The 115343-nt window shown below is 64.6% G+C and carries 99 protein-coding genes, 1 tRNA gene and 2 pseudogenes (1 of these 102 only partly in view); 61 read left to right on the top strand and 41 right to left on the bottom strand.

The window, feature by feature from the left end; translation table 11 throughout:
• The first annotated feature begins 63 nt into the window (after positions 1–63).
• A protein-coding gene (prfB, locus tag U0C82_RS15875; protein ID WP_322188512.1) for a peptide chain release factor 2 occupies positions 64–1189 on the top strand; the annotation gives its coding sequence in 2 pieces (ribosomal slippage) (positions 64–129 and positions 131–1189; 1125 coding nt in all).
• 65 nt (positions 1190–1254) lie between these two features.
• Here the strand turns inward: prfB and U0C82_RS15870 are convergent.
• From U0C82_RS15870 to tyrS, 4 genes are all read right to left on the bottom strand, one after another.
• Positions 1255–2595, bottom strand: a complete 1341-nt coding sequence (locus U0C82_RS15870; protein WP_322188379.1) for a M23 family metallopeptidase — start codon at positions 2593–2595, stop codon at positions 1255–1257.
• Positions 2596–2736: 141 nt separating this feature from the next.
• Positions 2737–3570, bottom strand: a complete 834-nt coding sequence (locus U0C82_RS15865) for a ferritin-like domain-containing protein (protein ID WP_322188378.1) — start codon at positions 3568–3570, stop codon at positions 2737–2739.
• Positions 3570–4046 carry a peroxiredoxin gene (locus U0C82_RS15860; RefSeq protein ID WP_322188376.1) on the bottom strand — a complete coding sequence of 159 codons (477 nt, stop codon included), beginning with the start codon at positions 4044–4046 and terminating at the stop codon, positions 3570–3572. The genes U0C82_RS15865 and U0C82_RS15860 overlap by 1 nt, the downstream gene beginning before the upstream one ends.
• 38 nt (positions 4047–4084) lie before the next feature.
• The gene (gene tyrS / locus U0C82_RS15855; RefSeq protein ID WP_322188375.1) at positions 4085–5335 is read right to left on the bottom strand and encodes a tyrosine--tRNA ligase; all 1251 of its coding nucleotides are present in this window, start codon (positions 5333–5335) and stop codon (positions 4085–4087) included.
• Between the two features lie 104 nt (positions 5336–5439).
• On the opposite strand from tyrS, the gene U0C82_RS15850 reads away from it, so the two are divergent.
• On the top strand, positions 5440–6597 hold the full coding sequence (locus U0C82_RS15850; protein ID WP_322188373.1) for an anhydro-N-acetylmuramic acid kinase: 1158 nt from the start codon (positions 5440–5442) through the stop codon (positions 6595–6597).
• Here the strand turns inward: U0C82_RS15850 and U0C82_RS15845 are convergent.
• Positions 6594–7268 carry an alpha/beta hydrolase gene (locus tag U0C82_RS15845; protein WP_322188371.1) on the bottom strand — a complete coding sequence of 225 codons (675 nt, stop codon included), beginning with the start codon at positions 7266–7268 and terminating at the stop codon, positions 6594–6596. The two genes, U0C82_RS15850 and U0C82_RS15845, sit on opposite strands and share 4 nt — an antisense overlap.
• A 197-nt stretch (positions 7269–7465) precedes the next feature.
• Between U0C82_RS15845 and U0C82_RS15840 the strand changes: the two genes are divergently transcribed.
• The 7 genes from U0C82_RS15840 to sufA all read left to right on the top strand — a co-directional run bounded on the left by U0C82_RS15840 (position 7466) and on the right by sufA (position 14828).
• Positions 7466–8668 carry a cysteine desulfurase family protein gene (locus U0C82_RS15840; protein WP_322188369.1) on the top strand — a complete coding sequence of 401 codons (1203 nt, stop codon included), beginning with the start codon at positions 7466–7468 and terminating at the stop codon, positions 8666–8668.
• A 145-nt stretch (positions 8669–8813) separates the two neighbouring features.
• A complete protein-coding gene (sufB, locus tag U0C82_RS15835) occupies positions 8814–10337 on the top strand; it encodes a Fe-S cluster assembly protein SufB (protein ID WP_322188367.1) in 1524 nt (507 codons plus the stop codon).
• 172 nt (positions 10338–10509) lie between these two features.
• Positions 10510–11265: a Fe-S cluster assembly ATPase SufC gene (gene sufC, locus U0C82_RS15830; protein ID WP_322188365.1), complete on the top strand. Its 756-nt coding sequence runs from the start codon at positions 10510–10512 to the stop codon at positions 11263–11265.
• Positions 11266–11269: 4 nt separating this feature from the next.
• Positions 11270–12526 (top strand): Fe-S cluster assembly protein SufD, encoded by a 1257-nt coding sequence (gene sufD / locus U0C82_RS15825; protein ID WP_322188363.1) that lies wholly within the window; start codon positions 11270–11272, stop codon positions 12524–12526.
• A gap of 150 nt (positions 12527–12676) precedes the next feature.
• Positions 12677–13933, top strand: a complete 1257-nt coding sequence (locus U0C82_RS15820; protein ID WP_322188361.1) for a cysteine desulfurase — start codon at positions 12677–12679, stop codon at positions 13931–13933.
• A 90-nt stretch (positions 13934–14023) separates the two neighbouring features.
• Complete coding sequence (locus U0C82_RS15815) at positions 14024–14377, top strand: SUF system Fe-S cluster assembly protein (protein WP_322188510.1); 354 nt, start codon at positions 14024–14026, stop codon at positions 14375–14377.
• Between the two features lie 67 nt (positions 14378–14444).
• The gene (gene sufA / locus U0C82_RS15810) at positions 14445–14828 is read left to right on the top strand and encodes a Fe-S cluster assembly scaffold SufA (RefSeq protein ID WP_322188359.1); all 384 of its coding nucleotides are present in this window, start codon (positions 14445–14447) and stop codon (positions 14826–14828) included.
• 156 nt (positions 14829–14984) lie between these two features.
• Here the strand turns inward: sufA and U0C82_RS15805 are convergent, their stop codons facing one another.
• From U0C82_RS15805 to U0C82_RS15790, 4 genes are all read right to left on the bottom strand, one after another.
• Entirely contained in the window at positions 14985–16196 is a 1212-nt protein-coding gene (locus tag U0C82_RS15805; RefSeq protein WP_322188509.1) for an ABC transporter substrate-binding protein, read from the bottom strand.
• A gap of 147 nt (positions 16197–16343) precedes the next feature.
• Positions 16344–17375 carry a phosphotransferase family protein gene (locus tag U0C82_RS15800; protein WP_322188357.1) on the bottom strand — a complete coding sequence of 344 codons (1032 nt, stop codon included), beginning with the start codon at positions 17373–17375 and terminating at the stop codon, positions 16344–16346.
• Positions 17372–18982, bottom strand: a complete 1611-nt coding sequence (locus U0C82_RS15795; protein ID WP_322188355.1) for an AMP-binding protein — start codon at positions 18980–18982, stop codon at positions 17372–17374. The genes U0C82_RS15800 and U0C82_RS15795 overlap by 4 nt, the downstream gene beginning before the upstream one ends.
• Positions 18975–20198, bottom strand: coding sequence for an acyl-CoA dehydrogenase family protein (locus U0C82_RS15790; RefSeq protein WP_322188353.1), 1224 nt, complete (start codon positions 20196–20198; stop codon positions 18975–18977). Before U0C82_RS15790 ends, U0C82_RS15795 begins: the two co-directional genes overlap by 8 nt.
• Before the next feature lie 278 nt (positions 20199–20476).
• Here U0C82_RS15790 and U0C82_RS15785 point away from each other — a divergent pair, with 278 nt between their 5' ends.
• Positions 20477–21223, top strand: coding sequence for an SDR family NAD(P)-dependent oxidoreductase (locus U0C82_RS15785; protein ID WP_322188351.1), 747 nt, complete (start codon positions 20477–20479; stop codon positions 21221–21223).
• Between the two features lie 185 nt (positions 21224–21408).
• On the opposite strand, the gene U0C82_RS15780 is transcribed toward U0C82_RS15785, so the two are convergent.
• The 7 genes from U0C82_RS15780 to U0C82_RS15750 all read right to left on the bottom strand — a co-directional run bounded on the left by U0C82_RS15780 (position 21409) and on the right by U0C82_RS15750 (position 32185).
• Positions 21409–24216, bottom strand: a complete 2808-nt coding sequence (locus U0C82_RS15780) for a TRAP transporter permease (protein ID WP_322188349.1) — start codon at positions 24214–24216, stop codon at positions 21409–21411.
• Positions 24217–24323: 107 nt separating this feature from the next.
• Complete coding sequence (locus U0C82_RS15775) at positions 24324–25298, bottom strand: TAXI family TRAP transporter solute-binding subunit (RefSeq protein WP_322188347.1); 975 nt, start codon at positions 25296–25298, stop codon at positions 24324–24326.
• Between the two features lie 181 nt (positions 25299–25479).
• Positions 25480–26667, bottom strand: a complete 1188-nt coding sequence (locus tag U0C82_RS15770; protein WP_322188345.1) for a BCCT family transporter — start codon at positions 26665–26667, stop codon at positions 25480–25482.
• A 228-nt stretch (positions 26668–26895) separates the two neighbouring features.
• Positions 26896–30291, bottom strand: a complete 3396-nt coding sequence (putA, locus tag U0C82_RS15765; RefSeq protein WP_416186702.1) for a bifunctional proline dehydrogenase/L-glutamate gamma-semialdehyde dehydrogenase PutA — start codon at positions 30289–30291, stop codon at positions 26896–26898.
• 288 nt (positions 30292–30579) lie between these two features.
• Entirely contained in the window at positions 30580–31362 is a 783-nt protein-coding gene (xth, locus tag U0C82_RS15760; RefSeq protein ID WP_322188341.1) for an exodeoxyribonuclease III, read from the bottom strand.
• Between the two features lie 5 nt (positions 31363–31367).
• On the bottom strand, positions 31368–31838 hold the full coding sequence (locus U0C82_RS15755) for a hypothetical protein (RefSeq protein ID WP_322188339.1): 471 nt from the start codon (positions 31836–31838) through the stop codon (positions 31368–31370).
• A 5-nt stretch (positions 31839–31843) separates the two neighbouring features.
• Entirely contained in the window at positions 31844–32185 is a 342-nt protein-coding gene (locus U0C82_RS15750) for a HesB/IscA family protein (RefSeq protein ID WP_322188337.1), read from the bottom strand.
• Positions 32186–32291: 106 nt separating this feature from the next.
• On the opposite strand from U0C82_RS15750, the gene U0C82_RS15745 reads away from it, so the two are divergent.
• The 13 genes and pseudogenes from U0C82_RS15745 (at position 32292) to U0C82_RS15690 (ending at position 46209) form a co-directional block, all read left to right on the top strand.
• A complete protein-coding gene (locus tag U0C82_RS15745; protein WP_322188335.1) occupies positions 32292–33500 on the top strand; it encodes a deoxyguanosinetriphosphate triphosphohydrolase in 1209 nt (402 codons plus the stop codon).
• Positions 33501–33577: 77 nt separating this feature from the next.
• A complete protein-coding gene (gene argS, locus U0C82_RS15740) occupies positions 33578–35326 on the top strand; it encodes an arginine--tRNA ligase (protein WP_322188507.1) in 1749 nt (582 codons plus the stop codon).
• An 84-nt stretch (positions 35327–35410) separates the two neighbouring features.
• On the top strand, positions 35411–37819 hold the full coding sequence (locus U0C82_RS15735; protein WP_322188333.1) for an SPOR domain-containing protein: 2409 nt from the start codon (positions 35411–35413) through the stop codon (positions 37817–37819).
• A 110-nt stretch (positions 37820–37929) separates the two neighbouring features.
• Complete coding sequence (gene nagZ / locus U0C82_RS15730) at positions 37930–38952, top strand: beta-N-acetylhexosaminidase (RefSeq protein ID WP_322188331.1); 1023 nt, start codon at positions 37930–37932, stop codon at positions 38950–38952.
• Positions 38953–39086: 134 nt separating this feature from the next.
• Positions 39087–40202: an ABC transporter ATP-binding protein gene (locus U0C82_RS15725; protein ID WP_322188329.1), complete on the top strand. Its 1116-nt coding sequence runs from the start codon at positions 39087–39089 to the stop codon at positions 40200–40202.
• Between the two features lie 57 nt (positions 40203–40259).
• The gene (locus U0C82_RS15720; protein ID WP_322188327.1) at positions 40260–40490 is read left to right on the top strand and encodes a twin-arginine translocase TatA/TatE family subunit; all 231 of its coding nucleotides are present in this window, start codon (positions 40260–40262) and stop codon (positions 40488–40490) included.
• A gap of 86 nt (positions 40491–40576) precedes the next feature.
• Positions 40577–41071: a Sec-independent protein translocase protein TatB gene (gene tatB, locus U0C82_RS15715; protein WP_322188325.1), complete on the top strand. Its 495-nt coding sequence runs from the start codon at positions 40577–40579 to the stop codon at positions 41069–41071.
• Positions 41068–41880: a twin-arginine translocase subunit TatC gene (gene tatC / locus U0C82_RS15710; RefSeq protein ID WP_322188323.1), complete on the top strand. Its 813-nt coding sequence runs from the start codon at positions 41068–41070 to the stop codon at positions 41878–41880. The genes tatB and tatC overlap by 4 nt, the downstream gene beginning before the upstream one ends.
• 85 nt (positions 41881–41965) lie before the next feature.
• A pseudogene (locus tag U0C82_RS19055) lies at positions 41966–42625 on the top strand (serine--tRNA ligase); the annotation flags it as partial.
• A 138-nt stretch (positions 42626–42763) separates the two neighbouring features.
• A pseudogene (gene serS / locus U0C82_RS19050) lies at positions 42764–43387 on the top strand (serine--tRNA ligase); the annotation flags it as partial.
• Positions 43384–44145, top strand: coding sequence for a 5'/3'-nucleotidase SurE (surE, locus tag U0C82_RS15700; RefSeq protein ID WP_322188319.1), 762 nt, complete (start codon positions 43384–43386; stop codon positions 44143–44145). The pseudogene serS and the gene surE, both read left to right, overlap by 4 nt.
• On the top strand, positions 44142–44786 hold the full coding sequence (locus U0C82_RS15695) for a protein-L-isoaspartate O-methyltransferase family protein (protein WP_322188317.1): 645 nt from the start codon (positions 44142–44144) through the stop codon (positions 44784–44786). Before surE ends, U0C82_RS15695 begins: the two co-directional genes overlap by 4 nt.
• A gap of 130 nt (positions 44787–44916) precedes the next feature.
• The gene (locus tag U0C82_RS15690) at positions 44917–46209 is read left to right on the top strand and encodes a peptidoglycan DD-metalloendopeptidase family protein (RefSeq protein ID WP_322188315.1); all 1293 of its coding nucleotides are present in this window, start codon (positions 44917–44919) and stop codon (positions 46207–46209) included.
• 99 nt (positions 46210–46308) lie between these two features.
• On the opposite strand, the gene U0C82_RS15685 is transcribed toward U0C82_RS15690, so the two are convergent.
• Complete coding sequence (locus tag U0C82_RS15685; protein WP_322188313.1) at positions 46309–47181, bottom strand: ATP-binding protein; 873 nt, start codon at positions 47179–47181, stop codon at positions 46309–46311.
• Between the two features lie 141 nt (positions 47182–47322).
• Here U0C82_RS15685 and yajC point away from each other — a divergent pair, with 141 nt between their 5' ends.
• From yajC to U0C82_RS15660, 5 genes are all read left to right on the top strand, one after another.
• On the top strand, positions 47323–47664 hold the full coding sequence (gene yajC / locus U0C82_RS15680; protein WP_322188311.1) for a preprotein translocase subunit YajC: 342 nt from the start codon (positions 47323–47325) through the stop codon (positions 47662–47664).
• Positions 47665–47794: 130 nt separating this feature from the next.
• Complete coding sequence (gene secDF, locus U0C82_RS15675) at positions 47795–50362, top strand: protein translocase subunit SecDF (protein ID WP_322188308.1); 2568 nt, start codon at positions 47795–47797, stop codon at positions 50360–50362.
• 4 nt (positions 50363–50366) lie between these two features.
• Complete coding sequence (locus U0C82_RS15670) at positions 50367–50756, top strand: Mth938-like domain-containing protein (RefSeq protein WP_322188307.1); 390 nt, start codon at positions 50367–50369, stop codon at positions 50754–50756.
• A 9-nt stretch (positions 50757–50765) separates the two neighbouring features.
• Positions 50766–51620 carry a phytoene/squalene synthase family protein gene (locus U0C82_RS15665; protein WP_322188305.1) on the top strand — a complete coding sequence of 285 codons (855 nt, stop codon included), beginning with the start codon at positions 50766–50768 and terminating at the stop codon, positions 51618–51620.
• 249 nt (positions 51621–51869) lie between these two features.
• Entirely contained in the window at positions 51870–53597 is a 1728-nt protein-coding gene (locus U0C82_RS15660) for a DUF4153 domain-containing protein (protein WP_416186701.1), read from the top strand.
• A gap of 116 nt (positions 53598–53713) precedes the next feature.
• On the opposite strand, the gene trmFO is transcribed toward U0C82_RS15660, so the two are convergent.
• The 3 genes from trmFO to U0C82_RS15645 all read right to left on the bottom strand — a co-directional run bounded on the left by trmFO (position 53714) and on the right by U0C82_RS15645 (position 57172).
• Positions 53714–55135, bottom strand: coding sequence for a methylenetetrahydrofolate--tRNA-(uracil(54)-C(5))-methyltransferase (FADH(2)-oxidizing) TrmFO (trmFO, locus tag U0C82_RS15655; RefSeq protein WP_322188301.1), 1422 nt, complete (start codon positions 55133–55135; stop codon positions 53714–53716).
• A gap of 247 nt (positions 55136–55382) precedes the next feature.
• Positions 55383–56582 carry a YbfB/YjiJ family MFS transporter gene (locus U0C82_RS15650; RefSeq protein ID WP_322188299.1) on the bottom strand — a complete coding sequence of 400 codons (1200 nt, stop codon included), beginning with the start codon at positions 56580–56582 and terminating at the stop codon, positions 55383–55385.
• A gap of 446 nt (positions 56583–57028) precedes the next feature.
• On the bottom strand, positions 57029–57172 hold the full coding sequence (locus tag U0C82_RS15645) for a DUF1127 domain-containing protein (RefSeq protein WP_322188297.1): 144 nt from the start codon (positions 57170–57172) through the stop codon (positions 57029–57031).
• A gap of 478 nt (positions 57173–57650) precedes the next feature.
• Here U0C82_RS15645 and U0C82_RS15640 point away from each other — a divergent pair.
• From U0C82_RS15640 to U0C82_RS15610, 7 genes are all read left to right on the top strand, one after another.
• Positions 57651–57735: transfer RNA gene (locus U0C82_RS15640), tRNA-Leu, on the top strand.
• Positions 57736–57807: 72 nt separating this feature from the next.
• Entirely contained in the window at positions 57808–59172 is a 1365-nt protein-coding gene (gene tig, locus U0C82_RS15635; protein ID WP_322188296.1) for a trigger factor, read from the top strand.
• Between the two features lie 204 nt (positions 59173–59376).
• Positions 59377–61770 carry a mechanosensitive ion channel domain-containing protein gene (locus tag U0C82_RS15630; protein ID WP_322188295.1) on the top strand — a complete coding sequence of 798 codons (2394 nt, stop codon included), beginning with the start codon at positions 59377–59379 and terminating at the stop codon, positions 61768–61770.
• A 152-nt stretch (positions 61771–61922) separates the two neighbouring features.
• Positions 61923–62558, top strand: a complete 636-nt coding sequence (gene clpP / locus U0C82_RS15625; RefSeq protein WP_322188293.1) for an ATP-dependent Clp endopeptidase proteolytic subunit ClpP — start codon at positions 61923–61925, stop codon at positions 62556–62558.
• 213 nt (positions 62559–62771) lie between these two features.
• Positions 62772–64040 (top strand): ATP-dependent Clp protease ATP-binding subunit ClpX, encoded by a 1269-nt coding sequence (gene clpX / locus U0C82_RS15620; protein ID WP_322188291.1) that lies wholly within the window; start codon positions 62772–62774, stop codon positions 64038–64040.
• 419 nt (positions 64041–64459) lie between these two features.
• Positions 64460–66883, top strand: coding sequence for an endopeptidase La (gene lon, locus U0C82_RS15615; RefSeq protein ID WP_322188289.1), 2424 nt, complete (start codon positions 64460–64462; stop codon positions 66881–66883).
• 170 nt (positions 66884–67053) lie between these two features.
• Positions 67054–67329 (top strand): HU family DNA-binding protein, encoded by a 276-nt coding sequence (locus U0C82_RS15610; RefSeq protein WP_322188287.1) that lies wholly within the window; start codon positions 67054–67056, stop codon positions 67327–67329.
• Between the two features lie 334 nt (positions 67330–67663).
• Here the strand turns inward: U0C82_RS15610 and U0C82_RS15605 are convergent, their stop codons facing one another.
• Positions 67664–67930, bottom strand: coding sequence for a DUF3297 family protein (locus tag U0C82_RS15605; RefSeq protein ID WP_322188286.1), 267 nt, complete (start codon positions 67928–67930; stop codon positions 67664–67666).
• Positions 67931–68199: 269 nt separating this feature from the next.
• Here U0C82_RS15605 and U0C82_RS15600 point away from each other — a divergent pair, with 269 nt between their 5' ends.
• The 8 genes from U0C82_RS15600 to U0C82_RS15565 all read left to right on the top strand — a co-directional run bounded on the left by U0C82_RS15600 (position 68200) and on the right by U0C82_RS15565 (position 79239).
• Positions 68200–69714 (top strand): L,D-transpeptidase family protein, encoded by a 1515-nt coding sequence (locus tag U0C82_RS15600; protein ID WP_322188285.1) that lies wholly within the window; start codon positions 68200–68202, stop codon positions 69712–69714.
• A gap of 227 nt (positions 69715–69941) precedes the next feature.
• Positions 69942–70403: a 50S ribosomal protein L19 gene (gene rplS, locus U0C82_RS15595; protein ID WP_322188283.1), complete on the top strand. Its 462-nt coding sequence runs from the start codon at positions 69942–69944 to the stop codon at positions 70401–70403.
• A gap of 473 nt (positions 70404–70876) precedes the next feature.
• The gene (locus U0C82_RS15590) at positions 70877–74842 is read left to right on the top strand and encodes a GDSL-type esterase/lipase family protein (RefSeq protein WP_322188281.1); all 3966 of its coding nucleotides are present in this window, start codon (positions 70877–70879) and stop codon (positions 74840–74842) included.
• 122 nt (positions 74843–74964) lie between these two features.
• Complete coding sequence (locus tag U0C82_RS15585) at positions 74965–75456, top strand: GNAT family N-acetyltransferase (RefSeq protein ID WP_322188279.1); 492 nt, start codon at positions 74965–74967, stop codon at positions 75454–75456.
• A 239-nt stretch (positions 75457–75695) separates the two neighbouring features.
• Positions 75696–76088 carry a succinate dehydrogenase, cytochrome b556 subunit gene (gene sdhC, locus U0C82_RS15580; protein ID WP_322188277.1) on the top strand — a complete coding sequence of 131 codons (393 nt, stop codon included), beginning with the start codon at positions 75696–75698 and terminating at the stop codon, positions 76086–76088.
• A gap of 12 nt (positions 76089–76100) precedes the next feature.
• Positions 76101–76481: a succinate dehydrogenase, hydrophobic membrane anchor protein gene (gene sdhD, locus U0C82_RS15575; RefSeq protein ID WP_322188275.1), complete on the top strand. Its 381-nt coding sequence runs from the start codon at positions 76101–76103 to the stop codon at positions 76479–76481.
• 3 nt (positions 76482–76484) lie between these two features.
• A complete protein-coding gene (gene sdhA, locus U0C82_RS15570) occupies positions 76485–78335 on the top strand; it encodes a succinate dehydrogenase flavoprotein subunit (protein ID WP_322188273.1) in 1851 nt (616 codons plus the stop codon).
• A gap of 283 nt (positions 78336–78618) precedes the next feature.
• The gene (locus U0C82_RS15565; RefSeq protein ID WP_322188272.1) at positions 78619–79239 is read left to right on the top strand and encodes a hypothetical protein; all 621 of its coding nucleotides are present in this window, start codon (positions 78619–78621) and stop codon (positions 79237–79239) included.
• Between the two features lie 94 nt (positions 79240–79333).
• On the opposite strand, the gene U0C82_RS15560 is transcribed toward U0C82_RS15565, so the two are convergent.
• Both U0C82_RS15560 and U0C82_RS15555 read right to left on the bottom strand, forming a co-directional pair.
• The gene (locus tag U0C82_RS15560; RefSeq protein ID WP_322188270.1) at positions 79334–79882 is read right to left on the bottom strand and encodes a hypothetical protein; all 549 of its coding nucleotides are present in this window, start codon (positions 79880–79882) and stop codon (positions 79334–79336) included.
• A 280-nt stretch (positions 79883–80162) separates the two neighbouring features.
• Positions 80163–80714: a hypothetical protein gene (locus U0C82_RS15555; RefSeq protein ID WP_322188269.1), complete on the bottom strand. Its 552-nt coding sequence runs from the start codon at positions 80712–80714 to the stop codon at positions 80163–80165.
• A 186-nt stretch (positions 80715–80900) separates the two neighbouring features.
• Here U0C82_RS15555 and pncA point away from each other — a divergent pair, with 186 nt between their 5' ends.
• Positions 80901–81539 carry a bifunctional nicotinamidase/pyrazinamidase gene (gene pncA, locus U0C82_RS15550; protein ID WP_322188267.1) on the top strand — a complete coding sequence of 213 codons (639 nt, stop codon included), beginning with the start codon at positions 80901–80903 and terminating at the stop codon, positions 81537–81539.
• Between the two features lie 73 nt (positions 81540–81612).
• Here the strand turns inward: pncA and U0C82_RS15545 are convergent, their stop codons facing one another.
• A complete protein-coding gene (locus tag U0C82_RS15545; RefSeq protein WP_322188266.1) occupies positions 81613–81855 on the bottom strand; it encodes a hypothetical protein in 243 nt (80 codons plus the stop codon).
• Between the two features lie 218 nt (positions 81856–82073).
• Between U0C82_RS15545 and msrB the strand changes: the two genes are divergently transcribed.
• A complete protein-coding gene (msrB, locus tag U0C82_RS15540; RefSeq protein WP_322188264.1) occupies positions 82074–82490 on the top strand; it encodes a peptide-methionine (R)-S-oxide reductase MsrB in 417 nt (138 codons plus the stop codon).
• Positions 82491–82577: 87 nt separating this feature from the next.
• Here the strand turns inward: msrB and U0C82_RS15535 are convergent, their stop codons facing one another.
• The 6 genes from U0C82_RS15535 to U0C82_RS15510 form a co-directional block, all read right to left on the bottom strand.
• A complete protein-coding gene (locus U0C82_RS15535) occupies positions 82578–83270 on the bottom strand; it encodes a L,D-transpeptidase (RefSeq protein WP_322188262.1) in 693 nt (230 codons plus the stop codon).
• A gap of 234 nt (positions 83271–83504) precedes the next feature.
• A complete protein-coding gene (locus U0C82_RS15530) occupies positions 83505–84767 on the bottom strand; it encodes a multidrug effflux MFS transporter (RefSeq protein WP_322188260.1) in 1263 nt (420 codons plus the stop codon).
• A 198-nt stretch (positions 84768–84965) separates the two neighbouring features.
• Positions 84966–85319, bottom strand: coding sequence for a Grx4 family monothiol glutaredoxin (gene grxD / locus U0C82_RS15525; protein WP_322188259.1), 354 nt, complete (start codon positions 85317–85319; stop codon positions 84966–84968).
• Positions 85320–85505: 186 nt separating this feature from the next.
• A complete protein-coding gene (locus U0C82_RS15520) occupies positions 85506–85742 on the bottom strand; it encodes a BolA family protein (protein WP_322188257.1) in 237 nt (78 codons plus the stop codon).
• Between the two features lie 82 nt (positions 85743–85824).
• Complete coding sequence (gene purL / locus U0C82_RS15515) at positions 85825–88047, bottom strand: phosphoribosylformylglycinamidine synthase subunit PurL (protein WP_322188256.1); 2223 nt, start codon at positions 88045–88047, stop codon at positions 85825–85827.
• A gap of 109 nt (positions 88048–88156) precedes the next feature.
• Positions 88157–88573 carry a DUF1761 domain-containing protein gene (locus U0C82_RS15510; protein WP_322188254.1) on the bottom strand — a complete coding sequence of 139 codons (417 nt, stop codon included), beginning with the start codon at positions 88571–88573 and terminating at the stop codon, positions 88157–88159.
• A 158-nt stretch (positions 88574–88731) separates the two neighbouring features.
• On the opposite strand from U0C82_RS15510, the gene recJ reads away from it, so the two are divergent.
• Positions 88732–90522, top strand: coding sequence for a single-stranded-DNA-specific exonuclease RecJ (gene recJ, locus U0C82_RS15505; protein ID WP_322188253.1), 1791 nt, complete (start codon positions 88732–88734; stop codon positions 90520–90522).
• On the opposite strand, the gene U0C82_RS15500 is transcribed toward recJ, so the two are convergent.
• The 4 genes from U0C82_RS15500 to U0C82_RS15485 are packed head-to-tail and all read right to left on the bottom strand — an operon-like array spanning position 90494 to position 95999.
• Positions 90494–91501 (bottom strand): oligopeptide/dipeptide ABC transporter ATP-binding protein, encoded by a 1008-nt coding sequence (locus U0C82_RS15500; RefSeq protein ID WP_322188251.1) that lies wholly within the window; start codon positions 91499–91501, stop codon positions 90494–90496. The two genes, recJ and U0C82_RS15500, sit on opposite strands and share 29 nt — an antisense overlap.
• The gene (locus tag U0C82_RS15495; protein ID WP_322188249.1) at positions 91498–93447 is read right to left on the bottom strand and encodes a dipeptide/oligopeptide/nickel ABC transporter permease/ATP-binding protein; all 1950 of its coding nucleotides are present in this window, start codon (positions 93445–93447) and stop codon (positions 91498–91500) included. The genes U0C82_RS15500 and U0C82_RS15495 overlap by 4 nt, the downstream gene beginning before the upstream one ends.
• The gene (locus tag U0C82_RS15490) at positions 93444–94388 is read right to left on the bottom strand and encodes an ABC transporter permease (protein WP_322188248.1); all 945 of its coding nucleotides are present in this window, start codon (positions 94386–94388) and stop codon (positions 93444–93446) included. The genes U0C82_RS15495 and U0C82_RS15490 overlap by 4 nt, the downstream gene beginning before the upstream one ends.
• Positions 94389–94442: 54 nt before the next feature.
• A complete protein-coding gene (locus U0C82_RS15485) occupies positions 94443–95999 on the bottom strand; it encodes an ABC transporter substrate-binding protein (RefSeq protein WP_322188246.1) in 1557 nt (518 codons plus the stop codon).
• Positions 96000–96299: 300 nt separating this feature from the next.
• On the opposite strand from U0C82_RS15485, the gene U0C82_RS15480 reads away from it, so the two are divergent.
• A complete protein-coding gene (locus U0C82_RS15480; protein WP_322188244.1) occupies positions 96300–97211 on the top strand; it encodes a class I fructose-bisphosphate aldolase in 912 nt (303 codons plus the stop codon).
• 164 nt (positions 97212–97375) lie between these two features.
• The gene (locus U0C82_RS15475; RefSeq protein ID WP_322188243.1) at positions 97376–97798 is read left to right on the top strand and encodes a thioredoxin family protein; all 423 of its coding nucleotides are present in this window, start codon (positions 97376–97378) and stop codon (positions 97796–97798) included.
• A gap of 106 nt (positions 97799–97904) precedes the next feature.
• Here U0C82_RS15475 and U0C82_RS15470 read toward each other — a convergent pair whose 3' ends face one another.
• The 3 genes from U0C82_RS15470 to U0C82_RS15460 all read right to left on the bottom strand — a co-directional run bounded on the left by U0C82_RS15470 (position 97905) and on the right by U0C82_RS15460 (position 100295).
• Positions 97905–98309 (bottom strand): c-type cytochrome, encoded by a 405-nt coding sequence (locus tag U0C82_RS15470; RefSeq protein ID WP_322188241.1) that lies wholly within the window; start codon positions 98307–98309, stop codon positions 97905–97907.
• A 150-nt stretch (positions 98310–98459) separates the two neighbouring features.
• Complete coding sequence (locus U0C82_RS15465) at positions 98460–99410, bottom strand: carbohydrate kinase family protein (RefSeq protein ID WP_322188239.1); 951 nt, start codon at positions 99408–99410, stop codon at positions 98460–98462.
• A 144-nt stretch (positions 99411–99554) separates the two neighbouring features.
• Positions 99555–100295 carry a DUF3750 domain-containing protein gene (locus tag U0C82_RS15460; protein ID WP_322188237.1) on the bottom strand — a complete coding sequence of 247 codons (741 nt, stop codon included), beginning with the start codon at positions 100293–100295 and terminating at the stop codon, positions 99555–99557.
• Between the two features lie 176 nt (positions 100296–100471).
• Between U0C82_RS15460 and U0C82_RS15455 the strand changes: the two genes are divergently transcribed.
• Together U0C82_RS15455 and hisN are read left to right on the top strand one after the other, a co-directional pair.
• Complete coding sequence (locus tag U0C82_RS15455) at positions 100472–101476, top strand: asparaginase (RefSeq protein WP_322188236.1); 1005 nt, start codon at positions 100472–100474, stop codon at positions 101474–101476.
• Positions 101477–101573: 97 nt separating this feature from the next.
• A complete protein-coding gene (gene hisN, locus U0C82_RS15450) occupies positions 101574–102341 on the top strand; it encodes a histidinol-phosphatase (RefSeq protein WP_322188235.1) in 768 nt (255 codons plus the stop codon).
• A 263-nt stretch (positions 102342–102604) separates the two neighbouring features.
• On the opposite strand, the gene secA is transcribed toward hisN, so the two are convergent.
• Positions 102605–105343 (bottom strand): preprotein translocase subunit SecA, encoded by a 2739-nt coding sequence (gene secA, locus U0C82_RS15445; RefSeq protein WP_322188233.1) that lies wholly within the window; start codon positions 105341–105343, stop codon positions 102605–102607.
• Positions 105344–105656: 313 nt separating this feature from the next.
• On the opposite strand from secA, the gene U0C82_RS15440 reads away from it, so the two are divergent.
• The 6 genes from U0C82_RS15440 (at position 105657) to U0C82_RS15415 (ending at position 109817) form a co-directional block, all read left to right on the top strand.
• Positions 105657–106556 carry a peptidylprolyl isomerase gene (locus tag U0C82_RS15440; RefSeq protein ID WP_322188232.1) on the top strand — a complete coding sequence of 300 codons (900 nt, stop codon included), beginning with the start codon at positions 105657–105659 and terminating at the stop codon, positions 106554–106556.
• A gap of 116 nt (positions 106557–106672) precedes the next feature.
• Positions 106673–107938: a bifunctional glutamate N-acetyltransferase/amino-acid acetyltransferase ArgJ gene (gene argJ, locus U0C82_RS15435; RefSeq protein ID WP_322188231.1), complete on the top strand. Its 1266-nt coding sequence runs from the start codon at positions 106673–106675 to the stop codon at positions 107936–107938.
• On the top strand, positions 107919–108707 hold the full coding sequence (locus U0C82_RS15430) for a GNAT family N-acetyltransferase (protein ID WP_322188229.1): 789 nt from the start codon (positions 107919–107921) through the stop codon (positions 108705–108707). Before argJ ends, U0C82_RS15430 begins: the two co-directional genes overlap by 20 nt.
• Positions 108704–109126 carry a (deoxy)nucleoside triphosphate pyrophosphohydrolase gene (locus tag U0C82_RS15425; RefSeq protein ID WP_322188227.1) on the top strand — a complete coding sequence of 141 codons (423 nt, stop codon included), beginning with the start codon at positions 108704–108706 and terminating at the stop codon, positions 109124–109126. The genes U0C82_RS15430 and U0C82_RS15425 overlap by 4 nt, the downstream gene beginning before the upstream one ends.
• A 131-nt stretch (positions 109127–109257) precedes the next feature.
• Positions 109258–109581 carry a hypothetical protein gene (locus U0C82_RS15420; RefSeq protein ID WP_322188226.1) on the top strand — a complete coding sequence of 108 codons (324 nt, stop codon included), beginning with the start codon at positions 109258–109260 and terminating at the stop codon, positions 109579–109581.
• On the top strand, positions 109581–109817 hold the full coding sequence (locus tag U0C82_RS15415) for a Flp family type IVb pilin (protein ID WP_322188224.1): 237 nt from the start codon (positions 109581–109583) through the stop codon (positions 109815–109817). The genes U0C82_RS15420 and U0C82_RS15415 overlap by 1 nt, the downstream gene beginning before the upstream one ends.
• 33 nt (positions 109818–109850) lie before the next feature.
• Here U0C82_RS15415 and U0C82_RS15410 read toward each other — a convergent pair whose 3' ends face one another.
• Positions 109851–110747, bottom strand: a complete 897-nt coding sequence (locus tag U0C82_RS15410; protein WP_322188223.1) for a methyltransferase domain-containing protein — start codon at positions 110745–110747, stop codon at positions 109851–109853.
• A gap of 152 nt (positions 110748–110899) precedes the next feature.
• Here U0C82_RS15410 and U0C82_RS15405 point away from each other — a divergent pair, with 152 nt between their 5' ends.
• The 4 genes from U0C82_RS15405 to U0C82_RS15390 are packed head-to-tail and all read left to right on the top strand — an operon-like array spanning position 110900 to position 113404.
• Positions 110900–111652, top strand: coding sequence for a ComF family protein (locus U0C82_RS15405; RefSeq protein ID WP_322188221.1), 753 nt, complete (start codon positions 110900–110902; stop codon positions 111650–111652).
• Between the two features lie 49 nt (positions 111653–111701).
• Positions 111702–111959, top strand: coding sequence for a glutaredoxin 3 (gene grxC, locus U0C82_RS15400; protein ID WP_322188219.1), 258 nt, complete (start codon positions 111702–111704; stop codon positions 111957–111959).
• A gap of 27 nt (positions 111960–111986) precedes the next feature.
• Entirely contained in the window at positions 111987–112883 is an 897-nt protein-coding gene (locus U0C82_RS15395) for a carbon-nitrogen hydrolase family protein (RefSeq protein WP_322188217.1), read from the top strand.
• On the top strand, positions 112880–113404 hold the full coding sequence (locus tag U0C82_RS15390; RefSeq protein ID WP_322188215.1) for a DUF1178 family protein: 525 nt from the start codon (positions 112880–112882) through the stop codon (positions 113402–113404). Before U0C82_RS15395 ends, U0C82_RS15390 begins: the two co-directional genes overlap by 4 nt.
• Positions 113405–113539: 135 nt before the next feature.
• Here the strand turns inward: U0C82_RS15390 and U0C82_RS15385 are convergent, their stop codons facing one another.
• Both U0C82_RS15385 and ubiG read right to left on the bottom strand, forming a co-directional pair.
• Positions 113540–113884, bottom strand: coding sequence for a hypothetical protein (locus tag U0C82_RS15385; protein WP_322188214.1), 345 nt, complete (start codon positions 113882–113884; stop codon positions 113540–113542).
• Positions 113885–114127: 243 nt separating this feature from the next.
• A complete protein-coding gene (gene ubiG, locus U0C82_RS15380; RefSeq protein WP_322188212.1) occupies positions 114128–114877 on the bottom strand; it encodes a bifunctional 2-polyprenyl-6-hydroxyphenol methylase/3-demethylubiquinol 3-O-methyltransferase UbiG in 750 nt (249 codons plus the stop codon).
• A 279-nt stretch (positions 114878–115156) separates the two neighbouring features.
• On the opposite strand from ubiG, the gene U0C82_RS15375 reads away from it, so the two are divergent.
• Positions 115157–115343: the 5' end (the start) of an aspartate kinase gene (locus U0C82_RS15375; protein ID WP_322188210.1), read on the top strand. 1067 nt of this gene lie beyond the right edge of the window; 187 of the gene's 1254 nt are visible here — the first part of the coding sequence; it begins with the start codon at positions 115157–115159; its stop codon lies off the right edge, out of view.

The raw sequence follows: 115343 nt of genomic DNA, 5'->3' as shown, positions 1-115343 counted from the left end.
GACGAGGGGCGGCGCTTGCGACCGTCCCTTTTCGTTGAATGAACATTCATGGAGGACAGCGCCGTGCGCGCCGAAATCGAACATATCGTCGACGAGACCAAGCAGACCATCGGGCTGCTGAGGAGGCATCTTTGACTGGGATCAGGCACTCCGGCGTCTCGACCATCTGAACAACAAGGCCGAGGATCCGACCATCTGGGACAATCCGGCCGAAGCCCAGGCCATGATGCGCGAGCGTCAGAATCTCGATTCCAGCATCGCCGCGATCCGCCATCTCGAACGCTCGATCGAGGAAAATGTCGAACTCATCGCGATGGGCGAGGACGAGGGCGACCAGGAGATCGTGACGGAAGCGGAAACCGCGCTTCGCGCGCTTCAGGCGGACGCCGCCAAACGCCAGATCGAAACCCTGCTGTCCGGCGAAGCCGATGCGAACGACACCTATATGGAAGTCCATTCCGGTGCCGGCGGAACGGAGAGCCAGGACTGGGCCGCGATGCTGCAGCGCATGTACATTCGCTGGGGCGAGCGCTCGAAGTTCAAGGTCGAGGTGCTGGAAGAGCAGGGCGGCGAAGAGGCCGGGATCAAGAGCACGACGCTTCTGATCAAGGGGCACAACGCCTATGGCTGGGCCAAGACCGAATCGGGCGTTCACCGCCTCGTGCGGATTTCGCCCTATGACAGCCAGGCGCGGCGCCACACCTCCTTCGCATCGGTCTGGGTCTATCCGGTGGTGGACGACACGATCAATATCGATGTGAGCGAATCGGACGTGCGCATCGACACCTATCGTGCGTCGGGTGCCGGCGGCCAGCACGTGAACACCACCGATTCGGCCGTGCGCATCACGCACATCGAATCGGGCATCGTGGTCGCCTGTCAGCAGGAGCGCTCGCAGCATAAGAACCGCGCCACGGCTTGGAACATGCTGCGCGCCCGGCTCTACGAGGCCGAGCTCGAAAAGCGCGAGGCGGAGGCGAATGCGGAAGCGGCATCGAAGACCGACATCGGGTGGGGTCACCAGATCCGCTCCTACGTTCTCCAGCCCTATCAGCTGGTCAAGGACCTGCGGACGAACGTCGAGAGCACCTCGCCGCAGGATGTGCTCGACGGCAAGATCGACGAGTTCATGGAAGCGGCCCTCGCGCAACGCGTCGAAGCGCGGCAGAACGCCGACAAGGCGGACTGAGACCTGACGGACATCGGATGGGGGCGGCGCGGAACGCGTGCCGGCCCCTTCCTGAATGACGGCGATCAGCCGATCCGGTCGATCGCGCGTCCCGCCTGAATGAAGCGCATCGGGTCGATCGCCTGGCCGTTCCGGCGGATCTCGTAATGCAGGTGCGGGCCCGTGCTGCGCCCCGTCGAGCCCACCGCCCCGATCGTCGCGCCGCGCTCGACTGTTTCGCCGATGCTCACATCGATGCGCGACATATGGCCGAAACGCGTCGTCAGCCCGTTTCCGTGATCGATCTCCACCAGATTGCCGTAGCCACCGGCAGATCCGGCGCGAAGAACCGTTCCGGACGCGGTCGAGCGGATCGGCGTTCCGGTGCGAACCGCATAATCGATCCCCGCGTGCAGGGCGCGACGCCCGAGGAACGGGTCCGATCGGATGCCGAAACGGGACGACATCAGCTTGCCGCTCATTGGCTCCTCGAACGGCAATCCCTCCGAAAGTCCGCGCAACCCTTCCAGATGGTCGAGCGCGCTGTCGAGTTCGGCATAATAGGTTTCGAAGCCGGCATCCTCGGGAACCGGCTCGTAAGGCCCGCCGATGCCGCTCTCGATGCTTGCTTCGTGCCGGATGCCGACCGAGGACAGGACGGATGCGATCTCGATCGAGCGTTCGACGGCTTCGCTGGTCAACGCCTTCAGGTTGGCGATCTGCTGCAGTTCGGCATAATCGATCGCCCGGCCGAAACCGGACAGATCATCCTGCGAGATATCGATCGTCGATTGGCGCAGGGATGCGGTCTCGATCGGGTCCAGGAGATCGGGCACCGCAGCGGCGTCGCGCGCCGGATCGGCGGGTCCCACGGCCGTGTCGGCCAATTCCGGTCGATCGTTCGACGTCGCGCCCGCGGCGGCCGGCGCCGCGCCGAACGACTCCCCGTCGAGCGGCAGTCCGGCAAGGTCGGGGCGCGGCGTCGGCACCGGGGTGCCCAGCGAAGTGAACGCGGGAAGAATGCCGTTTTCGCGCGCGCGCTCGAAGATCGGCTCGAGTCGCTCGTAGCGCTCGGCGATCAATTCCTGCTGGGTGAGGAGAACGTCGACTTTCGATTCGACCATCTTCTGGGCCACGAACTGACGGCTCGTCGCCTCGTCCAGCTGGGTGCGCAGGTTCGCAAGACGCATTTCGTAGGTCTGCCGCAGGGCCGTCTCGGTCGGCACCGTCTCGTGCGTCGACCCGGGAAGGGCAAAGTAGGCGAAGCCCGACAGGAGGATGCAGCCGAGCACCGGCAGAACCGCACCGCGCATGATCCGGCGCGGATCGACCGTCACGTGCCGGACGCTTTCGCCGCGGGCCACGACGAAGGTGATCGGTAGCCGTCTGCGCCCGAAACTCTGCCTTTGTCCAACGGTCGCGGTCATGGCGGTCAGGCACTCCAGGGCTCGTTCGAAAACCGTGCGAAGCGACCGTCTAAACGACGCTCCACGCGGCCCGATTAGAAGCGCTTAACCTTAACAAAGCCTTTCGCACTGGCGTGCGGAACGGTCGACCGGCCGTTCCGATCAGCGCGACAGGGGCGAGAGGGACCGGTAGAACGTGGGCGTGAGACCCGCTTCGGCACGCGCGCGGTCGTTGAAAGGCGGTTTGACCTCGCCCCGGAAGCATTCCCGCACCAGATCGTGAAAGCGCTTGGCGGGATCGACCCGTTGGCGCGCGCACAGGAACCGGAACCATTTGGCGCCGATCGCCACGTGCTTCTTCTCGTCATGGTAGATGATCTTCAGGATCGCGGCCGTCTCCGGGTCGCCCGCATCGGTCAGTCGGTCGATCATCGACGGCGTGACGTCGAGGCCGCGCGCCTCGAGGATCAGCGGCACGACGGCAAGGCGGGCGGCGAGATCGTGCGCGGTTTCCTCGACCGCCTGCCAGAGCCCGTCATGGGCCGGCAGCGCGCCGTAGAAGGAGTGCAGCTCCTCGAGGCGACGGGACAGCAGGCCGAAATGCTTCGCCTCTTCGAGCGCGACCGTCATCCAGCCATCGAAGAACGAGCGCGGGATCGGCTGATCGGCGAACCGGGCGACGATATCGAGCGCGAGATCGATGGCGTTGAGCTCGATATGGGCGATCGCGTGGATAAGCGAGACCCGCCCGGCCTCGGAATGGACCGAGCGGCGTTTCACCGTCCGCGGATGGACGAGTTCGGGTCTGGCCGGTCGGCCGGGGCGGTCGGGCAGGGGATCGTCGTCCGGCGCGTGGAGCCCCAGCGTGCGGGCGAACCACAGGCGGCCCGCCAGATTGGTCGCGCGGCGCTTCTCTTCGACATCGCAGGCGCGCAGCGCCAGGATTGCCGCCTGGCGTAGCGTTGACGGCGAGCGGTCGGACGGATCGCCGGCCATCAGGCGGACGCGTGGGCTCTGGCGGCCTCCAGAACCGCTTCGGCATGACCCGGCACCTTCACCTTGCGCCACAGCGTCACCACCGTGCCGTCCGCACCGACGAGGGCGGTCGTGCGCTCGACGCCCATATAGGTCTTGCCATACATCGACTTCTCGACCCACACGCCGCAGGCCTCGAGGAAAACCTTCTCCTCGTCCGACAAGAGGCGAACCGACAGGTCGTGCTTGTCGCGGAACTTCACATGCTTCTTCACCGGATCGGGCGAGATGCCGATCACCGACATTCCGAGCGCGTCGAATTCGGCCTTGAGCCCCGAGAACGCCACCGCCTCGCTGGTGCAGCCCGACGTGTCGTCCTTGGGATAGAAATAGAGGACGAAGGGGGCGCCCTTCAGGTCGGCGAGCGCGACGGTGCGTCCGGTCTCGTCGGGAAGCGAGAAGTCGGGGAGGGCTTTGCCTTCTTCGAGGGCCATCATGTCGATCCTTGTGCTTGTGGTGCCGACGGGTGAGCCGATCAGATCGGCTTGACGAGAACGTGCTTCTTGCGCCCGACCGAAAGCTTGATCGCGCCATCGCGCAGATCGCGCGCGTCGAGAGACAGGCGCTCGTCCGCGACCGTCTCGTCGTTGACTTTCACCGCCCCGCCCTTGACGTGCCGCCGGGCTTCGCCGTTCGAACCGGCAAGGTTCGCCGCGACGAGCACGCCGAGAAGCCCGGTGCCCGCATCGAGCTCGGCGCGCGGCACGCCGACGGTCGGCAGGCTGTCGGCCGCAAGCCCTTCCTCGAAGGTCTGACGCGCCGTCTCCGCCGCTTCGTCCGCGGCCTGCCGCCCGTGCAGCAAGGCGGTGACTTCCGTCGCGAGCACTTTCTTGGCGTCGTTCACCTCCGAACCGCCGAGGCTGGCGAGGCGCGCGATCTCGTCCATGGGCAGGACGGTGTAGAGCTTCAGGAACCGCTCGACGTCGGCGTCCTCGGTGTTGCGCCAGAACTGCCAGAAATCGTACGGGCTCTTCATGTCCGGATTCAGCCAGACGGCGCCGTCCGCCGTCTTGCCCATCTTCACTCCCGAGGCCGTCGTCAGGAGTGGCGAGGTCAAGGCGAAGAGATCCGCCCCTTCCATGCGGCGGCCAAGGTCGATGCCGTTGACGATGTTGCCCCACTGGTCCGATCCGCCCATCTGCAGCCGGCAGCCGTACCGCTTGGACAGCTCGACGTAATCGTAGGCCTGAAGAATCATGTAGTTGAATTCGAGGAAGGAGAGCGACTGCTCGCGGTCGAGCCGCAGCTTCACCGAATCGAAGGACAGCATCCGGTTGACCGAGAAATGCCGTCCGACATCGCGCAGGAACGCGATGTAGTTGATGTCGAGCAGCCAGTCGGCATTGTTGACCATCAGCGCGTCCGTCGCGCCCTCGCCGAACGTCATGTAGTTCTCGAAGCCACGGCGGATGCCGGCGAGGTTTGCCTCGATCAGCTCCGGCGTCTGCAGCTTGCGCGCCTCGTCCTTGAACGAGGGATCGCCGATCATGCCGGTTCCGCCGCCCATCAGCGCGATGGGCTTGTGACCCGTCTTCTGCATCCAGTGAAGCATCATGATCTGCATGAGCGAGCCGACATGCAGGCTTTTCGCCGTCGGGTCGAACCCGATATAACCGGTGACGGTCTCGGTCCGGAACAGATCGTCGAGGCGCGTATCGTCCGACGTCTGGTGAATGAAGCCGCGCTCGTCGAGCGCGTGGAGAAAGTCTGATCGAAAGCTGCTCATGTCGTCCGTGCCCTTGAAGTCCAATTCGCTCTTGCCATCGGCGCCGCGATTGTTGAAGGCTCGTTTATCAGCCTGTCGGCTGAATGCCAGAGGCGGAGAGGAAATTGACGGCGACGGACTATGGCGATCGCGCGACCTATCGCGCGATCGGACTGATGAGCGGCACTTCGCTCGACGGGATCGATATCGCGTTGATCGAAACCGATGGCGTCCTCGATGTGACGCGTGGGCCATCGCGGACCTACGGCTTTTCGACCGAATTGCGCGGCCAGCTCGAAGAGGCGCTGGAGATGGGCAAGGGGCTTGCGGCAAGAACCGAGCGCCCGGGCGATCTGCGCGCGATCGAGGCGAAGCTGACCGATCGTCACGCCGAGATCGCGCGGCATTTCGCATCCGAGATCGGCCTTGCGCTGTGCGATGTCGACATTGTCGGTTTTCACGGACAGACCGTGCTGCACAAGCCGAACGAGGCTCTGACGGTGCAGCTGGGGGACGGCGATCGTCTGGCGAGCGCGCTCGGCGTTCCGGTCGCCTGGGACCTGCGTGCACGCGACATGGAGAGTGCGGGGCAGGGCGCGCCGCTCGTGCCGGCCTATCACCGTGCGCTCGCGGCGAACCTGCCACCGGAGTTCGCCATTCGTCCGGTCGCCTTCGTCAATATCGGCGGGATCTCGAACATCACCTATATCGACGGCGACGAGGACCCGATCGCCTTCGATTGCGGACCCGGCAATGCGCTCATCGATCAGTGGCTTCAGCGCGAGGCCGGCATTCCGTTCGACCAGAACGGCCGGATCGCAAGCGAGGGCACGATCATCGAGACGCTCGCCGATCGCTATCTGAACGCGGACTTCTTTGCGAAAAAGACACCCAAATCGCTGGACCGGTTCGATTTTCCGGTCCCCGACCCAGACGACGGCGAGCTTTCGGACGTCGCCCGCACGCTGTGTTACGTCACGGCGCGCGGGATTGCGCAGGCGCGCGAGCACCTGCCCGAACGCCCGGAACTGTGGATCGTCGCCGGCGGCGGACGGCGCCATCCCACGATCCTCTCCGACCTTGCCGATGCGCTGGGCGACGAGGCCGACGTGGTGCTTGCCGAGGATTGCGGCTTCGATGGCGATGCGATGGAGGCGGAGGCCTGGGCCTATCTCGCCGTTCGCTCGATCAGGGGCCTGCCACTCACCTTCCCGACGACCACGGGGTGCCGGGAGCCGGTGAGCGGCGGACGGATATCGAAGCCGGGGACGAAGCGCGACTAGCGAAGCCGCTTCAGTTTCGGGTCCGACAGCTCGCCTGCGAGCCGCTGGTCGAGATAGTTCGAGCAACTGGCGATCAGCGGGTCGGTGTGGTCGGAGAAGAAGTGGTTCGCCCCTTCCATCGTCTCCTGCGTGATCACGATGCCCTTCTGCGTTCGCAGCTTGTCGACGAGAACCTGAACGTCCTTCGGCGGTGCGACGCGGTCCTTTTCGCCATGGATGATGAGACCGGACGAGGGGCAGGGCGCAAGGAACGAGAAATCGTAGGTGTTGGGCTGCGGCGCGATCGAGAAGAAGCCCTCGATCTCGGGCCGGCGCATCAATAGCTGCATGCCGATCCAGGCGCCGAAAGAATAGCCGGCAACCCAGGTTTCCTTCGAATCGGGATGGATGCTCTGGATCCAGTCGAGCGCGGCCGCCGCATCCGACAGTTCGCCCGAGCCATGGTCGAATTCGCCCTGGCTGCGGCCGATGCCGCGAAAATTGAACCGGAGCGTCGTAAAACCGCGTTCCACAAACATGTAGAAGAGCTTGTAGACGATCTGATTGTTCATCGTTCCCCCAAAACGGGGATGGGGGTGAAGAACGATCGCGATCGGCGCGTTCTTTTCCGGTGCCGGCTGATAGCGGCCTTCGAGGCGCCCGGCAGGTCCGGTAAAAATGACTTCGGGCATTCGGTTCCGTTTCTAAAGTCGTTTGAAACCCGTATCGCATTCCGCAAAGCTTGACGCGGAGGGTCGGGCTTCATAGTTTTCAGTTTAGAACTCTTCCAAACTGCAGACAGGCTTCGACTTATCTAGTCTGTTAGGGGCCTCTTTTTCAAGGAATTTGCGCGTTCGCCACAATCGGAGCGCCAAGCGACAGGAACTCGATGACCGGCGCGAGCACCCGGATCTATCTCGACCACAACGCTTCGGCGCCTTTGCGTCCCGAAGCGCGCAATGCCGTGGTCGATGCACTGGAGAGCGCCAACCCGTCGTCCGTCCACGCGGAGGGCCGCGCCGCGCGGGCGCTGGTCGAGGAGGCGCGGCGGGCGGTCGCAGGGCTCATCGCGGCCAATCCGGGCGAGGTCACCTTCACGAGCGGCGCCAGCGAATCGGCCAATATGGCGCTCGTTCCCGACTGGCTGGTCGGCGGCGAGCGCATCGTCCACCGCGCATTGGCGGTTCTGAAAACCGATCATTCGGTGTTCGTCGAGGGCGGCCGTTTCGAGGCCGACCAGATCACCAGGCTCGATGTGGATCACGACGGCGTTCTCCGTTTGGATTCGCTGGCGGCCTGGCTGGATCGCCTCGCTGGCAGGCCCGGCCTTCTCGCCTTCGGGCTCGCCAATTCGGAAACCGGCGTTCTGCAGGACGGCGCGCGGATCATGGCGGACGTTAACGGACACGATGTGCGGACCGTCGTCGATGCCACCCAATGGATCGGACGCCTGCCGCTCTCGTTCGACCGCGTGCCGGCGGACGCGTTCATACTGTCGGCCCACAAGCTGGGTGGACCGAAAGGGGTCGGCGCGATCGTCCTGAAGTCGACCACGACGCGGCCCTTTCCGCTCATCCGCGGCGGCGGGCAGGAAAAGGGCCGGCGGTCGGGAACAGAGGCGGTGGCCGGGATTTCGGGATTCGGTGCGGCCGCACGCGCGGCCGCCCTTGAACTTCGCAACGAGGACGGCCGCCTCGAGGCGCTCCGCGACCGGATGGACCGCGCCGTTCTCGATCGCTCACCGACGACGATCATCCTTGGGCGGGCCGCGAAACGACTGCCCAACACCAGCGCCTATCTGACGCCGGGCCTGAAGGCAGAGACCGCACAGATCGGGCTCGATCTCGCCGGTATCGCCGTTTCCGCCGGCTCGGCCTGCTCCTCGGGCAAGATCGGCCGCAGCCATGTCCTGGAGGCGATCGCGTGCGCCGACACGAACGCCGGACCGGGCTTCGATCCGTCGGACGGCGCCGTGCGGGTCAGCTTCGGGCGCGACACGAACGAGGCGGCGCTGATGCGTTTCGTCGAGGCCTATTGCCAACTCTGCGAAAGGGCGAAGCCGAAACCGCGGACCGAAACCCGCGCGGCCTGAGGCGGCGCGACATAAACACAGGGCGATGGGGCTCACTAAACCGGACCATCGTTCCTATCTCACCTTGTATACCGGGACTTCCTTTTCCGGTATGCGCAGGAAAACCCGTCCCCGGGCTTTGACCCCGGAGAGAATGGAGAATGATATGCCGGCCGTTCAGGAAACGATCGACAGCGTCGCCAAGATCGACGTCGATCAGTACAAATACGGGTTCGAAACCCTCATCGAGATGGATGTCGCGCCCAAGGGGCTCAACGAGGACATCATCAGGCTGATCTCGGCCAAGAAGGACGAACCCCAGTGGATGCTCGACTGGCGCCTGAACGCGTTCGAGCGCTGGAAGACGATGGAAGGCCCGAACTGGGCCCGCCTCGACTATCCGGAGATCGATTTCCAGGACATTCACTACTACGCGGCTCCCAAGTCGATGTCGGGCCCCGCCTCCCTCGACGAGGTCGATCCGGAAATCCTGCGCACCTACGAGAAGCTCGGCATTCCGATCCGCGAGCAGGAAATGCTGGCCGGCGTCGTGAAGCCGGTCGCCGAACCGACCTATGACGAGGATGGCAACGAGACGACGCCGCGCGAAAACCGGGTCGCCGTCGACGCCGTGTTCGATTCGGTGTCGGTCGCGACCACGTTCAAGAAGGAGCTTCAGAAGGCCGGCGTGATCTTCATGCCGATCTCGGAGGCCATTCGCGAGCATCCCGAACTCGTCCAGAAATATCTGGGTTCCGTCGTGCCGGTTTCGGACAATTATTTCGCGACGATGAACTCGGCGGTCTTCACCGACGGATCGTTCGTCTACGTGCCGAAGGGCGTTCGCTGCCCGATGGAGCTGTCGACCTACTTCCGCATCAACGAGAAGAACACCGGCCAGTTCGAGCGGACGCTGATCATCGCCGACGAGGGGGCCTACGTTTCCTATCTCGAAGGCTGCACCGCGCCCCAGCGCGACGAGAACCAGCTGCATGCCGCTGTCGTCGAGCTCGTGGCGCTCGGCGATGCGGAGATCAAATACTCCACTGTTCAGAACTGGTATCCGGGCGACAAGGACGGCAAGGGCGGCATCTACAATTTCGTCACCAAGCGCGGCGACTGCCGGGGCGACAATTCCCGCATCTCGTGGACCCAGGTCGAAACCGGCTCGGCGATCACCTGGAAATACCCGTCCTGTATCCTGCGCGGCGACAATTCCCGCGGCGAGTTCTACTCGATCGCGGTGTCGAACGGTCGTCAGCAGATCGATTCGGGCACGAAGATGATCCATCTCGGCAAGAACACGTCGAGCCGCATCATCTCCAAGGGCATTTCGGCCGGCAATTCCAACAACACCTATCGCGGCCAGGTCTCGGCTCACCGCAAGGCGTCGAACGCCCGTAACTTCACCCAGTGCGATTCGCTCCTCATCGGCCAGGACTGCGGCGCGCACACGGTGCCCTACATCGAATCGAAGAATGCGACAGCCCAGTTCGAGCATGAGGCGACGACGTCCAAGATCTCGGACGACCAGCTGTTCTACTGCATGCAGCGCGGCATTCCCGAGGAGGAGGCCGTGGCGCTGATCGTCAACGGCTTCGTCAAGGACGTCATTCAGCAGCTGCCGATGGAGTTCGCCGTCGAGGCCCAGAAGCTGATCGGGATCTCGCTCGAAGGCAGCGTCGGCTGATCGACGCATTGTCTTCATCGGAATGGTGAATTCCGTCCCCTTCTTCGGGTGCGTTCAGGCCGATCGACGGAACGCCCGGAACGGGAGTTGATTGGATCCTCGGGCCTGGCCCGAGGATGACGCAGAAACAGAGCCAGACGAACACACGCAAAGACAGCGACGAAAGACGAACATGCTCGAAATCAAGAACCTCCACGCCCGCGTCGCCGACGAGGGAACCGAAATCCTGCGCGGTGTCGATCTCACGGTAAAGGACGGCGAGATCGCTGCCATCATGGGGCCGAACGGCTCGGGCAAGTCGACCTTGTCCTATATTCTCGCCGGTCGCTCGGACTACGAAGTCACCGAGGGCGACATTCTCTACAACGGCGAATCCATTCTCGACATGGACCCGGCCGAACGGGCCGCATCGGGTGTCTTTCTGGCCTTCCAGTATCCGCTGGAGATTCCGGGCGTCGCGACGATGACGTTCCTGAAGACCGCGCTCAACGCCCAGCGCAAGGCGCGCGGCGAGGGAGAGCTGACGACGCCCGACTTCATCCGCCGGGTTAAGGCCTCGGCCGCCGATCTCAAGATCGACATGGCCATGCTGAAGCGCCCGCTCAATGTCGGCTTTTCCGGCGGCGAGAAGAAGCGTGCGGAAATCCTGCAGATGGCGCTGCTCGAACCCAAGCTCTGCGTCATGGACGAGACCGATTCGGGCCTCGATATCGACGCGCTGAAGATCGTGTCCGACGGCGTCAACGCGCTGCGCTCGCCCGAGCGCTCGTTTCTGGTGATCACCCATTACCAGCGCCTTCTCGACTACATCGTCCCCGACACGGTCCACGTGCTCTACAAGGGCCGCATCATCAAGACCGGCGGCAAGGACCTTGCGCTGACGCTGGAAAACGAAGGCTACAGCCAGATCATCGACGAGGCTGCGTGAACCCATGAGTGTGACCGAACTGCGTCCGAGGACGCCCGCCGAAACGCGGCTTCTGCAGCTTGCTGAAGCCCGCGGCGAAAACGAGAATGCCCGCCGTCCCGCGATCGAGGCCCTGCGCCGCGACGGCCTGCCCACGCGCCGCGTCGAGGCGTGGCACTATACGGATCTGCGGCAGCTTCTGGGCAAGCGCCTCGGCACCGACGATGCCGTCGCTGCCCTGCGCGGCACCGGCGAGAGCATGCTGGAGCCGTTCGTCCATGGCTCGGCCGTCATCGACCTCGATGCGCCGCAGGACGCCCATCTGCCGGCCGGCCTGACGATCGAGAAGTCCGATGAGCAGTCCGACTGGCAGGCGACGCCCAACCATCTCGATCGCTCGATCGATACGGTGCGCGCCCTCAACGTCGCCTTCGGCGCGGTCTCGAACACGATGACGGTCGCGGCCGGCACGACGCTCGACCAACCCGTCGAGATGCGCGCCGCGGCAGGCGCGCAGAGCCACGCGTTCACCCGTGTCGTTCTGGGCGAAGGCTCGAAGAGCATCTTCGTGGAACGCCTCGAAGGCGGACCGTCCGGCGTGCCCTCGACCGGCGTCAACACGCTCGATGTCGGCGCAGGCGCCGAGGTCCTCTGGATCGTCGCGCAGGAGAAGGCGTTCGACGCCACCCATCTCGGCCAGCTGTCCGTGCGTCTGGAGGCCGATTCGGTCTTCAAGCTCTTCGTCCTGAACGCCGGCGGCGGTCTCGTGCGCTACGAGGTCCACACCGAGGTCGCGGGCGAGGGCGCCGACGTCCAGATCCGCGGCGTCAACCTCCTGCAGGATGGCCAGCATATCGACGTGACGACGACGCTGAACCATACCGTTGAGAACACGACCGCTACCGAGACGTTCCGCAATGTCGTTCTCGGCGGGCACGGCGTCTTCCAAGGCATGATCAAGGTCGCGCGCGGCGCGCAGAAGACCGACGCGAAGATGGCCTGCAACTCCCTGCTCTTGTCGGACGAGGGCGATTTCTCGGCCAAGCCGGAACTCGAGATCTTCGCCGACGACGTGCAGTGCGGGCACGGTGCGACGGCCGGCGAAATCGATGCCAACCATCTGTTCTACCTGATGTCGCGGGGTATCCCCCTGGATCAGGCGCGGGCTCTGCTCATCAAGGCGTTCGTCACCGAGGTGGTCGAGCAGCTGGAGGAGGAAGCCGTCGAGAACGCGCTGAATGCGCGCATCGACGCCTGGCTGTCCGGCCACGACGCGCGTTGAGGATCGCGATCGCAAGGCCGCCGGGACCCGAGCAGGTCCCGGCGGTCTCGCGGTAAAGGCGGCGCGACGATTGACGTCACTGGCGATCCCATCTGGTCGGGCCTACCTTCGGGACAGGACGACGACAGACACGAACCAAAGGCTTGATGCATGACGGTGGAAGCGGCGACGAGACGCGAAACGACGACCGGCTACGATGTCGAGGCGATCCGGCGCGATTTCCCGATCCTGTCGAAGGACGTCTACGGCAAGCCGCTGGTCTATCTCGACAATGGCGCATCGGCCCAAAAGCCGCGTCAGGTGATCGAGCGCATCACCCACGCCTACGAGAACGAGTACGCCAACGTTCATCGCGGCCTGCATTTCCTGTCGAACGCGGCCACCGATGCTTTCGAAGCCTCGCGCGAGACCGTGCGTGCGTTCCTGAACGCACAGTCCAGCGAGGAGATCGTCTTCACGCGCTCGGCGACGGAATCGATCAATCTCGTCGCCTACGGCTATGCGATGCAAGAGATCGGCGAGGGTGACGAGATCGTCCTGACCCAGGCCGAGCACCATTCCAACATCGTTCCATGGCACTTCCTGCGTGAGCGCAAGGGCGCCAAGCTGGTCTTCGTGCCCGTCGAGGACGACGGCTCGATCGATGTCGAGGCGTTCGAGAAGGCGATCACGCCGCGAACCAGGCTGGTCGCGACGACCCATATGTCGAACGTTCTCGGCACGGTGGTGGATGTAAAGGCGGTCACCGCGCTGGCGCACGCGAAGAACATTCCGGTGCTCGTCGACGGCAGCCAGAGCGCCGTGCACATGCGGGTCGACGTGCAGGACATCGGCTGCGACTGGTACGTGTTCACCGGGCACAAGGTCTACGGACCCTCGGGCATCGGCATCCTTTACGGTAAGCGAGAGATGCTGGAGCGCATGCAGCCGTTCAACGGCGGTGGCGAGATGATCATCGAGGTGTCGGAAGAGGGCGCCACCTACAATGCGCCACCGCATCGGTTCGAGGCCGGCACCCCGCCGATCGTCCAGGCGATCGGGCTCGGCGCGGCGCTGCAATATATGGAGAGCGTCGGACGCGACGCGATCGCCGCCCACGAAGCCGAGATCGGCGCCTATGCCCACAGACGCCTGAAGGACATCGACACGCTGCGGATCTATGGCGAGGCTCCCGGCAAGGGCGCGATCGTCTCCTTCGACATCGAGGGAATCCACGCCCACGACATCTCCATGGTGATCGATCGCGAGGGCGTTGCCGTGCGCGCCGGTACCCATTGTGCCCAGCCGCTCTTGAAGCGGTTCGGCGTGACATCCACATGCCGTGCATCCTTCGGGATGTACAACACGATGGCGGAGGTGGATAAACTCGCCGAAGCACTCGAAAAAGCGCGCCGCTTCTTCGCCTGAGGAAATGATATGTCCGACGAGACCGACGTAAAAACGGCCGACACGCCGACGGCCCCCCCTGCCGAGGACACGACCGCGGCGAACGTCGCGATGGCGCAGAGTGGCGCCGCGGCCGTGTCGGCGATCCCTGCGGAAGAGCTGTCACGGCTTACCGACGATATCATCGGCGCCTTGAAGACCGTCTATGATCCGGAAATCCCGGCCGACATCTATGAACTCGGCCTGATCTACAAGGTGGACATCGACGATACGCGCGATGTCGATATCGAGATGACGCTGACGGCGCCGGGTTGCCCCGTCGCCGGCGAAATGCCCATATGGGTGGAGAATGCCGTTTCGTCGGTCGAAGGCGTCGGCCATGTGAAGGTCGAACTCGTGTTCGATCCTCCCTGGACGCCCGAGCGGATGAGCGAAGAGGCGCAGGTCGCGGTCGGCTGGTATTAGGCCTTGCCTTGAGGTCCGCGATGCGTCGACAATGTCCGGTGTTTCAACCGGGGAAAGGACGAAGCCTGTGGGCCGATTTCAAGTTCTGACCATGACGGACGCGGCGGCCGACCGCGTCAACGCCATCCTTCAGGCGCGCGAGGAGCCTGCCGAAGGCGTTCGCATCGGCGTCAAGAAGGGTGGCTGCGCCGGCATGGAATATACGGTGGAGCTCGCGACCGAACCGAAGGTCAACGAGGACGCCATAGAAAAGAACGGGGCGCGCGTCTTCATCGCGCCGGAGGCCGTTCTGTTCCTGCTCGGCACGGAGATGGACTATGAGGAGACCGTGCTGCGCTCCGGCTTCGTGTTCAAGAATCCCAACCAGACGTCGGCCTGCGGTTGCGGCGAATCCGTCGAACTGAAGGCGGCCGACCTGAAGGCACTGGCCGCGCAGCGCGCCGAAGCCTGAAAGGTTGCCTGGCCGCCTCAACGGCCGGCATGCCGCAGCGTTTCATCTGACAAAAAAGAGCGGCGGGCCGGACCCGCCGCTCTTTTCGTTTGAACAGGTGTCGACGGTGCGGACCGGCAGCAGGATCGCCCGCCGGTCCGAACGCGGATCAGGCGATTATTTGGCCGCCTCGCAGCTGCCGTCCTCGATGGACTGGAACGCCTGGTCGCCCGGGATCGTGCGGATGATGTTGTAGTAGTCCCACTTTCCCGTGCTCTCTTCCGGCGTCTTCACCTGGGCAAGGAACATGTCGTGTTCCATCAGGCCGTCGGCGCGAACCTTGCCGTTGCGGGCGAACGCATCCTCGATCGGCATCGTCTTCAGCTGTGCGATGACCTTCTTGGAATCGTCCGTGCCCGCCGCTTCGATCGCCTTCAGGTACTGGAGCGCCGAGGAGTACATGCCGGCCTGCACCATGGATGGCTTCGCGCCGGTCTTCTCTTCGAATTTCGCGCTCCATTCGCGCGCCTTGTCGTCCTGGTCCCAGTAGAATCCGGTCGTCAGCGTCAGACCCTGCGCGGCCTCGAGACCGAGCGAGTCGACGTCGGTGATGAAGAGGAGAAGCGAAGCGAGCTTCTGTCCGCCGGCCACGAGGCCGAACTCCTGGGCCTGCTTCACCGCGTTCTGCGTGTCGGTGCCCGCATTGGCGAGGCCGACGACCTGTGCGCCCGAGCCCTGCGCCTGGAGAAGGAAGGACGAGAAGTCGACGCTCGGGAACGGTGCCGCGACACTGCCGACGACTTCTCCGCCGTTCGCCGTCACCGCATCGGCCGCCTTCTGCTGCAGATTATGGCCGAACGTGTAGTCGGCGGTGATGAAATACCAGGACTTGTTGCCTTCCTCGACCATTGCGACGGCGGTGCCGTTTGCGAGCGCGTCGGTGTCGTAGGTCCAGTGCAGCCCGGTTTCAGGCGCGCAGTTCTCGTTGGTCAGCGCGTTCGTCGCCCCGCCATTGTTGATGTAGGCGACGCCCTTCTCGCTGGTGATTTCCTGCAGCGCGATACCGACACCGGAGTTCGCGCCGCCGAGAATCAGGTCGATATTGTCCTGATCGGCCCACTGACGCGCGATGTTGGCGCCGATATCGGCCTTGCTCTGGTGGTCGGCGGTCTGAAGCGACACCTTCGCGCCGTTCACTTCGCCGCCCATCTCGTCGATCGCCATCTGGATCGCCGCCTGCGAGCCGGGGCCGTCGAGTGCCGAGTAGGGACCCGACATGTCGGCGATGAGGCCGATCTTGATGGCGTTGTCGCTGATCTCGCCTGCGTCCTGCGCGGATGCGCCTGCGGCGACGAAGGTCGCTGCGCCTGCCAGAAGCATGGTCTTCATGAATGTCATGTGATTCTTCTCCCAAAGGGTTCCGCCCGCCGGCCGGAGGCCGCGCGAACGGAGATATTTTCGTTGAACGGTGCCCGTCCCACCACCGTCGGCTCGCATGTTGTTCGCTTTCGCCGCCGATGGAAAGGCTGGATCGGGCTATTTTTCCGCGGCCACATCCAAGGCGCGCATCGCGAACCGTCTGGCGAGCGGTGCGTACTTCAGGGCGTCGGGATCTGCCGCGTTTCCCGCCCGTGCCCGATCGGCGATGCCGACGAAAATGACCGCGAACCGAAACAGGGCAAAGGCCAGATGAAACGCTTCGGGCGCCGGAACGTGCGGCATCGTCTCGCGGTAGCGCGCCACGAAGCTTGCCTCGTCCGGAATGCCGAGCGCCTCGGCGTCGAGGTCCAGGATGCCGCCATACTCGTCCGACGAGGTGTGCCAGGGCATGCAGCAGAAGGCGAGATCGGCCAGCGGGTGCCCGATGGTGGACAGTTCCCAGTCGAGGACGGCGACGACGTCCGTCCCATGCGCAGCGTACATCATGTTGCCGACCCGGAAATCGCCATGGGCGATCGCGGAAAGGCCGTCATCGGCGGGCTGGTTGTCCGAAAGCCAGCGCGCGAGCCGTTCGAGTTCGACGATCGGTTCGCCGGTCGAATGTTCGAGCTGGCCGCTCCAGAGAGCGATCTGCCGGCCGAAATAGTTCTCGGAGCGTCCGAAGCGCGCAAGGCCCACCTCTTCGTAGGGAACCGCGTGCAGCCGCGCGAGGGTGTCGGCGAGGGACGCGTACATCCGGGCTCGCTCTTGGGCTGTGGCACCCTCCATCGCGGCCGTCTGGAAGACGCGCCCGTCCACCTCTTCCATCAGATAGAAGGGGGTTCCGAGAAGCGCCGCGTCCTCATGGTAGAGAAGCATCGCCGGCACCGGCACGTCGGTCGACGCCAGCGCCTCCATCGCCTTGTACTCCCGGTCGATCCGGTGCGCGCCCTTGGCGAGCGCGCCGGGCGGCTGCTTGCGCAGGATCATCCGCCGGTCCCCATGCCCGACCCGAAATGTCGGGTTGGACTGGCCGCCGCCGATACGCTGGACGTCGAAGGCCTCCGACGGACCGTAACGGGCGTCGAGGAAGCGTCTCAGCGTGTCCCGATCAAGGCCGAGCCCGGTGTTCGTCGCGTCCGTCCTCATATGTCGCTTCCGACCTTCTCTTGGGTCGCCCGTTCGCGCAGAACGAACTTCTGGATCTTGCCCGTCGCCGTCTTGGGCAGTTCGCCGAACGACCAGGCGCGGGGGATCTTGAAGCCCGCCAGATGGTCACGGCAGAACGCTTCGAGAGCCTTGGTGTCGAGGGGCGCGCCGGTTCGCGTCTCGATGAACGCCATCGGGATCTCGCCCCATTTCTCGTCGCGCCGCGCGACGACGGCAGCGATCGCAACGCCGGGATGGCGGGAAAGCACGCCCTCGATCTCCAGCGAGGACACGTTCTCCCCGCCCGTGATGATCACGTCCTTTGCCCGGTCCCGGATCTCGATATGCCCGTCGTCATGGCGCACTGCGAGGTCGCCGGTGCGGAAGACGCCGCCGGAGAACGCCTTCTCGGTTTCGACCGCGTCGCGGTGATAGCCCGACAGGAGCGTGTTGCCGCACAGGGCGACCTCGCCGATCGTCCGGCCGTCGAAGGGAACGTCCTCGCCGTCCTCACCGAGAACGCGGATGCGGTTCGCGGTCATGTGACGCACGCCCTGGCGGGCCAGCAGACGCGCGCGTTCCGCGACGCCGAGGTCGCGCTCGGCGCCCGTCAGTTCGCGGATCGACGTCGGCCCGAAACATTCGGTCAACCCGTAGAGATGGATGAAATCGAAGCCGAGCGCGTCCATTTCCTCGATCAGCGAGGCGGTCGGCGCAGCGCCACCGGTCGCGACCGTCAGCCGCCGGGACGCATTGCGCGTCTGCTTGGCGCTCGAATTGATCAGCATGTACAGAACGACCGGCGCGCAGGCGAGATGGGTCACGCCGTGCGCCTCGATCGCGGAAAACACCGCCCCGGGTTCCACCTTTTCAAGGCAGACATGGGTGCCGCCGGCAGCGGTGATCGCAAAGGTGTGGCACCAGCCATTGCAATGGAACATGGGCAGTGTCCAGAGATAGCGCGTCGACCGATCGAACTTCAGCGCCGTGACGTTGCCGATCGCGTTGAGCCAGGCCCCGCGATGGTGGAGAACGACGCCCTTCGGCTCGCCCGTCGTGCCGGACGTGTAGTTGAGCGCGATCGGCTGCCATTCGTCCGTGATCTCGGCTGTCAGTTCGAACGGCGGCGGTGCATCGGTCGACAGGAGTGCCAGGCCATCGCCGCTCGCCCCGTCGTCCGCGAAGGGTTCGAACGGAACGCCGGCCTCCTCGGCGGCGGCTCGGGCGATGCGCGTTGCGGACGGATCGGCAAGCATCAGCCGGCTGTCCGAATGGCGCAGGATGAAGCTGACGTCGGAAACCTCGATCCGCGTGTTCACGCAGTTGAGGACCGCGCCGAGGGCCGGCACCGCATAATGGGCGGCGAGCATTTCCGGCCGGTTGACGCACATCACGGAGACGACGTCGCCCTTGCCGATCCCGCGCGCGCGCAGCGCTGCGACGAAGCGCAGGACGACGGCGTGAAACTCGGCCCAGGTCCAGCTCCTGCCGCGCCAGATGACCGCCTCGTCGCCGGGAGCTGTCTTGACGGCATGATCGAGAAAGTCGAGCGGCGTCAGCGGGACGAAGTTCGCGGGGCGCGGCCTGAGATGGGCTTCCTCACGCATCGGCGTCGTCCGCGCCGGCCACGTCCCAGCGCCAGAAATCCGTGCCGAGATCGGCAAGATGGCGGCTCAGGATCATCTTGTGCACTTCGTCGGCGCCGTCGACGAGGCGGGCCTGGCGGGCATAGCGATAGATCCATTCGAGCGGCGTATCGCCGGAATATCCTCGGGCGCCGTTGATCTGGATGGCCCGGTCGGCGGCCGTGTGCACGAGGTTGGCGACGTGGATCTTCGCCATCGAGATTTCCTTCTGGCCGAAGCGACCCCGGTCGATCTCCCAGGCCGCCTTCATGACGAGCAGCCGTCCGATCTCGATCTGCATGGCGAGGTCGCCGAGCATCATCTGGACACTCTCGCGGTCGATCAGCCGGACGCCGAACCCTTCGCGGCGCTGCGCATAGTCGGTCGCGATCTCGACGCATCGCTTGGCAAGGCCGAGCCAGCGCATGCAATGGGTGAGGCGGGCGGGCCCGAGCCGTGTCTGGACGACCTTGATGCCGCGTCCCTCCTCGCCGAGAATATTGGCGTGCGGAATGCGGAAATCGTTGAACTCGAGCTCGCAGTGCCCGCCATGCTCCTCGGGTCCCATGATCGGAATGCGGCGGATGATCCGCCAGTTCGGATCGTCCCGGTGGAACAGAAAACAGGTATGCCCGCGGCGCTTGTCGTCGGAGGTCTTGGCCAGCAGCATGAAATGTTCGGCGGCTTCGGCGCCTGTAATGTACCATTTGCGCCCGTTGACGATCCAGTCGTCGCCGTCGCGCCTTGCCCGCGTCAGCATCATGCCGGGATCGGACCCGCCGCCCGGTGCGGGCTCGGTCATGGCGAAGGCGGAGCGAACCTTGCCCTCGACGATGGGTTTGAGCCAGCGCTGCTTCTGATCCTCCGTCCCGAGGGCCTCCAGCACCATCATGTTGCCATCGTCGGGCGCTGCCGCGTTGAAGACGACCGGACCGAAGATCGAGCGGTTCATCTCCTCGTAAAGAACCGACATCTCCATCTTCGACAGGCCGAGACCACCGGTCTCGATCTTGAGCTGCGGACACCAAAGACCCTTGGCGCGCGCTTTCGCGCGCAGCTCTTCCAGATGGCTCTCGCCGATATTGCCGTGGCCGTCATAGGCCTCCGGCCGGCTCTCCAAGGGAATGATCTCGCTTGCGACGAAGTCTGCGACCTGCGTACGGAGCGCTTCGAGCTCCGGCGATAGAGTGAAGTCCATCAAAGCGCCTCCCAACGCCGTTCGACCGCCAAGCGGCGTCGGTGTTCGACCGGTCCGACGGAGCGGCTCCGGTCTTTCGGAACAAGCATAAGCAAAAATCCGCCATCGACTAGGCCGCGCGGGCAAGGAACGAGAACGCCGCCGCAGGCCCGGGGTTTCGGGATCGATGCGCAGCGACAGGGTGGACGAGCCGCACACGGCCTTCAAGCGGCGCTGCATCTGGTCTAGACCGAATCATCATGGCGTCGGCCGGGCAATTGAAACTGGGGAGGAATCATATGATTGGCGATCTGAGCGGGAAGACCGCGCTCGTCACGGGCGCGTCGGGCGGCCTCGGCGCGCATTTTGCGCAAACGCTCGCGAAGGCCGGCGCGAGCGTGACGCTCGCCGCGCGTCGGCGCGACGCTCTGGAGGAACAGGTCGACGAGATCATCGGGTCCGGCGGCAGGGCGAATGCGGCCGCGCTCGACGTGACCGATCCGACGAGCGTTGCAGCCGTCTTTTCGAACGACCCCTTCGACATCGTGGTCAACAATGCCGGCGTCCAGACCACGACGCCCGCGATCGCGCTGGAAACGGTCGAATGGGACAAGGTGCTCGACACCAATCTCAAGGGCGCATTCCTGGTCGCTCAAGCTGCGGCCAAGGCGATGAAAGAGGCCGAGCGCGGCGGCTCCATCGTCAACATCGCCTCGATCCTCGGGATTCGCGTCGCCGGTGCCCTGATGCCCTACGCGGTGTCGAAGGCGGGGCTCATCCAGATGACGCGATCGATGGCGCTGGAATGGGCGCGCTACGCGATCCGCGTCAATGCGATCTGCCCCGGCTATATCGAAACGCCCCTGAACGCCGACTTCTTCGGATCCGAGCCCGGACAGGCGTTGATCCGGCGGATCCCCCAGAGAAGGCTCGGCCAAGAGAGCGATCTGGACGGCGCGTTGCTGCTGCTCGCCTCCGACGCGGGCCGCTACATGACGGGATCGGACATCGTCGTTGATGGGGGGCATCTCGTCTCGTCGCTCTGACGCCGACGGACACGCGCGGCTAGATCGCGTCACCCGATGCCGCGACGTTTCCCGGCCGTCCCGCGCGGGCCGGTCCGAAACCGGGCGCCGGTCATGCGGCCTTGCGATGCGGTATCCATCGACCGGACGCGAAAAGCCGCCGATGCCCGTCGAGCTCCGGCGGCTTTTTCCTCGGTCCGGGCCGGTCAGGCGGTGCCCGGCCTCATGCTCGTCCGCGGCGCGGTGCGCCCGGCCCGGCCCCGCTGCGCCCATACGACGAGGGCGAGCAGGAGGAGGGCCGGAATGAACATCCAGTATTTCGACGGCGGATCGGCCGGCTGCAGGACACGAACGACTTCCTGATCCCAGTCGAGACCGGCTTCGGCGGCCGGCGATCCGAAGGCGACATTGTCGATGATCATCTTGCCGTCCCGCTCGATCGTCTCGATGCCGGAATTCAACAGCTTCTCTTCGCCCGTCGCGCCTTCGCCGATCGGAACCAGCGCCACGAAGGAGAGCGGATCGCCGAGCGAGTCCACCCCATCGACACGGATCCGCAGTTGCTCGCCGGCGGGCACCTCGGCCGCCGTCTCCACCAGCAACGCCGGTTCGCGCTCCACATAAGGGGGCGAGATCATGTCCATCCAGAAGCCCGGACGGAACAGGGTAAAGGCGACCAGCAGCAGCGCGACCGACTCGTAGAACCGGCTCTTCGTCAGGAACCAGCCCTGCGTGGCCGCCGCGAACAACAGCATCGCGACCGTCGCGACGATGAAGATGAAGACCCCGTGCGGGATATCGACATTGATCAGGAGGAGGTCGGTGTTGAAGATGAAGAGGAACGGCAGAGCCGCGGTGCGCAGGGAATAGAAGAACGCGATTCCGCCCGTCCTGATCGGATCGCCGCCGGACACGGCGGCCGCGGCAAAGCTTGCAAGGCCCACCGGCGGTGTCACGTCGGCCATGATGCCGAAGTAGAAGACGAAGAGATGCACCGCGATGAGCGGCACGATCAGCCCGTTCTGCTGGCCGAGCGTGACGATGACGGGGGCGAGAAGCGCCGAGACGACGATGTAGTTCGCGGTCGTCGGCAGGCCCATGCCGAGGATCAGCGACAGGATCGCCGTCAGGAACAGGATGGCCAGCAGATTGCCGCCGGACAGCACCTCCACGACATCGGCGAGGGCCGAGCCCACGCCCGTCTGCGACACGGCGCCGACGATGATGCCGGCAGCGGCCGTTGCGATGCCGATGCCGATCATGTTGCGCGCCCCGGCGATGAGGCCTTCGATCAGGTCGATCACACCCGCGGTGAAGGAGCCCGAAAAGGTCTCGGACTTGCGGAAGAGCGCGAACAGCGGACGCTGGGTCAAAAGGATGAAGATCATGAAGGCCGAGGCCCAGAAGGCCGAGAGACTCGGCGACAGACGGTCCACCATCAACGCCCAGATCAGGACGACGACGGGCAGCAGAAAGTGCAGACCGGACTTCACCGTGGGGCCCGGTGGCGGCAGCACGGTGATCTCCTCGCTCACTTCCATCGCGTCCGACTTGAAGCGGGCGGCATAGGCGACGAGACCGACATAGGCGAGGACGAGCAATCCGAAGACGACCCAGAAGGCGTTCTCCCCGAAGACCGGCCGGATCCAGCCCATGCCGTAATAGACCGCGAAGGAGAGGGCGCAAATCGCCGCGACGCCGAAGGCCATGCCGACCAGCCATCGCAGCCAGGGCGAGGGCTCGTAGGACCGCGGCAGACCCTCCATTCCGGCCTTCGCCGCTTCCAGATGCACGATGTAGACGAGCGCGATGTAGGAAATGACGGCGGGCAGGAAGGCGTGCTTGACGACGTCGAAATAGGGAATGCCGACATATTCGACCATGAGGAACGCGGCGGCGCCCATGACGGGCGGCATGATCTGGCCGTTGACGGACGAGGCGACTTCCACCGCGCCGGCCCGTTCGGACGAAAAGCCGACCTTCTTCATGAGCGGGATGGTGAAGGTGCCGGTGGTCACGACGTTGGCGATGGACGAGCCGGAGATGAGGCCGGTCATCGCGGACGAAATGACGGCGGCCTTGGCCGGTCCGCCCTTCATGTGGCCCATCAGCGAGAAGGCGACATTGATGAAGTAGCTGCCGGCGCCCGCCTTGTCGAGCAGCGAGCCGAAGAGCACGAACAGGAAGACGAAGGAGGTCGAGACGCCGAGCGCGATGCCGAAGACACCCTCGGTCGTGATCCACTGGTGGTTCACGACTTCCGACAGCGAATTGCCCTTGTGGGCGATGATGTCGGGCATGTAGCGCCCGAGGAATGTGTAGACGAGAAAGATCGAGGCGACCACCATGAGGGCCGGACCGAGGGAACGGCGGGTGGCCTCGAGCAGGATCAGGATGCCGAGCGTCGAGACCATGAAGTCGATCTCGATCGGCGCGCCGACGCGGTTCGAGATCGCATCGTAATTGACGTAGAGATAGATCGCCGTGAGCGACCCGGCGATCGCGAGCAGCCAGTCATTGATCGGCACGCGGTCGTCGGGCGAGGGCAGCAGGACGCAGGCGACGACGACGATGGTGATCAGCGGAACGTACCAGACCGGCAGGACCCCCGTGGCCCCGCTCATGAACAGTGCGCCGATGACGATCGGAACGGCGACGCCAAGGCCGAGCTGCACTTTCGATCGCTCGCCCGGAAAGGCGAGAAATGCGAGCAGCATCGCGAAGGCGAGGTGGATCGAGCGCGATTCGGTGGTGTTGAAGACGCCCCAGCCCACCTGGAAGGGAAAGGGCGAGGCGATCCAGAGCTGGAACAAGGACCAGCAGAGCGCGACGGCGGCGATGAAATAGGCGACCGGCTTGCTCGGACTGCGTCCGCCGGTATCGGACGAGGCGACGAGCGAATCGAGATCTTCGTTCTTGTTGGTCGCGGCGCGCACGTCGACGTCGTCGATCTTGCGAGGGACATTGTCGTCGAGGCTGGAGCCTTGCGCGTGGTCGGTCTTGCCGTTGCTCATCGATCGTCTTTCCCGGTATGCGACGGACAGCCTCCGCCCAGGTGATCCGGTCGCTCACGACCGGCAGGCGGCCGGCCCCCGAGGAAACCGGCCGGACCGAGATGGACTTACAGCAGGCCCGCTTCCTTGTAGTAGCGTTCCGCGCCCGGATGCAGAGGCGCGCTGTTGCCGTCGGAGACCATCTCTTCCTTCGTCAAGGTCGCGAAGGAGGGATGCAGGGTCTTGAAGCGATCGAAGTTCTCGAACACGGCCTTCGTCACCTGATAGACGAGTTCCTCGTCGGTATCGGCGCTTGCCACGAACGTCGCCTTCACGCCGAAGGTCGCCACGTCATCCGGATTGCCGGTATACATGCCGCCGGGAATGATCGCCTTGGTGTAGTATGGGTTTTCCGAGATCAGCTTCTCGATCTCCGGACCGTCGACCGGCACGAGGTTGGCATCCACCGTGGTCGTCGCTTCCTGGATCGAGCCGTTGGGGTTGCCGACCGTGTAGATGACGGCGTCCACATTGTTGTCGCCGAGAGCGGCGGCCTGTTCGGCCGGCTTCAACTGGGATGCGAGCGCGAAATCTTCCATCGTCCAGCCCTTGGCGTCCATGACGACTTCCATCGTCGCAAGCTGGCCCGAACCCGGATTGCCGACATTGACGCGCTTGCCCTTCAGATCGTCGAAGGAGGTGATGTTCGCGTCCTTGCGGGCGATCACATTGAACGGCTCGGGGTGGACCGAGAACACCGAACGCAGCTTGTCGAACTTGTCGCCCTCGAACTGCGAGGTGCCGTTGTAGGCATGATACTGCCAGTCGGACTGGGCAACGCCCATGGCCATGTCGCCGGACTTGATGGCGTTGATGTTGGCGATCGAACCGCCCGTGGACGGTGCGGTGCACTTGTACTCGGTTTCGCGATTGACAAGCCGGCAGATCGACTGGCCGACGACGTAATAGACGCCCGTCTGCCCACCGGTACCGATACTGAAGAATTCCTCCTGTGCCTGCGCGCCGCCGGACAAGGCGGTGCCGAGGGTCAGGACGCCTGCAAGGCCCAGAGCCTTGGTGAATGAACGACGTGTGCTTCGCATAGCAGTCTCCCTATCGATGGTTCCCGCGCCGCTTTCTCGTGCCCGGGTTCGACGCAAATGATGCAGGCCAAGCCAACGCTTGGCAAGCGCAGGGCGTGTCGAACGCACAGATTGGTCGAACCATTGTGAAATAGAGCGCCAACAACCAGCTCTGGGCCTGGTCTATTCGTCGATGCCACGATCACAGATCGAGTTGCGGATTCTTGTATACTCCTTTGACATTGCTCATGACATGCCGCGCGCGCATGGCGATGAACACGAGGGTTGAAACGTAGAGAGCGATGACGATCCCGCCGATCCATTCGATCTGCAGCCACTGGCTCTCGAAGAGAAGCGTCAGGCTGAACAGCACGGCCGTGTTTCCGGCGATGTAGGTCCACTTGCCGAACCGCTGCACCGTCAGGTCGAGATTGTCGGTGTAGAGGCGGATGAGGCTGTCGAGCGAATTGATGACGAAGGTCGTGCCGACGATGACCATGGCGATGTTGAGGAAACCGTCGGTGGGAAGGCTGTTTTCGTAGTAGTAGTACAAGACGGAGAACCAGATCGCGAGCGGGATCGACGGGATGATCATGAGGGCCGCCAGCATGTGCTGCGTCTTCATGCCGCCGACGAAGCGCGAGGTGAACTGGCCGATCATGATCGACCATGCGAACCACCAGAACAGATAGAATTCGTGATAGTCCGTCAAAGGCAGGACGAATCGGTGAATGTTCGTGAAGTAGCCGCCAATATTGGCGATCGACGCGCCGAATTGCGCCAGAGACATGCCCGCGACCGCCCAAAGCAGCACGATCAGCCCGCCGAAGAGCACCGTCGAGCCGACCGAGAGGATCCGCACGAACTTGATGTTGGTGGAGGAATAGGCGGCGGCCAGAATGACCGCGAAGACGATGACGTAGAACGTCGTCACCACGCTCTCCCCGTCGCCGATCGTCGGCAGATAGAAGGGCAGGTAGACCAGGAAAAGGCTGCCGGTGAAGGCGCAGGTCGTGATGATGACGACATTGTTCACGAACCGGACGACGGGCTTTTCGAAAAATTTCACCCGCGGCTCGATCGCGCAGAAGTAGAAGGCCGTCAGAAAGTAGAACGCCCAGATCAGAAAACCCCAGAACCCGAATTCCAACGCCAGGGGGTTCGTGAAGGCATAGGCCGGATTCTCGCTCGTGTTCGCATAGAGCGGGAAATCGAAGGCCAGGGGAAACATGATCAGCCCGACGTCGAGGCCGGAGGTGAAGAGGATGGCGATGAAGACGAACATCGAGACCGGCTGCGGACCGACGAGACGCAAGTTCCACCATCGTATCGTGCAGAAGATGACGAGCCCGAAAGCGAGCAGGACGCCGAAAGAGATCAGATAAGTCATGGGCGTTGCTGGATTCCTTCCCGTTTTTTTCCGTTCATACCGGCTTGGCGCCGGCAACGCGAGACCGCGGGGCCTCGTCTCCCCTCCGGCCGGCCATTCGGCCCGCTCGACCGGAGATGTTCGGGCAGCGGCGGGGCGTCGAGACGGGCGGGCACGAAAAAGCCCGCCGGTCGTCTCGATCCGGCGGGCTCGGGCTTTGCGGGAATGGTTCGTGCGCGGCGGGCGACCTCAGCGCCTCTTCGGATCCCTGAAGCGCGGATCGTTCTTGGCGACGTCCGCGAGCAATTGCGCATTGCCGCCGGAGGCGGTCGTATCGATGCAGAGATGGCGCTCGTGCAGGACGTCGGTCACCATGATCGCGCCGGTGACGAGGCGCAGAAGCGGGCCTTCGCGGCTCGCAAGTTCCCTGGCGAGCCTGCGCGCGGTTTCCTCATCGCCCCACCAGACCGCGGAGCCGAACTCGGGCCCTTTGGAAAGATCGGTCTCGGCGCTGGCCGACGTCGCCGTCCCGCCGAGCCGTTCGACGGCTTCGATCTGCTTCTTGCGATCGTCCTGCGTCGGCCCGAGGCAGAGGACCGGAGGCCGTGCCACGAGATGGAGACGGTTCGATTCGCCCGTCGGTCCAGGCATCTCGATCGGCGTCGAAGGCCGGTATTTGGGCGTGACCGGCTTCTGGAAACGCTGGACATAGAACGGGCCGCCCGCCTTCGGGCCGGTGCCCGAAAGCCCTTCGCCACCGAAGGGCTGCGACGCCACGATCGCGCCGATCTGGTTGCGGTTGACGTAGAGGTTTCCTGCATGGATCCGCTCGGTCACCTGCTGCACCCGGTCGTCGATCCGGGTGTGAAGGCCGAACGTCAACCCGTAACCGCGACCATTGATGGCATCGACCACCTTGTCGATGTCCTTGGCCTTGAACGTTGCGAAGTGCAGGACGGGTCCGAACACCTCGCGCTCCATGTCCGAGATCGAATCGACCTTGATCAGGGCCGGGGCGAGGAAATAGCCCAGATCCGGCGCTTCGATCTGGTGCAGCAGGCGGCCCTCGGCCTTCGCTTTGGCGATGTAGTCCGAGATCTGACCATGCGCTTCGGCATCGATCAGCGGCCCGCTGTCGGAATGGATCGCCCAGGGGTCCGCCGGACGAAACGCGTCCATCGCGCCCTTCAGCATCGCAATGAAGGATTTGGCGATGTCTTCCTGCACGTAGACGCAACGACAGGCCGAGCAGCGCTGGCCAGCCGACTGGAACGCCGACTGGATGATGTCCCGGATGGCCTGCTCGGGCAGGGCGCTGGAATCGACGATCATCGCGTTGAGCCCGCCGGTTTCCGCGATCAGCGGGGCACCCGGATGGCAGTTCTCGGCCATCGCCTTCTTGATCTTCCGTGCCGTGTCCGTCGAGCCGGTGAAGGCGACGCCGTCGATCCGGGGGTCCGAGGTGAGGGCGGCCCCGACCTCCCCGGCGCCCGGAAGAAGCTGCAGCGCGTCCTTCGGGACGCCGGCCTCGTGCAGCAGCCGCGTGCCGAGATGCGCGATCACCGGCGTCTGTTCCGCCGGCTTGGCGAGAACCGCGTTGCCGGCCGCCAGCCCGGCGGCGATCTGACCGGTGAAGATCGCGAGCGGGAAGTTCCAGGGGCTGATGCAGACGAAGCGTCCGAGCGGTTCGCTCGTCAGCCGCGTTGCCTCTTCGGCGTAGTAGTTGAGGAAATCCACCGCTTCGCGAAGCTCGGCCAGCGCATCCGGCAGGGTCTTGCCGGCCTCGCGGCAAAGGACGGCGAAGATCTCGCCGAAGTTCTCCTCGAAGAGCTTTGCGGCCCGCTTCAGGATCTGCGCCCGCTCCTGCGGGCTCGCGGCCCAGGGCCTGGCCGCCTCCAGCGCCGTGTCGACATCGGCCTTCGAGGCGAACCGCGTCGTGCCGACCATGTCCGAGGGATCGGACGGATTGCGCCGTTCGCTGGCGGCATCCGGCCGGGTTTCGCCGGCGATCAGCGGACCTGCCTCGAATGAAGTGTGGCGGAACGGGGAACGGGCGTCATCGATCTCCCGCAGGTGCTCGGCGGCCTTCAGGTCCCAGCCCTTCGAGTTCTCGCGCACCGGCAGGAAGATGTCGGTTCCGGGCGTCACCGGCGGCGCGTAGCCGATCGCCTCGAACGGGTCTTCGGCCACCTGCTCGGGCGGGACCTCGGCATCGACGATCTGGTTGACGAAACTGGAATTGGCGCCGTTCTCGAGGAGACGGCGGACGAGATAGGCGAGAAGATCGCGATGCGCGCCGACGGGGGCATAGATCCGGCAGCGCGTGCCGTGATCCTTCATCACCAGCGTGTGCATCACTTCGCCCATGCCGTGCAGGCGCTGGAACTCGAACTGGTCCGTCTTGACGCCCATCTGCTTGGCCATGTGCACGATCGCCGCGGCCGTGTGGGCGTTGTGCGTGGCGAACTGCGGGTAGATCCGGTCGCGATATTTGAAGAGCTTGCGCGCATTGCCGATGAAGCTCACATCCGTCGCCGGCTTGCGCGAATAGACCGGGAAGCGCGGCAGGCCCTCCTGCTGGCTGAGCTTGATCTCGGAGTCCCAGTAGGCGCCCTTCACCAGGCGCACCATGAGCCTGCGCCCAAGCCGTTCGGCGGTCTGTGCGATCCAGTCGATCACGTAAGGCGCGCGCGGGCCGAAGGCCTGCACCACGATCCCGAAACCGTCCCAGCCTTCGAGGCGCTCGTCCTCCAGCACCTTTTCGATCACTTCGAGCGAGAGGGTCAGCCGGTCCTGTTCCTCGGCGTCGATGTTGAAGCCGATCTTCATCTTCGCGGCCTTGGCCGCGAGATCCCTGACGATCGGAACGATGTCCTCGATCACCCGGTCGTGCTGACCGATCTCGTAGCGCGGGTGGAGGGCGGACAGCTTGACCGAGATGCCGGGATTGGTCGCGATGTCGCCCTTGGTGGCGCGCTTGGCCATCTTCTCGATGGCCTCGTCGTAAGCTTTGCGATAGCGCTCGGCATCCTCGTAGGTCCGGGCCGCTTCGCCGAGCATGTCGTAGGAATAGGTGAATCCCTTCTCCTCCATGCCTTTGGCCCGTTCCATGGCCTTGTCCATGTTTTCGCCGAGGACGAACTGGCGACCCATTACACGCATCGCCTGGCCGACCGCGTTGCGGATGACCGGCTCGCCGAGACGTTTCATCGCACCGCGCATGGCCTTGAGCGGACCACTGTCGTTCTCGTCGAGAACCCGGCCGGTCAGCATCAGCGCCCAGGTGGAGGCGTTGACGAGCGAGGAGGACGACTTGCCGAGATGGGCGTTCCACTGGCCCGGCGCGATCTTGTCCTCGATCAGCTCGTCCATCGTGACGGCGTCGGGAACGCGCAACAGCGCCTCGGCCAGGCACATGAGGGCAATGCCTTCCTCGGTCGAAAGGCCGTATTCGGCAAGGAAGACCTCCATCATGCCGGGATCGCCGGCCTTGCGGATCCGCTTCACCAGATCGACCGCGATGGCGCCGATCGCCTTCCGGTCCTCCTTCGAGAGATCCGCCTCGACGATCAGACTGTCCAGAACCTCGTCCGCATCCGGATAGGGTGAAACGGGAAGAACGGATGGTGGAAGCGGCATGTCCATGGGCATTCAGGCATGATCCTTGCGTGTGTTTCGAAAGGGCCGGTCGAAGGCGCTTCGGTGAAGCCTAACCTGATTTGTGCCGGTTTGCAGCCCAATCGAAGGCTCCTCCGCCAATAAAGACGCTGCAAAACGACGCTGGCGCAGCAGGACCCTGTGCCGCTGCGTCCGATCAGAGCGAGGTGTCCGTTTCGACGGACGGCGATCGGTGCAGCGCCGGCGCAAGGTTGGAGGAACGGGCCGGAGCGGGCAGGGCGCCGGACCGCTCGATGGCGGATTGAAGCCGGTGGGTCAGGCCTCGATCTCCGCGATGATCGGGACGTGGTCCGACGGTTTCTCCCAACTGCGAACCTGCTTGTCGATGCCGACCGAGCGAAGTGCGATCTGCGCTTCCGGAGACAGCAGCAGGTGATCGATGCGGATGCCGTTGTTCTTCTGCCAGGCGCCGGCCTGGTAATCCCAGAAGGTGTAGATCTGCCGGCTGTCGTCGGTCAGGCGCAACGCGTCCGCGAAGCCGAGATGGACAAGGCGACGCAGATTGCCGCGCGATTCCGGCTGGAACAGCGCGTCCTCCGTCCAGGCCTCGGGATTGTGGACGTCTTCGGGCTGCGGAATGACATTGTAGTCGCCCGCCAGAACCACTCGCTCCTCCCGCTCGAGGAGCCCGGCCGCGTGCCGCTCCAGCCGGTTCATCCAAGCGAGCTTGTAGGCGAATTTCTCCGTGCCGAGCGGATTGCCGTTCGGCAGATAGATCGAGGCGACGCGCAACGGACCGCTCCCCGTCTGCCAGACGCCCTCGATATAGCGGGACTGCTCGTCGCTCTCGTCGCCGGGCAGGCCACGCGTCACGCTCTCCGGCTTCTGCCGCGACAGGAGGGCGACGCCGTTGAAACCCTTCTGGCCGTGGGTTTCCACATGATAGCCGAGCGCCTCGATCGCCTCCCTTGGAAAGCCCTCGTCCTGGCTCTTGATCTCCTGAAGGCAGGCAATGTCCGGCGAACGCTCCTGAAGCCATGTGGTGAGCCCGTCGATGCGGGCCTTGATGCCGTTGATGTTCCAGGATGCAATCAGCATTGCGGTCAGACCTCGCCGTTCAGAATGGTCGACAGGTAGCGCGATTCGTCGGGCGCTGTCGTCATCATCGTCTGGATGAAGGCGCGACGCTCGAAATCCACGATCCCCGCCTCCCAGACGCAGGCGAACAGGTCTGGATCCGGCACGGGCAGGAATGCGTGCGGGCGACCGCGCTCGGATTTCAGGAGTGTGTTCTTCAGGCTGTCGCCATGAACCCAGCGATCCACGAGCAACCAGTCGGCATGCTCGCCGAGATGGAGAATGACGAAGCCGAGTTCCTGGCAAGCGTTCGGCTGTTGCGACGCACCGAGAAGTGGGGACGCGGCAACGAGCGCCGCGTCGACGATCTCATCATCGCGATGACGCCCAGGCCCCAGGATAACGTAAACCTTGACCGCGAAGCCCGAGATCTGCCGAGTGCCGAGGCAGCAGACGGGTCTCGGTGCGTACAGCGATACCGGGACGCCGCCTGCCACGAACGTCAGATCGAGAAGCTGGTGCCGCAGCCGCAGCTTGCGACGGCGTTGGGGTTTCGGATCTGGAAGGACTGGCCCATCAGATCGTCGACGAAATCGATGATCGAGCCATCGAGATAGACGACCGAAGTCTGGTCGATGACGACGCGGGCGCCGTCGCGTTCGAGGACCAGATCGTCCGCCTCCGTCTCGCTCGTCAGATCGTACTTGTAGGAAAAGCCGGAGCAGCCGCCGCCTTCCACAGAAACGCGCAAGGAGGTGGCCTCCGGCGATTTCGACAGGATGGAGGCGATGCGCTTGACCGCCTTGTCGGAGAGGGTGACGGGTTTTACGAGTGTCTCGCTCATGGGGTCGATCGAGGTCAGGGTGAAAGCCTGCCGCGCTCCTTGTTCGTGGGTCTTTTGAAAGGTAAGGACGCTTGAAGCCTTGGTCAATCGACGGCGCGAAATGATGATGTCATCTTCAACGAGCCGCATCGGCATGGGGCGCGAGCCGCTCAGCCCCTGCGCGGTGGATCATCGGCAAAGCCGCGGCCGGCTTTACGCCGAACCCGAAAGCGCGACCCGCACGGCCTACCAGCGCGACCGCGACCGGATCGTCCATTCGACGGCCTTTCGCCGGCTGAAGCACAAGACGCAGGTGTTCGTCGCCACCGAGGCCGACCACTACCGGACGCGGCTCACCCACACGATCGAGGTCAGCCAGATCGCCCGTGCCTTCGCCCGCGCCCTGCGCCTCGACGAGGACCTCACGGAAGCGGTGGCGCTCGTTCACGATTTCGGCCACCCGCCGTTCGGCCATGCCGGCGAGCGGGCGCTGGACCGGGCCATGCAGCCGTTCGGCGGATTCGATCACAATGCGCAGGCGCTGAAGATCGTGACGGTGCTCGAGCAACGCTACGCCGAGTTCGACGGGCTCAATCTCGCCTGGGAGACGCTGGAAGGCCTCGTCAAACACAACGGGCCGCTGACCGGCCCGCACGCGCTCGTGGCCGAATTGCCGCCGGCGATCGAGAGCTTCGACGCGCTGATGCCGCTCGACCTGGCGCGGTTCCCCGGCCTCGAAGCCCAATGCGCCGCGATCTCCGACGACATCGCTTACAACACCCACGACCTCGACGACGGGCTCCGCGCCGGGCTGATCGCCATCGACGATCTGCGCGAGCTCGAACTCGCCGGCTCGATCCTCGCCGAGATCGAGGCGCGCTATCCGGCGCTCGCCCCCGGCCGGCTCGCCAACGAGATCATGCGCCGTCACATCACGCGAATGGTCGAGGACGTGATCGCCACCTCGCTGTCCAATCTCGACACCCTGGATCCGGGCCATGCGGACGATGTGCGCGACGCGTCCTTCGCGATGATCGCGTTCTCCGACGCCATGCGGAGCGCCGTCGACGAAACGCGGCGCTTTCTGTTTCAGCGCGTCTACCGTGCGCCGAGCGTGACGCGCGTCATGGACGAGGCCGAAGCGATCGTCGAACGGCTGTTTCACCGTTTCATGGCCGAGCCTGAACGCCTTCCGGCCGAATGGTCCCACGAATTCGGGCGGATGAAGCCCCACAAGCAGGCGCGTCGGATCGCCGACTACCTGTCGGGGATGACCGATACGTTCGCGCTCGGCGAACACCGCCGATTGTTTGACCAGCCAACGCGTTTGGGCTAGCCGCAGGGTCAAACGGCAGCACAGTCTGCCTCGAGGGTCCGTTCGCGGGCGCCGCTTTGAAAAGCTCTGAAGCCATGATGAACATTTTCGCCGATTTCGAAGCGCGGGTGAGAACCGCCGTCGCAGCCGTTCTGAGCGCCGGGGGGCACGCCGTTCCCGATCTCGAACGCGTGACGGCAGAGCCGCCGCGCGACCCTGCGCATGGCGATCTCGCCACCAATGCCGCGATGGTTCTCGCCAAGCCGATGGGCCTGAAGCCCCGGGATCTCGCCGAGACGATCGCCGAAGCGCTGCGGGCCGACGCCGATATCGAGACGGTCGAGATCGCCGGGCCCGGTTTCATCAATATCCGCCTCGCGCGCGCCTTCTGGCCGCGCCATCTCGGCGAGCTGCTGACCAAGCGGATGGATTACGGGCGCGGCGAGCCGACGGGCCGGAAGATCAATGTCGAATATGTCTCGGCCAACCCGACGGGACCGATGCATGTCGGCCATTGCCGCGGGGCCGTCGTCGGCGACGCGATCGCCCGTCTTCTGACGTTTTCCGGTCACGAGGTGACGAAGGAATATTACGTCAACGATGCCGGCGAGCAGATCGGCGTTCTCGCGCGGTCGGCCTTCCTGCGCTACCGCGAGGCGCTCGGCCAGGATATCGGCGAGATGCCGGCCGGGCTCTATCCGGGGGATTATCTCATTCCGCTCGGTCGGTCGCTGCGCGACGAATTCGGCGATGGGCTCCTGGACCTGCCGCAGGACGAGTGGGAGCCGCTGGTGCGCGACCGCGCCATCGCCGCGATGATGGACATGATCCGCGCCGACCTGAGGACGCTCGGCATCGAGCACGAGGTGTTCTTCTCCGAGCGCACGCTGCACGATGCCGACGGCGGCAAGATCGCCATGGCGATCTCCGATCTCGAGACGAAGGGCTTCGTCTACAAGGGTGCCTTGCCGCCGCCGAAGGGCAAGCCCCAGGACGATTGGGAAGATCGCGAGCAGACCCTGCTGCGCTCCACCGCCGTCGGGGACGATCAGGACCGCCCGCTCGTGAAGTCGAACGGTCTCTTCACCTATTTCGCCGCCGACGTCGCCTACTTCAAGGACAAGTTCGAGCGCGGGTTTTCCGAGATGATCTTCGTCCTCGGTGCCGATCATTCGGGCTATGTGAAGCGGCTCGAAGCCGTCGCCCGGGCGATTTCGGGCGGCGAGGCGCAGGCAAGCGTGATCCTGTGCCAGCTCGTCAAGCTCTACCGCGAGGGAGAGCCGGTGAAGATGTCGAAACGGACCGGCGACTTCGTCTCGCTGGCCGAAGTCGTCGAGGAGGTCGGGCGCGATCCGGTGCGCTTCATGATGCTCTACCGCAAGAGCGATGCGCCGCTCGACTTCGACTTCAAGAAGGTCACCGAACAGTCGAAGGACAATCCGGTCTTCTACGTCCAGTATGCGCATGCGCGGGCGCACTCGATCTTTCGGCAGGCACGCGAGAACGGATTCGCCGTTGCGATCGGCGAGCCCACCGAAGCTGACCTGAACCTGTTGGACGATGAGGGCGAGACCGGCCTGATCCGGAAGCTGAGCGAGTTTCCAAGGGTCGTCCAATCGGCCGCCTTCGCCCGTGAACCGCACCGTCTGGCCTTCTATCTCTACGACCTCGCATCGTCGTTCCATGGCCAGTACAATCGCGGTAAGGACTTGCCCCAGTTACGTTTTGTTAACGCTGACGCCCCACAGTCCACTCTTGCGCGTCTGGCCCTGGTCGATGCCGTGGCGACGATCATTCGCTCCGGCCTGACGATCATCGGCGCGGAGGCCCCTGAAGAAATGCGATAATCGATCACGCTTTGGTCAATTTCGTCTTCTAGCGCTTGGATTGATACGCGTTGAGGGGCGCGCGGGGGATCGAGGGGACGAGCGATGAGCGACAGATCAGGTATCGAGCGGGGACCGTCCGAGGGTCTTGGCGCCTTCGACGACGACCCGTTTGCCGACCTGGCCCGGCTGATCGACGAACCCTGGTCGCCATCGATGCCCGCCATTCCACCGAAAGCTCCCGCGAAGACGATCGCGCCCGCGCCGGTCGAGGCCGTTCGACCCGCTCCGCCGGAACGGAGCCGCGCCACTCCCGCTCCTGCGCGCAAGGCCATCGAACCCGCACCGGCACCAAGCCGGGTCGAGCCGGGCCTTCGTCCCGATGTCGCGTCCCCTTCGAGGATGTCCGACACGAGCGAGGCCGCGGCGATCGGGGCCCTGACATCCATTGCCGGCGATCGGGCCGGCGCCAACGACGCGTCCCCCGAACGGGCACTGCCGGACAGGTCCGCCGCAAAGGGCGGCGCTCAGGACATTTTCGCCCAGGCCCGCAATGCGCCGGTGTCGCCTCCGGTTGCCCCGAACGTCCCGGTTGCCGAGACTTTTGACGACGGCGACGAATTCGACATCGATCTGTTGCTGGCCGGCGAACTCGATGCCGAATTCGCGGCGTTCACCGCCGATGGGCGCGTTGACGCGCCGATCGCCGTCGAGCCGGCCACGGCCCCTTCCGTAAAGCCGGCTGCGACCGCGCCGATGGCGACCCCTCCCGCGAGCAGGCCCGTTGCGACCGAACAGGTCGCCGCGAGATCGGCGCGACCCGTGTTCGGGTCGGCGATGCTCGGCGCGCAGCCGGCGCCGCGCGCGGCTCGGGCGCCGGCGATCGAAAAGCCGGCCGAGCCCCTGATGAACACGCTCTCGGTCGATAGCGAGGTGAGCTCCAGCGATCGCGATGCCATGGGCAGCGAGAGCTTCGACGCGGAGTTCGCGATGGCGCTGGAAGGCCTTTCTGCCCCGGCCGATCCGCTCGCCGGCAAGGTCGGCAAGGCGGAGGCCTTCGCGCCCGAGCGCCAGGCCGAGACCCCGATGACGGCGAAGGTCTTCGACGATTTCGATTCGCTCCTCGCCAGCGAGATGGCGACCCTCAACCTCGACAAAGCCGCGACCCGCGGCATCGAGCCGACATCGGCAGCATTGATCAAGGGCGTGCAGTCGGGCGAGCATGCGCGCTTCAACGTGGCCGCTCCGAATGGCGCCGACAACGAGCCGTTGCCGCGCATTCTCTCGACCTTTGCGAGCGACGACAGCCGCGTTGCCGAGGACGAGAGGCGCGCGGGCGCGCGCTTCGGGCTCGGGGCTTCCGGTCGGAAGATCGCCGCGAGCGTCGTCGTCCTGGCGCTGCTCGGCGGGACCAGCATGCTGGTTCTCGGCGGCGGGAATGGTGCGTCGGACGCGTCGGCGCCCCTCATCGTCAAGGCCGATGCCGAGCCGGTGAAGATCGTGCCGCCCAATCCCGGCGGCAAGCAGGTCGCCAACCAGGAAAGCGCGACCTATGAAAAGGTCGCAAATGGGAGCGGCTTCGCTGCGACCCAGCAGGATGCCCTCGTTTCGGCTGCCGAAAAGCCGATCGATCTCCAGCAGGAAGCGCCGCAGCAATATGAAGGTCTTCCGGGGGTGGACGCCTCCGCCTTCGCCGTCGCCATGAGCGATGCGAGGCCCGAATCGGCGGAGCCCACGCTTCAGCCGCGCCGCGTCAAGACCGTCACCGTCCTGCCCGATGGCACGATCGTTTCCGGCAGCCAGACTGAGTCGATCGAGCCGACCGCCGCCCTCATCGCCGCCGCCTCGAAGCCGGTCGACCCGCGGGCGAGCCTTGGCGGCGTGATGTCAACGATGGCGCCGGACGCCGCCGAAGCCACGCTCGAAGGCGCCGCCAGTCTCAGCGCCATCGAAGCCATGGCAGCTGCGACGGACGATCTGGCGACCGCATCGCTCGATCCCGCCGCGGACGCAACGAATGTCCCCACCAACGCAGCGGATGCCGCGATGCCTGTCGGCGAACCTGCGCCGAACGTGCCGGTTCCGGCGATGAAGCCGTCGATGCCGAACCGCCAGGTCGCGGCCCTCGAGACGGCTCCGGCACCCGGGGCCGCTCGCTCGAATGATGGGAGCGGGCCGGCCGCCCCGGTTGCGGCTGTCGCCGTGCCCGCGGGCGCTGCGGATGCGCCGGTTGCCGCCGCGCCGACGGAAGTCGCCGTGGCGCCGTCCGGCGACGCATGGTATGTCCAGATGTCGTCGCAGCCGACCGCCGATGCCGCGCGCAGTTCCGCGAACACGATCAGCACCCGCTATGCGAACCTTGTCTCGGGCCGGCAGATGCTGATCCAGACGGCCGACATTCCAGGCAAGGGAACCTATCATCGCGTTCGCCTTGCGGCATCGTCCAGGCAGGAGGCCATAGGCCTGTGCGAACAGCTGAAATCAGCCGGCGGAAGCTGCTTCGTCGCGCGCTGATCGCGGTGGGATTCGGCGGTCTCGCGACCGCCGGCTACAGGTTCGTTTCCGATCCATCATCATCAGACCGTTCTCCGCCGACGCGCGGTGGAGCGCATACGGAGTCCGCCATGAGCGACGCCAAAGCCTGGATCGCCGCGCCGCTCGGATTCGAGCCGAGCCGAGACGAGCGCCATTTCTTCGAGGGTGAACGCCCGTGGGGCTTCATCCTGTTCGCGCGCAACATCGACAGCCCGTCCCAGCTCGGCGAACTGGTCGAAATGCTGAAGGAGCTGGGCGGGCGCGAGACGACGCCGATCTTCATCGATCAGGAGGGCGGGCGGATCCAGCGCCTGAAGCCACCCTTCGCCCCCATGCGACCCGCCGCCCGCGCACTCGGCGATCTTTACCGCGAAGATCGCGAGACGGGGCTCAGGCTGGCGTTTCTCCACGGCCGCCTGCTCGCCGGCGATCTGATGCGCTACGGCATCAATGCCGACTGCATTCCGTGCCTCGACGTGCCGGTGGAGGGGGCCCACGACATCATCGGCGACCGGGCCTTGAGCGACGTGCCAGCCGACGTCGCCCGGCTCGGCCGCGCGATGGCGCAGGGCTGCATGGCCGGCGGCGTCCTGCCGGTGATGAAGCACATTCCGGGACATGGCCGCGGCCGCGCCGACAGCCACAAGGAACTGCCGGTCGTGACCGCGAAGCGCAGCGAACTGGCCGCGCGCGACTTCCTGCCCTTTGCCGAGCTGAACGATCTTCCGTGCGCGATGAGCGCGCACATTCTCTTCACCGACATCGACGACAAACGCTGCGCGACATTGTCGCCGATCGTGATCGAGGAAGTCATTCGCGGCGAGATCGGTTTCGACGGGCTTCTCATGACCGACGATATTTCGATGAAGGCCCTGACCGGAGCTTACGACGCGCGCGCCGAAGCGGCGATCGAAGCCGGGTGCGATGTCGTGCTTCATTGCAATGGCGACATGGACGAGATGCGCGTCCTGGCCAAGGGCGTACCGATCCTTGAGGGCGCGTCCGGGCGCCGGGCCGCCCGAGCGGAAGCGTGCCTGACGAAGGTTTCCGAGGACGAGGACATCGCCGAGCTCTCGGACGAGTACGATCGCCTGATGGCGGTGACGGCCTGACGATTTTCCGGCAACGAACGACGGATCCGTCCTTGCGGGTCCGCGGTCGAGGGCTTATTCCAGCGAGCGAAAGCCTTCGCCGCAGCGTCGGGGCCAAAATGTCCTCAGATCCGGAAGTTTGACGAACCCTCGTGTTGTCGCGCGCAAAAAAGCTGACCCAGCCGGCAACGGCCGCCCGCACGAGCGCGGGGGTGAGCTTTGCCGCCAATCTGACCTTCGAGAATGTCTGTCACCATTTCGGTTCGAAGGAGATCCTGTGCGGGATCGATCTCGTGGCGGAGGCCGGCGGCATCCTGTGTCTTCTCGGCCCGTCCGGATCGGGCAAGACGACGTTGCTGCGGATCGCCGCGGGCATCGAGCGCCAGAGCGAGGGCCGGCTCCTCCTGAACGGGCGTGAAATGGCCGGGCCGGGCGTGTTCGTGCCGCCGGAGCTGCGCGGTGTCGGCCTGATGTTCCAGGATTACGCGCTGTTCCCCCATATGACGCTGTTGAAGAACGTGGCGTTCGGCCTCTCGGGCCTGTCGCAGGCCGCGGCCAGGCGCGCGGCCGGTTCCGCACTCGAACGGGTGGGCCTGTCGAACCGCGGCGATCAGTATCCGCACATGCTGTCCGGTGGCGAGCAGCAGCGCGTCGCCCTTGCGCGCGCCCTTGCGCCACGCCCTTCGGTGCTCCTGATGGACGAGCCGTTCTCCGGCCTCGACAGCCGCCTCAAGGACGTCATCCGCACGGACACGCTGCAGATCCTGCGCGAGACCCGGGCGACCGCGATCGTGGTGACCCACGACGCCGAGGAGGCGATGCGGATGGGCGACAAGATCGCGCTGCTTCGCGGCGGCCGTCTCGTCCAGACCGGGACGGGAGCCGAGCTTTACCGCAACCCCGTCGATCTCTTCACCGCCGGGTTCTTTTCGGAGCTGAACGTCATCCCGGCCGAAGCGAGCGGCGGGCGCGTGATCACGGCGCTGGGCCCGGTGGGAGAGACGGCGCTGTGCGACGGAACGAAGCTGACGGTGGCGCTGCGCCTCATGGGCCTGCGGCTCGGCGAGAGCGAGGCGGGGGTCCTCGGCCGGATCGTATCGCGTCGGTTTCTCGGCGGCGTCGAACTCTTCACGGTGGTGGTGGAAGGCATCGACGAACCGCTGCGATCGCGCATGCGGGCCGGGGTCGTTCCCGACGACTGCCGCGACGTCGTCGTGTCGATCGATGCGCAGGACGTAATCATATTTGAAAAAGACGTCGGCGGTCGCTAGGTAGGGGCCTCAGGATCTGATTGCCGAGTCATTTGGCTTGGGCGCACGGAGAGTTTCATGGGTAGCTTTAGCATCTGGCATTGGCTGATCGTTCTGGCGGTCGTTCTTCTGCTCTTCGGTCGCGGCAAGATTCCCGAGCTGATGGGCGATGTCGCGAAGGGCATCAAGAACTTCAAGAAGGGCATGAACGACGACGAGGGCGTGCAGACGACGGAACGTCGCGGTCTCGACGATCAGTCCGGCCAGCCGGTTCAGCACGAGACGAAGACCGACAAGACCCCGGTCTGATCCGGTCGACCGGTTCCGGACATTCAGGGCCGAGTGTGTGAGGGGGCGGAATTGGTCTGCCTCCCGAATTGTGCCAAGGGCTGACGATGTTTCTCGATATCGGCTGGACGGAAATGCTCGTCGTGGCGGTCGTTCTGATCGTCGTCGTGGGGCCGAAGGACCTGCCTGGAATGCTGCGCGCCTTCGGGCGCACGATGAAGCAGTTCCGCTCGATGGCCGGCGACTTTCGCAAGCAGTTCGACGAAGCCCTGAAGGAAGCCGAACTCGACGAGGTCCGCAAGTCTGTGGACGAGGTCCGAAGTCTCGATCCCCGCAGGCAGATGCGCGAAGCGATGAAGCCGATGCACGAGATCGGCGACGATATCCGCTCCTCCGTCAGGGCGGCCACGAAAATGCCCGCCGATCACATCGAACCGGCAAAGTCCGAACCCACAACCGCACCGCCGCTCAAGACGTCTCCTGTCGAGATGGAGCCGCTGGACAAGCGGGCAGGTTCTTCCGAAACGCCGGTGCCGGCGACCGGTCGGTCTGACGCACCCGGCGGTCAACCCGACACGAAACCGATGGAACGCAACTCATGAGCGCTTCGAACGACGATATCGAAGCATCCTCCGCACCGCTCATCGATCACCTGATCGAGTTGCGGCAGCGTCTCATCCGATCGATCCTCGGCTTCTTCCTGGCGTTCATCATCTGCTTCTTCTTCGCCAAGGAGCTCTTCAATCTTCTCGTCGTCCCCTATCAGACTGCGTTCCAGTGGGCCGGCATGATGAGCGAGCAGGCCCGCTTCATCTATACGGCGCCGCAGGAATTCTTCTTCACGCAGGTGAAGATCGCCGCTTTTGGCGGCCTCTTCCTCTCGTTTCCGATCATTTCCGGCCAGATTTACAAGTTCGTCGCCCCGGGTCTCTACAAGAACGAGCGCGGCGCGTTCCTGCCCTTCCTCGTCGCGACGCCCATCCTGTTCCTGCTGGGCGCCTCGCTGGTCTATTTCTTCTTCATGCCGATGGTGATGTGGTTCTTCCTGTCGATGCAGCAGACGGGCGCCGGCGATCAGGCGATCATCGAGCTTCTGCCGAGCGTCTCGGAATATCTGTCGTTGACGATGACGCTGATCTTCGCGTTCGGAATGGTGTTCCAGTTGCCGGTGGTCGCGACGCTTCTGGTGCGCGCGGGCATCACCTCAGCCGAGGGCCTCGTGAACAAGCGCAAATATGCGATCGTGATCGCGTTCATCGTCGCGGCGGTCCTCACCCCGCCCGATCCGCTGTCCCAGATCGGCCTTGCCGTGCCGACGATCCTTCTCTACGAATTTTCCATTCTCGCGGCGCGATACATCGAGAAGAAGCGCGCACGCGATCTCGGCGCGGCCGAGGCGAAGGCGGACTGAATCGGGTCGGCGCGGCGGGTGAGAGCCCGTCCGCAAGGGCGTTATTGCCGATGGTCCGGAATGCATATTACGGAAATGAGACATTATGATCGATATCAAGTGGATACGCGATAATCCCGAGACATTGGATCAGGCTCTGGCCACGAGAGGCGCTTCACCGGTCTCGAAGCTGCTGATCGAACTCGACGAAGCGCGGCGTGCCCATGTGAAGCGATTGCAGGACCTTCAGAGCCGGCGCAACGATGCGTCCAAGGCCATCGGCAAGGCCAAGGGGTCGGGCGACGAGGCGACGGCGCAGACGCTGATCGACGAGGTCGCGACGATCAAGTCCGACATACAGGCCGGCGAAGCCGAAGAGCGCGATCTCGACGCGAAGCTGAAGAAATTGCTCGACGGTCTGCCCAACGTGCCCTTGGACGACGTGCCCGTCGGCGCCGACGAGGCCGCCAATGTCGAGGTTCGCCGTATCGGCGACAAACCGGATTTCGCGTTCACGCCGAAAGAGCATTACGAGCTCGGCGAGGCCCTCGGCCTCATGGATTTCGACCAGGCGGCGAAGATTTCCGGCTCGCGCTTCAACGTTCTCAAGGGCGGACTTGCGCGGCTCGAACGCGCGCTCGGCCAGTTCATGCTGAACCTCCACACCGACGAGCATGGCTACGAGGAAGTCCAGCCCCCGGTGCTGGTGCGCAACGATGCGATGTACGGAACCTCCCAACTGCCGAAGTTCGGCGACGATCTGTTCATCGGCGCCTCGATGAAGGGCCGCGCCGAGCAGACCGACGACGTGCTCTCGAAGCACACGCGTCAGGCCGATCTCGAGCGCCTCAAATCGGGGGAGATCGAGGTTCGCGACCTTGTGGCGAATGCGTTCGAGGATGCGCCGACCGAAGAGGAATACTGGCTGATCCCGACCGCGGAAGTGCCGCTGACGAACCTCGTGCGCGAAAGCACGATGCCTGCCGATGCGCTTCCCAAGCGGTTTTCCGCCCTGACGCCCTGCTTCCGCTCGGAAGCCGGTTCGGCGGGCCGCGATACGCGCGGCATGCTGCGCCAGCATCAGTTCAACAAGGTCGAGATGGTCTCGGTCACCGACGACCAGTCCTCGCAGGACGAGCTGGAGCGCATGACGGGGTGCGCCGAGGAGGTCCTCAAACGTCTCGGCCTCCACTACCGCGTGGTTCTCCTGTCGACCGGCGACATGGGCTTTGCCGCCCGCAAGACTTACGACATCGAGGTCTGGCTTCCCGGGCAGGACAGTTTCCGTGAGATCTCGTCCTGTTCGGTCTGCGGCGACTTCCAGGCGCGCCGCATGAACGCGCGCTACAAGGGCGAGGGCGACAAGCAGCCGCGTTTCGTCCACACGCTCAACGGTTCGGGGGTGGCGGTCGGGCGCGCTTTGATCGCCGTCATGGAAAACTACCAGAACGAAGACGGCTCGATCACCGTGCCCGAGGTTCTGCGCCCCTATATGGGCGGCGTCGAGACGATCGGGGGTGCGGCGTGACCCGCATCCTGATCACCAACGATGACGGCATTCATTCGGACGGTCTCGAAGCGCTCGAGCGGATCGCGGCGGAGATCTCCGACGATGTCTGGACGGTCGCACCCGAAACCGACCAGAGCGGCCTTGCCCATTCGATCACCCTGTCGACGCCGCTGCGTCTGCGCCAGATCGGCGCGAAGCGATTCGCGTTGAGCGGCACGCCGACGGACTGCGTGATCATGGCGACCCGCAAGCTGATGGACGCCCCGCCGGACCTCGTCCTGTCGGGAATCAATATCGGACAGAACGTCGCCGACGACCTGACCTATTCCGGGACGGTCGCCGGTGCGATGGAAGGGGCGATGCTCGGGATCAAGTCGATTGCGCTCAGCCAGGCGTTCGATCGCCAGCGACCGCTCGAAAACCCGTGGGCGACCGCCGAACGCCATGCGCCCGCCGTGATCGAAAGGCTCATGCACTACGATCTGCCGGGCGGCCACATCATCAATGTCAATTTTCCGGTCCGCGAACCGGATGCGGTCGAGGGCACGCGCGTGACCCGTCAGGGCAAGCTCGACTACGCGCTGAGCTTCGACGAACGCGAGGATGGCCGCGGCCATTCCTACTACTGGCTGCGCTTCGGTCGACAGACCGGCCCGACGGTCGACCGGTCCGACCTCGCGGCGCTCCAGGCGGGCTACATCTCCGTCACCCCCGTCTGCCTGGACCTTACGGCCGAACGTATGCTGGGCGACCTGGAGGACCACTTCGGCGCATGAGCGACCCGGCGAGCGATCAGGACCGGTTTTTTTCCGAACTGAAAGCCGGCTATCCCGCACTGTCCGACATCGTGCTGAAAGCGGCGGCTACGATCCCGCGCGGAACGTTTATTCCCGTGACGGGCGCGCGGCCCTACGGATATGGCGCGATCCCGATCGATTGCGGCGAGGTCATGCCGGATGCGGCCACCGCCATCCGCCTCGTCGATGCGCTCGAACTGAAGCCGGAGCACCGGGTCCTGGAAATCGGAACGGGCAGCGGCTACGTGACGGCGCTTCTGGCAAGGATGGCCTTGCACGTCACCTCGCTCGATCGCTTCCGCCGGCTCCTTGCCAAGGCGGAGGTCGCGCTCCAGCGCGCCGAAGTCACCAATGTCTCGTTGTTTCTGTCGGATGGATCGGAAGGTTATCCAGATGGCGCGCCGTACGATCGTGTCGTCATCCATTCCGCCTTCCCTGCGCCGCCGCGCATCTTCCTCGATCAGATGGCGCAACAATCGCTTCTGGTCTGCGCAGTCGGTGGCGAGGGCGAAGCCCAGACCCTCGTGCGCCTCCAGAAGGTCGGCGCGCGGTTCGAGCGTCGGGACCTGTGGAGCGTTCGCTATCAGCGGATCGGTGCGGGCATCGCGAAGGCGCTGTGACGGTCGAGGGATCGGCGAAAAAGTGCGACGAATCCGAGGCGGAAAACGACATTCAGCCATCACTCTTAACAGCAAAGTAAGATTAACGCGTTCTAATGGTCTCAAATTTCCTGTCGTTTAAGGGACAGCGATGCGTTACCGAGTTCTCAATACCCTCAAGGCCCGCGGCGTTCTGACGACCGCTCTCCTTCTCGCAGCCGGTGTCACGTCCGGTTGCTCCGGCGATGCCATCCGGCTCGACGACGGTTTTTATACCGGCGCCCTGCCGCAACCGGCCAGTCAGCAGATCGCGGCCGTAAACCAGGGCTACGGCACCAATCTCGACGGCACGATGACCGGATCGATCGCGTCCGCACAGGGATCCGCCGGCTATCCGGCCAGCGGGCAGGCGATGGCCGCCCAGCAGCCGCAATATGTTCCGTCCGCGCCGGCCGCGGACGTCCAGCGCGGCCAGTTGCCGCCACCGCCGGCGCCGAACTATCAGCCGGCCCAGCCTTCCACCGTCTTCGCTGCGAACGGGTCCGCGTCGTCGCCGGTCGCACAGAGCTCGGGTCCGGGCGCGCAGCCCACGACACTTGGCGCACAGGCTCAGGCGATCTCCAATGCCGCACCGCAGCCGGCGGCCGGCGCGAACACCACCGTCACCGTGGCCAGCGGCGATACGCTGTCGGCCATCGCAAGACGCTCGGGCGTTTCGGCCGACGCGATCCGCCAGGCGAACGGCATGAGCGGCGATACGGTCCGTCTCGGCCAGAAGCTCGTCGTTCCCACCTCGCGCCCGAACGCCGCCAGCCAGCAGGTCGCAGCCGTCGATTCCGCGCCCAAGCCCTATGTGAAGCCGACCACCTCGCCTGCGACGACGACGGCCAGCGCCGCGCCGACCGCTCCGGCGGCTGCGACGTCCGTGGCGAGCGCCGAGTCGAAGCCGGCTCCGGCCGCCGCCCAACCTGCGGCCGCGACGGAAACCCGGGTGGCGACGGCCGAGCCAAAATCCACCGTCGCCGCCAAGTCGGGCCCGAGCAGCGAAACCGCGCCGGAATCGAGCGGGATCAGCAGCTATCGCTGGCCGGTGCAGGGCAGGGTGCTGCAGCGCTTCGGCGAAAAGGTCGGCTCCAAGCGCAATGACGGCCTGAACATCTCCGTGCCGCGCGGCACGCCCGTGAAGGCGGCCGAGAACGGCGTCGTCATCTATGCCGGCGACGGCCTGAAGGAGTTCGGCAACACCGTCCTCGTCAAGCATGACGATGGTCTCGTTACCGTCTACGGCCATGCCGACGCGCTGAAGGTCAAGCGCGGCGACACCGTGAAGCGCGGACAGGAGATCGCAAGCTCCGGCATGAGCGGCGATACGGACGTGCCGCAGCTGCACTTCGAGGTCCGCAAGAACTCCTCGCCGATCGATCCGTCGAGCTATCTGCAGTAAGATCATCCATGCGACGGGCCGTTCGATGAAGATCGATCGGCCCGTTCGTTTGTCCGGAGGCGAGCGAGTGTTCTCGCTGCGTTCAAAAAGGCCCGGCGCTCAGTCGATCCGCTGGCCGAGGCGTCCGGCCAGATCCTGGATGAACTGGAACGCGACGCGGCCCGAGCGACTGCCGCGCGTCACCTGCCATTCCAGAGCCTCGCTTCGCAGGCGATCGGGTTCGACGGCAAGGCGGTAATTGGCGGCATAGCCCTCCACCATGGCGAGATAATCGTCCTGGCTGCACTTGTGGAAGCCGATCCACAATCCGAAACGATCCGACAGCGACACCTTCTCCTCGACGGCCTCGCCCGGATTGATGGCGGTCGAACTCTCGTTCTCGATCATGTCGCGGGGCAGGAGATGCCGCCGGTTGGACGTGGCGTAGAAGAGCACGTTCTTCGGACGCCCCTCGACCCCGCCTTCCAGGACCGCCTTCAGGGACTTGTAGCTCGAATCACCCGTATCGAACGAGAGATCGTCGCAAAACAACAGGATCTGGAACGGGGCCGTCTTCAGGAGGGTCATGAGTTCGGGCAGATGATCGATGTCCTCGCGGGCGATCTCCACCAGCTTCAGGGGTGCGTCATGCCCCCCCCGTTCGGCGTTGACGCTGGCGTGGGCCGCCTTGACGAGCGAGGATTTTCCCATGCCGCGAGCGCCCCACAAGAGAGCATTGTTGGCCGGCAGGCCATCGGCGAACCGCCGGGTATTGTCCAGAAGCATGTCCCGCGAGCGATCGACCCCCTGGAGAAGCTCGATCGCCACGCGGTTCACCTGAAACACCGGTTTCAAGGTCAGCGGCGGCTCGAAAACGAAGCAGTCGGCAGGATCGAGATCGGCGTTGGCGAACGCTTTCGGCGCGATGCGTTCGAGCGCACCGGCGATTCGATCGAGGACGTGCCCGAGGTCGGGGCGTTCGGTTTGCGGCATGTCGGATCTTTCATGAGGACGCGTTGCCTTGTTTTCTTGCGTTTCTGTTGCATTCGGCAAGTGCGAACGTATATTCGGCGCAACTATTTCAGAGCGCGGATCGGATCTCCCGCCGCGCTTTTCGCATGAAAGGTCATCTCCATGTTCGTCACGCAAGCCTTCGCCCAAACAGCTGCTCCGGCGGGCGGGGGAAGCGAACTGCTTCTCAGCATCCTGCCCTTCGTGGCGGTGTTTGCCATCATGTATTTCCTTATCATCCGCCCGCAGCGCAGCCAGATGAAGAAGCGGACCCAGATGCTGGAGAACATCCGGCGGGGCGATCAGGTCGTGACCGGCGGCGGTATACTCGGCAAAGTGACCAAGGTTCTCGACAATGGCGAACTGGAGGTCCAGATCTCCGAGCAGACCAGGGTTCGGATGGTGCGTGCGATGATCAGCGACGTGCGCGTCAAGGGCGAGCCGATGGCGGCCAACGAGAAATAATCCTGTCCGACCTTTGAAGCGGCCCGGCTTTCAAGGCTCGCCGCTTTCGCCACAATAGGGTGGCAGACAGTTTCGAAGCCGACGGGCGGGCGGTGCCCTGTCCGTCACGAACCACCGACCGGATCATTGAATGCTACATTTTTCGCGCTGGAAGACGATCCTGATTTGGCTCGTGGTCGTACTCGGCTTTGCCTACGCGCTGCCCAACGCGATTCCGCGCTCGACGCTCGATAGTCTGCCGGAATTTCTTCCGAGCCAGCAGGTCACCCTCGGCCTCGATCTCCAGGGTGGTTCCTACATCCTGCTTCAGGTCGATCAGGAGGATCTGGTCGCCAAGCGCGTCCAGTCCTTGAGCGATTCGGCGCGTTCGGCGCTGCGTTCGGCACGGATCGGCTATTCGTCGATTTCCGCGGGCGACCGGTCCGTGACGATCCGCCTGCGCGATCCGTCACAGGCCGAGGCTGCGGAAGAGGCGCTGTCCGACCTGACCGACCCGATCTCCTCGGGCCTCCTGTCCGGCGGTACGATCAGTGAAGTCGCCGTGACGGAACCGCAGGCCGGCCTCATCGAACTGTCGTTGACGTCCGAGGGTATCGACTATCGGATGTCGAGCGCCGTCGAGCAGTCGATCGAGGTCGTGCGGCGACGCGTCGACGAACTCGGCACGACAGAGCCGGTGATCCAGCGGCAGGGAATGGACCGGATCATCGTCCAGGTACCGGGCCTCGGCGATCCCGATCGCCTGAAGAACCTTCTCAACCAGACGGCGCAGCTCAATTTCAGGATGGTCGATCTGTCGGCCTCTCCCGAAGCGGTCGCCGATGGCGGGGCGCGCCCGCCCGCCGGATCCGAACTGCTCTATTCGACGGACCAACCGCCGGTTCCCTACCTGATCCAGCGTCAGGTGATGGTCTCCGGCGAGAACCTTGTCGACGCCCAGCCCGGCTTCGACCAGCAGACCAACGAGCCGGTGGTCAACATCCGGTTCGACAATCGCGGCGCCACCCAGTTCGCGCGTGTCACCGAGGCGAATGTCGGCAGGCCTTTCGCGATGGTGCTCGATGAGCAGGTGCTGTCCGCCCCGAACATCCGCGAAGCGATTCGCGGCGGCCAGGCGCAGATCAGCGGCAGCTTCACGGTCCAGTCCGCCAACGATCTCGCCGTCCTGCTGCGGGCCGGCGCCTTGCCGGCCAATCTGAACATTCTCGAGGAGCGCACGGTCGGACCGGGTCTCGGTGCCGATTCCATCGCCGCGGGCGAGATCGCCGGTGTCATCGGTGCGGTGTTCGTCATTCTCTTCATGGTTGCCGCCTACGGCTTCCTCGGCGTCATCGCCAATGTCGCGCTGATCATCAACGTCGTGATCCTGTTCGCGCTCCTGACCGTCATCGGGGCGACGCTGACATTGCCCGGCATCGCCGGCATCGTCCTGACGATCGGCATGGCGGTCGATTCCAACGTGCTGATCTACGAGCGCATCCGCGAGGAGCGACGCCTCGGACGCTCCGTCGTGCAATCGATCGATATCGGCTTCCAGAAGGCGTTGGCGACCATTCTCGACGCCAACATCACGACGCTGATCGCCGCCGGCATCCTGTTCTGGCTCGGCACCGGGCCCGTGCGCGGCTTTGCCGTGACCCTCGCGCTCGGTATCCTGACGACCATCTTCAGCGCCTACACCCTGACCCGCTGGCTCACCGCCTACTGGGTCAAGCATCGGCGCCCGAAGGAGTTGCCGACGGGCTTCCTCAGGCTGGCACCCGAAGTCACCAACATTCCGTTCATGAAGGTGCGTCTCAAGGCCTTCTACGTTTCCATGGCGCTGGTTGCCGCATCCATCGTCGCGCTTCCTTCGGTGGGCCTGAGCTTCGGCATCGATTTCACCGGGGGATCGGTGATCGAGGTTCAGTCGAAGGAAGGCAATGCCGACATCGGCGCGATCCGGACCTCCCTCGAGGAAGCGGGAATTCCCGACGTCCAGGTCCAGTCGTTCGGATCGCCCCAGGAAGCGTTGATCCGCATCGGCAACGCACCGGATGCGCCGGACGGGGCGCAGCAACAGACGATCGATTCCGCGCAGGCCTCGCTCGAAGCCGACTACGAGATCCGGCGGACCGAGGTGGTTGGTCCGACCGTGTCTGGCGAGCTTGCCTGGGCCGCGATCTTCGGCGTGCTCGCATCCCTCATCGGTATTCTGATCTACATCTGGATCCGGTTCGAGTGGCAGTTCGCGGTCGGGGCGATCGTCGCAACGGTCAACGACGTCTTCCTGACCATGGGGTTCATGGTGCTGACCCAGATCGAGTTCAATCTGGCCACGGTGGCGGCAATCCTGACGATCGTCGGCTATTCGCTGAACGACACTGTCGTCATCTATGACCGCGTCCGGGAAAACCTGCGCAAGTACAAGACGCGGGAACTGGGCAGCCTGCTCGACCTGTCCGACAACGAGATGCTGACGCGCACGCTGACGACGTCGCTGACGACGCTCCTAGCGCTGTCCGCCCTTTATGTCTTCGGCGGCGAGGTGATCCAGAATTTCGTCGCGCCAATGATCTTCGGCGTCGCCATCGGAACCTTCTCCTCGATCTTCGTCGCGGCTCCGATCCTGTTCTTCTTCAATCTGCGCGCCGCGGACTTCGAGGCGCACAAGAAGGAAGACGACAGCATCGAGGCCTCCGGCGCGAACAGGGCCTGACGGTTTGGCGAAGGGGATCGAAATCCGCGAGGCGCATTTCCCGGGCCGCGCGCCGATCGAGGCCTACGGCAATGGCGGGTTTCGGTTCGCCGAGATGTCGCATCGGGGCTCGATCCTCTGCCTGCCATCCGGCATCTACGGGTGGAGCGGGACGGCAGAGACGCCGTTTACGGGCGAGCGACTCGAGATGGTGTTCCGGGAAGCCGAAACCTACAAGTTCCTGCTGTTCGGAACCGGACCGCAGATCCAGTTCCTGCCACCGGCGCTGAAGGACCGGTTCAGGAAACGCGGCCTGTCCTGCGATCCGATGTCGACGGGTGCCGCGGTCCGCACATACAATGTGATGCTGGCGGAAAACCGGCCCGTCGCCGCAGCTCTCATCGCTGTCGAATAGGCCGGATCGGTGGCTGACGCACCCTCGAGGATCGCCGCCGTGAAAGCGCCCGAAAGCCTCGCGCTGATCGAGCGCGAGGATCGCGACAGGGCGCTGGCGCTGGAGTTCGTCACGCCCGACAAACGCGAAGCGCTGGCAGCTCTCTACGCGTTCGATCTCGAAACCGCGCGGATCCGGGATCTCGTCAGCCAGCCGCTTCCGGGCGAGATTCGCCTGCAATGGTGGCGGGACCTGATCGGGTCCGGCGAAAGAGCCGGGTCCGGACATCCGATCGCCGACGAGCTTCTGGCCGTGATCGATCGGCACGATCTGCCACGCTCGGTATTCGAGCGCTTTCTGGACGCGCGGGTCTTCGATCTTTACGACGACCCGTTCTCCACCACCGCCGACTTCGAAGCCTATGCCGGCGAGACGCGATCGACTCTGATCATGCTCGCCGCGATGGTTCTTTCGAAATCGGACGCGGGCGCAATCAGCGATGCCGCGGGCCATGCGGGTGTCGCCGAGACCTGCCGGATGGCACTGAAGACGCTTGCCGCAAGCCGCAGGCGCGGACAGTGTCTGATCCCGCTCGATATCCTGGCCGCGGTCGGATGTTCAGCCGACGATCTCGTGAAAGGGGAGCGGGATGCGACTAAGCGCGCGGTCGCAGCCTTTTGCGCCTACGGGCGTGACCATGACGCGAAGTGGCGTCGGCGGTTTGGCGCGGTTCCCCGAAGCGTGCGCGCGGCGTTTCTTCCGCCATCCCTGTCGGATGCCACGTTCGCCGCGGCACTAAAGTCGGATCTTTCGCTCGAGGAGACGCTGGTCGAGCCGGGCCCGATCCGGAAAAGCTGGCGCTACTGGCGCATGATGCGCGCCTGATGCCACCATCACGCGGCCCGACGCGCGAAAGGCGTGGGTCATCGGCGACCCTGTTCCCGAGAGGGTCGCAATTCGCGCTTATCCTGCGCTTATGAGACCGTTTGTGGTTTGCCGTTCGGAGGATCCGTGATGAGCGAGATGAAGGCGAAGCAGGCCGAAGGAACGTCCGGTTCGCGCTCGCGTCTGGCCCGGTTCACCCGGTCCGCGATCATGCGGACGGGGAACGCGCTCGCGCGGTTTCCGGTCGTCATTCTTCTCGTCCTCATCGCCTCGTTCGTCGCCAATCTGGCCATTGAGGAGGTTTCCGGCTTCGCCCTCGAAGATCTCCTGCGTCTTGAAGCCGCCCTGTTCGCAGGCGCCGCCGCGGCGGTCGCCGCCGCGCTGTTTCTGGAAGCGCGTGGAATGGAAGCCGCGATCCGGTATGGGGCCCAGCTTCTGGCGGCGTTCCTGTTCGGATCGGCCGTCTGGTTCGGGCTCGACTGGGGCGTCTACCCGCCCGCTTTGATTGTGGGCCTCACGCTCGCGATCCCGCTCGCACCCTATCTCGGACGCGGCGACGGCATGTCCTTCTGGACCTTCACCGTGTTTCTGGTGATCGGCACCATGCTGGCCTTCGCCGCGGTTCTGGTCTTCGTCCTCGGCGTCGTCGCGATCATCGAAATGATCGCCTTTCTGTTCGACCTGAATCCTCCCACTTCGGTCAACCGGCATATCGTCGTAACGGCGCTCACCCTCGTCGGCCCGCTGTTCGCGCTGGGACGGGTGCCTTCACAGTTCGACGAGACGGTGGACATCGGCGAGGACGAGCATTTCGTTCGCGGCATCGCGCTGCTGGCCGGCTGGGTCACGGCACCCCTGGCACTGGTTGCCGGGCTGGTGCTGTATCTTTACGGGGCGAAGATTCTGGCGACGAGCGTCGTTCCGAAGGGCGAGATCGGCTGGATCGTCTCGACCTTCTCGCTGCTTGTCGTTCTCCTGCGCATTGCGGCCGAACCGATCCAGAAGATCGGCGGTGTGGCGCTTCGACTTTTCTGCCGCATATGGCCATGGCTCCTCATTCTTCCGCTCGGCCTCCTGGCATACGCCGTCTGGACGCGGATCGAGGCGGAGGGCGTCACCATCGCCCGCTACTATCTAGCGCTCGAAGGCCTTGGCGCGGCGATCCTTACGGTGCTTGCGCTCCTGCGGCGTAGACAGTTCGACATTCGCTGGCTGGCCGGCATTCCGGTCGCCATGGTCCTGTTGTCGGCGTTCGGGCCGCAGGGGGTCGCCGATGCGGTCGGGCGCAGCCAGGCCGATCGGATCGCGCGCGTGTTCACGGGCGAACTCGACGCAAAGGCCGTCGAGGCCCTGGATGCGCGCGCGCGCGGCGAGATTCGCTCGCGGATCTACGCGCTTGCCGAAGTCGATCAGCTCGACCGGCTGAAAAACCTGTTCGCGTACGACGCGGTCGCCCGCGGCAACACTCCGCGCGAGACCGCGCGTGCCGTCATTGTGGCTCTCGATCTCGATGCGCCGCCCCAACAGGAATCGTCCGTGACGATCGCTTTCGCGCGAACCGAGCCGGTCGATATCGAAGGGTTCGACCGGATCGCCTTCGCGGTGAGGTTTGGCGCCGCGACGGCGCCTGATGCGCTATCGGACGAGGCGCAAAACCGTCCGGCTCTTAAAGACGCGGGACAAGGGTCCGATGCGGCCCCCCGGCCGACCGGCCGGATCGATCGCGAGACCGGCCAGCTGATCGTCCGCATCGGCGGAACGACCGACCGGTTCGCTTTGGAGTCCAAGCTCGCCGAAACCGAGCGCGAAGCCTCCGCCCAATCTGGCCGACGGTCGGACCTTGCGCCTCTGGAGCTCGAAGGCCGCGGCGGCAGGTCGATCCGCCTTTTGGTCACGCAGGCCTCGGTCGCGGGGGAGGGAGAGCTTGCAGGCTTTGAGGCCGATCTCCTGTTCCGCTCGTCCGAATGGACGCGTTGAGGTTCGCAGAAGCGCCTTGTCGGATCGCCGCCTCGGGAAGCCTGGTTCTCAGCTGCGATCGCCGCGGCACGTGCCGCAAGCCGGCGTCCGGCCCGCCCGGCCGGACAAGGCCTCGCTCACTCGGCGGCCAGGGCCGTTTCGGTGCCCTCCAGCCACCGGCCGAAATCGTGCAAGGCGCGCGCTGACATCAGCTTCTTCCGGGCGTTCGTCTTGTCCTTGCCTCGAAAACGCTTGACGCCGTCCGGCTTCTGGATTGCGCCGGGTTCGAGCGGCGGAAACAGGCCGAAATTGATGTTCATCGGCTGGAAGGAGCGCTTTCCACCGTCTTCCTCATGGGCGAGATGACCGCCGGTGATGTGAGCCAGCAGCGCGCCGATCGCCGAGGTCACCGGTGGCGAAGAGATCGGCTCGCCCCGGTTCTCGGCGGCGGCGAAGCGTCCCGCGATCAGCCCGATGGCGGCCGATTCGACATATCCCTCGCATCCGGTGATCTGGCCCGCGAAGCGCAGGCGCGGCAGGCTGCGAAGGCGAAGTTCGCCATCGAGCAGGCGCGGGGAATCCAGATAGGTGTTGCGGTGGAGGCCGCCGAGCCGGGCGAACTCGGCGTTTTCCAGACCCGGAATCATCCGGAAGATCTCGGCCTGTTCGCCATATTTCAGCTTCGTCTGGAAGCCGACCATGTTGTACAGCGTGCCGAGCGCATTGTCCTGCCGAAGCTGGACGACGGCATAGGGCTTGATCGTCGGCGCGTGCGCATTGGTCAGCCCCATCGGCTTCATCGGGCCGTGCCGCAAGGTTTCGGGACCGCGTTCCGCCATCACCTCGATCGGCAGGCAGCCGTCGAAATAGGGCGTGCCCTCCCACGACTTGAACTCGGCCCGGTCGCCCTCGACGAGCGCCGCGATAAAGCGCTCATAGGTCGCCTGATCGAGCGGGCAGTTGATATAGTCCTTGCCCGTGCCGCCCGGTCCGACCTTGTCGTAGCGCGACTGGAACCAGGCCTTGCTGAGATCGATCGAATCGAAATGGACGATCGGCGCGATGGCATCGAAGAAGGCAAGGGCATCCTTGCCCGTCGCCTCCCGAATGCTTTCGGCAAGCGCCGGCGCCGTCAGCGGGCCGGTCGCGATGATCGCCGGACCCCAGTCCTCGGGCGGCAGGCCGTCGACTTCCGTACGGTCGATGGTGACGAGCGGATGCGCCTCGAGAGCTTTGGTCACCGCCGCCGAGAACCCTTCGCGGTCGACGGCGAGGGCACCGCCGGCGGGCACCTGGTTCGCGTCGGCGCAGCGCATGACGAGCGATCCGGCCATGCGCATCTCCGCATGAATGACACCGACGGCGTTCGCCTCGGCATCGTCGGAGCGAAACGAGTTGGAGCAGACGAGTTCGGCAAGCCCGTCCGTCTTGTGCGCCTCGGTGCCCTGGACGGGTCGCATCTCATGCAGGATCACGCGAATGCCGCGGGATGCGATCTGCCATGCGGCTTCGGATCCCGCGAGACCGCCGCCGACGATATGGATAGGTGAATGGGTCATGTCGACGATTTAGCAGTGGGACGGGCCGGCTTAAAGGGGCAGTCTCGTGCCGCGTCCCGATGCGGCTGATGGCTGGGGTGATAAATCCCCGCTTCGCGCGGACGGCAGGCCGTCAAATCGAGGCTCACCAAGCTTCGGCGAACCGGACGTCGAACCGGGCTTGCGCGATGCCCGGGGCCGCGAAGGTCGCAATCGGGTGGGGTGCCGTATCTGGGCCTCCGGAACGCCCTTCGAGGCGCCAGCGACGTCAGCTCTTTCGCGCCCCCAGAAGATCGGACTGCAGGAACCCGATGGCGGCGCCTGTGACGAGCAGCCCGGTGGAAATCCACTGGCCGGCGGCGACCCCGCCCGTCATGTCGCTCAGCAGTCCGACGCCCACGGGACCGAGAATCTGGCCGATCCCGAATGACATCGTCATCGCCCCGATGCCGGCCGTCCAGCGGTCGATGGAGAAGTTGCGGCGTACGAAGGCGGTGGTGGACGCGACGACGGCAAGGAAGGTCGCGCCGACGACCCCGGCGGACAGGAACAGGAGCACGGACGAATCCGACAGGGCGACGAAGGACGAGCCGAGGGCGAGAGTCGCGGTCAGGACGGCGAAGGCGGTTCCATTCAGGGTGCGTTTCATGAACCGGCCCCACAGCCAGGGCGAAGCCATGGCGCCGAGCCCGATGACGATGAACACCGACGCCTGGAGCGGCACGCCCGCCCCGTTCGCGCGGACCCACGCGATGACGAACGTCATGTAGCCGATATAGCCGGCCCCGTAGAAGGCGTAGCCGATCAGGATGGGGATCATCCGCCGCAACTCGATGCCGGACCCGGCCCGGGACACGGCCTCGTCCTCCGTTTCGGGACGGCCGAGGCGGAGTGCGAAGGCAAGAAGCGTCGAGGCGATGGCCAGAAGACCCCAGGCGAGTGGCCAACTGTCCGGTCCGGCTTTTGCGAGAACGAGGGGCACGGACATGCCGGACAGGGCGATGCCGAAGCCGGGGCCGGCATAGAAGAGCCCGAGCAGGATCGCGTTGCCCTCGTCGCGTGCGGCAAGTCGGGCGGCCAGGAAGCCTCCGGACACGAAGGCAAGGCCGGCTCCGACACCGGCGACGATCCGTGCGATGTTGAGAAGGATCGGATCGCGCAAGACGACGCAGATTGCAAGCGAGGCGATGCACATCCACACGCCGATCTGAACGGTTCGGAAGGCGCCGACGCGCCGTTTGGCGTGCGCCGCCAGGAGTGCACCGGCGAGATAGCCGAGAGCATTCGTCGTGTTCAGCCAGCCGGCTGCCGAGTAGGACCAGCCGAGGTCGGCACGCATGTCGGGAAGGATGAGGGCGTAGGCAAAGCGCGCGATCCCGAGCCCGACCGCGGCCGCACACGCAAGACCGAGGACCTGCACGAGGGGCGGGCGCGGCAGGCGCTTGGCTCGATGAGCAGTCTCGTGCATGGCGGCCGCCCCCGAACTTTCGACGTCGCGATTTATCAGCGACCCGCGTCCGGCATCAAGGGCGTGGCGGGATGCTGGGGAAGACCGGTCGCGAAGGGATCGCAGATAGAGATCGGCGAGCAGATAGAAATGGGCGATACGCGGCGCGGACGGGGTTTGGGAGAACAGTGCCAGAAACAACAACACCCGCCGGGGGAGGACCGGCGGGTGTCGTAAGGACGGAGTCTACGGTTGGGAGGAGGATGTAGACCCCTTACATTCGCTCCGAAGCTCGGGAGGAGGTGAACCCGGAGCGAAACTCTGAAACTCTGAAGATTGGCGTCCGCCGGGGGGAGGACCCGGCGGACGTCATATGTGGGACCACCTTTGGGAGGAAAGTGGTGGGCCCTTCTTCTGCGAAACCCTATCGGGAGGAAAAGGGTTTCAGCAAAAAACTGATAGAGTGCTTAGCCGACTGTGCGACGCGCGATCGACGGAATGTCATAGCGAGAAATGCCGAGATCGTTCAGTTCACGCTGCGAGAGACGGTCGAGTTCCTTGACTGTGTCGCGGTAGCGCCGCCAGTTCCTATAGGATTTTACGATATCCATTGTTGCTTACCTTCACCTGACCATCTGGCCGGGATTGTTTGTTTGAAGCGCTGCACGTTTCCGCCGTTCGCTTCGTTGATTGGAAGGTAGTCGGACGAGCCCTGCCTTGGTAGCCGGTCTGCCGCATAGGAGCCATGCAATTTGTGCAGCGCACAACGCATCGGTCAGGAAAGTTGATGAAACCGCCATTCCCCAGGCGCTGGACGAATGCCGGACCCGTTCGGCGTTGAGGCGAGCGGCGCGGGACGGGCCTCGATCGTCTCCTGCCCGGGGCTTCCCTGTGGCCGCCGGGCAACAGGAACGGGCGGGTGAACCGGTTCGCCGGTCGGGCGCATCGGCACCCGGGAGTGGCCGATGATCGCAAAAGTGCTGGCGGCAAACGCAAAAGGGGCGGTTTCTGCCCTTTCGCCGCCTATATGCCGGTGATATAGAAGCCCGCAATTCACACTGGCCTTTGATCTGACCGGTGTGTTCATTCGCGGGTGTGGCGGAATTGGCAGACGCACTTGGTTTAGGTCCAAGCGCCGAAAGGTATGGGGGTTCAAGTCCCTCCACCCGCACCAGTTCCAGACAAGAACGGGTTCCACGGTCCGGCTCGACGCGCCGGCCGTCAAGACAAGAAGAAGGTTTTGAGAATGCAGGTTACGGAAACGAAGGCCGAGGGCCTCAAGCGGGAGATCGAGGTGGTCGTACCGGCCTCGGACCTCGAGGCGCGGCTTCAGACCCGGCTGCATGAGGCAAAAGACAAGGTGCAGCTGAAGGGTTTCAGACCCGGCAAGGTGCCTGTCGCTCACATGCGCAAGATGTACGGCAAATCGTTCATGGCGGAGATCGTCAACGAGATCCTCAAGGACACCCCGCGCAACGTGATCTCCGAGCGCGGCGAGCGTTCGGCCATGCAGCCCGAAATCGACATGACCGAGGACGAGGGCGAGGCCGAGAAGGTCCTGGCCGGTAAATCCGACTTCAAGTTCACGCTCTCCTACGAGACGCTGCCGAGCTTTGAGCTGCAGAGCACCGGCGGCATGAAGATCGAGCGCCCGATCGTCGACGTTCCCGACGACGAAGTGGAAGAGCAGGTCAAGCGCGTTGCGGAGAACGCCCGCGAATATACGCCGAAGGACGGCGCGGCCGAACAGGGCGACCGGGTGACCATGGACTTCGTCGGCAAGATCGACGGCGAAGCGTTCCAGGGCGGTTCGGCCTCCGATTCCAACCTCGTCATCGGCTCGAACCAGTTCATTCCGGGCTTCGAGGACCAGCTCGTCGGCGTTTCGGCCGGCGACGAGAAGCAGGTTTCGGTCACCTTCCCCGCCGATTACGGCGCGCCGGATCTCGCCGGCAAGGAAGCGACGTTCGACACGGTCATCAAGGCGGTCGCATCGCCCGCCGAGATCGAGATCAACGACGATCTCGCCAAGAAGCTCGGCCTTGAATCCGAGGAACGTCTGCGCACGGTCGTGCGCGAGCAGATCGAGAGCCAGTACGGCCAGGCCACGCGCCAGAAGGTGAAGCGGCAGATCCTCGATTCCCTCGACGAGGCCTACTCGTTCGATCTTCCCGGAAAGCTGGTCGAGGCTGAGTTCACCAACATCTGGAACCAGGTGCAGGCCGAACTCTCGCGCTCCGGCAAGACATTCGAGGACGAGGACACGACCGAGGAGAAGGCGAGGGACGAGTATCGCAAGCTTGCCGAGCGCCGCGTCCGTCTCGGGCTGGTGCTTTCCGAGATCGGCGAGAAGGCCGGCGTGCAGGTGACCGACGAGGAGCTGCAGCGGGCGATGTTCGACCAGCTCCGCCGTTATCCGGGCCAGGAGCAGCAGGTCTACGAGTTCTATCAGAAGAACCCGGATGCCCTCGCCAGCCTGCGCGCTCCGATCTACGAGGAAAAGGTCATCGACCATCTCCTCGCCGAAGCCGACGTCACCGACAAGGTCGTCTCCAAGGAAGAGCTCCTTGCCGAAGACGAGGCGGACGAGACGCTCGGCGCCGCTTCCTGATAGGAGGCTACCGAGTTTTCGAGATCGAGGCCGGCGTCAAGCCGGCCTTTTTCTTTGCAATCGCCATGGCGTCACGATCTCGCCAAAGCGAGAGGTCAAGTGCGACTCTGGGCAGTATTCGGGTGAATCGAAGCCGCCTCGATGGGGCTTCGGGCGTCGGACCGCCGCACCGCGACCAGAGATAAGACAGTGACAGGATATTCCATGCCTCGCCTTTCGACGGCAATTCTCGCGTTCGTTGCCGCCTTGTTCTTCGTTTCGATCGGAACCGTCCACGCGCAGGTCCCCGGTGCAGCTTCGGCCGCCGCGACGCCAGCGGCCGAAGAGTCTGCGGCCGACCCGAGCCTCGATGACCTGATCTCCATCCTCGAAAACGAGGAAACCCGAGCCAAGTTGCTCGATTCGCTGAAGGCCGCGGCCTACAGGGGCCCCTCCGGCGATGCAGGCGACGCCACCGGCGACGGCGCTCTCTTCGGTCTCGACGCGCCGGCTCCCGAACAGACGCTTCCGGCCCAGATCGCCGACGGCGTGCGCACCTTCATCGGAAATGCGAGCGAAACCGGCTCCGAGATCCTGAAGAGCCTCCAGTCGTCCGGCGACATTCTCTCCGGCGCCGGCGCGCTCGACATTCCGGAGATCCTGAAGGCGGTCCTGCCGGTCGGTCTCGTGGCCATCATCGTGTTCGTCGTTCTGTTGCTCGGACGTCTGGTGAAAGCGCCGATCTTTCGCCGTCTCGCCAGGCAGAGCGAGAATGCCAGCCCGCTGAAGAAGCTTCTCCTTCTCGTCGTGTCGGGTCTGATCGACGCCTTCTCGATCTTCCTCAGCTGGGCTGCCGGCGTGATCACGGCAACGGTCTTCTCGAACGGCCAGCCGGGCCTCAACCAGCAGCTCTTCCTGAACGCCTTCCTCGTCATCGAGATGATCAAGGTCGCCCTGGCCGTGTTCGTCGCCCCGAACCATCCGGGCCTGAGGCTGACGCCGTTCTCGAACCGTCAGGCAAGCTACTGGTACTTCTGGTTCTCGCGTTTCATCTCCATTCTCGGATACACGTTCCTGTTCGTGGCGCCGGTGATCCGGTCGGCGACGAACGTCCAGGCGGCCGACGCGACGCGTTTCATCGTCGTCATCTGCTGCGTGCTTCTGGCGATCGGCTTGATCATGAAGAACCGCGGCACGGTTCGCGAGCGCCTGAAGCGCGCGAAGAAGGCCGGCGACAACAGTATCGGAGCGCGGATCAACGCCTTCATCGGCCAGATCTGGTGGATCGTGGCGATCGGCTTCGTGCTCGCGGCCTTCATCGTCTGGCTGCGAAGCCCGGAGGAGGGGCTGCAGTTCCTGACGCTCGGGACGCTGAAGACGATCGGCGCGATGGCGATCGGCGGCCTGATCGTTTCGGTTCTCAGCCGGTGGATCGCAAGTGGCATTCCGATCCCGCAATCCACGAAGGACAAGCTTCCGCTTCTGGAAAAGCGCATCAACAGCTTCATCCCCAATGCGCTGACCGTCGTGCGCGTCCTCGTCGTGATCGCGGTCGTGGCCTACCTTCTCGAAGCCTGGTCGATCGCGAGCTATTCGGACTGGCTGGCGAGCGCGAGCGGGCAATCCATCGTCGGTGGCCTCGTCGGCGGCGCGATCATCCTGTGCGTGGGTGTCGCGATCTACATCGCGGTCTCGTCCTGGATCGAGTACCGGCTCAACCCCAATTACGGCACGATCCCGACGGCCCGCGAGCGCACGTTGCTCTCGCTTCTGCGCAACGCCTTCACCATCGCGATGGTGGTGATCATCTCGATGCTGGTTCTCAGCCAGCTCGGGATCGACATCGCGCCGCTTCTGGCCGGTGCCGGTGTCGTCGGTCTCGCCATCGGTTTCGGCGCGCAGAAATTCGTCCAGGACATCATCACCGGCGCCTTCATCCAGATCCAGAACGCGATGAACGAGGGCGACATCGTCGAGGTGAACGGCGTGACGGGAACGGTGGAGCAGCTGACGGTCCGCTCGGTGGGACTGCGGACGGTGGACGGGACCTGGTACCTGATCCCGTTCTCCTCCGTCGATCAGGTCGCGAACTATTCGAAGGATTTCGCCTACTACGTCGCCGATATCGGTGTCGCCTACAGGGAGAACCAGGCCGATGTGGAGGCCATGATGATGGAGGCTTTCGAGGAGCTGAAGACCACGGCGGTCGCCGAGAACCTGATCGGCGAGATGGATATGTGGGGCGTTCAGGAGCTCGGCGATTCGGCGGTCGTGATGCGCGCCCGGGTGATGACCAAGCCGGGCACCCAATGGGGAGTCGGGCGCGCCTATCGCGGGATCATCAAACGCATGGCCGACGAGCGCGGCATCGAGATTCCGTTCCCGCACATGACCGTGTGGTTCGGCGAGGATCGCAACGGCAACGCGCCGCCGATTCGCATGAACGACGAGGTCGTCGAGACCGCGTCGTCGCCGCAGATCGAGGCGCATGATCGCAAGGCCGTCGCAAACCCAGAGGCAGGACCCCGGTCCGGCGATTACGGGACGACCAATCTGGCCGGCAAGCCCATTCCGCCCGGCGAGACGGACGTCGACGCCTCGGGTCCGGGGCGTGGCTAGGCCCGGCTTTGAAGGCGAGACGAAATCCGGCGCGCCTTACGCCTTGCATCACGCCTAGGCTCGGTCCTATCTACGGAACAGTTCAACACGAGATTTGATTCGCGTCGGTGACAAAGGCCGGGGCTGATAACGACCAGTGAGATTGAGAAACTATGAAGCATCCAGTCGAAACCGCGATGAACCTGGTTCCGATGGTGGTCGAGCAGACCAATCGCGGCGAGCGGGCCTATGACATCTTTTCGCGGCTCCTCAAGGAGCGCGTGATCTTCATCACCGGGCCGGTCGAGGATTCGATGGCGACCCTGGTCTGCGCGCAGCTTCTCTTCCTCGAGGCGGAAAACCCGAAGAAGGAAATCTCGCTCTACATCAACTCACCCGGCGGCGTCGTGACGAGCGGCATGGCCATCTACGATACGATGCAGTTCATCCGCCCCGCGGTCTCGACGCTCTGCGTGGGTCAGGCCGCCTCCATGGGGTCGCTGCTCCTGTGCGCCGGCGAGAAGGGCATGCGGTTTGCGACCCCGAACGCCCGGATCATGGTGCATCAGCCGAGCGGCGGGTTCCAGGGTCAGGCGTCCGATATCGAGCGTCACGCCCAGGACATCATCAAGCTGAAGCGCCGGCTGAACGAGACCTACGTCAAGCACACCGGGCAGGACCTGGAAACGATCGAGCGCACGCTGGATCGCGATCATTTCCTGACGGCGGACGAAGCCAAGGAATTCGGCCTGATCGACAAGGTCTATTCCTCGCGTGCGGATCTCGAAGGCAAGGTGGCCGCGGCCTGATTGAAAGGGCGCGACCCGGCGATCTCGACCGGAATTTTCTTTGCGGCGTTAAGCGCCGCTCAAGATCGTTTGGTCAAGATCGCATCTTAAAGTGAATCGAAGACGAAACGTCGCAAAATTGCCATCCGCTTTGCCAAGCTGTTGATCAGAGACTAAGCTGGGGCGAACGTGAGGCGGGCTTTTCGCGATAGCCCGAACCGAAAGGGAAGACGAATGAGCAAAACGAGCGGCGGCGACTCCAAGAATACGCTCTATTGCTCTTTCTGCGGAAAGAGCCAGCACGAAGTCCGTAAGCTCATCGCCGGGCCGACGGTGTTCATCTGTGACGAGTGCGTCGAGCTGTGCATGGACATCATCCGCGAGGAGAACAAGTCCTCGATGGTGAAGTCGCGCGACGGCGTGCCTTCTCCCCAGGAGATCATCGCGGTTCTCGACGATTACGTGATCGGACAGTCCTACGCCAAGAAGGTTCTCTCCGTTGCGGTGCACAACCACTATAAGCGGTTGGCGCATGCCTCGAAGAACAACGATGTCGAACTCGCGAAATCGAACATTCTGCTGATCGGCCCGACCGGTTGCGGCAAGACCCTGCTTGCGCAGACGCTGGCCCGGATCATCGACGTCCCGTTCACCATGGCGGATGCGACGACGCTGACGGAAGCCGGCTATGTCGGCGAGGACGTCGAGAACATCATCCTGAAGCTGCTGCAGTCGGCCGACTACAATGTCGAGCGGGCGCAGCGCGGCATCGTCTATATCGACGAGATCGACAAGATCAGCCGCAAGTCGGACAATCCGTCGATCACGCGCGACGTGTCGGGCGAGGGCGTGCAGCAGGCGCTTCTGAAGATCATGGAAGGCACGGTTGCGTCCGTGCCGCCCCAGGGCGGCCGCAAGCATCCGCAGCAGGAATTCCTTCAGGTCGACACCTCGAACATCCTGTTCATTTGCGGCGGAGCGTTCGCGGGGCTCGACAAGATCATCTCCGATCGCGGCCGCAAGACGTCGATCGGCTTCGCGGCCAATGTCGAGGCGCCGGACGAGCGGCGCTCGGGCGAGCTGTTCCGCCAGGTCGAGCCGGAGGATCTTCTGAAGTTCGGCCTGATTCCGGAGTTCGTGGGACGCCTGCCGGTGCTTGCGACCCTCGAGGATCTCGACGAGCCTGCCCTCGTCCAGATTCTGAGCGAGCCGAAGAACGCTCTGGTCAAGCAGTACCAGCGCCTGTTCGAGATGGAGAGCGTCCAGTTGACGTTCCAGGACGCGGCACTCGGCGCGATCGCGCGAAAGGCGATCGAGCGAAAGACCGGTGCCCGCGGCCTGCGTTCCATCATGGAATCGATGCTGCTGGACACGATGTTCGACCTGCCGACGCTGGAAGGCGTTCAGGAGGTCGTGGTGTCGGACGATGTCATCGCCGGCAATGCGCGGCCCCTCTACATCTACTCCGAGCGCACCGAAGAGAAGGAGAATGTGAGCGCGTAAGCGCCTGCATCTCGAACGTTTGATCGATCGATACCCGCAGGCTTCCTCAAAGCCTTGCGGGTATTTTCGTCATCGCGCGCGGATCGGGTCGGTTGTGCCGGCTTTCGGCGGACCTGCGGGATGTCCGGGCGCTCGGCTTGGATGATCGAGCCATCGTCCGTCCGGTTTTTCCTGCGCCGGGTAAGGGGAGTAGCTCGCCTTATCCTTGCGAAGCTGCCCTTCCATGTGGTCCTGTCTTACCCATGCTCCGGCTTCTCGCAAGCTTGGGACGCGACACTTCGGTGACGCTGCAATCGCTTGCAATAGAGGCGGTCCCGACCCACATTCGCATCTGACAAAGGCATCCGTTGGGACCGCTCGAAACGAGGGTCCGGCCGGAGGGCTGAACAGACGGCATCATGCCGAAGAAAGGTAATCCTATGTCCAATTTGCCCGAAAGCAGAGACCGGACCGAGAACGTGCTTTATCCGGTCCTGCCGCTTCGCGACATCGTGGTCTTCCCGCACATGATCGTACCGCTGTTCGTCGGTCGTGAGAAATCGATCAAGGCGCTCGAAGAGGTCATGGGTGCGGACAAGCAGATCCTGCTTGCCACGCAGATGAACGCGGGGGACGAGGATCCGTCCGCCGACGCGATCTACGATATCGGCACCATCGCCAACGTGCTCCAACTCCTGAAGCTGCCGGACGGCACTGTAAAGGTGCTCGTCGAAGGCATGTCGCGCGCCAAGATCGGGGACTTTTCCGATCGCAGCGACTGGTACGAGGCGTCGGCGTCAGTGATCGACGAGGGCGAGGACGATCCGGTCGAACTGGAGGCGCTCGCGCGCTCTGTCGTCTCGGAGTTCGAGAACTACGTCAAGCTGAACAAGAAGATCTCACCCGAGGTGGTGGGCGCGGCGAACCAGATCGAAGACTATTCCAAGCTTGCGGACACGATCGCCTCTCATCTGGCGATCAAGCTGCCCGAGAAGCAGGAAATGCTATCGCTGATCTCGGTGAAGGACCGGCTCGAAAGGGCGCTCGGCTTCATGGAGTCCGAGATTTCGGTGCTCCAGGTCGAGAAGCGCATCCGTTCGCGCGTCAAGCGCCAGATGGAGAAGACCCAGCGCGAATATTATCTCAACGAGCAGATGAAGGCGATCCAGAAGGAGCTCGGCGACGGCGAGGACGGCCGCGACGAGATGGCCGAGCTGGAGGAGCGGATCAAGAAGACGAAGCTCTCCAAGGAGGCCCTGGAAAAGGCCAATGCCGAGATGAAGAAGCTCAAGCAGATGTCGCCGATGTCGGCCGAATCGACGGTCGTGCGCAACTATCTGGACTGGCTTCTGGGTCTGCCTTGGGGCGCGCGTTCGCGAATCAAGATCGACCTGAAGAAGGCGGAAGCCATTCTCGACAGCGACCATTACGGTCTGGAGAAGGTCAAGGAGCGGATCGTCGAATATCTTGCGGTGCAGAGCCGTCAGAACAAGCTCAAGGGTCCGATCCTCTGCCTCGTCGGGCCTCCCGGTGTCGGCAAGACGTCGCTCGCCAAGTCGATCGCCAAGGCGACCGGCCGCGAATATGTCCGCATGGCGCTCGGCGGCGTGCGCGACGAGGCCGAAATCCGCGGCCATCGCCGGACCTATATCGGCTCGATGCCCGGCAAGGTCATCCAGTCGATGAAGAAGGCGAAGAAGTCCAATCCTCTCTTCCTGCTCGACGAGATCGACAAGATGGGTCAGGATTTCCGCGGTGATCCGTCGTCGGCACTTCTCGAGGTGCTCGATCCGGAGCAGAACTCGACGTTCATGGACCACTATCTGGAGGTGGAGTACGATCTCTCGCCGGTGATGTTCGTGACGACGGCGAACACGCTGAACATCCCGGGTCCGTTGATGGACCGCATGGAAGTGATTCGGATCGCCGGCTACACCGAAGACGAGAAGGTCGAGATCGCGAAGCGGCATCTGCTTCCCAAGGCGATCGGCGACCATGCCCTGAAGCAGGAGGAGTTCTCCGTCGACGAGAGCGCCCTCTACGAGATCGCGCGCCGCTATACACGCGAGGCCGGCGTGCGCAGTTTCGAGCGCGAGCTGATGACGCTTGCGCGCAAGGCTGTCACGAAGATCCTCAAGGGTGAGACCGACCGTGTCGACGTCACGGCCGAGAACATCTCGGACTATCTCGGCGTGCAGCGCTATCGCTACGGCGAGGCCGAACTCGAGGATCAGGTGGGTATCGTGACGGGGCTGGCCTGGACGGAAGTCGGCGGCGAGCTTCTGACGATCGAGGGAATCGCCATGCCCGGCAAGGGCAAGATGACGGTGACCGGCAATCTGAAGGATGTGATGAAGGAGTCCATCTCGGCGGCCGCCTCCTACGTCCGGGCCCGCGCGCTCGACTACGGCGTCAAGCCGCCGCTGTTCGAGAAGCGTGACATCCACGTCCACGTTCCCGAGGGAGCAACCCCGAAGGATGGTCCGTCGGCGGGTGTTGCGATGGCAACGGCGATCATCTCGGTTCTGACGGGGATTCCGATCCGCCGGGATATCGCGATGACGGGCGAGATCACGCTGCGCGGTCGCGTGCTTCCGATCGGCGGCCTGAAGGAGAAGCTTCTCGCGGCCCTGCGCGGCGGCATCAAGACCGTTCTCATTCCTGAGGAAAACGCCAAGGATCTGGCGGACATTCCCGACAATGTGAAGAACAGTCTGGAAATCGTGCCGGTTTCGCGTATGGGGGAGGTGCTGAAACACGCTCTCGTTCGTCAGCCGGTTCCGGTGGAGTGGTCCGAAGAAGACGAGCCGCTCAAGGGGCGATCGCCCCTGGACGACGAGGGCGCGACAGTTGTTGCGCACTGATCGCAGTGTCTGAAATTTGTACAAAAACCGCCCATCCGGGCGGTTTTTGTCTTGAATCGAACCGGGGAACGGTTTGCAACCGTTGCCGTTCTGGCCGAAGTGGGCCACATTCCCGCATCCACAAGCGCTAAGGGAAGCGCACAGTTTCAAAGGGTAGAGGACACTCAAGCATGAATAAGAACGAACTGGTCAGCGCCGTTGCCGAAAAATCGGATCTTTCCAAACAGCAGGCTACCGCTGCCGTTGATGCTGTCTTCAGCACGATTGAAACGACGCTTGCCGATGGTGGAGACATCCGTCTCGTGGGTTTCGGCACCTTCGCGGTGACCCATCGCAATGCTTCGAAGGGCCGTAACCCTTCGACGGGCGCTGAGGTCGACATCCCAGCTCGCAACGTGCCGAAGTTCACACCAGGCAAAGGCCTCAAAGAATCGGTCAACAAGTAAGGCAGCTCACGGGCTTCCTCATATCGGCGGACCGAAAGGTCCGTCAGCGCTTGGAACTCCCCTGTACCTTGATCGGTACAAGGGGAGTTTTTTGTGGCAAAGCCGAGGGTTGGCCTGCGCGGGAAGTTTCGAGGAAACCTCCCGGCGCCCGCGTGAGGCCCGGCATCGGCTCGCCGCGGTGCGGGCCGATAAAGGTCTGCGCGATTGGCGAGGCCAACGCCCGGACGACGATACCGCAGCGGACCGGCCGATCCGGTTCGGCCCGCCTTAAGGGTCGCGCGGCGCAAAGGCGGACGCACGCGGCACAAACGATTCCGACGAAGCCGCGGACCTGTCAGGAAGCGGCAGTCTCCTCGCTCGGCGACGCATCCTCGAAGAACGGTTCGACCGTACCTTTCAGCTTGATCTTCAAGGGCTTGCCGTGGCGGTCGAGCGACTTGCCCGCCTGAACCTTGATCCAGCCCTCGGACACGGAATATTCCTCGACATTCGTCTTCTGCTTTCCGTTGAAACGGATGCCGATGCCGCGTTCGAGGATCTCGCCGTCGTAAAACGGGCTGTCCGGGTCGATCGAAAGACGATCTGACAGGGATTGCGTCATGGGTCAGGTGCTCCTCGCTGAAGTCAGGGGCTCGGCAGGGCCGAACGTCCTGTTCTCGTATCCACTTCACCCAAGCCGGCACAAGCCTCCCGTGCGGACAGCCTGAAGCAAGGTCGAGCCGGCTCGGCCATTTTCATGTCTGGTTCATGCGCCATACAGGACATTGCAAGGGTAACATTTTCGCGTGCCGCCGCCGCCGAACGGGCTTTTCCGGAGAGATATCCCGGCCTTCGGTGCGGTGCATGCCGGTTAGGGACGTTCGAACAAACATGGCGACACCATCGAAGACACTGCGTGGCGTTCTCGCGGCAACGACGGCGGCCCTGTGTCTGTCGGCCGCAGCAGAGCGCTCGATGGCGCAAGGCTTCATTCCCCAGGGCGTGCCGCCGCAGGCGGTGGAATCCTATGTCGACCAGTATGGCCGGGAGATCTTTCTCGATCTCGACGGACGGGTCGTCGCCGTCGTGCAGCCCGAACCGATCGATCGCTTCGAAGAGCGCCGCCTGGAATTCGACGACCGCCGCGGCCAGGTGTTCGATCGTCCGCCCCCTCCCGGCGTGACGCTTGAGGGGCCGGCCAACATCTTCCCGGGTGGTCCGCTGCCCCGGGACAATTTCGGCGGGTTCGAACAGCCCGTTCCCCAGACCGCCGATCCGTATGATTCGGATCCGGGCTACCAGAATGCCCCGATCGAAGCCTCGCCGCTTCCGTCGCCCTCCGACGCGGCGCCGTCCGATACGATCGCGGCCGAACTTCCGCAGACGACCGGCCAGCCGTCCCCGGACGCTGCCGGCAGCGGGCTGGATCTGCCGAACCCCGACGCGTCGATCGTCGATCGTGCGCCGTCGACCATCGGGGAGGCGATCGATCAACCCTTCGTCGAGCAGACGATCCAGGAAACCGATCCCGCGCCTCAGGTCGCCACGCCGCAAGGGTCCGACAAGAAGGCGGCGATTGCGGCCCTTCAGGTCATTCTCGACCGTGCGGGCATGAGCCCCGGCGTCATCGACGGCCGCATGGGGTCGAACGTCAACAAGGCCGTGGCCGCCTATCAGGAAAAATACGGGCGCACGCTTTCGACCGGCGACAGCAGCGCCCTGGCGGATGAACTCGATGCGACCGGCGGCCCGGCCGTCACCACCTACGAATTGACGTCCGAGGACGTCAGTGGTCCGTATGTCGCCTCGATCCCGACGGATTACGCCGAAAAGGCCAAGATGCCGGAAATGAGCTTCGTCAGCCCGGCGGAGAAGCTCGCCGAAAAATTCCACATGGACGAGGAATATCTCAAGGCGATCAATCCGGGTGCGGACTTCACGCGCGCCGGAACGCGCATCAAGGTGATGAATGTCGGCGAGAACGTCACCGGCAAGGTCGCGCGAATCGTCGCCGACAAGGGCCGCGAGCAGGTTCGCGTCTACGATGCCATGGGCGACCTGATCGCCGCTTACCCGTCGACCATCGGTTCGTCCTCGACGCCGAGCCCATCCGGCACGGTGCAGGTGAACCGGATCGCGTTCGACCCGAACTATACCTACAATCCGAAGATCAACTTCAAGCAGGGCGAGAACGACAAGGTCCTGACGATCCCGCCCGGTCCGAACGGTCCGGTCGGCTCGGTCTGGATCGCGCTGTCGAAGCCGACCTACGGCATTCATGGCACGCCGGAGCCGTCCAAGATCGGCAAGACGAACAGCCATGGCTGCGTCCGCCTGACGAACTGGGATGCCTTCGAGCTGGCCAAGATGGTCCAGCCTGGTGCAACGGTCGAGTTTGTGGAGTAGGGAGCAACGCTCAGGCGGCACCGGACGCCGATTCGCGTAGAAAGCAGCCCTGCGCGACCGAAATTCGGCGCGTGAGGCAGTAATTTTCGGAATAATGCCGGCCCGGACGTGACATTGGTCCGGGCTTGGTGTAACGACCGCGTCGATTTCCTCACAATAACAGAGCCGTTGGATCGGCCATGTCGGGGTCTTATCTGCCCCGGAATGCAACGAATTGAGGCTATGCCATGAACATCATTCAAGAACTCGAAGCCAGTGAAGTCGAGCGGATCAACGCCGTTCGTCAGATTCCCGAATTTTCGGCTGGTGATACCGTGCGCGTCAATGTTCGCGTGACGGAAGGCACCCGCACCCGTGTCCAGGCTTATGAGGGCGTGTGCATCGCTCGCTCCGGCTCGGGTATCCAGGAGAACTTCACGGTTCGCAAGATTTCGTACGGCGAAGGCGTCGAGCGCGTGTTCCCCGTCTTTTCCCCCCAGCTCGACTCGGTCGAAGTCGTGCGCCGCGGCAAGGTGCGCCGCGCCAAGCTCTATTATCTGCGCAATCGTCGCGGCAAGTCGGCCCGTATCGTCGAGGCCACCAACGTTCGGGCCCGCAAGCTGAACGACGACGCCCGTCAGATCGCAACGGACCAGCGCGAGAAGGCCAAGGCCGACAAGGAAGCGGCCAAGGCCAGCGCAGCCGAATAAGACGAGACGCCCTTCTTGCCCGTCTAGGCGGAAGCGCGCGCATATGATGCATTCGAGGCGGTCCCCCCGGGGGCCGCCTTTTTGCGTTGCCGGTTTCAAAGCCGGGACATGATCGGCAGGTCGCCGGCGTCGCGAGCACCATGCCGGATCATCGCGGGAGCGCATGCCGCAGTTCGCCTGTCGCTGCCCGCCGCCCGCCGCGGGCCGGCACCGGGCGATCGACGCGCACGCATCCGCTCTTGCGGGACAGCATGGAAGGCACGGGTCGGTTCAAGCCTTCTTGGCGCAAGACGAGTTTCCCGCAGCACCGCGCCGAACCGCCGCAATCGCTGCAATTTGAAGTAAATGCAAGATAACTATATTTCTAATACTTTCTCGAAAAATGCGTCGAGGCGGGTGTAAGCCCTATGACACGTCACTGTTCTTGGTTAGTCTGACAGTCGGTCTTTGTTTCTGACGTTGGGGCGCATGGCATGGCGACGACATCTTCCGCATCGAACATTTCCGTAAGCGGGCAATGGCAACCGCTGATCGACTGGCCGATCATGGCGATCCATTCCGTCATCACGCAGGATGGTCTGCTGCTCACCTTCGGAACCGATAAAAGCGGCGCGCAGGGCGCGACCATGTATCATGATCTCTACGATCCGCTGACCGGCTCGCATGTTCTCCTCGACCACCACATGCATACGCCGACGGACGTCTTCTGCTCGGCCGCCCTGATCGTTCCGGGCTCGGACCGTATCCTGATGGCGGGCGGCGACGCCCGCCCGCTCGGCTTCACGAACGGTCCCGTGAACGACAGCAACCTGTTCTATGGCGGCATGGGGCATATGATGAGCGATCCGAGCGGCGACATGGCGACGCCGCGCTGGTATCCCAGTCAGGTGTCGCTCGAGGATGGCCGCATCCTGGTCATCGGCGGAACCGGAAGCACCGACGGCGTCCCGGAGATCTATACGCCGGGCATCGGCTGGTCGCGGCTGGAGGGCGCCGCCGATCCTGACATGATCCAGGTGCTGGACGACGACGTGTACGCAACGGCCGTCGTCGCGACCTATTATCCGCGCATCTTCACCCACACCGATGGATCGGTCTTCTACTTCGCCAATGGCGTCGGCGGCAATGGAACGCTCGACCTGATGCGGCTCGATCCGAACGGCGAGGGGAGCGTCGAGATCATCGCCTACCTGCCGTTCACGCCCGACTGGGAAGCCCCGGTGGTGATGTATGCGCCGGACAAGGTACTGATCCACGATTACGACAACGGGCTGTGGACCCTCGACATGTCGGGACCCTCACCGGTGTTCGATCGCGTCGGCGCGTTCGAGACGAGCCGAAGCTGGTCCAACATGACGGTGATGGCCGACGGGCGGGTGCTGATCAATGGCGGGTCCTCGACGCATTTCACCGAAGAAGGCGCCGTCCTCACCGCCGCCATCTGGGACCCGGACACCGGAACGCTGACCGAGGTGGGCGCCGAGGAGCAGCCGCGGCTTTATCACTCGACGGGCATTCTCCTCACCGACGGGACGATTCTCTCCTCGGGCGGAGGCGCCTCCACCCTATCGGAGAACGATTATCTCGATGGCCAGATCTACCGCCCCGGCTACCTCTTCAACAAGGATGGCACGCCTGCCGACCGGCCGGAGATCCTGTCGGCGCCCGAAAGGATCGCGTCCGACGGCACCCTGACGATTTCCGTCGACGATCCGTCGGCGATCGGCAAGATCACCTTCGTCAAGTCGGGAGCGGTGACCCACAGCTTCAACATGGAAACCCGCGCACTGACGCTGGACTTCACCGTCGGAAGCGACGGACGGATCACCGTTCCGCTTCCGGGCGTCGAGGGCGGGGCGTCGCCCGGTTCGTGGATGCTGTTCGTTTGGGACAAGGATGGCCATCCGTCGATCGCGGAAATGGTCGCGGTCGATCCGTTGATCGAGACGAGCGCGACCGCGCCCGCGGGCGATCTCCTCCTCAATGGCAGCCTCGAGACCGCCCATGCCTCCGATGGCCGCGCCACGACCGATTTCCTCTTCGGCTGGCAGGTCGAGAACGGCACCGTCGAAATCGTCGGGCAGAGCGGGTTCGACGCCCCCGCGGCCCCGAAGATCGTCGCATTCGGCGATAGCCTTTTCGACAATTACGGCGTGCCGGCCGCAAACGGGTTCGTCGCCCGGTTGGGAAGCGCCCTTTCGCTCGGCGGGCAGATCGGCACGATCGTCGAGGCGGCCGTCACGGGCGACACCACCGCCGCGGCGCGCGCGCGGATCAAGGATGCGGTGCCGCAGGATGCCGACATCGTCGTCGTCGCCCTGGGCGGCAACGACATGCTCCAGGGCATCGCGCCCTCGATCATCGAGGCGAACCTGTCCGCGATCGTCGAGACGCTCTTGGCGGGCGGGCAATCGGTGGTCCTTGCCGGCGTCGGCGCACCCGCGGGATCGGCGCCCTCCTATGCGCTCGCCGTCGACCAGGTCTATCAAACGGTCGCCGCGCGCCATGGCGTCCCGCTCGTCGCCGACCTTCTCGCCGGCACGAACCCGGGGAACGGCACCTTGCTGCCGGACGGCATTCATCCCAACGGGGTCGGCATCGCGAAGATGGTGGACAATCTCCTGCCCGCCCTGACGCAGATCCTGACCGCAAAGGCTTTTTCCAGCAACGATTTGGACGGCGAGGGCGCCGTCGTCATGGACGGCAATGACGGCATGCTGAGCCAGTCGGTTCAGACCGAAGCCGGCCAGACCTACCGGCTGGAATTCAATCTCGGCGAGATCGGCGCGGGCAGCCGGACGGCCCTCGACATCCTCTGGAACGGCGAACTCGTCACCCGCCTGGCCGCCACCGCCGGCGCCGAACGGGTCGCCCTGACGGTTTCCGGCACCGGCGGCAGCGACAAGCTGACCTTCCGGTCGCTCGGTGAGCCGATCGTGCTCGATCGCGTTTCGCTCGTCGCGTCGGACAGCGTCCTTCCCGCCCCGGCACCGGTTGCCGTGCCCGACGTCGAACTCCTGCCCAACACCCGCAACACGATCCTGCTCGAAGAGGGCGCCGGCCTGACCTACGGCACCCGTCTCGACGATCGGATGATCGGGACGGCTGGCGACGATGCCTTTTTCGGCGGCCGCGGCAACGACATCTTCGTGGGCGGCGCCGGCTACAACCAGGCCGATTACGAAGGCGTCGCGTCCGACTACACCTTCGTGCGCAATCGCGACGGCTCGGTGACCGCAACCGGCCCAGGCGCCGGCACCGATCTCCTCATCGACATAACCGGCATCTGGTTTCGCGGCGACAGCACCTGGCGCGCTCTCGACGATCTGGCTGTTCCGGCCGATCCGGCGGACCCCGATGTTCCGACCGACCCGCTGCCGCCGGTCAGCGATTTCAACATCATCACGGCCGGCGCATCCGGAGGCTATCTGGAGGGCACCGACGGCAACGATCGGTTCATCGGCGGTGCGGGGAACGATACGTTCTACGGGGGTGCCGGCAACGATCGTCTCGAAGGCGGCGCGGGCTATAATCAGGCAGACTTTTCGGGTGCGCGGGCGGACTACGTCTTCGAGCGTCTGGCGGACGGGTCGGTGAGCGCTCAGCATCGGGCAACCGGCGCGGTCGATCTGCTGGTCGACATCGACGGCACCTGGTTTTCGGGCGAAGCCCGCTGGTATGCGCTCGCCGATATCGCGGCGCAGCCTGTGACGCCCGATCCGGACCACGCTTACAACATGATCATGGCAAGCGCGGGGGGCGGCTATGTGCGCGGCACGGACGCGAACGACCATTTCATGGGCGGCACGGGCAGCGACGTGTTCTTTGCCGGTCCCGGCGATGACCTCTTCGAGGGAGGCGCCGGCTACAATCAGCTCGATCTCGCCGGCAGCTCGGCCGATTACCGCTTCACGAAGAACCCGGACGGAACGGTGACCGTGGTCAGCGCGGCCGAAGGCACCGACACGCTGCGCGACATCGACGGCGTCTACTTCTACGCGGAGAGCCGATGGTTCAGCGTCGACGAGCTGATCGCCCGGGGTGACCCGAGCCCGGAACCGGTCTTCAACCTGATCTTATCCAAGCCGAACGGCGGTTACATCGTCGGTACGGACGCAAGCGACCGCTTCGTCGGTGGCAAGGGCCAGGACATCTTCTATGGCGGGCGCGGCGACGATCGCTACGAGGGCGGAGCCGACTACAACCAGGTCGATTTCGACGGCTCGCGCGCCGACTATGCGTTCGCCCGGAACGCTTCGGGCGAGATCACGGTATCGAACGACGTCTACGGAACCGACGTTCTCGTGGATATAGACGGGCTCTGGTTCCGCGGCGAAGGCAAATGGTACGATATCAGCGATATGCTCGTCGCCGATATGCCGGCCGCCTCCGCGTTCGGGGAGACAATGCCCGATGCCCATCACGATCACGGGGTCTGAGACGGGTTCCACCCGCGCGGCCCCGGTCTAACGCCGCGCTGCGGGCCGCCGGGGCGGGCGTGCGAAGCTGTCTTTTTCGGCCGGCTTCTTGACGCCGGCCGCGTTCGGGCGAAATCTCAGCCATGACCGAAGCGCACCAGCCCCCGTCGCCCGACATCGAGATCCGCACCTTGCGCCTTGGCGATGCGGGTGAACTCGCCCCTCTGATCGCGGCCTACAATCACTCGTTCTTCCGCGGCGCCGTCAGCGCGCCGAACATTGCCTATGCGGAACAGCTGCTTCAGGATCGAACGGCCGAAGTCCTCGGCGCGCGCCTCGACGGTGAACTCGTCGGCTTCGTCGTCTTCTACGACATTCCAGACCTGTGGACCGGCATGCGCTCCGGTCTCGCCGACCACATCTATGTGGACGAAACCCATCGGCGCAAAGGCATTGCCAAGGCGATGATCGATGTTCTCGCCGAAGAGGCCGATCCGCGCGGCTGGTCGAAACTCGTCCTGCATGCGCCACGCAACCCCGAAGCCGGACGCCAGCTCTACGAGCGGGTCGCCGCACCCGCCGACTGGAAGAGTTTCGTCATCCGGTTTTCCGACCGGAGCCTGCCGCCGCGTTGATTCGGAAAGTCCCCGGACAATTTTTCGCAGCCGATCGCCGTGCGGGCGCGTTTGTCCGCATCCAATCGTTTTAGAACCTGCGATAGACGGAACGTGCGGGGAACGTCCTTCGAAAACTTGCTTTCCGGGAAGGCTTGCTTCCTTTAGAAGCCGACTGGAACGATGAGGGCGCATCTTGCTATGGTGCATCGCATCAATGCGGCGAGCGCTGCGAACATTCGAAGACGGGAAGGGCCCTGATGTCCGACGTGAAGTCCAAGCGACCGCTATCACCACATCTGACGATCTATCGGTTCAAGGCGACGATGACGATGTCGATCCTTCATCGGATCACCGGCTCGGCCCTGTATTTCGGCACGATCCTGGTCGTCTGGTGGCTGGCCGCCGCCGCGAGCGGGCCGGACGCCTATGCGAGCGCCCGAAGCTTCTTCGGCAATTTCTTCATCCAGATCATCCTGATCGCCTACAGCTGGGCGCTCATCCACCATGCGCTCGGCGGCATTCGCCATCTCATCTGGGACACAGGGCACGGGCTGTCGAAGGAAACCTCGACCAGGTTCGCCCAGGCGACCATCGCCGGCTCGCTCGTGCTCACCGTGCTGTTGTGGCTCGGCATCTGGCTCTTCGCGTAAAGGACGCCCCTCATGAAAGACATGCGCACCCCCCTGAGCCGCGTTCGCGGCATGGGCGCCGGCCACGGCGGCACCGAACATTTCTGGCAGCAGCGCCTGACGGCGATCGCCAATCTCGTCCTGATCACGATCTATCTTTTCGTCGTCGTTTCGCTGGCGACCGGCGAGTACGGATCGGTTCGCGAGGCCTTCGCCAACCCCATCGTGGGTGTCGGCGCCGCACTCGTCATCATCTCGGCCTGCGTCCATATGCGGCTTGGCATGCAGACGATCATCGAAGACTACATTCACGGGCCCCTGAAATGGGTCCTGGCGATCGGCAACATCTTCTTTGCCTGCCTGATTGCCGGCGTAGGACTCTACGCGATCATCAAGATGAGCTTCGGAGGTTGAACCATGGCGAGTAACGGAACGAACGGTCAGCCGCATCGCGAAGCGCCGAAACAGAACGGCAAGGCCTACGAATATGTCGATCACGAGTTCGACGTGGTCGTGGTCGGCGCAGGCGGCTCCGGCCTGCGGGCGACTCTCGGCATGGCCGAGCAGGGGCTGCGAACCGCCTGCATCACCAAGGTCTTCCCGACGCGCTCCCACACGGTCGCAGCGCAGGGCGGCATCGCCGCCTCCCTGAAGAACATGACGCCCGACAGCTGGCAGTGGCACCTTTACGACACGCTGAAGGGCTCGGACTGGCTCGGCGACGTCGATGCCATGCAATATCTCGCCATGGAAGCGCCGAAGGCGGTCTACGAGCTGGAGCATTACGGCGTGCCGTTCTCGCGGACCGAAGACGGCCTGATCTATCAGCGCCCGTTCGGCGGCCACATGCAGAATTTCGGGGAAGGCCCGCCCGTGCAGCGCACCTGCGCCGCCGCCGACCGGACCGGCCACGCGATTCTGCACACGCTCTATGGCCAATCGCTCAAGAACAATGCCCAGTTCTTCATCGAATATTTCGCGATCGACCTGATCATGTCCGAGGACGGCCGCTGCACCGGGGTGGTCGCCTGGGATCTCGACGATGGCAAGATTCATCGGTTCTCCGCCAAGACCGTGGTCCTGGCGACCGGAGGATACGGCCGCGCCTATTTCTCCGCGACCTCCGCCCACACCTGTACCGGCGATGGCGGCGGCATGGTGGCCCGCGCCGGACTGCCGCTGCAGGACATGGAGTTCGTCCAGTTCCATCCGACCGGCATTTACGGCGCCGGCTGTCTGATCACCGAGGGCGTGCGCGGCGAGGGTGGCTATCTGGTCAATTCCGAGGGCGAGCGCTTCATGGAGCGCTACGCGCCATCGGCCAAGGATCTCGCCTCGCGCGACGTCGTCTCGCGCTGCATGACGATGGAGATCCGCGAGGGACGCGGCGTCGGCAAGGAAAAGGATCACATCTTCCTCCATCTCGACCATCTCGATCCGAAGATCCTGCACGAGCGGCTGCCGGGCATATCGGAAAGCGCCAAGATCTTTGCCGGCGTCGACGTGACGCGCGAGCCGATCCCCGTCCTGCCGACGGTCCACTACAATATGGGCGGCATCCCGACGAACTATTATGGCGAAGTCCTCAATCCGACGGCCTCGAACCCCGACGCCGTCGTACCGGGCCTGATGGCCGTCGGCGAAGCCGGGTGCGCCTCGGTTCACGGCGCGAATCGTCTGGGCTCGAACTCCCTGATCGATCTCGTCGTCTTCGGTCGCGCGGCCGCGATTCGGGCCGGGGAAGTGATCGACCGCACGTCCGCGGTGCCCGCCCTCGACAAGGCGGCCTGCGACCGGATCATGGCGCGCTTCGACAAGGTTCGGTACGCCTCGGGCGCCAACCCGACGGCTGCGATCCGCGAGCGCATGCAGAAGGCGATGCAGGAGGATGCGGCCGTCTTCCGCACCCAGGAGACCCTCGAGCAGGGTTGCCGGCGCATTTCGCAGATCTGGGGCGAAATGTCCGATCTCAAGATCAACGATCGCTCCATGATCTGGAACTCCGACCTTGTGGAAACGCTGGAGCTCGAGAATCTGATGGCGAACGCCATCACGACGGTCTACTCGGCCGAAGCGCGCAAGGAGAGCCGGGGGGCGCACGCGCGCGAAGATTTCACCGAGCGGCTGGACGGCGAGTGGCGCGTCCATTCGCTCGCCAATCTTTCGGAAAGCGGCGAAGTGACGCTCAGCTACCGGCCGGTGCACACGGAGTTCATCGCCGAAGGCATGCCGGAAGAGAAGATGGCCCCGAAGAAGCGGGTCTACTAAGTCCTCGCATCATGCCCAGTCCTGGATCGCCGGCCTTGTGCCGGCGTTTTTCGTTGGTGCGACAGTAAGCGGCACGCGATAGGTGGGGATGATGGTTCATTGCTGATATTTAAGGCGCGTCTCGTGAACACACGCGCTATGAAGGCAGCGAAGGTCGACGCGGGAGGGTTCCCTCGGGAGCGCGTCGTCCGTCCCTTCGGCCAAACCCGCCGCCCGATCCGATCGAACTGCGATCGAGCGGTTCATGCCGGACGGATCCAGCAAAGAATTCTTGGGAGACTCCATGACATTGATTTCGAAACGCACGCTCACCGCCCTGTCCTTGGGCGTGGCGCTTTCTTTCGGCCTTGCGGCTCAGTCGTTTGCGCAGGATGCCACGACGGCCACCGAGCCTGCCGCCGGGGCGGCGACGCAGAGCGGGGGTACGGCAGCCGGTGCGACGAGCAGCACCGACGGGGCGTCCCCGATCGAGGGCGAGGCACCGCGCAACCAGGTTGGCGACAAGTTCGAACTGCCCCGCTATTCGGAAGACAATCAGGTCGAACTCATCACGGGTCTCTGCGGCATCCAGATGAAGAACATGAGCGAGGCGGCCTGCGGCTGCGTCGCCGAGCGTTCGCTGACGGCCCTGTCCGATCCGCAGCGCGACTATTTGATCGCGGCCGTGGTCGCACCGCCGGTCGCCGATCGCATGTTGGGCGACGGCCGTGTGGGCGAGCCGGACCAGAAGACGATCTTCGCCTTCCTGGAAAAGGAATCGGCCACCTGCCGCGCCGAGAATGCATCGGCTGAAGCCCCGGCAGGTGATCCGGCCACGGGCAATGGCTCCGATGCGGCACCCGCCACGTCGGGCGCGCCGGCCTCTGCACCAGAAACCGACGCCGCGCCCGAAACCGGCAACTGATCGCGAACCGGGTCGGTTCGTCATCCCACAAAAAGGCCGGGTCGAAACGACCCGGCCTTTTTGGTGTCGGCGATGGTCTGTTCGGGCCGTTCCCTCAGGCGCCGGGCCCGTTGATCACGGCCATGGTGTCGTCGATGGTCTGCAGATTGTGCCTCAGAACGACGGGCTGCTCGGCCAAGGTGAAGGTCGACGGATCGCGCCCGAGGGCTGCGATTTCCTGTTCGATCGCCTCGCGGGTCGACGTGCAGTTCGCATAGGCCAGATTCGCGGCGACGTTCTTGTCGAACGCGTTCGGCGCGACCTTCATGGATTCGTCGTAATTGCAGAAGGCGTCCGCGCGCAGGGCCTGCTCGAACTCGGCGGAGATCGTCGTTCCCATCTCGCGCTCGATCGCGCTCCGGCGGCTGTTGTAGTTCTTCAGGTAGGTCTGCGACATTGCGAGGCGGCACTGCGCATAGACAAGCTCTCCGGGCTTCAGGAGAAGGCTCTTGCAATGGGCGTCTTCCTGATAGGCGGTCGGGCTGATCGCATCGACGAGCGGCTCGTCGCCGCCGCTTGCACAACCGGCCACGAGACCGGCCGAGAGGATCGAGATCAGTGTTCCGAAGACACGCATCGATTTGTCGCTTTCCAAAATCGCCATGATCGGCTCCGCGCGTGACGCAGCTGCAGAGACGGCTCGTAACCTTGTCTGTGAACCGAAATTCCTAAAATCCGGCAAACCTATGGCCGGATCCGTAAAGGTTAACCAGGGCGAGGCGTCCAGGCACGGTTGCCGTGCCCGGCAGTGGGCCGAAAAGCGCGAAGTCGTACGCGCCGATTCGAACTCTGGAGCGCGTAGGAGAGCCTGTCTCGTCGCTGCCAGGCGTTCGATACGCAACGGGACGATCGCGGACCTTGAAGAGCGTTTGCGCTTCTAGACCCTAATTGCCGGTGTCCGCGTCCATTCCGCCGGCGGGGCCGGCCGGTTCGGCGCTCGCATCATCGGCACGCGACTGTCCGTCCGCTTCCCGGTCCGAGTCCGTCATGTCCCTTTGGATCTCCTCGTGGCTTAAGCGGACCGCTTCGATCAGATCCGGATTGACCGATTTCGCCGCGCATGTGCGAACGGCCGCGACGGTTTCCTGCTGGTCGAGATCCTGTTCGCGAATGGGGCACACTTCGCTGGCCAGTTCGGGCGGCAGCGCGATCGTCAGGGGAACGTCGGAGACCGAAAGCGACAGCCCGTCCGCAAGGGTCGTTCGAACCTTCCAGTCACCCAGGGAGACGTCCACCAGGTCGGAGACGATCGCATCGGCATCTTCGATCTCCGACGCCTCGGCGTCCGGCAATAGCGTCTGTGCCTCCTCGCTGAGAAGCTGTTCCTCCATGACCGCCGGGGCACCCGGCCCGGACGGCGCTTGCGCCAAGGCGGGCTGCAGCGCAAGACCGAGCGCGGTGAGGCTTGCGGCGAGAACGGGTCGGTGACGTCGCATAGGGTCGTCCTTCAGATGGAATCGGCTCGTGGTCTAGCGCAGATGTTGGCGCGCCGCACCATTTTGCCAAGAAAGAGCGTTCAAAAAGGGCATGGTTTGGACCGTAGCCGTCTTCGATGTCAGAATATCGAACGCAAAAGGGTCATCCACACGTTGACCGCAGCCCGAAAGGAAAGGCTCGACGCCATGACGATCCGGATCAACGGCGAGACCGACGCCCTCATCATCGTCGACGTCCAGAACGATTTCTGCGCGGGCGGGTCGCTGGCGGTGCCCGATGGCGACGCCATCGTCCCGCTGGTCAATCGCCTGGCGAGGCGCTTCGACCTCGTCGTCGCAACCCAGGACTGGCACAGTGCGGGCCACGCGTCCTTCGCCAGCACTCACGGCAAGGCTCCGTTCGAGACGGTGGAACTGTACTACGGCACCCAGGTGCTCTGGCCGGATCATTGCGTGATGGGCACGTCGGGTGCCGCCTTTCATCCGCGTCTCGACGTCCCCGGCACCCAGATGATCGTCCGCAAGGGGTTCCATCCGGGCGTCGACAGCTACTCCGCGTTTCGGGAGGCCGACCATCGGACGCCGACGGGGCTCGTCGGCTATCTGCGCGAACGCGGCGCCAGCCGTCTGTTCGTCTGCGGCCTTGCCCTCGACTTCTGCGTCAACTGGACGGCGCTCGACGGATGCGAGGCCGGGTTCGAGGTGGTCGTGGTCGACGATGCCTGCCGCGCGATCGACATGAACGGATCGCTCGGCGAGGCGAAGGCAGCCATGGCCGGGGCCGGCTGTCGGTTCGCCAACACCGGTGACATCGCCGATTTCTAGCCCGCAAACGCTGCGCACGGGCACGAAAAAGCCGGCGCAAGGCGCCGGCCTCATGCGCGGTAGGTCCTGCGGATCAATCCTTAAGATCGTTCGGGCCCTTCTTCAGATCGTCGGTATCCTCGTCGACCGTCACCGCGCGGGAGGGACGGCGCTCCAATTCGCCGCCAAGCCGGTCCGGGCTTCCCGGCCGGTCGAAATCATTGTCGTCGGAGGGGCGAGCCTTGGGCGCCTGTTTCTGGTAGCCGAGATCTTGGTCGCGGTCCTGCACGTCCGGCTGGTTCTGCTGGTTGTCGAACTTGGTCGGTCCCTTGGTCATCGGCGATACGCTCCTCGACAGGTCTTTGCATGGGGTTCGGCGCGCGGCTTGCCCGCGCGCACACTGAACCTCTCTAACCCGGCAGGGGTGCGCGGCGTTCCAGAACGGGCCTCGGATAAAGTGACACGCCGCCTCCTTTGTCCTCGATCATCCGGCAACCTTGTGCCCGGAACGTTCGCCGCCACATTAGGGGCAGGACAGCACCGAGGAGCAACGAAATGGACGCCAAGAGCGATTACGATTTTCCCGTCACCCGCACCGAGGAAGAATGGCGCGAGATGCTGACGCCGGAGCAATATCAGGTCATGCGCCAGCATGGGACGGAGCGTCCGGGCAGCTGTGCGCTGTTGAGCGAGAAGCGCGCGGGCACGTTCACCTGCGTCGGCTGCGGACAGCCGCTGTTCATCGCGGGAACGAAATTCGAGAGCGGCACCGGCTGGCCGAGCTTCGACACGCCGGTCGAGGGATCGGTCGAGGAAAGCCGCGACACGAGCCACGGAATGGTGCGCACCGAATGCCATTGCAGCCAGTGCGGCAGCCATCTCGGGCACGTGTTTCCCGATGGTCCCCCGCCTTCGGGTCTGCGCTATTGCATCAACGGCGTGGCGCTGAACTTCGAGCCTGCCGGCGATTGAGAAACGCCTCTTCCGGAACGACGAAAGCCCGCCGCGATCCGATCGCGGCGGGCTTTTTGCCGTTGAACGAAATCCTCATGCCCGCGATCAGACGATGACGGCTCCATCCTCGTAGGCGCCCCGGCGCACGATGACGGTCGTGCCGACCGAGACGCGGCGTTCCAGGTCGATCACGTCCTGGTTCATCATACGGATGCAGCCGGACGACATGGAGCGGCCGATCGTGTGCGGCTCGTTGGTGCCGTGGATGCGGTAATGGGTATCGCGGCCTCCGCGATAAAGGTAGAGCGCGCGTGCGCCGAGCGGGTTGTTGAGACCGCCGGGAACGCCGCCGGCGAACTTGCCGTAGCGCTCCGGGTCGCGCTTGATCATGTTGTTCGTCGGCGTCCAGCCCGGCCAGTCGGCCTTGCGCTTGATCGTGGTCGTGCCGGCGAAGGAGAAGCCTTCCTTGCCGACGCCGATGCCGTAGCGCATGGCGGTCCCGCCCTCCTGTACCAGGAACAGATAGTGGTTTTCAGGATCGACGACGATGGTGCCGGCCTTTTCCCTGCCGTTCCACGCCACCTGTTTGCGAATGTTGCGCTCCTGGAGAACCGACGGCTTGATGCCCGGAACGATCCGGCCATTGTCTTCCATCGGGCCGTACATGCCGGACAGGCCGTTGCCCAAGGCGTAGCCCAGGACGCGGGTCGGTGCCCCCGACAGGCTGGAACAGCCGGTCAGGCCGAGCGCCGCCGTCAGGGCGAGGACGGCGAGCGCGCCGCGACGAGATTTCTGCATTGGGCTGACCATCCGGCTTGTTCGGCTGCGTTACGCGTGATCGTGGCGGTCTTTCGTGAAAAACCCGTCACCGGCGCCGAGGACGGGACCGTGTCACGCGACGATTTCCAGTCCATCGTGCAAATGCGCGATGCACACATCAAGGAAAAGCGCCGCGGCAACCTCATCCCCTCGCGCATTCGCGCGCGGAATGTGACAGGGGTGCAACAGCTTGCGACCCGCGCGGACGGATCGTCATTCGGCAGGGCGACTGCCTTCCGGATCCGCGCGTGCGTGGCGGCGCTTGAACAGACCGCCGTCGGCGAGAAGGGCGCAGACCAGCGCGCCCGTGCCCAGAACGCAGAAACCGATGAGCAACGGCACGATCGTCCCGTCGTACATGTAGCCGATGATCGCGCCGAAAATGCCGCCGCCGAACGTCTGCATGAAGCCCAGCACCGAGGATGCGGTGCCGGCGACATGGCCGAGCGGATCCATCGCAAGCGAATTGAAGTTCGTGCCGATGAAGCCGAAGAAGCAGAAGTTCAGCGTCATGACCGGAACGAAGAACCAGATCGGCGTCGCGCCGTTCAACTCATATGCGACGAATGCATGGATGAGCGCGAGACCGAGAAAGCAGAACAGCGCCCCATGGGACAGCCTGCGCATGCCGAACCGCTCGACCAGACGCGAGTTCAGGAACGAGGCGATGGACATGAAGACGGCCGTGATCGAGAAGATGATCGTGAAATAGGGTCCGAGCCCGTAGGTGACCGTGAAGATCTGCTCGACCTGGTTGATGAAGCCGAAGAGCACGCCGAAGATCAGCGCGGTCGCCATCGTGTAACCGAAGGCGGTCCGGTTCGTGATCACGATCTTGAAGGCTTCGAAGACGCGAGCCCCGGTCAGTTCCCGCCGGTCTTTCGGATCCAGCGTCTCGGGAAGGCGGATATAGGCCCAGAGACTGATGCCGATCGCGAAGATGGCGATCGCCACGAAGATCTCGCGCCAGGACCCGAACAGCATGATGCCCTGGCCGATATTCGGCGCGATGATCGGGATCGCCATGAACACCATCATCACCAGCGACATGACGCTTGCCATCTTGCGACCGGCGAAGCAGTCGCGCACGACCGAGATCGCGATGACCCGCGTTGCGGCCGCGCCGACGCCCTGAATCGCGCGAAGCGTCAACAGGAATTCGAAGTTCGGCGTCGCGATGGCCACGATCGAGGCCGTGATGTAGATGGCGAGCCCGCCCAGAAGAACAGGTCGCCGTCCGAAGCGGTCCGACAATGGCCCGAAGATCAGTTGTGCCGCGCCAAAGCCGAGAAGATAGGCGGTGATCACCAGCTGACGCCGGTTTTCCTCGGCAACGCCGAGGGCCGAGCCGATATCCTGAAGGGCGGGAATGAAGATGTCGATCGCCGCCGAATTGAGCGCCATCAGGCAGGCGATGAGGATCACGAGCTCCCAATAGGGAAGCCCGCGCGTTTCGGCGTTCGGGACGGCGGACATGGGGGGCGCTTTCGGTTCATTGCATGGTCAAGGCAAAGTGTGCAGCGCAGCAATTCCCGCAAGTCTTCGAAACAGTTCGTTTCACAAAAGGACGCGCAGCGCACCGCGACCCAAGGCCTACTGCCAAACGACGAAGGCCCGCCATAAGGCGGGCCCTCAAAAGTCCGTGTTCGATGCCGTGGCGCGAACGCTGATGATCTAGCCTTCGGCGCTGGCCGGTGCCGCGGCCGCCGTCGCGATTCCCTTTTCCTCGAAAAGCGCCTTCAGCTCGCCCGCCTGGAACATCTCGCGAATGATGTCGCAGCCGCCCACGAACTCGCCCTTCACGTAGAGCTGGGGGATCGTCGGCCAATCGCTGTACGCCTTGATGCCCTGGCGAAGATCGTCGGATGTCAGGACGTTCACGCCCTTATACTCGACGCCGAGATAGTCGATGATCTGGACGACCTGTCCCGAAAAGCCGCACTGGGGAAATGACGGCGTGCCCTTCATGAAGACGACGACGTCGTTCGACTTCACTTCGCTGTCGATCCATTCGTTGATGCCGGACATTGTGAACCTCTTGGTTTCGACGGCGACCCGTGCCGGGACGCTGATTGGTTTCAGGTCCGAGATAGACCTTCGGCGGAGCCTTCACAAGCAACGCCCCCGGTGCAAGGGCGAATTGCCTGCGGAATGCCGCCGACACGGCGTGCGTCCGTCATCCGTCGGAAGGCCACGCCTGCGTCCGATCGCCGATCACTCGGCAGGCGCGCTCGTCTGCAGCGCCAGTGCGTGGAGCTCTCCGCCAAGCTTGCCCTGCAGCGCCTTGTTCACGAGCTGATGCTGCTGGACCCGGGACTTTCCGCGAAAGCTCTCCGAGACGATCTCCGCCGCATAATGATCGCCGTCGCCGGCCAGATCGCGGATCGTCACCGTGGCGTCGGGAATGGCGTCCTTGATCATCTTTTCGATATCGGCGGCGTTCATCGGCATGGGCGAAGTTCCTCGTCGTGATGTCTCACCGCCAAACCTAGGCGCGATCCGGTCCGCCTGCAATCGGCGAACTCGGCTCGCATCACGCGGCCGCCGGCTGCACGATCTCGCCGGACATGAAGTTCGGGAACCAGCTCTCGTGGGCGACCGTCATGTCGCGGACGTCGAGATCGAGGCGGTTCTCGATGACGAGGCGTCGTCCGCCAACCACGCCGAGCCGGCGCAACGGCACGTCGGCGGCGCCGGCCTCGCGTTCGATCCGTTCCGCCGCGTCGGGTTTGACGGCGACGATGTAGCGGGCCTGGTCCTCGCCGAAGAGAAGTGCGTGACCGCTTCCCCGGCCTGCATCGACGCTGGCGCCGCGGGCGGATGCCATGCACATTTCGGCGAGCGCGATCGCAAGTCCGCCGTCGGACAGATCATGGCAGGCCTTGACCGTGCCGCCGGAGATCAGCCCGCGGACGAAATCGCCGTTCCGGCGTTCCGCGATGAAATCGACGAAGGGGGGCGTGCCGTCCTCGCGGCCCTCGATTTCCCGCAGATAGATCGATGCGCCGAGATGGGTGCCGTCGCCGCCGACCAGGAAGAGGATGTCGCCGTCTTCCATCGCGCCGATCGAAGCGGTCTTCGTGCGGTCCTCGATGAGCCCGACGCCGCCGATGGTCGGGGTCGGGAGGATGGGCTGTCCGTAGGTCTCGTTGTAGAGCGAGACGTTGCCCGACACGATCGGAAAGCCGAGCGCCTCGCAGGCGGCCCCGATGCCTTCGATGGCCTTGACGAAGACGCCCATCAGATCCGGCTTTTCCGGATTGCCGAAATTGAGATTGTCGGTCGATGCGAGCGGTTCGGCGCCGACGGCCGTCAGATTGCGCCAGCATTCGGCCACCGCCTGCGCGCCGCCGCGATAGGGGTCGGCCTCGCAATAGCGCGGCGTCACGTCCGAGGAGAAGGCAAGCGCCTTCGTCGGATGCTCGTCGACGCGCACGACCCCCGCATCCCCGCCGGGTCGCTGCAGCGTGTTGCCCTGGATGAGCGTGTCGTACTGTTCGATCACCCAGCGCCGCGAGCACAGGTCGGGCGAGCCGAGAAGCGAAAGCAGGGTCTGCCCGAAGTCCGACGGCTCGCGCAGACTGCCGGCCGGGACCTCGGCACGCAGTTTCGGCTCGACCCAGGGCCGATCATATTCAGGGGCCTCATCGCCCAGTTCCTTGATCGGCAGATTGGCGACTTCCTTGCCGTCGAACAGGATGCGGAAGCGCCTGTCGTCGGTCGTCTTGCCGACGATCGCGAAATCGAGACCCCATTTCACGAAGATCGCCTCGGCGACGTCGCGCTTGTCGGGCGACAGGACCATGAGCATGCGCTCCTGGCTTTCCGACAGCATCATCTCGTACGGCGTCATGGAGGTCTCGCGCACCGGTACGGTGTTGAGGTCGAGTTCGATGCCGAGATCGCCCTTCGCGCCCATCTCGACGGCCGAGCAGGTGAGGCCAGCCGCGCCCATGTCCTGGATCGCGATGACCGCACCGGTCTGCATGAGTTCCAGGCAGGCTTCGAGCAGGCACTTTTCGGTGAACGGATCGCCGACTTGCACCGTCGGGCGCTTCTCCTCGATCGTCTCGTCGAATTCCGCGGAGGCCATGGTCGCCCCGCCGACGCCGTCGCGGCCGGTCTTGGCGCCCAGATAGACCACCGGCAGGCCGACGCCCTTGGCCTGCGAGGTGAAGATCGCATCCGTCCTCGCAAGGCCCGCTGCGAACGCGTTGACGAGGCAGTTGCCGTTGTAGCGGGCGTGGAAATTGACCTCGCCGCCGACCGTCGGGACACCGAAGGAATTGCCGTAGCCGCCGACGCCCGAGACGACGCCGGCCACCAGATGACGGGTCCTTGGGTGGTCAGGCTCGCCGAATCGCAAGGCGTTCATCGCGGCGATCGGCCGCGCGCCCATGGTGAAGACGTCGCGCAGGATGCCGCCGACGCCCGTCGCCGCGCCCTGGTACGGCTCGATGAAGGAGGGATGGTTGTGGCTTTCCATCTTGAAGACGACGCACAGTCCATCGCCGATATCGACGACGCCGGCGTTCTCGCCGGGACCCATGATCACGCGCTCGCCCTTGGTAGGCAAGGTGCGAAGCCATTTCTTCGAGGACTTGTAGGAACAATGCTCGTTCCACATGGCCGAGAAGATGCCGAGCTCGGTGAACGTCGGATCGCGATCGATGAGACCGCGCGCGCGCTCGTATTCCTCGGGTTTCAGCCCATGGGCCGCAATGAGTTCGGGCGTGATGGCGATATCGTTGTCCATGACGTCTTTCGCATGATGCTGTTCGTCGATGGCAACGCTGTTACAACATCGTGCGCCGGCGACAAAGTCCTGCCGAAGCCGCCGCGAACGGCGCTGTCATGCCGTGCGATCAGCCCGTCATGCCCGGCGCGCCCGGCGGCGGAACGAGACCGATCGTCTTGAGGACGAGCGCCATGATGAACATCGCGCCCAGCCAGTGCCCGCAATGCAGCGCGATGGTGCCCGCCGTGACCCCGCGATAGCCAAGCGTCACGACGAGGGCCGGGACGACGAAGCCGATCCAGATGACGACGGCGCTGCCGAGCGCCATCACCCATTCTCCGGCTTCCGGCGGTGCGAGGATCAGGGCGCCCGCAAGGATCGCGCAGAGCCAGAATTCGGCGACGAAGGCCGCGGCAAGGAACCCGGTGCTCCGCGTTCCCGCCTCGGGGGCGGACGCAACGAGCCTCGTGCAGAGAAGACCGAAGACGAGGCTTGCGGCCGTCGCGGCGAAAATCGGAATGGCATTCATGACGATGTAGACCATCTGCGCTTCATTCCCCGGTGATCGCGGAGGCCGCCACGGCCTCGTTGTGCACCAAAGGCTACCGCCGGACGCCCCCGAATCAAGGCCTGCCGATTCCATCGACCGGGCGCCCTCACAATCGGCTCCCGTTTGCCGAACGAATTGGCTATGAAGCGCCGATGGGACGCGATGGAAAAACCTTCTTCGGCATCGAGCGCTCGCTCGGCGGTCGCAAATGGCAGGCGGCGCTGGACGAGCGCGGCGAAGCGCTGGCCCTCGCGATCAGTCAGAAACAGGGAATTGCGGAGATCGTCGCGCGGGTCCTGGCGGCGCGGGACGTGGGCGAGGACGATGCCGCGACGTTCCTGGCGCCGCGCCTGCGCGACCTGATGCCCGATCCTTCCGTTCTCACCGACATGGACAGCGCGGCCGATCGTCTCGCGAACGCCGTGGAGCGGCGGGAACGGGTCGCGATCTTCGGCGATTACGACGTCGACGGCGCTTCGTCCTCCGCGCTCCTGTGGCGCTATCTCCACCATTTCGGGATCGACGCGCGCATCTACATTCCGGACCGGATCACGGAAGGCTACGGTCCGAACGTTTCGGCCATGCAGGATCTGGCGTCCGAGGCGAGCCTCATCGTCACGGTGGATTGCGGCACATCCAGCTTCGAGCCGATCGAGGCCGCGAAACGCGCCGGCGCGGACGTCGTCGTCCTCGACCATCACCAGACCGGTCCGGATATTCCGGCTGCGAGCGCGCTCGTCAATCCGAACCGCCAGGACGATCTTGCGGGGCTTGGATATCTCTGCGCGGCCGGCGTGGTCTTCATGACGCTCGTCGCCGTCAACCGCGCGCTTCGTCGGCGCGGACGGCGCCAGGGCGATCTGCCCGACATCCTGTCCTGGCTCGACATCGTCGCGCTGGCGACCGTTTGCGACGTCGTTCCGCTGGTCGGGCTCAACCGCGCATTCGTGGTGCAGGGCGTGAAGATCATGCGGGCGCAAAAGAGCGCGGGCATCGCCGCCCTGACCCGTGTGGCCCGCCTGTCCGGTCCCGTCGAACCGCATCACCTGGGCTTCCTCATCGGCCCGCGCATCAATGCCGGCGGGCGGATCGGAGACGCGGCCCTCGGCAGCCGTCTCCTCTGCCTCGACGATGCCGAGGAGGCCGACGCGCTCGCGGTGCGTCTCGACGGTCTCAACCAGGAGCGACAGGCGATGGAGCAGCACATGCTGCGCGACGCCGAAGAGACCGCGATCCGCGAGATCGGCGAGGGCGAGGGGCCCGCCGTCCTCGTCACCGCGTCGGACGAATGGCACCCCGGCATCGTCGGCCTTCTGGCGTCCCGTTTGAAAGAGCGGTTCCGGCGGCCGGCCTTCGCCATCGCCTTCGATCGGAACGGACGCGGCTCGGGTTCCGGCCGTTCGATCGCCGGCGTCGATCTCGGGCGGATCGTGCGCGATGGCGTCGGCGAAGGGCTGCTTCTGAAGGGCGGCGGCCATGCGATGGCCGCCGGCATCACCATCGAGCGGGCAAGGCTCGGCGAGTTCCGCGCCTTTCTGGACGACAAAGCGAGGAATGCCGTCGCGGCGACCCGGGCGAGCGATGTCCTGAGGATCGACGGTGCGCTCAGCGCATCCGGGCTGACGCTTGACCTCTATCAGTCGATCGAGGCGGCCGGGCCCTTCGGACAGGGCCATGCGACACCGATCTTCGCCCTGCCGAACCACCGCATCGTGAACGCTTCCATCGTCGGCCACGCCCATGTCCGTGCGACGCTGGCCGGCCCGTCCGGCGGCAAGGTGGATGTCATCGCTTTCAAGCAGGCCGACACGGAGATCGGCGGGCGGCTCCTGAACCGCGCCGACCGCCCCGTCCATGTCGCGGGCTCCCTCTCGCTCGATCGCTTTCGCGGTCAGGAGAGCGTGCGGCTCCGCGTCATCGATCTCGCCGAGGCGAAGGATTGAGCGGCGATCGATCGGGAAGATCGAGGGGATATAGGCACGCCGCCCGGTGTTCGGGCCTGCGGCCCTTTACGTTTAGCTCGGGATCATGCGCGCGGCACTCGGCGGTGGCACGCGGACAGCGTTCGGCGAAGGCGCAGCCGTCCGGCGGGCGATAGGGATCGGGCAGTTCGCCGGTATCGCCGCCGGCGCTCACGCGCTTTTGGCCGGGCACCGGTGCCGAACGCAGCAGCAGATCCGTGTAGGGATGGAGCGGCGCGCGAAAGGCGCTTCTGTCCGCCGCTTCCTCCACGACGCGCCCGAAATACATGACGGCGAGTCGCGTCGCGACGCTCTCGACGACGGCCAGATCGTGGCTGATGAAGATGTAGGTGAGATCGCGCTCGCGCTTCAAGGTGCCGAGGAGGTTCAGCACCTGCGCCTGCACCGAGACGTCGAGCGCCGATACCGGCTCGTCGAGAACGATGATGTCGGGTTCGGCGGCGAGCGCGCGCGCGATGCCGATGCGTTGAGCCTGCCCGCCCGAGAACTCGTGCGGATAGCGCTCCAGAACCCTCATATCCAGCCCGACGGCTTCACACAGCTTTTCAAGCTTTTGTTTTCGCGCCTGTTTTCCCAGTCCCAGAAGATATTTCATCGGGGCTTCGAGGATCGTGTCGATCCGGTGGCGCGGATTGAGCGAGGAGACCGGATCCTGGAACACGTACTGGACGCGTTTGGCCAGCGCCCGGGCGCCGCCCTGCGTGAGGGCTCGGCCATCGAGGGCGATGGAGCCCTCGCTCGGCGCATCGAGCCCCACCAGCATGCGGGCAAGGGTCGACTTGCCGCATCCCGATTCGCCCACGATGCCGAGCGTGTCGCCGCGATGAAGGTCGAAATCGATGCCGCGAACGGCGGTGAGTTCAGGCTTCCTCGTGCCGAGGATCGAGCGACCGCCGCCGAACCGGCGCGTGAGCCCGCGCACTTCCAGAAGCGCGCTCATGCGTGCGTCTCCAGCCGTTCGCCCGGTGTCAGCGGATGGAGGCAGCGCGCTTCGATCGCCCCGCGCTTCGAGCGCATCGGGATCTCTCCGCGTCGGCAATCGGTCTTCGCGCGGGGACAGCGATCGGCGAAGGCGCAGCCGTCCGGCAGGCGATCGACCGCAGGCGGGCGTCCCCTGATCGCGGCAAGGCGCCGGTCGGGTTCGCCCATCACCGGCACGCAGTCGACGAGCATCCGCGTGTAGGGATGGGCAGGGTCCGCCATGACCTCCGCGGTCGGCCCGGTCTCGACGATCCTGCCGGCATACATGACCGCCACGCGATCCGCTATTTCGGAAATGACGCCGAAATCGTGAGTGATGAAGAGAACGGCGGTCCCGCGTTCGCGTCTGAGATCACCCAGCAACTTCAGCACCTGCGCCTGCACCGTCACGTCGAGAGCGGTGGTCGGCTCGTCGGCGACGATCAGCTTCGGATCGTTGGCGAGCGCCATGGCGATCGAGACGCGCTGGCGAAGTCCGCCGGAAAGTTCGTGGGGATAGGCATGCATGCGGGTTTCGGGGTTGGGGATGCGAACCTGCCGCATCAGCGCGACGGCGCGGGTGCGCGCCTCGCTTGCCGTGACGGCCTGATGGGCGCGGATCGCCTCGACGAGCTGGTCGCCCGCCGTCATCAGCGGATGGAGGGTCGCCAGCGGGTCCTGAAACACGTAGGCGATCGCACCGCCGCGAAGCGCGCGCAGGCGCGCGTCCGAGACGTGCAGCAGATCCTCGCCCTCGAACCCCACCCGGCCGCCGACAATATGGCCGGGCGGCGAGGGCACGAGGCCGGTGAGGCTCATGGCGGTGACGGACTTGCCGGACCCGGACTCGCCGATCAGCCCCAGGCACTCGCCGGCCGCAATGGTCAGATCGACGCCGCCGACCGCCCTGTGCACGCTGCGTCCGACTGAAAACTCGGTCTGGAGGTTTTCCACGTCGAGAACGCCGGACCCGCCGCGATCCGGATTGGCCGTTCGCGGGCGCGAGTCGACACTCGTTCGGGCCGAGGGCCGGGCGAGCGCGCCCGATTTCAGGCGCGGATCGAGAACGTCGCGAATACCGTCGCCGAGAAGGTTGATCGACAGGACGATGAGAAAGATCATCAATCCCGGCACCAGCGAGACGAAGGGGGCCGTGAACAGGACCTTCCGGCCTTCGCCGAGCATGGAGCCGAGATCGGCCTGGGGCGGCTGGGCGCCAAGGCCGAGAAAGGAGAGGCCTGCGGTTTCCAGGATCATCCAGCCGATGGTCGTGGACAGGGTGATGACGATCGTCGGCAGGACGTTCGGCAGGACCTCGCTGACGATGATGCGAAGGTTCGACTTGCCGGAGAGCCTCGCCGCATCGACGAAGTCCCGCCGCGCGAGCCCCACCGTCAGACCGCGAATGTTGCGGGCGAAGAAGGGCACGTTGACGATGGCGATCGCATAGAGCGCGTTGACGAGGCCGGGACCGAGGATGGCGACGATCGCGAGCGCCAGCAGAATGTAGGGAAAGGCCATCATCAGATCGATGACGCGCATCAGGATCTGGTCGGTGCGCCCGCCTGCATAACCGGCGACGAGGCCGATCGCCGAGCCGAGGACGGCGGCGATGAGCGAAGCGGAAAGACCGACGGCGAGGGAGACGCGCGTACCCCAGATCAATCGGGAGAGCATGTCGCGGCCGAGCGCGTCGGTGCCGAGAAGATGGCCGTTCGACAAGGGGCCGGCGAGGCGTCCCGCCGGATCGGTCGCGTTCGGATCGGCGAGCGGAAGGATCGGGGCGGCAAGCGCCACGAGGATGACGAGCGTCAGGACGGCGAGGCCGAAGGCCGCCAGCCGGTTGTTGAGGAGCAGGGAAAGCGGCGAGGGCCGTTCGGTGCTTCGTCCATGTCCGCTCTCCAAGGTGTCGGCCACCGCGCTCATTTCAGCCTCGGATCGAGCATGACCTGCAGGACGTCGGCCATCAGGTTGAAGAGGACGTAACAGGCGGCGACGACGAGAACGCCGCCTTGCACCAGCAGAATGTCGCGCTGGGAAATCGCGTTGACCAGCATCGCGCCGATGCCCGGCCACTGGAACACGGTCTCGATATAGACGGCGCCGCCGAGGACGAAACCGGCCTGGATGCCGATCACGGGAATGACCGAGACCAGCGCCACCCGGAACGCGTGTCCGTAGACGACCTTGCGTTCCGACAGACCCTTGGCCCGCGCCGTGCGGATATAATCCTGGCGCAGCACCTCGAGCATGGCCGTGCGGGTGAGGCGGGCGATCACGCCGGTCGCCACCACCGCCAGCGTGACCGCCGGCATCACGAGATGGTAGGCGACATCGAGGAAGCCGCCGCCACCATAGATCGCCTCCATGCCGCTTGCGGGAAACAGACGGACCCGCACCGCGAAACAGAGGATGAGAAGGAGGCCGAGGAGGAACGAGGGGACCGAGATGCCGACGAGCACGAGAAGCGTGATCGCCTTGTCGGCAAGACCGAACTGGCGGACCGCCGAAACGATGCCGGCGAGAAGCCCGAGGATCGAAGCCAGGACGAGCGACGCGCCGGCGAGGATGAGGGTTGCCTCGAAGCGCTCAAGCACCTCGTCGATCACCGGTCGGTTCAGCGCGTAGGAGCGGCCGAAATCGCCCTGCAGCACGCCGGAGACCCAGGCGAGGTATTGTTGCGGCAGAGACTTGTCGAGGCCGAGATCGGCGTTGAGCGCCCTGACGTTTTCGGGCGTCGCGTAGGAGCCGAGGATAGCGGTCGCCGGATCGCCGGGAATGAGCGCGATCATCGAGAAGACGATGACGGACAGCCCGATCAGCACCGGAACGGCGGCGAGGAGGCGCTTTGCGATGATGGCCGTCATGGTTCCGACCGTCCATCATCGCGGATCGCTGCAACGAGCCTTACGTTCAAACGCTCAGCCTTTCGAGACGTCTTTCAGGATGAGGAGGAAGCTCGGCTCGAGGGAGAAATTCTGGACCTGCGACCGTGCGACGGCGTTCTGCTTCCAGTTGGCGATGAAGGCCCACGGCGCGTCCTCGTGAACGATCCGCTGGATCTGGTTGTAATAGGTCGCGCGTTCGGCCTGATCCGTCGTCCGACGTGCCTTGTCCAGCAACGCGTCGACCTCCGGGTTGGCGTAATATCCCGAATTGAACCCGCCTTCCGACGGCACGGCGTCCGATCGCAGCGCCAGGAAGGGAAGCGTATCGGGATCGTTCGTCATCCACGCCATTTCCGCCATGTCCGCTTTACCCTCAAGGCCCTGGTTCACGTTGGAAAGAAACGTGTTCCACTCATAGGTCTCGATCCGGGCGGTCAGACCCACTTTCTCGAGATCGGCCTGGATGGCCGCGGCCATCGCCACCGGATCGAGCATGCCGGAACCGCCTTCGGCGACGTAGAACGTCACCGTCTGGCCGCTTGCGCCGGCCTCCTCGATCAGCGCGCGCGCCTTTTCGGGATCGTGCGGATAGGGCTCGACAGACCCGTCGTTCGCCCAGGTGAAGGCCGGTGGAATCGGGCCTGCCGCGACGTCGGCCGTGCCTTGGAGAACGTTCTCGGCAATCGCCTGCTTGTCGATCGCATAGTTGACGGCCTGCCGGACGCGCTTGTCGGCGAACGGCCCCTCCCTGGTGTTGAGGATCAGGAACCAGAGATGGGGTCCGGCTTCCTCGAACACCTCGAACGTCGCATCGTCGCGAAAGGTCTGGAGGCTGTCGGCGGGCACTTCGACCATCATGTCGAGGCCGCCCGACAGCATTTCGGCGACCCGGGTGTTGGCATCGGTGACCGGCCGGAACACCACAGCTTCCAGAGCCGGGGCGCCGTCCCAATGCTCGGCAAAGCCGGTCGCAACGACCCGCTGGTTGGCCGCCCACTCCTCGAACTCGAACGCGCCCGTGCCGACGGGATTGCGCCCGAATTCCTTGCCGAACGTCTCAACGGCCGTCGGCGAGACGATGAGGCCCGTCGGATAGGCAAGGTTCGACAGGAACGGCGCGAACGGCTCCTTCAACCTGAACTCCACCGTCGTCGGATCCGTCGCCGTGATCGTATCGATGGCCGAGAAGAAGAAAGCGAGGGGAAACGGACCGGTATCGTGAAACGGATGGTCCTCCTTCAGCATGCGTTCGAAGGTGAACTTCACCGCTTCGGCGTCGAACGGCGTGCCGTCGTGAAACGTCACGTCCTCACGCAGTTCGAAGGTATAGGTCAGGCCGTCATCCGAGATGCTCCAGTCGGTCGCTAGAGACGGTTCGACCTCCAGCGTGCCCTTCTTGAAGCGGACGAGACCGTCATACATGTTGACGAGGATGCGGAAGTCGTTGGTGGCCGTGCTCGCCTGCGGATCGAGCGATTTCGGCTCCGCGATCTGACCGACGAGCAGCACACCCGGCGGCGTTTGCGCGAGGGCGGGCGTGGCGAAGAGAAGCGAAAAGGCCGCGATGCCCGCGGTGAGCCATTTGAACACGAATGCGCTCCATCTGGTTCGGCATTGATACTCAAGCATGGCCGAAACCACAGTGGTTTCAACCCGTCATCGGCCGGAAACGCACCATTCGGGCCGATCGTCCCCGGGCCGAACCGGCGCCGACGGCATGGTTTGCGCCCATGACGGCGTGATCACGAAACCGGATCGCGGCGGGCCTAAACCGATTTTATGGCGCATCCCGCCAGCTGGCGACTTTACTGTCGCGCTGGTTCGAACAATACACGGACATGATAAGGCGGACGTCTCAGCAGACGCCGTAAACCCATCGAAAGGCCGACCATGATCAGAACCGACAAAGTCCGCGAAATCCTCTCCTGGTACGAGGGTGAAACGCCTGGTCTCAAATCCAACCTTTCGCGACTTCTCATGCATGGACGCCTCGCCGGCACAGGTCGCGTGGTCATCCTGCCGGTCGACCAGGGATACGAGCACGGTCCCGCCCGCAGCTTCGCGCCGAATCCGGCCGCCTACGATCCCCACTATCTCTACGAACTCGCCATCGACGGCGGCGTGTCCGGCTACGCCGCGCCCCTCGGTCTTCTGGAGCAGGGCGCCGACACGTTCGCCGGCGAGGTGCCGCTTATCCTGAAGCTCAATTCGGGCAACTCGCTCGTTTCGGGCAATGATCAGGCGCTGACCGGCACCGTGGAAGACGCGATGCGCCTCGGCTGCGTCGGCGTCGGCTTCACCATCTATCCGGGCTCCGAATCGTCCTACGAAATGCTCGAAGAGCTGCGTGAACTGAGCCTCAAGGCCAAGTCGCGCGGTCTCATGACCGTGGTCTGGTCCTATCCGCGCGGCGGCAAGGTGACCAAGGACGGCGAAACCGGCCTCGACGTCATCGCATATGCGGCCCACATGGCGGCGCTCATGGGCGCGACCATCATCAAGGTGAAGCTGCCGGCCGACCATCTCGATATCGATGCGGCGAAATCGACCTACGAAAAACACCCGGTCGACACCACGAGCTCCGTGGAACGCGTCAAACACATCATGCAGGCATCGTTCAACGGCAAGCGCCTCGTCGTGTTCTCCGGCGGTGCGGCCAAGAACACCTCCGAGCTCCTCGAGGAAGTCCGGGCGATCCGCGATGGCGGCGGCAACGGGTCGATCATCGGTCGCAACTCGTTCCAGCGCTCGAAGGAAGACGCGATCGAGCTTCTGAACGCGGTCATGGACATCTACGCCTGACGATCGGCCACCGACCTGTCCACGCGCGACGTTCGCGATCGAAAGGGCCCGCCGCGTGCGGGCCCTTTCGATTCCGTCTGAACGGCGTAAAACGGAGTCTCGCTACGCACGGGCGATGCGCGTTCGGCTGACCGCGTTGCAAAACAGTGTCCGCGAGGGAGAGGATGAAACTGAATGTCCGCGCCGGGAGCCTGATGCTCGCCGCATCGCTCGCGGCCACGGTTCGCCCCGCCGTTTCAGCCGAGCTTCTGGTGTTCGAGCAGGCCGGATGCCCTTACTGCCTGAAGTTCGACATGGAGATCGCCCCGGACTATGCGCAGAGCGAGGTCGGCCGGCGCGCGCCCTTGAGGCGGGTCGATATCTTCGACGATCGCCGCGGCGGTTATGACGATATCGAACCGGCCGTCTTCACGCCGACCTTCGTGATGATCGACGATGCCGGCGAGGAAGTCGGCCGCCTCCAGGGCTATCCCGGCAGGCGATATTTCTATGGCGAGATCCAGCCGATGTTCGACAGGCTCGCCGCGACCGATCAAGCCTCGAAGGGCGCGGCGCGTCCGGCCGGTCCTGCGTCACGGCAGGAATGACAGCGTCGAACGGAAGGCGAGCGCCACACGAAAAAAGGCGCGGGCTCGAAGCCCACGCCCTTCATCGTTCAATCGTCATGTCCCGAATGACCGGGCGCCGCATCGATTACTGCGCGGTCGTGCCGTCCGCGTTGAAGGTCTTGAGGTAGGCGATGACGTTGTCGAGGTCTTCCTGCTTCTTCAGACCGGCGAAGGCCATCTTGGTGCCCTTGACGGTGCCGCGGGGATCCGCGAGCCAGGTGGACATGAGCTCGTCGCTCCACTCTTCCTTGTCGGCCGCCCATTCGGTGAAGGCCGGCGAGAAATTGTAGCCCTCGGCAACCCCCGGCTTCTCGCTGAAGACACCGTTCAACTGCGGGCCGATGCCGTTCTTGGCGCCTTCGCCGACTTTGTGGCAAGCCTGGCAGCGCTTGAAGACGTTCGCGCCGGCTTCCGCATCCTGCGCCTGCACAGGGGCCGCCAACGAGAGTGCAAAGCCGGCGCTTGCGGCGACAAGAGTGAGATAACGCATAAGTTTCCTCCCGAAAAAAAGGTTCGTCAGTACCCGACCGACACCGTCATATGTGACAAGGCCGCCAGTTTACAATTGTTCCAAGTCAACACTGACGATTTCATGCACACTTTCGCGTGCCGACCGTCGGACCCGCGGTGGTCGGCGGCATCAGGCCAGGACGTCCAAGCCAAGATCGGACCGCCGCGGCAAATCCGCTCCCTGCCGCGAGCAGGTGATCGCGGCCGCTTTCATCGCGAACCTAAGCATGGCGTGGATTTCCTCGGACGTGCAGCGCGAAAGCCCCTCGCGTGAGAGACGGTCCTTCTCCATCAGCCAGACGATGAGGCCGGCCTGGAAGGTGTCCCCGGCACCGACCGTATCCACGACGGTGATACGCTGACTGTCCTCGAAGGCGCGTATGCCGGACCGCGTGGCCGCTTTCGCGCCCTTGCCTCCAAGCGTGATGACCACAATCTCTGCGCCTTGCTCCAGCCAGTCCGCCTGAACCTCCTCGATCGGGCGTCCGGGATAGAGCATGTCGAGATCTTCCTCGCTGGCCTTCACGAGCGTCGCCATCGGCACGATCTCGCGCACCTTGTCACGCCATATCCCGACGTCGGGCTCGATCGAGAGACGGATGTTCGGATCGTAGGAGATGAACTTGGTGGTGCTTTCCCGTTTCGCCAGCGCGATCAGCGTCGAGGCCGTCGGCTCCGTGACGGTCGCGTAGGACGCCAGATGCAGGCCGACGACGTCGCTGAGCTCGCCCGGCAGCTCGTGGGTCTCGATGGAGCGGTCCGCCGTTCCGTCGATATAGAAGTCGTAGACGGCGGTGCCGGTCTCGTCGAGCGATACGATGGCGAGCGTCGTGTGCCGGTCCGTCGGGATCGAGTAGCGGCGGTCGATCTTTTCCTGGTCCATGAAGGCGGCCAGCTTCCTGCCGAACAGATCGCTCGAGATCTTGGTGAAGAACCCCGCCGGGTGGCCCAACCGTGCAATGCCGAGGGCGACGTTCAGCGGCGAGCCGCCGACACGGCCGGACAGTCCGATCGCCGCGACATCGTCGCTCTCCTCGATACCGAACAGATCGAACAGCGAATCGCCGCATGACAGATACATGAAATGAAATCTCCCTCGTTTGGCGCACCATATCGCCGCGCGGGCGATAGATCAGCGGTTCTGGGCCGCCAAACCCGTAAATATTTGCAGGAGGCCCGGCCGATCGCTTTCCCGCGAGCGCACGACAGTTCGAGGCGTGTGAGGTCAGGTGAGGGAAAAGGTGCCGAATGCCGGGATCTTGATCGAAAGGTCGCCGGGATTGATGCCGGCGACCAAACCGAGGAAATTGATCTCCAGACCGGCCTCCGGCCCGATCACGATGCCCGCATATCCGAACAGCGACGCACGAAGCTCGGAGCGATCGCGGTCGAACGAGGCAAGCTCGCCATCGGCCGGGTAGTCGCGCCCGACGGCGACGGGAGACAGCATCACAGGCAATTCCGGGACGTCCCTGAGGACCGAGGCGACGAACGTGTTCGAGTTCGGGCCGGGAAAGATCCTGTAATCGCCATGCTTGGAAAAGCGATATTGGTCGATGGCGGCACGCAATTTCGGAATCAGGCGTTCGGCGTCTTCGCCATGCGCCTCGGCGAGAATATAAGGCGTGTTGGAGTACCATCGCGCATCGGCATCATAGCCGTTTCGTCGCAGCGGATTGCCCCAGCCGACGACATCCCAGCGTTCGTATTCGCTCTCGCCCGGATCCTTCAGGACCAGCCAGGAATGCTCCGAGATCGCACCCTTGATGCCGCCGGTTCTGGCGGCCATCACGTAGACGACGGCGTCGGTCACCTCGCTCGCTCGCGGCAGGACGCCGGACGAAGACCAGTTCGCTTCGCGCCAGGACCGCGGATTGTCGCCGATCCACCAGAGCGCCCCCGAAAGAAGCACGGGCAGGACGAACACGACCAGAATGAACAGGAGGACGAGGCGCACGAACTTCATGGAACTCCGGGGCGGGAAACAGGCAGAAGGGATCGACCGGCGTCATCGATACGGGCATACTGGGCCGCAATTGGGGCGCACCCGTCATCGCCGGGCTCGCTCGATCCCGAATTGGCATCCTTCGCGTCTCGTTCCAGATACGCAGCGACGATCGGCCACACATCCAGGACGCACGCTTGACCAATCCCGTACTCGTCGAATCCACGCGCGGCTCCCTTGCCGAATGTCTGTACAGGGGGGCCTATGCCGTCGTGGACGGCGATGGAGCCATCGTCGCCAGCGCCGGAAACATCGAACGCCCGATGTTCCCACGCTCCGCCATCAAGGTGTTTCAGGCGATCCCGCTGATCGAGACGGGCGCGGCGGACCGGTTCGGGCTTTCCGACGCCGACCTCTCGCTCGCCTGCGCCTCCCATTCGGGCGAGACGGGCCATGTCGCCCGGGCGCAAGCCATGCTCGCGCGCGCCGGCCTCGACGCGGCCCAGCTCGAATGCGGCTGCCACTGGCCCTTCGACGTGCCGGTGGCGCTCGCGCTTGCCAGAACGGGCGACACGCCCGGGCAACTCCACAACAATTGCTCGGGCAAGCATGCCGGCTTTCTCTGCACGGCGGTCCATGAGAACGAGACCCTGGATCGGTACGTCGCGGCCGATCATCCGGTTCAGGCGCGCGCCCGGCAGGTGATCGAGGATCTGACCGGAACGGATCTCGGGGCCGATGCCTGCGGCACCGACGGGTGCTCGATCCCGACCTATGCCGCCCCGCTTCGCGCCTTCGCCATGGGTTTTGCCAAGCTCGTCTCCGGCAAGGCGGTGGCGGAGGACCGCGCGCGTGCCGGTCGCCGGCTGATCGAGGCCTGCATGGCCCATCCGTGGGAAATGTCGGGCACGAACCGGGCCTGCCTTGCTCTCATGCAAGCCGCGCCCGGGCGGGTGTTCGCCAAGACCGGTGCCGATGGCGTTTATTGCGGCGCGATCCCAGAACTCGAGTTCGGGTTCGCCCTGAAGATCGACGATGGCGCGACCCGGGCTGCCGAATCGCTCGCGGCCGCGATCATCGGCCAGGCCTTCGCTTCGTCCGACCCGGACATCGCGCGATCCTACGATGCGCTCGCCCGCACCGATCTGAAGAATTGGGAGGGCCTGACGGTGGGCGAAGTGCGACCGGTGAAGCCGGCCTGAAACGCGCGAGAGGCGCACGGGCCACGAAACGTTCGCTCCACCACGAGCCGTCCCCCATTCGAACCCCACGAAAGCCGGATCTACGACGTTGAACGACATGAGCGACCGCGACTTCCTTCTCTTCCTCGCCGACGCGGCGGATGCCGTGACCATGCCGCTGTTTCGCCAGCCCATCGGCGTGGACAACAAGCTCGAGGGCGACTTCGACCCGGTGACCGAGGCCGACCGGGCCGCCGAGCGCGCGATTCGCGATACGATCCGTGCGCGATATCCGCAGGATGCGATTCTCGGCGAGGAGTATGGCGAAGAGGGCGAAAGCGCCCGCAAATGGGTGATCGATCCGATCGACGGAACGCGGCTCTTCATTTCCGGCGTTCCGCTCTGGGGCACGCTGGTGGGACTGACCGAGGACGGGCGCGCGACCACGGGCGTCATGTCGCAACCCTTTACCGGCGAGCGGTTCATCGCCGGACCCTGGGGCGCGGAACATGTGCGGCACGGGGAGGCAAGGCCGATCTCGGTTCGCAAGACCACGCGGATCGAGGACGCCGTCATGTTCACGACATCGCCGCGTCACTTCCACGGCGAGGTGCGCGAGCGCTTCGAGGGTCTCGAAGCGGCAACGAGACTCACCCGCTTCGGCACCGATTGCTACGCCTTCTGCATGCTGGCGTCGGGACATGCGGATCTCGTCGTCGAGCGCGATCTGAAGCCCTACGACATCGTCGCGCTGATCCCGATCATCGAGCGGGCGGGCGGGGTCGTCACCGACTGGAGCGGCGGGCGCATGGAGGAGGGCGGTCACCTCGTCGCCGCGGCGACGCCCGAACTCCACGCGGCGGCGTTGAGAATGCTGAACGGCTGAGGCCGCTGTCTTAAGGCGGGAGTGCGGCTTTCGCAGACCGGCGCTTCTACTCATATCGGCGGGGAACGGACGGTCAGGCCTGCGGACGCGCCCGCGTTCTTCGGCCGCGTCCGTCCCGTTCCGAAAGCGACGAACGCCGGCTGAACGCCTGTCGTAACGTTTGCCGCGCCGCCCGGGACCGCGATATCTGCGCGGCCCGGCTGGTCATTCCATCGTCGCACCCGCATTCGATGCGCATGCGACGATGAAGGGTGCGTTCGGCGTCAGGCGTAGGCGCCGTGACAATGCTTGAACTTCTTGCCGGAACCGCAAGGACATGGTTCGTTGCGTCCGACCTGGCCCCATTCGTCCGACTTGTCGGGATTGACCCTGAGGCCGTCGGCGGCGGCGGGCGTGAAGTTCGCGGTCAGCCGGTCCGAACCGTCACCCATCGTGTCCTCGCCGGACGTCGCGTCGAAGTGGTGGGCTTCCATTTCCTCGGGCAGCGAGGGCGCGGTCTGCTCGCTGGCCTGCTGCATGACCTCCACCTGCATGATCTGCGTGGTCACGCGTTCGCGCATGTTGGCGAGCATGCTCTGGAACAGCTCGAACGCTTCCGATTTGTACTCGTTCAGCGGATCGCGCTGGGCATAGCCGCGGAAGCCGACGACCGACCGCAGATGGTCGAGATTGACCAGATGCTCGCGCCAGAGGCCATCGATCGTCTGGAGAACGAGCGAGCGCTGCACATAGGCCATCATGTCCGGGCCGAAGCGTTCGGTCTTGTCGGCGACCAGCTTGTCGGCCGCCTCGATCATCCGCTCGCGAATGTCGTCCTCGGCCACGCCTTCCTCGTTCGCCCATTCCACGACGGGCAGGTCGAGGTTCAGGATCTCGCGCGTATCGTTGCGAAGCTCCGCGGTCGTCCACTGCTCCGGATAGCTCTTTTCGGGAATATGGCGCTTGACCAGATTCTCGATCGTCTCGTGGCGCATGTCGGTGGTCGTCTCGTCGACCTCCTGCGGGCTGGCCTCCATCAGCTCGACGCGCTGGTCGAACACGACGCGGCGCTGATCGTTCATGACGTCATCGTACTTCAGAAGATTCTTGCGGATGTCGAAGTTGCGCGCCTCGACCTTCTTCTGGGCCCGTTCGAGGGCCTTGTTGATCCACGGATGGACGATCGCCTCGTCCTCCTTCAGTCCGAGCTTCTGCAGCATTCCGTCCATGCGGTCGGAACCGAAGATGCGCATCAGATCGTCCTGGAGCGAAAGATAGAACTTCGACCGGCCGGGATCGCCCTGGCGGCCCGAACGGCCGCGCAACTGATTGTCGATGCGCCGCGATTCGTGGCGCTCGGTGGCAAGCACGTAGAGGCCGCCATTCTCGATCGCCTTCTGCTTGAGGAGCGCGGTCTCGGCGCGGATCGCAGCTTCCGCCTTCGTGCGTTCGGGCCCTTCGGGCATGTCGCCAAGCTCGTTGTCGATCCGAAGCTGGGGATTGCCGCCGAGCTGGATATCGGTGCCGCGACCGGCCATGTTGGTGGCGATCGTGACGGCACCCGGCACGCCGGCCTGTGCGACGATGCCGGCCTCTTCCTCGTGGTGACGCGCGTTCAGGACCTTGAAGTTCTTCAGGCCGTCCCGCTTCAGCCGTTCGGCCAGAAGCTCGGATTTCTCGATCGACGTCGTGCCGACGAGGATCGGCTGCCCGCGCGAATGGGCGTCGATGATCTCGTTGCTGATCGCCTTGAACTTCTCCTCGAAGCTCCGATAAACCTCGTCGTCCTCGTCGATCCGGGCGATGGGGAGGTTGGTCGGCACCTCGATCACGTCGAGCCCATAGATATCGCCGAACTCGGCCGCTTCCGTCTGGGCCGTGCCCGTCATGCCCGACAGCTTTTCGTACATGCGGAAATAGTTCTGGAAGGTGATGGAGGCCAGCGTCTGGTTTTCCGGCTGGATCGTCACCTTCTCCTTGGCTTCCAGCGCCTGGTGAAGACCTTCGGAGAAGCGGCGACCCGGCATCATGCGGCCAGTGAATTCGTCGATGATCACGACATCGTTGCCGCGAACGATGTAGTCCTTGTCGCGCTGGAAGAGATGGTGAGCCTTCAGGGCGTTGTTGATGTGGTGCACGACGGCGACGTTCTCGATATCGTAGAGCGAGGCCCCCTGAAGATGACCGGCCGCCTCCAGAAGGCGCTCCAGCTTCTCGGTGCCGTCCTCCGTGAACGTGACGGTGCGCTGCTTCTCATCGAGATCGAAATCCTCCCGCGATAGCTGCGGGATGAAGCCGTCGAGCGTCATGTAGAGGTCCGAGCGGTCGTCGAGCGGCCCGGAGATGATGAGCGGCGTGCGCGCCTCGTCGATCAGGATCGAGTCCACCTCGTCGACGATGGCGTAATGGTGTCCGCGCTGCACCATCTGGGCCCGCTCGTACTTCATGTTGTCGCGCAGATAGTCGAAACCGAGCTCGTTGTTCGTGCCGTAGGTCACGTCGCAGGCATAGGCCTCGCGCCGCTGGGCATCGCTCATGCCGTGCACGATGACGCCGGTCGAAAGCCCCAGGAACCTGTAGAGGCGGCTCATCTCAGCCGCGTCGCGGCTGGCGAGATAGTCGTTGACGGTAACGACGTGGACGCCCTTTTCCGAAAGGCTGTTGAGATAGACGGCCAGCGTCGCGACGAGGGTCTTGCCTTCGCCGGTCTTCATCTCGGCGATGTTGCCGTTGTGAAGGACGATGCCGCCGATGATCTGCACATCGAAATGCCGCAGGCCGAGCGTGCGCTTCGACGCCTCCCGGACGACCGCGAAGGCGGGCACGAGCAGATCGTCCACCGACGTGCCGGCCGCGATCTTCGCCTTGAACTCGTCGGTCTTGGCGCGCAGTTCGGCATCGCTGAGCGCCGACAATTCGCCCTCGAGGGCGTTCACCGCATCGATCTGATGACGATGTTTCCTGACGAGCCTGTCGTTCGAGGAACCAAGCAGTTTACGGGCGATCCCGCCGAAACCCAGCATGAACCAGTCCTTCTCGACCTGTTGCGATTTGACCGGTCATCTACACCGGACCGAGCCCGGCCGCCGCGCTCTCGTAATGACCCGCGATTGGCCACGGGGAGCCTTGGCAAAAGTTAATCCGAAGGCGGCTGGACTTTCGGGACGGGCGAGAGATAAGAGTGCCCCAAACCGATGTCAACGGCGCACATGCTGCCATTTCCGCTCGGCGCAGGCATTGTAAGGCCATGTTTCCGGTGGTTTGTCGATGCCCCGAGGGCCATTCCGGCCGGTCTGTCTCATCGCATGTTCACGTCTACGAGGATGAAGCCCCATCATGGCCCACAGCAAACATCTCGGTCTTATCGCCGCCACGCTCGCCGCCGGTCTCCTGTCCGGCGCTGCGGCCTTCGCGCAATCCCCGGTCGTCGCGACGGTCGGATCCGAGGAGATCACGGAAGCCGATCTGGCGGCGGCGCAGGCGGAGATCGGCAGCGATTTCCAGCGCGTCCCCGAGGAGCAGCGCAAGATCGCGGTTCTCGCGGCGCTGATCGACATCAAGGCGCTCGCCCAGGAGGCCGAGAAGGCCTCGATGCAGGACAATCCCGAGACCACCGCCACCATCGACTTCCTGCGTGATCGCACCCTGCACAATGCCTATTTCGCCAAGGAGGGCGTCGAGACGGTCACCGAGGAGGAGCTGCGGGCGCGCTACGAGAAGGAAATCGCGGCCGTCGAACCTCAGGAAGAGGTGCATGCGCGCCATATCCTCCTGAAGAGCGAGGCCGACGCCAAGGCGGTGATCCAGGAACTGCAGGACGGGACGGATTTCGCGGAACTCGCCAAGGAAAAATCCACCGGTCCGACGGGTCCGAACGGCGGCGATCTCGGCTTCTTCTCCGCCGGCCAGATGGTCCCCGAGTTCGAGAAGGCGGCATTCGCGCTCGAACCCGGTTCGTTCACGACCGAACCCGTCCAGACCCAGTTCGGCTGGCACGTCATCAAGGTCGACGAGAAGCGCAAGGCCGAAGGGCCCAGCTTCGAACAGGTGCAGGAGCAGATCCAGCGCGTCGTGCTACAGGAAAAATATGTCGGCCTCGTCGGCAAGGCGCGCGAGGAGCTCGGCGTGACCTATGTCGACCCGGCGGTGAAGGGCCAGATGGACGAATTGAAGGCGCAGAGCGATGCGGCCGCCGCAGCTGCCGCGCCGAGCGAAAGCACGCCGGACGCCAACTGAGGGATCGCTGGAATTTTCTTCCGGCCGCCAATATGCGAAGAGACCGTCTGTCGAGGGCGGTCTTTTTTCGTTAGAGCGACCCGCTCCGTTACCTGACGCTCGATAGGGATATCCGAATGGCGCATAAGTCCGATCCGAAGACGGCACCCAACATCTCACCGCTCGCACCCGAAGCGATCGCGGACGTGCCGGGCATTGATGGCGTGCGTATCGCCACCGCCGCGGCCGGGATCAAGCATGCCGATCGCACCGATCTCCTGATGATGGTGTTCGACAAGCCGGCCGCGGTCGCGGGCGTCTTCACGACCTCGCGCTGCTCGTCGGCGCCGGTCGATGTCTGCCGGCGCAACCTCCTCGTCGGACGGGCAAGGGCTCTCGTCGTCAATTCGGGCAACTCGAACGCCTTCACCGGCAAGAAGGGCGAAGAATCGACGCGCCTGACGGCGGAAGCGGCCGCGAAGGCCGTCGGATGCGAGCCCAACGAGGTGTTTCTGGCCTCCACCGGGGTGATCGGTGAACCGCTCGACCCGAACAAGTTCGTCGGGCGCCTTGCCGGTCTTGCCACCGAGGCCACGCCCGATCGCTGGCGCGACGCCGCCGACGCGATCATGACCACGGACACCTATCCGAAGATCCTGTCGGCCAGCCCGTCGATCGGCGGCGTGGAGGTCACGATCAACGGCATCGCCAAGGGTGCCGGCATGATCGCGCCGGACATGGCGACGATGCTCTCCTTCATCGCCACGGACGCGCCGATCTCGGCGCCGGTGCTGCAGAGGATGCTCACCGACGCCACCGCGCCGAGCTTCAACTCGACCACCGTCGACGGCGATACGTCGACGTCCGACACGCTCCTGATGTTCGCGACGGGCACCGCCATGGCCCGCGATTGCCCGGCCATCACCGATTTCGACGACAGCCGCCTCGACGAATTCAAGGCCGCCCTCGGCGGCCTCTGCCTCGATCTGGCGCGACAGATCGCCCGCGACGGCGAAGGCGCGCGCAAGGAAATCGTCGTGACGGTGAAGGGCGCGGTGAGCGATCGTTCGGCCAAGCGGATCGCCATGTCGATCGCGAATTCGCCGCTCGTGAAAACCGCCGCGGCCGGCGAGGACGCCAATTGGGGCCGCGTCGTCATGGCCGTCGGCAAGGCCGGGGAGGAGGCCGACCGGGATCGCCTGCAGATCTCGTTCGGCGACGTGCGCGTCGCCGTCGACGGCGCGCGCGATCCCGACTACGAGGAAGCGGCGGCAGCGGCCGTCATGAAACGCGACACGATCGAGATCGGCGTCGACATCGGGCTCGGCGAGGGTTGCTGGACCGTTTATACCTGTGATCTCACAAAGGACTATGTGGGCATCAATGGCGACTACAGAAGCTGAAACGACGATGCAGCTCGCCAAGGTCCGGCGCCTCGAAGCGCTGGGCTTTCGCGCATTTCCGGCGACATTGACCGAGTTCGACGGCACTTGGGCGATCCGCCTGACCCCGGCCTACCCGGCCAAGCGCCTGAACTCGGTCAACCCGCTCGACCCCGCCGACAATCAGCGCCTTGGCGAGCGGATAGGAATGGCGGCGAAGCGGTTTCTGGAAGTCGGACGCCCGCTGACCTTCCGCATGTCGCCCCTGGCGTCCAAGGCGCTGGTGGACCATTTCGATCGCGAGCACTGGACGTGCTTCGACGAGACCTGCGTCCTGACGGCCGACCTGTCGGATATCGATCTCGGGGGCACGATCGATCGGTTGCCATTCAAGGATGTCGAACGCTACGTCGCGGCCAGTCTCACCGTCCACGGCCGGTCCGGGCGGCTGGCAAACGGTCTGAAGCGCGTGATCGAGGATATTGCGCCGGTGAAAACCATGTTCGTCAGCCAGTCGCCTGAAGGCGAGCCGCTCGGCGTCGCGATGGCGATCCACGAACGCGACATCAGCGGGCTTCTCGACGTGGCGGTGGCGGCCGAGCGGCGCGGAGAGGGGCTCGGCCGCGATCTCGTCCGCTCGGCCCTCGGCCATGTTCGTCACCGGGGCGCGAAGTCGGCCTGGGTCCAGGTGGAGGCGAACAACGTTCCGGGCCTGTCGCTTTATCGCTCGCTCGGTTTCAGGGAAGCCTATCGCTACGTCTACCGGACGCCGCCTGGGGCCAAGCCTTGAGCGAGGCCAGGGCGAGCCGGCCCATTCTTCTCGTCGCCGCCTGCGCCCTGATCGATGCGGACGGGCGTATCCTTCTTGCCCAACGACCCGAGGGAAAGAGCCTTGCAGGCCTCTGGGAGTTCCCGGGCGGCAAGGTCGAGCCGGGCGAGTCGCCCGAGCAAAGCCTGATTAGGGAACTGCGCGAGGAGCTCGGCGTCGAGACGAGAGAGTCCTGTCTCGCACCGCTCACATTCGCCAGTCATCGCTACGAGACGTTTCATCTCCTGATGCCGCTCTACGTGTGCCGGCGGTTCGAGGGAATGGCACGCGGTCTGGAAGGTCAGGCGATCAGATGGGTGCGCGCGAGGGATCTCCGCGCCTTCGCGATGCCGCCAGCCGACGAACCGCTCATCGCCCCGCTCGTCGAACTCCTCGGATAGGCCGGGTCTTGGCCTCTCGAACGCGGTCGTTTACGGTTTGAAAACACCCGGCCCATATTGATGAAGGGCGTTAAGGGTGCATTCACTACGGCCTGTCAATCTCGGTGCGTCGGAGAATAGGTGGACAAGCGATGACGGAATTCGAAATCAAGAGTCGCGATCTCGACGAGTTCGACCTGACCTCACCCATCGCGCAGCTTCGCTCGCTCCTTGTCCGCGGCTCCATCCTGTTCGGTGTCGCGGTCGTCGCGGTCGCCCTCGTGGTCGTTCCGGCGATCAGGGGCGAGGGTGATACGCTTTCGGCGATGAGCGGCTCCAATCTCGACATGATGTCCACCGGCTCGATCACGAGCGGCGGGCAGTCGACGACCTACCGCGTTCAGCGAAGCATCCTGCAGCCGGACGCCGCCCCTTGCATCTTCTGGCCGGATGGCCGTCAACAAGGGGCCTGCTGATGCGCTCGATCGTGGGCACTGTCCGCTTGCCGCGCCGATCGCCCTCGGCCGGGGCCGCGTCGAAAGGCTGCGTGGCGGACTATCGCAGATGCTCGTCCGGCGCGACCTCGATCGAATACGTCCTCATCGCGGCGATCATGTCGGTCGCAACCGTCAGCTCGATGAACGCCCTCGATCTCGACACGCAGTTCTCCGCAACGCTTGCCCGGGTGGTTGCCGCCCTCAACGGCGAATAAAGCGTCGACGAACGCGCCTGGCGCTCGGTTCGGTCAGGACTTTCGGCCGAGGACATCCTTCAGGCTGATCTCCGCACTGCCGCGGCGCGCCGGTTTCTGCTGGCTTTCGTGCGGTGTCCATCCCGACAGATAGATGAAATCGAACGTCGCCCGGATGCGGCCGTCCCCATCCGAAAAGCGATCGGCGTAGATTTCCGCGGCGCGGACGAACAGACCCCGCGTGGCGGGCCTCCGCGAGCGCTGTGCCAGACTGTTGGACAGGCCCATCCGTCTAAGGTCGCGCATCAGGTCGAACATCGTATCGTAGCGCACGGTCAGCCGGTCGGTATCGGTCACCGGCAGGGCGAAACCGGCCCGTTGCAGCAGCGCACCCAGATCGCGGATGTCGGGGAACGGCACCACCCGCGGCGAGACACCGCCCGTGATCTCGGCCTCCGCCGCCAGGAGCGACTGGCGCAGTTCGCTCAACGTATCGCCGCCCAGAAGCGCTGCGGAAAAAAGTCCGTCGGGCCGCAAGGCCCGCCTTATCTGGATCAGGGCCCCGGGCGTGTCGTTCGTCAGATGAAGGCTCAGATTGGACAGGACGAGGTCCAGGGAGCCTTCGGCAAAAGGCAGGGCCTCGTCGTCGGCAACGACGACCGACGTCTCCGCCGGCAACAGCTGCGGATGCGGAGCGCTCGCGACGACGCCCCTGACGTTTGCGAGCGGACGGATCCTGTCGCGCATCGCACCGTAGGCGTCGTCGACCAGCAGCGTATGCGCGAACTCGCGCACCGTCACGTCAAGCCGGTCGGCGAGTTCGCCGGCGGACACATCGTGCAGGAACCGGACGGCGTCGTCCGGCTGGCGACCGCGTTGGCGAACCCGCCGCCTCACCATCATGTCGCGATCGATGATGGTCTGGTTCGTGGGGGCCTGGACTGCCGACATGAAAGACGCCTTCGCTTCTGAAACCCGGACATAGGCATTCCCGATCGGAGACGATATGGTCTTCGGGCCCGCAATGTCGATCCGTCGCGGCGGGAGACCGCAGCGGTCGAAGGCACCTGAATGTCCGGCAAGGGCTCGAACGGAGGTCGTCGATGATTGAGACATTCGCAACACCGTTCCGATCGCTTGGACGGATCGCGAGCGATCTCCTGTTTCCGCCGATCTGCACCGGATGCGGCGTCGGTGTTTCGCAACCGGGAGGGCTCTGCCCGTCCTGCTGGACGGAGTTGCGCTTCATCGAACGCCCGTTCTGCGACGTGCTGTGCACGCCGTTTTCCTTTGATCCGGGAGACGGCACGGTCAGTGCGGATGCGATCGCCGATCCGCCGCCGTTCGAGCGATTGCGGGCGGTGGTCCTCTACGACGACAGGGCCCGCAGACTGGTTTCCGCGCTGAAGTACAGCGATCGGCTGGATCTCGTGCCGCTGATGGCGGCCTGGATGGCGCGGGCCGGGCGGGATCTTCTGGACGAGGCGGACGTGATCGTTCCGGTGCCCCTGCACCGGATGCGGCTGTGGCGTCGCCAGTTCAATCAGGCGGCCGAACTCGGGCGGCGCATCGCCGCGGCCCGCGGACTACCGTTCGCCGCATCCGCGCTCGTCCGTGTGAAGGCGACCCGAAGTCAGGTGGGCCTACGGCGAAGCCAGCGGCAGTCGAACGTTCGCGGCGCGTTCCGGCTATCGCCTGCCGGCGGCGCGGCGATCGCCGGGCGCCGGGTTCTTCTCGTCGACGACGTCTTTACCACGGGCGCGACCGCATCGAGCGCGACGAAGGCGCTGAAGCGCGCCGGCGCGGCATCGGTCGACGTGCTGACCTTCGCCCGGGTTGCGGCCTTCGAAGGATGAAGCCATATCGGTTCCAACCTCAACCTCTTCCTGCAAGGTAGAACATCGCATGCCCGACATCACGATCTACACCCGCCAGCTCTGCGGCTTCTGCGCCCGTGCGAAGAGCCTTCTCGATCAGAAGGGCGTGTCCTACGAGGAGAAGGATGCGACCGGCTCGCCGGCCCTGCGGCAGGAAATGCGCGATCGCTCGAACGGCGGCTCGACCTTTCCGCAGATCTTCATCGGTGACACGCATGTCGGCGGATGCGACGATCTGTTCGCGCTGGATCGCGCAGGCAAGCTCGATCCGATGCTGCAGGGTTGACCGCTTCACTGTCTGGAGACTGACGTCATGAGTGTGTTTCGCGCAGCGGTCCTGCAGATGCGATCGGGTATCGATCCGGATAGGAACGCGGATCGGTTCGCGGATCTCGTCGAGCAGGCCGTCGCGGCGGATGCGGACTACATCCAGTCGCCCGAAATGACGAACATGGTCCAGCGCGACCGTGCCGGCCTCAAGGCCCGCCTGAAGAGCGAGACCGAAGACCCCGTCGCCAAGACCGCGGCGCGTCTTGCGAAGGCGCACGGGGTCACCATTCACGTGGGATCGATCGCCGTCGCGCTCGATGCGGACCGGGTCGCCAACCGCGCCCTGGTCTTCGGTCCAAACGGCGAGACGATCGCGACCTACGACAAGATCCACATGTTCGACGTCGATCTGGACAATGGCGAAAGCTGGCGCGAATCACGCACCTACCGGCCGGGCGACAAGGCGGTCGTCGCAGCGGTCGAACCGAAGAACGTTCGCGCCGGGCTCGGCCTCGCGGTCTGCTACGACATGCGGTTCCCGCACCTGTTCCGCGAGCAGGCGCTTCTGGGCGCCGGCGTCCTGACCGCGCCTGCCGCCTTCACGCGCCAGACCGGCGAAGCCCACTGGCATGTTCTGCTGCGGGCCCGGGCGATCGAGAACGGCGCCTTCATGGTCGCGGCGGCGCAGGGCGGTCGGCACGAGGATGGCCGCGAAACCTACGGCCATTCCCTGATCGTCGATCCCTGGGGCCGCATCCTCGCCGAGGTGCACGGGGACGAGCCCGGTATCGCGGTCGCAGAGATCGATCTGGCGCAGGTCGCCGAAACGCGATCGAAAGTTCCCAATCTCGCCAATGCGCGGGCGTTCGATGCGGGCGGCAGGGCGATCGACGTGACGCGGACTGGATCGTTCGCCCCGGCCGGCGCGCCGGTCGCGTGATCCACTTCCTCCTGAAATGCGGCCAGGGCCATCGGTTCGACGGATGGTTTCGTTCCGGCGCGGATTTCGAAACCCAGCTCGGACGCGGTTTGATCGCTTGCACCGTTTGCGGGTCGGCCAATGTCGAGAAAGCGCTGATGCGCCCGGCGCTTGCAATCGGAAAACGGGCAGATGAGGTCGAGACGGGGCCGAACGAGGCAATGCCCGTGACCACGCCGGATCATGGAACCGATCGCGTCGCGACGGCTGCTTCGGGCTCCGCCGCATCGGATGTCGCGCCTGAGAAGGCGGCCGCGGCCGTCAAGGCGCTTTGGAGCGAACTGCAGCGCCGTGCCCGGGTCCTGCGCGAGATGTCAGACTATGTCGGACCCCGGTTCGCCGAAGAGGCGCGCAGGATCCATTATGGCGAAACCAAACGGCGCGGGGTCTATGGCGAGGCCAGCCGGGCGGAGGTCGAAGCCCTGACGGAGGAAGGCATCCTTGCGGTGCCGTTGCCCGCCTTGCCCGAAGACCAGAACTGATAGGCGATGGAAACGGACGCCACCTCGTCGCGCCACGGTCCGAAACGCGGATCGGCGTTCGGGGGCGACTTAACTCAAGTCGAGCATGCGGGCCGGTTTGGGAGCCGGTCTCTCCTCGTGTGCCGGTGTGACGGCTCAGCCGATGGCGCGGCGGGCCAGCGTGATGCCCTTGGCGCGGCCGGACCGTGCCCCTGCCTCGGACTTGAAGTCCAGAGCCTGCTGCCTGAGGAGATCGCCCTTGGCGCCCGCGAGCGTGCGCAAATCCTTCAAGTCGCAAAGCAGAACGACTTCGAAGGCGAGGGTTCTGAGGTGCACGCGGCTGTAGCAGAAGAAGCCGAGCTGGGCCCGCTGTTCGCCGGGAATTTCGAGAATGAGATCCTCGCGAACGAATTCGTCGGCCCTCAAAAGCCTGGCGAGCAGGTCGAGCGCAATCGGACAGGCCTGTTCACGAATGGAATTTTCAGAATGGTGCGCACTCATGGTCGTCCTCTTTGCTTCGGCCTGAGACCACGCACAGGTGGACGCTACAGCCGGGCCGAACGGCGCTTCATGCGCGATGGCCAAAGTTTAATCGGTCATGGTTACCCAAAGGTTGATCGATCCGTCCTGATCGACTGATCTATCCGAATATCCGCCTCACGTCGCCGTGATGTCAGGCCCGTTCTACCAACCGAACCTGATCCGAGGATCAAGTCCGTGTTTCCGTTCGCTTTCTCGGCCCCGTCAGACCTCCGGGCGCCGGGCGATGCTCATGAAGTTCACAGCGGTGTCGGTCGAGCGTTTCCAGGCATCCTCGAGGGGATGATAGACGACGCCCAGCTCCTCGATCACGGTCAGTCCCGCCGCGCCGACCGGTCCCTCGATCTCCTCCGGCCTGACGAGCTTTGCGTACTGGTGCGTCCCCTTGGGCAGCCAGCCGAGCACATATTCGGCGCCGATGATCGCGAATGCCAAAGCCTTGGCCGTGCGGTTGATCGTGGCGACGAAGAGGAGGCCGCCGGGCTTTACCATCTCGGCGCAGGTCGTGAGGAAGAACGGGACGTCAGAGACATGTTCGACGATCTCGAGCGCGAGCACCACGTCGAACTTGTGCCCCTGGGCAGCGATCGCTTCGGCGGTGGTCGCCCGATAGTCGATGTCGAGACCGGCCTCCGCGGCGTGCAGCTTCGCGACCTCGATGTTCGTCTCCGAAGCGTCCGCCGCCATCACGTCGAAGCCGAGCCGGCGCATCGGTTCGGCCATCAGGCCGCCGCCGCATCCGATGTCGAGGAGCGACAGGCCCTCGAACGGCTTCGTCGTGCCCAGCACACGGTCGAAGTTCAGGGCAGCCTGCTCGCGAATGATCTCGAGGCGAACCGGATTGAACTTGTGAAGCGGCTTGAACTTGCCCCTCGGATTCCACCACTCGGCCGCGAGCCGGGAAAACCTGTCGATCTCGTTCTGGTCGATCGTGGTGCCTTGCGCCTGGCTCATGGATCCGCCTCTTTGGTTGTTCAAATTCACTTCTAGCGATTTTCGTCTAATGGGTGCGAAGTCAAGGCGGCGGAAACGGGCTTCGCCTGCGGCCTGACGTCTTTGTCCCGGCGTCCAGCAAAGGGCAGGGTGCCTTCGCCCCGTTGTCAAACCACGTCGCGTCGTCTAGGGAACACGCGCTCCGAACGGCTGCTTGGCCGTGCCGTCATCAATTCATAACCCGAAGGACTTCGCTGCGGACACCGATTGCGTGCCTCCGCAGCTTCGCTCGATATTCCCATGGCCCGTCTCGTAATGAAATTCGGCGGCACGTCCGTCGCCGACATCGATCGCATCCGGAACGTGGCTCGGCATGTCAAACGCGAAGTCGATGCCGGTCACGAGGTGGCTGTCGTCGTCTCCGCCATGGCGGGCAAGACCAACGAGCTGGTCGCCTGGTGCCGGGAGGCAAGTCCGATCCACGATG

Source organism: Fulvimarina uroteuthidis, from assembly GCF_034321785.1.
In the GTDB taxonomy this organism is placed as follows: Bacteria; Pseudomonadota; Alphaproteobacteria; order Rhizobiales; family Rhizobiaceae; genus Fulvimarina; species Fulvimarina uroteuthidis.
The sequence above is the reverse complement of the archived record's forward strand: the minus strand, read 5'-3'. Positions and strand labels throughout refer to the sequence as shown.

Excerpts from the sequence above, each read along its gene's own strand:
- U0C82_RS15870 (WP_322188379.1), bottom strand. The coding sequence starts at position 2,595 with ATGACCGCGACCGTTGGACAAAGGCAGAGTTTCGGGCGCAGACGGCTA.
- U0C82_RS15865 (WP_322188378.1), bottom strand. The coding sequence starts at position 3,570 with ATGGCCGGCGATCCGTCCGACCGCTCGCCGTCAACGCTACGCCAGGCG.
- U0C82_RS15860 (WP_322188376.1), bottom strand. The coding sequence starts at position 4,046 with ATGATGGCCCTCGAAGAAGGCAAAGCCCTCCCCGACTTCTCGCTTCCC.
- tyrS (WP_322188375.1), bottom strand. The coding sequence starts at position 5,335 with ATGAGCAGCTTTCGATCAGACTTTCTCCACGCGCTCGACGAGCGCGGC.
- U0C82_RS15845 (WP_322188371.1), bottom strand. The coding sequence starts at position 7,268 with ATGCCCGAAGTCATTTTTACCGGACCTGCCGGGCGCCTCGAAGGCCGC.
- U0C82_RS15840 (WP_322188369.1), top strand. The coding sequence starts at position 7,466 with ATGACCGGCGCGAGCACCCGGATCTATCTCGACCACAACGCTTCGGCG.
- sufB (WP_322188367.1), top strand. The coding sequence starts at position 8,814 with ATGCCGGCCGTTCAGGAAACGATCGACAGCGTCGCCAAGATCGACGTC.
- sufC (WP_322188365.1), top strand. The coding sequence starts at position 10,510 with ATGCTCGAAATCAAGAACCTCCACGCCCGCGTCGCCGACGAGGGAACC.
- sufD (WP_322188363.1), top strand. The coding sequence starts at position 11,270 with ATGAGTGTGACCGAACTGCGTCCGAGGACGCCCGCCGAAACGCGGCTT.
- U0C82_RS15820 (WP_322188361.1), top strand. The coding sequence starts at position 12,677 with ATGACGGTGGAAGCGGCGACGAGACGCGAAACGACGACCGGCTACGAT.
- U0C82_RS15815 (WP_322188510.1), top strand. The coding sequence starts at position 14,024 with ATGGCGCAGAGTGGCGCCGCGGCCGTGTCGGCGATCCCTGCGGAAGAG.
- U0C82_RS15805 (WP_322188509.1), bottom strand. The coding sequence starts at position 16,196 with ATGAAGACCATGCTTCTGGCAGGCGCAGCGACCTTCGTCGCCGCAGGC.
- U0C82_RS15800 (WP_322188357.1), bottom strand. The coding sequence starts at position 17,375 with ATGAGGACGGACGCGACGAACACCGGGCTCGGCCTTGATCGGGACACG.
- U0C82_RS15795 (WP_322188355.1), bottom strand. The coding sequence starts at position 18,982 with ATGCGTGAGGAAGCCCATCTCAGGCCGCGCCCCGCGAACTTCGTCCCG.
- U0C82_RS15790 (WP_322188353.1), bottom strand. The coding sequence starts at position 20,198 with ATGGACTTCACTCTATCGCCGGAGCTCGAAGCGCTCCGTACGCAGGTC.
- U0C82_RS15785 (WP_322188351.1), top strand. The coding sequence starts at position 20,477 with ATGATTGGCGATCTGAGCGGGAAGACCGCGCTCGTCACGGGCGCGTCG.
- U0C82_RS15780 (WP_322188349.1), bottom strand. The coding sequence starts at position 24,216 with ATGAGCAACGGCAAGACCGACCACGCGCAAGGCTCCAGCCTCGACGAC.
- U0C82_RS15775 (WP_322188347.1), bottom strand. The coding sequence starts at position 25,298 with ATGCGAAGCACACGTCGTTCATTCACCAAGGCTCTGGGCCTTGCAGGC.
- U0C82_RS15770 (WP_322188345.1), bottom strand. The coding sequence starts at position 26,667 with ATGACTTATCTGATCTCTTTCGGCGTCCTGCTCGCTTTCGGGCTCGTC.
- putA (WP_416186702.1), bottom strand. The coding sequence starts at position 30,291 with ATGGACATGCCGCTTCCACCATCCGTTCTTCCCGTTTCACCCTATCCG.
- xth (WP_322188341.1), bottom strand. The coding sequence starts at position 31,362 with ATGCTGATTGCATCCTGGAACATCAACGGCATCAAGGCCCGCATCGAC.
- U0C82_RS15750 (WP_322188337.1), bottom strand. The coding sequence starts at position 32,185 with ATGAGCGAGACACTCGTAAAACCCGTCACCCTCTCCGACAAGGCGGTC.
- U0C82_RS15745 (WP_322188335.1), top strand. The coding sequence starts at position 32,292 with ATGTCATCTTCAACGAGCCGCATCGGCATGGGGCGCGAGCCGCTCAGC.
- argS (WP_322188507.1), top strand. The coding sequence starts at position 33,578 with ATGAACATTTTCGCCGATTTCGAAGCGCGGGTGAGAACCGCCGTCGCA.
- U0C82_RS15735 (WP_322188333.1), top strand. The coding sequence starts at position 35,411 with ATGAGCGACAGATCAGGTATCGAGCGGGGACCGTCCGAGGGTCTTGGC.
- nagZ (WP_322188331.1), top strand. The coding sequence starts at position 37,930 with ATGAGCGACGCCAAAGCCTGGATCGCCGCGCCGCTCGGATTCGAGCCG.
- U0C82_RS15720 (WP_322188327.1), top strand. The coding sequence starts at position 40,260 with ATGGGTAGCTTTAGCATCTGGCATTGGCTGATCGTTCTGGCGGTCGTT.
- tatB (WP_322188325.1), top strand. The coding sequence starts at position 40,577 with ATGTTTCTCGATATCGGCTGGACGGAAATGCTCGTCGTGGCGGTCGTT.
- tatC (WP_322188323.1), top strand. The coding sequence starts at position 41,068 with ATGAGCGCTTCGAACGACGATATCGAAGCATCCTCCGCACCGCTCATC.
- U0C82_RS15695 (WP_322188317.1), top strand. The coding sequence starts at position 44,142 with ATGAGCGACCCGGCGAGCGATCAGGACCGGTTTTTTTCCGAACTGAAA.
- U0C82_RS15690 (WP_322188315.1), top strand. The coding sequence starts at position 44,917 with ATGCGTTACCGAGTTCTCAATACCCTCAAGGCCCGCGGCGTTCTGACG.
- U0C82_RS15685 (WP_322188313.1), bottom strand. The coding sequence starts at position 47,181 with ATGCCGCAAACCGAACGCCCCGACCTCGGGCACGTCCTCGATCGAATC.
- yajC (WP_322188311.1), top strand. The coding sequence starts at position 47,323 with ATGTTCGTCACGCAAGCCTTCGCCCAAACAGCTGCTCCGGCGGGCGGG.
- secDF (WP_322188308.1), top strand. The coding sequence starts at position 47,795 with ATGCTACATTTTTCGCGCTGGAAGACGATCCTGATTTGGCTCGTGGTC.
- trmFO (WP_322188301.1), bottom strand. The coding sequence starts at position 55,135 with ATGACCCATTCACCTATCCATATCGTCGGCGGCGGTCTCGCGGGATCC.
- U0C82_RS15650 (WP_322188299.1), bottom strand. The coding sequence starts at position 56,582 with ATGCACGAGACTGCTCATCGAGCCAAGCGCCTGCCGCGCCCGCCCCTC.
- U0C82_RS15645 (WP_322188297.1), bottom strand. The coding sequence starts at position 57,172 with ATGGATATCGTAAAATCCTATAGGAACTGGCGGCGCTACCGCGACACA.
- tig (WP_322188296.1), top strand. The coding sequence starts at position 57,808 with ATGCAGGTTACGGAAACGAAGGCCGAGGGCCTCAAGCGGGAGATCGAG.
- U0C82_RS15630 (WP_322188295.1), top strand. The coding sequence starts at position 59,377 with ATGCCTCGCCTTTCGACGGCAATTCTCGCGTTCGTTGCCGCCTTGTTC.
- clpP (WP_322188293.1), top strand. The coding sequence starts at position 61,923 with ATGAAGCATCCAGTCGAAACCGCGATGAACCTGGTTCCGATGGTGGTC.
- clpX (WP_322188291.1), top strand. The coding sequence starts at position 62,772 with ATGAGCAAAACGAGCGGCGGCGACTCCAAGAATACGCTCTATTGCTCT.
- lon (WP_322188289.1), top strand. The coding sequence starts at position 64,460 with ATGTCCAATTTGCCCGAAAGCAGAGACCGGACCGAGAACGTGCTTTAT.
- U0C82_RS15610 (WP_322188287.1), top strand. The coding sequence starts at position 67,054 with ATGAATAAGAACGAACTGGTCAGCGCCGTTGCCGAAAAATCGGATCTT.
- U0C82_RS15605 (WP_322188286.1), bottom strand. The coding sequence starts at position 67,930 with ATGACGCAATCCCTGTCAGATCGTCTTTCGATCGACCCGGACAGCCCG.
- U0C82_RS15600 (WP_322188285.1), top strand. The coding sequence starts at position 68,200 with ATGGCGACACCATCGAAGACACTGCGTGGCGTTCTCGCGGCAACGACG.
- rplS (WP_322188283.1), top strand. The coding sequence starts at position 69,942 with ATGAACATCATTCAAGAACTCGAAGCCAGTGAAGTCGAGCGGATCAAC.
- U0C82_RS15590 (WP_322188281.1), top strand. The coding sequence starts at position 70,877 with ATGGCGACGACATCTTCCGCATCGAACATTTCCGTAAGCGGGCAATGG.
- U0C82_RS15585 (WP_322188279.1), top strand. The coding sequence starts at position 74,965 with ATGACCGAAGCGCACCAGCCCCCGTCGCCCGACATCGAGATCCGCACC.
- sdhC (WP_322188277.1), top strand. The coding sequence starts at position 75,696 with ATGTCCGACGTGAAGTCCAAGCGACCGCTATCACCACATCTGACGATC.
- sdhD (WP_322188275.1), top strand. The coding sequence starts at position 76,101 with ATGAAAGACATGCGCACCCCCCTGAGCCGCGTTCGCGGCATGGGCGCC.
- sdhA (WP_322188273.1), top strand. The coding sequence starts at position 76,485 with ATGGCGAGTAACGGAACGAACGGTCAGCCGCATCGCGAAGCGCCGAAA.
- U0C82_RS15565 (WP_322188272.1), top strand. The coding sequence starts at position 78,619 with ATGACATTGATTTCGAAACGCACGCTCACCGCCCTGTCCTTGGGCGTG.
- U0C82_RS15560 (WP_322188270.1), bottom strand. The coding sequence starts at position 79,882 with ATGGCGATTTTGGAAAGCGACAAATCGATGCGTGTCTTCGGAACACTG.
- U0C82_RS15555 (WP_322188269.1), bottom strand. The coding sequence starts at position 80,714 with ATGCGACGTCACCGACCCGTTCTCGCCGCAAGCCTCACCGCGCTCGGT.
- pncA (WP_322188267.1), top strand. The coding sequence starts at position 80,901 with ATGACGATCCGGATCAACGGCGAGACCGACGCCCTCATCATCGTCGAC.
- U0C82_RS15545 (WP_322188266.1), bottom strand. The coding sequence starts at position 81,855 with ATGACCAAGGGACCGACCAAGTTCGACAACCAGCAGAACCAGCCGGAC.
- msrB (WP_322188264.1), top strand. The coding sequence starts at position 82,074 with ATGGACGCCAAGAGCGATTACGATTTTCCCGTCACCCGCACCGAGGAA.
- U0C82_RS15535 (WP_322188262.1), bottom strand. The coding sequence starts at position 83,270 with ATGCAGAAATCTCGTCGCGGCGCGCTCGCCGTCCTCGCCCTGACGGCG.
- U0C82_RS15530 (WP_322188260.1), bottom strand. The coding sequence starts at position 84,767 with ATGTCCGCCGTCCCGAACGCCGAAACGCGCGGGCTTCCCTATTGGGAG.
- grxD (WP_322188259.1), bottom strand. The coding sequence starts at position 85,319 with ATGTCCGGCATCAACGAATGGATCGACAGCGAAGTGAAGTCGAACGAC.
- U0C82_RS15520 (WP_322188257.1), bottom strand. The coding sequence starts at position 85,742 with ATGCCGATGAACGCCGCCGATATCGAAAAGATGATCAAGGACGCCATT.
- purL (WP_322188256.1), bottom strand. The coding sequence starts at position 88,047 with ATGGACAACGATATCGCCATCACGCCCGAACTCATTGCGGCCCATGGG.
- U0C82_RS15510 (WP_322188254.1), bottom strand. The coding sequence starts at position 88,573 with ATGGTCTACATCGTCATGAATGCCATTCCGATTTTCGCCGCGACGGCC.
- recJ (WP_322188253.1), top strand. The coding sequence starts at position 88,732 with ATGGGACGCGATGGAAAAACCTTCTTCGGCATCGAGCGCTCGCTCGGC.
- U0C82_RS15500 (WP_322188251.1), bottom strand. The coding sequence starts at position 91,501 with ATGAGCGCGCTTCTGGAAGTGCGCGGGCTCACGCGCCGGTTCGGCGGC.
- U0C82_RS15495 (WP_322188249.1), bottom strand. The coding sequence starts at position 93,447 with ATGAGCGCGGTGGCCGACACCTTGGAGAGCGGACATGGACGAAGCACC.
- U0C82_RS15490 (WP_322188248.1), bottom strand. The coding sequence starts at position 94,388 with ATGACGGCCATCATCGCAAAGCGCCTCCTCGCCGCCGTTCCGGTGCTG.
- U0C82_RS15480 (WP_322188244.1), top strand. The coding sequence starts at position 96,300 with ATGATCAGAACCGACAAAGTCCGCGAAATCCTCTCCTGGTACGAGGGT.
- U0C82_RS15475 (WP_322188243.1), top strand. The coding sequence starts at position 97,376 with ATGAAACTGAATGTCCGCGCCGGGAGCCTGATGCTCGCCGCATCGCTC.
- U0C82_RS15470 (WP_322188241.1), bottom strand. The coding sequence starts at position 98,309 with ATGCGTTATCTCACTCTTGTCGCCGCAAGCGCCGGCTTTGCACTCTCG.
- U0C82_RS15465 (WP_322188239.1), bottom strand. The coding sequence starts at position 99,410 with ATGTATCTGTCATGCGGCGATTCGCTGTTCGATCTGTTCGGTATCGAG.
- U0C82_RS15460 (WP_322188237.1), bottom strand. The coding sequence starts at position 100,295 with ATGAAGTTCGTGCGCCTCGTCCTCCTGTTCATTCTGGTCGTGTTCGTC.
- hisN (WP_322188235.1), top strand. The coding sequence starts at position 101,574 with ATGAGCGACCGCGACTTCCTTCTCTTCCTCGCCGACGCGGCGGATGCC.
- secA (WP_322188233.1), bottom strand. The coding sequence starts at position 105,343 with ATGCTGGGTTTCGGCGGGATCGCCCGTAAACTGCTTGGTTCCTCGAAC.
- U0C82_RS15440 (WP_322188232.1), top strand. The coding sequence starts at position 105,657 with ATGGCCCACAGCAAACATCTCGGTCTTATCGCCGCCACGCTCGCCGCC.
- argJ (WP_322188231.1), top strand. The coding sequence starts at position 106,673 with ATGGCGCATAAGTCCGATCCGAAGACGGCACCCAACATCTCACCGCTC.
- U0C82_RS15430 (WP_322188229.1), top strand. The coding sequence starts at position 107,919 with ATGGCGACTACAGAAGCTGAAACGACGATGCAGCTCGCCAAGGTCCGG.
- U0C82_RS15420 (WP_322188226.1), top strand. The coding sequence starts at position 109,258 with ATGACGGAATTCGAAATCAAGAGTCGCGATCTCGACGAGTTCGACCTG.
- U0C82_RS15415 (WP_322188224.1), top strand. The coding sequence starts at position 109,581 with ATGCGCTCGATCGTGGGCACTGTCCGCTTGCCGCGCCGATCGCCCTCG.
- U0C82_RS15410 (WP_322188223.1), bottom strand. The coding sequence starts at position 110,747 with ATGTCGGCAGTCCAGGCCCCCACGAACCAGACCATCATCGATCGCGAC.
- U0C82_RS15405 (WP_322188221.1), top strand. The coding sequence starts at position 110,900 with ATGATTGAGACATTCGCAACACCGTTCCGATCGCTTGGACGGATCGCG.
- grxC (WP_322188219.1), top strand. The coding sequence starts at position 111,702 with ATGCCCGACATCACGATCTACACCCGCCAGCTCTGCGGCTTCTGCGCC.
- U0C82_RS15395 (WP_322188217.1), top strand. The coding sequence starts at position 111,987 with ATGAGTGTGTTTCGCGCAGCGGTCCTGCAGATGCGATCGGGTATCGAT.
- U0C82_RS15385 (WP_322188214.1), bottom strand. The coding sequence starts at position 113,884 with ATGAGTGCGCACCATTCTGAAAATTCCATTCGTGAACAGGCCTGTCCG.
- ubiG (WP_322188212.1), bottom strand. The coding sequence starts at position 114,877 with ATGAGCCAGGCGCAAGGCACCACGATCGACCAGAACGAGATCGACAGG.